The following is a 115,343-nucleotide window of genomic DNA, read 5'->3' as shown; positions in this document are numbered from 1 at the left end:
ATTCCTCTATGGAATGCGTCTCGGTGAGGAAATCGAAGTGGAGATTGAAAAAGGGAAAACATTGATTGTTAAGTTAGTGTCGATTAGTGAACCGCAATCGGACGCAACAAGAGTTATCTACTTCGAGTTGAACGGACAGCCGCGTGAAGTCATTATTGAAGACATGAGTGTAGAGTCTGTCACAGTCAGGAAGCAAAAAGCGGATACTTCAAATGATGCGCACATTGCAGCAACTATGCCAGGAACTGTTTTGAAAGTTGCGATTTCCAAAGGAGCAAAAGTGAAGAGAGGCGAACATTTACTTATCACCGAAGCTATGAAGATGGAGACTACTATCCAAGCACCTTTTGATGGCACTGTAAAGGAGATATATGTGTCCGCGGGAGAATCGATTGCGACAGGAGATCTGCTAGTCGAATTGGAACACTAAACGAAAAAACAAGAGCACCCGGATTTAATCTGGATGCTCTTGTTTTTTCAACTAGTGAATTGGGTAGACTTGTAGAAAGGACTGTTCTTCATTCACTTCTTCAGTTTACTTCTTGAAACAAGCAAAATCATATACGTCAACAAACCGAACAGCAGTGTGATGAACAGCGAATGGAGCAGAGCGATATAAAGATTCAGCCTTGTTAAAACAACTATCATTCCAGTCGTTGCTTGAAGCGCGACAAGTGTAAAGGCGCTAATCCAGCCCCAATAGATGATGCGCTGATTTTTATAATGCCGAATGGCGTGAATCATGATAACCAATATCCAGACAAAAATGAGTGCCGCTGCAGTACGGTGTCCCATCTGTACCCATTCAAACGAGCTGCGCGGAAGTTCAAAGGAACCGTTTCGGCATAATGGCCAGTCTAGGCAAGCAAGCCCCGATTCTGTATGACGAACGAGTGCACCAGTGTACACCACGAAGTATGAATAAATCGATACACCGAAGGTATGCCATTTCAACCGTTTTCCGATTTGTAACTTATCTGCATCAAACTTGCGGTCCACTTCAAAGATTAGAAGCGTCAGCAGAAAGACGGAGGCGAAAGATAAAAGTGAAATGCCGAAATGAAGTGCGAGTATGAAATCACCTTGCCCCCACATTACTTGAGCAGCACCAATCAATGCTTGTAATATAAGAAAGAATACAGCCGAAATTGCTAAGAACTTCGTTTCCCTAATATGTCCCAATGCCTTCCATGACCAAACAGCTAATATGACAATTAAAATTCCGACAGATCCAGTGACAAGCCGGTGTGAAAACTCAATCAATACATCGGCAGTGATTACATCGGGAATTAGCTGACCATTGCATCCGGGCCAATGTCTCCCGCAGCCCATGCCGCTATCGGTTTTTGTAACTAGAGCGCCGCCGAGTAGGATTAAAAGCATACCAACTGTTGAAGCGACAGCAAACCATTTTAAATATTTATTATATTGCAAAAAACGACACCTACTTTTTAAATGATGACCATTGTTTAAAAGGCCCCTGCTTTTTTGAAAAGATAAGATAGTATAAGTTTTTTATTCTGGAACTGTTTATAGACTCCAGGCGCTCACGCTTTTCTTATGATAACGAAGAACAGTCTAAAAGACAATGAAGAATGATTGAAAAAGGCTGAGTAACAGTCCTTTTCACAAATTGTTCATAAAAAAGACGCTTTAGCTTCACAAAAGGCATAGTGAAATGATTTACTATAGAGGAGGCCGTCGAATAAATGTGTCGAGATTACAAGGAATTTGGGAGAAATTTTGGATATGTATAGAAATGCTACCCAAATTTCGATATAGTTAAGTATAGCGATCAACGCTCACAACTTTGGAAGGAGGGGTAACTTGTCAAACGGTCATACAATTTCTACACCTGCCGATTCGACCGCAGTCACGTCGTCTCTATTTAAGGACTTTCTTGCGCTCATTAAAATCGGTATTGTTAATTCGAACATGATCACAACTTTCACCGGACTTTTCCTTGCGTTTCAATTCACCGGTAAAAACTTTCTACATAATATAGATCTGCTCGTTTATGCTCTTGTCGGATCAGGATTGATTATTGCCGGTTCAGCGGCACTTAACAATTTAATCGATCGTGATATCGATCCGGTCATGACTAGAACGAAGTCCAGGCCGACAGTTACCGGACGTTTTAAGGCGCCGGCTGTATTGGCACTTGCGCTGACTTTCATCGTGTTAGGTGAAGTGCTATTATTTTCCGCTTCAGTAGCAGCTGGACTCTGGGGACTTGCAGGTATCTTCAGTTATGTTGTACTCTATTCGATGTGGTCGAAACGCAGGCACGTCAGCAATACGGTTGTAGGAAGCATCTCGGGAGCAATTCCTCCATTAATCGGATGGGCTGCAGTCGAACCTGCACTCGGGGCAGGAGCTTTGGCTTTATTCCTGATCATGTTTATTTGGCAACCGCCGCATTTTTATGCACTTGCGATGCGACGGACAGAAGAGTATCGTGCAGCGAATATTCCTATGCTGCCTGTTGTAAAAGGTTTTGCAAGAACAAAAAAATCAATGCTGGCATGGGTTGTCTTTTTATTCCCGTTGCCGTTTCTACTCACTGAGCTTGGGGCAGGCTTCTTACTACTTGCCACGGCGTTGAATATCGGATGGCTCTATTTAGCACTTAAAGGATTTAAAGCGAAAGACGATATAAAATGGGCAACAGGCATGTTCGTTTATTCGCTGAATTACATGACAATCCTTTTTGTCTCAATGATCATTTTCTCGATATTCATTTAACCATCCGGAATTCTTTCTTTGGACAGGAATTCATATAGAGAGGTCAGTCGTCCTCAAAAGAAGAAAAACATTTTTTAGAAAGAGAGGTATCATTAAGCGATGATGAAAGGACTCAAAAAGTGGCGTCTCTTTTCTCTATTAGCAGCCCTTACCGTGTTCCTTGCGGGATGTGGCCAAGAAGGACTATCCACACTTCTTCCAGCTGGTCAAGTCGGAAAAGATCAATTCAAATTGCTGATGTTATCATCAGGAATCATGTTACTGGTTATTACAGTAGTAGTGGTCATCTATGTAGTTACAATTATTCGTTTTAGACGTTCAAAATTAGGTGAAGATTATGTTCCTGATCAAGTTGAAGGGAGTCATACATTAGAACTTGTATGGACGGTAATTCCGGTTCTTCTGATCTTGCTTCTTGCTGTCCCTACGGTTTATTTCACATATAAACTTAGTGATGTTACCGCAATGGATCAAGTGGATGAAGATGGAAATGCAGAAAACATCGTCGTCGATGTTACAGCAAAATTATATTGGTGGGAGTTTGCATACCCAGACCTCGGAATTGTCACATCTCAGGAACTTGTTGTGCCAACTGAGGAAAAAGTATATTTCAACCTCATAGCAGCAGACGTTAAGCACTCATTCTGGATTCCAGCAGTCGGTGGTAAACTCGATACAAACGTTGATAATCTCAACAAGTTCTATTTAACGTTTGATAAAGAATCGAAAGATCTGAAAGATGGCGTATTTTATGGTAAATGTGCTGAGCTTTGCGGTCCATCTCACGCACTTATGGACTTTAAAGTAAAAGCATTACCACGTGCCGAATTCGATAAATGGGTTACAGCAATGAAAGCAACTGGCGACGAAACGACGACAGATGTTGCTGCAGCTGGTCAAGGTGAAGAGTTGTTCCAGCAAAGCTGTATTGGATGCCATGCGACTTCCGCGGTTGGCGAAGGTGGAGTGAATGGTCCAGCCGGTCCAAATCTGGCAACATTCGGTGACCGTAATCGCGTTGCAGGATTTATGGATCACACAGAAAAAGATTTGGTTGAGTGGATTTCAGATACTCAGAAACATAAGCCAGGAAACTTGATGCCATCATTCGGTGAAAAACTTTCTGACGAAGAACTAAACGCGATTGCTGAATACCTCATGGGACTTTCAGTAGAGAAATAATTACTAACGTGAATTTGAATAGGAGGTAAACAAATTGAGTTCAGTTGCTCAAAAAAGAGGTTTTGGCGCAACGCTATGGGACTGGCTGACAACAGTCGACCATAAGAAGATTGGTATCCTTTATCTCCTAGGTGGAGGATTCTTCTTCATAGTCGGCGGTATAGAAGCAATGATCATTCGCTTGCAACTTCTAACGCCAAACAATGATCTCGTCAGTGCGGGAATATTCAACCAAATTATTACCATGCACGGAACGACGATGATATTCCTGGCGGCCATGCCTATATTAATCGGATTTATGAATGCCATCATGCCACTCCAAATTGGAGCGCGTGATGTTGCATTCCCATTCCTTAACTCATTAGGTTTTTGGATGTTCTTCTTCGGTGGTGTATTCCTGAACCTTTCATGGTTCTTCGGTCAAGTTCCAGATGCGGGTTGGACTTCTTACGCATCGCTTGCCCTAGCATCTGAAGGACATGGTGTTGATTTTTATGCAATAGGTCTTCAAATTGCTGGTGGTGGTACGTTATTGGGGGGGATAAACTTCCTTGTAACTATTATTAACATGCGGGCACCAGGGATGACGTATATGCGTATGCCGTTATTCACGTGGACTACGTTCGTTGCGTCAGCTATGATTTTGTTCGCATTCCCGCCACTTACAGTCGGACTTTTCCTTCTGACATTTGAAAGAATGTTTGGCGGTAATTTCTTTGACCCAGCATTCGGTGGGAACTCGATTATCTGGGAGCATATATTCTGGATATTTGGTCATCCTGAAGTATATATTCTAATTTTACCGGCTTTCGGTATTTTCTCGGAGATTTTCACGATTTTCTCGAGAAAAAGACTTTTTGGTTATTCAGCGATGGTATTCGCTACCGTTCTTATTGGATTCCTGGGCTTCATGGTTTGGGCTCACCATATGTTTACAGTTGGTCTTGGACCGACAGCGAACGCTATCTTCTCTGTAGCGACCATGGCAATTGCCATACCTACTGGGGTTAAGATATTTAACTGGTTGCTCACGATATGGGGCGGAAGCATAAAAGTAACAACACCGATGCTTTGGGCATTAGGCTTCATCCCAACGTTCGTTATGGGTGGAGTTACAGGTGTTATGCTAGGTACTGCACCACTTGATTACCAATTGCATGACACATACTTTGTTGTTGCCCATTTCCACTATGTAATCGTTGGTGGTACTGTATTCGGTATACTTGCCGGTACTCATCTATACTGGCCGAAAATGTTCGGTACAATGTTAAATGAAGCACTTGGTAAAGTGACGTTTTGGTTCTTCTTTATCGGTTTCCATTTAACATTCCTAATTCAGCACTGGTTAGGCTTCTGGGGAATGCCGCGTCGTGTATTCACGTTCATGGATGGACAAGGTTGGAACTCAGCAAACTTAATTAGTACTGTAGGCGCATTATTCATGGCAATTGGGATTACGATTCTGGTGTATAATATCATCGTAACTTCAATTAAAAACGTACGTGTAGCAAATGATCCTTGGGAAGACGGGCGTACGCTTGAATGGGCGATTGCATCACCGCCGCCATTCTATAACTTCGCACAGACACCGCTTGTACGTGGTCTTGATACAGTCTATATTGAGAAAATGGAAGGTAATGAGTCGGGAATTACTCCGGCAGAACCTGTGCAGGATATCCATATGCCAAACGGTTCGTTCATACCATTCATGATGAGTGTAGGTTTGTTCATTGCAGGATTTGGTGCAATGTTCCGCGTAGAAGAATCATGGGGCCTTGCTGTTCTCATTATTGGTCTTGTATGGACATTTGCTTCTATGGCAATGCGTTCATTGAAAGATGATCTTGGTTACTACGTGAAGAAAGAAGACATTTTGAAAGATATGAAAAGTAAAGGGGGACGAAAATAATGGATTTAAATAAAAAATTCACCCCTGAGACGTGGCCTGATCATCCGGAAAGAGCAACACTAGAGGCAAAGAATAAATTTGTCGGTTTCTGGTTGTTCCTTGGTGGAGAGACGATCCTGTTCGCGACGCTTTTTGCGACATATCTTGCTTTAAAGAATAAAGGACCAAGTGGATTTAAGTTTTCGACGCAAGAACTTTTTGAATTACCGCTTGTATTTGTTATGACGTTGCTTCTTCTAACATCGTCATTAACGAGTGTATATGCGATGTATCATTTAAGAAACTTCAATTTCAAGAAAATGCAACTTTGGCTTGCAATTACTGCAATCCTTGGGCTTGGTTTCCTTGGTTTGGAAATGTATGAATTTGTTCATTATGTAAAACTAGGCTTCACATATGACAACAGTGCATTCAGTTCTGCATTCTACACACTTGTTGGTACACACGGTTTCCACGTAGCAATCGGACTTGTCTGGATTACGCTACTCATCTACCGTAACTCCAAGCGCGGCCTGAACTTGTATAACGCATCGAAGTTCTACACTTTCTCGTTATACTGGCATTTCATTGACGTTGTTTGGGTATTCATCTTCACTGTAGTCTACTTGATGGGAGTGATAGGTTAATATGTCGGACGTTCAAGTTTATAAAAAGTCACCAGCAGAATTTCATTTAGCGCAAAGACGCGCTCGTGAGTCAATGCGTAATCAAATAATGATGTTTTCGCTAATGATTTTCCTAACGATTATGTCATTCTCACTTGTTATGGCTTATCAAGCTGACGTAGTCGGATTCTCTAAGTACTTGGTTATCCCTACGGTTCTACTGTTTGCTGCGGTGCAAGTTGGTTTACAATTGTATTACTTCATGCACATGAATGAAGAAGGTCATGGCGTTCCACAAATGTTCATGTATACAGGAGCTATCCTTGCATTCACTGTTGTATTAACATTTGTTACAATTGTTTGGTGGTAATTTTATTGTTAGAAAAGCCTGTGGAAGATTTTACTCTCCACAGGCTTTTTTCTTTTAAAAGCTAAGCTTTTCAACTTAGGTTGCTGTCTAGACTTCTGATGGGGGTCCTTGGACGACACGAAGTGATTTATTGTAGGAATGAGGAATTGAGCTGTATCCAATTGTATTGTTACTGGATGCGTGGTCTTATATGGTTTAAAGTATTATATATATTGAATTAAAGAATCCCGTTGAATCTGCTGTGGATTGTAGAGCGCTTGGCGCTTTGGGGATGCCTTTCGCCGTAAGGCCCGGATAAGCGGCTTCGCATCCAGTCTTACGGCTTCCGCGAACCCTTTGCTACGCCTACGCTAGGGTGTTCATTATCGAGAGAAATTTGTTTTTAAGATGTATACGCCGAGATTATAATGTGATTACTAGTTGATACAAATTATATTCAAGAAAGATATACTCCAGATTGCAGATTTCATCACAGATAACGAAATACTCTTTCTCACATAGACAATCCAGTGAAGGCAACTCCTAGCGCTGCAACTGTTTAATGGAATTCTTTTTTCAACTTCTATAGGTTACGTTCTTTTAAATGGTATCTTTCGCTTTTTATCAATTGTCATAGTTCGTACATTGAGTTACACCCTTATTCGTTTTATAATGAAGAAAGATTTTAATGAAGGAGTGATGGCGAATGCCTTTAAGTATATTTGGCTTCAGAGCTTTGTGGAGCCCATGGTTTTTACTAATTATCATACTAGGTATGGCTTTATATTTATTACTGACGACAAAAATGCGTCACCGATTTAAAGACACAGATCCGGTTACTAAGAGCCAGCTATTCTTTTTCATGGCCGGTATGGTTATGCTTTACGTTATAAAAGGCTCGCCTTTAGATTTACTTGGTCACATCTTATTTTCTATCCACATGGTACAAATGGCGGCTTTACTGCTTATTGTTGCACCGTTAATCATAATGGGCATTCCAAACTGGATGTGGAAAAAAGTCTTTGACATCAACATTTTTAATCGTATTTTTAGTTTCTTTACCAAACCAATTCTGAGCTTACTGTTATTTTCCGGTATGTTTTCCGTTTATCATATTCCACTAATTTTGGATAATGTTAAATTAAGCCCTATATTGCATACGATCTTCACTATAACGCTGTTTATTTCGGCGGTGTTCTTTTGGTGGCCAATCCTTAATACTTTGAAGGGGCAGCCAAAGCTTCATGGTCTGAAAAAAATAGGGTATGTAATATTAAGTGCAATACTAATTACTCCCGCATGTTCTTTAATTATTTTCGTAGATGTACCTGTGTACGAAACATACAAATCCGGTGAGGCTTGGTTACAGGCGATGGCACTATGTGTACCGGCAAGCACACTCTCGGGTTTATCCGGCTTGGGTATTTCAGGACCTGAATTATTCACGAATATGCCTACATTGGTTGATCAGCAACTAGGCGGGATTATCATGAAAGTATTCCAAGAACTTATTTATGTTGGTGTACTCGGTAGTATTTTCATTAAATGGCATCGAGAAGAGCTGGATAATGCTGAAGAAATTACGGCGAATGCTCTATTGGAACGCCAACGATTGACAATGCATGGTCAATAACAAATAGAGATTATTTTAGATAAAGGGGAAATAATGAATGAATCTGCCCTTGCTACCTACAATTAGTACATTGTTTATTGTACTTTCAGCCATATTGGTTGCGATAGGATGGAATTTAATCCGCAAAAAGAAAATAGAGGCCCATAAAAAGACGATGCTGGCGGCAGCGGCATCGGCAATTCTTTTTCTTATCATTTATGTATCGAGAACTATTTTGGTTGGTAACACCTCTTTTGGCGGGCCAGATAAGTTGAAAATATATTATACGGTTTTTCTGGTCTTTCATATTGTTCTTGCAACAACAGGAGCAGTACTCGGGGGTGTGACCATTCATGCAGGATTAAAGAATAATTTAGTGAGACACCGGAAACTGGGTCCAATCGCAAGTATTATTTGGTTTTTTACAGCGATAACGGGTGTTGCTGTTTATTTACTCCTTTATGTTTTTTATAAGGGCGGAGAAGTGACATCAATGTTTAAAGCGATTCTTGGTTTTTAACGAAAAAAAACGCTATCACATTTTTTGTGAAAGCGTTTTTGTGCTTGCAAGGTCATGGACGCTCAGTAAAGATGGGACAGACTACATGCATGACATATCGTGTGCTGAATCGTCCACTGACTGAAGCTATACTTTTTTAAATTCTGAAATTCAATTTAATGATCCCAGCTTCGCGGGCAGTTGTAAACAGGATGACAACTAACGGTCCGATAAAGAATCCGAGGAAACCGAACAGTTTTAAACCGATGAACATAGCGATTAGCGTAGGGAGAGGGGATAACCCGATTTGAGATCCCATCACTTTAGGTTCTACAGTTCGTCGGATAATGAGCAGGACTGCTGCCAAAATAGCTAATTGTGTTCCGGTTGCTACATCCCCGCTGATAAACATATAAAGTGACCAAGGGGCAAGGATGATGATGGACCCTAGAATTGGGATGACATCGATGATCCATATGACAAGCGACATGACGATTGCATATTTAGGTATAATCAAAAGAAGCCCGACAAAGGTAACCGCAAGAATGATAAAGCTGACCAGCAGTTGTGCTTTCATGAATCCAAAAATGACGGAATTGAGTTTAGTGATCATAAACCGAACTTTTTCTGCTGTCGAGGTCGTCAAGTGTCTGAATAACGTTTTCTTTAATTCAGGTAACTCGAGCATAAACAAGAATAACGCAATGATGAAAACGATAAAACTGACAAGGAAATTTGGAATTTCTGCCATAAGGGACATAATCTTCTCATAGTTGAGTAAACCAAGAATCGACTCGCGTATAGTTTCAAAAACATTTTTGAATTCTTTTTGAACAGCCTTTACAACATCGTCGGGCATTCCAGAGGTGTACTGAAACAGTTTGCTTTGACCATCAATCCAGACACCGGAAAGTGAATTGAAATAGTCGGGCGCTGTTTTGGTAAAGTCAATAATTTTACCGATCAATCGTGTGACGGTGTAATAAAGAATTGATGTTATAATTGTAAGGATAAAGATGAAAACTGAAATCACCGATAGTTTTCGATTCCACTTAAATTTCTTTTCAGCCAATCTTACAAGGGGATCGATTATCAAAGCTGTAAGAAGTGCAAGAATGATCGGTAAGGAAACAGGAAGGATAAAGATGAAAATCAAAATGGTAATAATTATGCTTAACACTATGATTGAATTACGTTTCGACAGCCATTTTGACAATGGTCATACCTCCAGATTATTCGCTAGTTCAATTATAACCAAAATATAGATGAATGAATAGTAAAAAAGAGATAGAACTTTCTTGAAGTGGGGATGACCATGAAAAAACCGAAGAACCTTAAGTTCTCCGGTAGTCATTATCATTACATCATTACTTTTTAAGGTTATAAGGTTCTAGTGCTGCACTTACTGCTTTTAAAGTTGCGACACAGTCTTTAATGAGGCTAGCAGGGAAGTGTTCACCTTCACCGTACTCGACGCCGTGTGGGTAATAATGTTTTCCAATAACTGGTTTTTTTAGAATCATGGTCGCTTTACGCGTATCAACATCGCCATCAGTTGTGTAACTGAATACGCGCAAATAATATGTACCTTCTTTGATCATATATTTCTTATCAAATGTCGCACGCTCGTAGTCCCATTGTCCTGCACGCACAAGGTCGTGTTTTAACATGATTTCATCAAGTACTGATAAGTCGGCAACAATATTTTCAATGCCTGTATCTTCAATATACATAGTTTATATCCTCCTTATATATCGTCCAGCCAATTCCCTATACTTATTAATAATAGAACAATTCATCATCAGTTGCAATGACAACATTGTGTCAAGAAGTGTTTGACTTAATAAATAAGACACTCCTCAACATTTTTATCGGAGTGACGAAGTATAATGAAAAGGAGTCATTATTTATTAGTATCAGCCACAAGAGAACTGACTAAACAATATACAGTTGAAAGTGGGTCGAAAAATGAAAGTAATTTGGAAAATAATAATTCTGCTCATCATCGTCCTAGTAGGATTTTATATTATAGATGATCGGGTAAAAGAGAATAAACCACTTGAATCGCCTGTGAAGCATGGCACAGCTATACCAGTGCCTGGAAAAGGAGTAGGTATGCCACTACCTCAAGAAGAGAGGCCAGAATCTGGTATATCACTATTTGTGGGGAAAAGTGTAGACGTGCTAATCGAGCAGTGGGGTGAGCCGGACCGTGTAGAACCCTCGGACTATGGGTATGATTGGTGGATTTATAATAAGGAACAGCAGTTAATGGCTGGCGTGACTGAAGGGAAAGTAAATCAAGTCTATACTGCCGATCTATCTTCTGATGTTCAGCCTTTTGAAATTGGGCAAGATGTGAAAGACATTTACCGATTTACGATTGTTGAATCGGAAGTTGGTGTACAAATTGGAGAAAATGAATATACATTCACGTTAAACAGTGATGATGTGAAAAATAGGTTGCTTATTAAGTATGAAAATGTCTATGCACAGCTTTATATCGACGATGTGGATGGAGAACTTGAAGCGATACGCTTTATCGACCCAATTACTTTGGTCCTTCACCAACCATATGACATGTCTTATATGGGGGAAATTGTAAGTGCAGACCGTCCATCGTCTTCAATGCAGATGGAAGTAGACCGTGGAATGGAGCGTCAAATTTTCGAATTAACTAACCTCTACCGAAAGAATCATGGATTGCAAAAAGTTTTGAGTGATTATAATCTCACTGTAGCAGCACAACAACATAGTGAAGATATGGCACTTGAAAATTACTTTTCCCATGAATCGCCTATGACAGGTAATCTTTCGGATAGATTAGAAGAGGTGGGAATTGACTATCGTAAAGCCCGGGAAAATATTGCCTTCAATTATGTGGACGCAATAGAGGCAGTTCATGGATGGCTCAATTCACCTGCCCACCGCACTGTCCTTCTTGAAAAGGATTTCTCACATCTTGGGACAGGTGCATATGGCAAATACTATACACAGGTTTTTGTACGGATGCCTATAGAAGAAAAAAGGCAGCAATGAAGATCATTGCTGCTCAAGGCATAACCCATGTTCCTGGTTCAGTACTGGCGATACCTCTTATGTAAAGAGGTGTCGCTGTTTTTATGGCATGAAGTGCAGCGCGTTTCTGAATGATAGGTCTTGCACTATCGAGAAGAGGAATGAATTCGTCCATCTTCAGCAAATCCAGTTTGCGGGGATTTTCGACTTCGCGCGGATCGTGGGTCATAACGCCAGGGACATCTTTGAAGAACTCTGCGTGCGAGGCCTGGAGTGCTCCAGCAAGCGCGATGGCGGATAAGTCGCTGCCCCCTCTTCCAAGAGTAATAACCTGACCATTTTTATCAATACCTTGGAAGCCCGGAATTATGACACAACGAGTTAGTTCAAGGCTTTTAAGAATTGGTACTGGGTCAATATAGTCAATCGTGCCATCTCCAAATTTACCAGCGGCCATTACGCCGGCCTGGATGCCATGCAGAACCGTATTTGCAACGCCTGCCCGCGCTAGTTCTGCAGACATGACTGCTGCTGCAATCAGTTCCCCGCAAGACACAGCGAGATCACTTGCGGCTGCCGAAGACGAAAAAGCGTCCGTAAGCTGAAGAAGGCTGTCCGTCGAGTAAGGATCACCATAACGGCCGATTGCAGAAACGACAACAACAACATCACCAAACTCTTTCAGTCCATCTTTTATATGGTTAATGCAATTCAATCTCATTTCTTCATCTCTCATTGCTACCCCACCGAATTTCTGGATGATCATAAAGGCTCCCAACTTTCTTCGTGACGTTCATTGAGTTCTTTTCATACGATAAAGTATGTTCGCTCTCAATATATTCGTTTTCAAAGAAAAATGTTCGGGAAGGGGAGAGTGGTGCTGTTTTTAACAGAGCTTATCAAAGACTGGCCCTGTACGGTCAATGGCGGAAAACTTAGAACTGTTGTCACGGGAATCACCGAAGATTCCTCGCGCGTAAAGAAGGGCTACGTGTTTGTAGCGAGGAAGGGTCATGAGAACGATGGTGCGCGCTATATTGAAAAAGCGATTGAGCAAGGCGCGAAAGCTATCGTTATAGATAGAACTGATGTAATAGAAATACCGGGAGACATTGTTGTCATCACTGTTTCAGATTGTACATTGTTCATGTCCCATGCCAGTGCTCGGTTGGCAGGTAATCCTGCTGAGAGAATGAAGGTGATTGCGGTGACTGGAACAAATGGAAAGACGACAGTTACTCATTTCATTGGTCAATTATTGAAAGGTTATGGAAATCGGGTGGCTGTCATCGGTACGACAGGCATTTTTTTCGATGGTATAAAAATTGACTATGACTGTCCTAAAATGACAACCTTACCTGCTGAATACCTTCATCCTTTATTAAAGAAATGTAACGATGAAAACATCACACATATCGTTCTTGAAGCATCTTCACTCGGTTTGTCGTCCAATCGTTTAGATCATTGCGAGATCGATATAGGAATATTATTGAATATTGGCACTGATCATTACGAAGAACATGGTGGAAAGTCTGCTTATATCAATGCGAAAAAGCGTTTAATCCGAATGGCAAAAACAATCATTGTCAATAAAGATGATGAACAATGTGTACAAATGGTTGAAAAAGCAACGGTTCCTTTGATTTATTTTGGGACGGATCCGTCTGCTGATGTCCGAGTTCCGGAACTTCAAATGAATCCTAGCATTCCGGGTCATTACAACCGAATGAATGCATTGGCAGCAATTAGCGCGCTTCTAGTTCTTGGTTACAGCTTAGTGGATATTGTGCACCATTGCAGTAAGCTGCAACTCCCTGAAGGCAGGTTGCAGCAGTTAGAGAGGGATGGTGTAAGGGTTTATGTCGACTATGCGCATACACCTGATGCACTCAAAGCAGTATTACAGACGCTGTCCAATTCGTGTTATGGGAAACTGATCACAGTTTTTGGATGCGGCGGTCAGCGCGATAAAGGAAAGAGAGCGGAAATGGGAGAACTCGCTGTTTTTTATTCTTCCAGTGTCATTGTTACATCAGATAATCCTAGAAATGAGGATCCCATAGCAATTATTTCGGATATTATGGAAGGCTTCGGAGGGGCTTGTTCGGCTATTGAAGCAGAACTGGATCGAAAATATGCGATCCGGAAAGCGATTCTATGTGCGGCACCAGGAGATATCGTCCTCATAGCTGGAAAAGGTCACGAAAAAACACAGCACACTGCAGATGGTTTGTTTCCATTTTCTGATTACGAAGAAGCGGAACGGGCGCTCTTTGAAAAAACATTTTTGGATATTAAAGAAATAAATATTGAATAGGTGCATGCACGTCATTTCATCTGGTATGATAAGTTATGATTGGAGGGGATCATTCTATGATGACTGACGAATGGATCACCATCATTGAAGATGCGGAAGACCTAACTGGAATGTTGCTTGCTTCCGAAGCGGTGGCTGAATACCGTAAAGCTCACGATGCTGTCTATTCGGATGCCAAACTAGTAAAAGCAATTCAAGATTTCGCAGCAATGAAGGAACGATATGAGGAAGTCCAGCGATTCGGAAGATATCATCCGGATTATAATATAGTAATGAAAAGCATCCGTGTACAAAAACGGGAGCTTGATATGAATGAACAGGTTGCGGCGCTTCGATTAGCTGAAAATGATGTTCAATATATATTTGACGAAATTGGCTCCATCATTGCTAAATCGGTTTCGGATGAAGTGAAAGTCCCGGCTGGTAGCGCATTCTTTTCCGACTCATCCTGTGGCGGAAGTTGCGGCACCGGCGGAGGCTGTTCGTGTTCGGCTTAAAAAAAGAAAAGCGCAAGCGCATGATCAGAGGCGACAGGCATAAGACGGGTTGGCGAAGCGGCGTTCTTTGCCCGGGAAGGATGCAGTTCAATCCTTCCTAGCCGGACCGACTTATGACCCGAGCCTCTAGGCGTTGAAGCTAGACAGTAAGAAAAGCGCAAGCGCCTGGGAAGACCCGAAAAGCGTTGGAAGGCCTTAAGATAAAGGCGCCCTTTGCCTTTAACTTAAACTGAAGCGACTCAAGGGGCTAGGCGCTGAAGCCTAGACAGTAAGAAAAGTGCAAATGCCTAGATAGACCCGAAAAGTGTAGGACGCTGTCCGGAGTCTAAACATTAAAAAAACAGGTTGTATCCGTGTCGGAAAGTCGACATGTGATGCAACCTGTTTTCGTTCTATATATGTTGAATTAAAGAATCCCATTGAATCTGCTGTGGCCAGTGGGGATGCCTTTGCTGCGCCTGCGTTAGGGTGTCCATTATCGAGAAAAATATGATTTTAAGATGTATATACCGAGATTATAAGGTAAGTACTAGTTGACATTAATTATAGTCAAGAAAGATGCACTCCAGGTTGCAGATTTTATCTCAGATAATGAAATACTTTTTCTCATATAGACAATCCAGCGAAGGAGCGACTTCGTGGTAACCGGAGCGACAAAGCAGGGAGGGATGTCTCCCAAGTGATCTTCTTTCTGGCTTATCGAGGGAGGCATCCACAAAGCGTCGAAGCGGTATTAATAAGATTTCTAATGCGTTCCAAGTATTGGGGTTTTTTCAGTGGCCTTCCAAAATCCCTTGAAAAGCGCATATGCCGTATTCATTTAGCTTGGAAAATTAGCAAATCATGTACTGTGGATAACCTGCGAAACGTGATTATTCACATCTGAACTCCACCGTAATTGTTCATTGACCTGTATTTTCTTGTACAATCTCCATTGCGACAGTGGGACGATCCGTGATGAAACCTGCTGCCCCAGCATGCAAAAGTTTGATGAAAGTATCTTTATCATTCACATCTTCAAAATAAACAGGGACGTTCATTTGGGCTAGAAAATTGATGAAGTTTTCTGTGCCGAGGGAAAAGACACCGAGTTTCTCTGGAACTCTGAACAAATCTGCACCCGGGCTATATAGATGGCCTAACATACTTGTCAAAGAAGCGTATGCTTTTTTCACTTCGTTATCTCCCGCACCGGTTGCTACTTTGTTTTGTGCATATAAGTTGAATCTGTCGGTCTGTTCATCATAGGGACTTGTGACAGCGACACAATCCTCGGCCCCTAGCTCTTCAAGCAGTCTCCAAAGCTTGGAAGGCATCAAGCTGCCTTCATATGTATCCGGAGAATCTTTCAGATTGATGGCGATAAGCATGTGAGGGAACTTTTGTATCAGTTCACGAAGCGAAAGGATTTCTTCATTCATTCCACGATAAGGATAATTTCCTTCTGTATCTTCAAAGCGATAGCCTGCATCAGCCATTTTTAATTCGCTTAGTGTGTAGTCAGCAATTCTGCCGGAGAAATCTGTTGTTCGATCTGCAAATTCGTCGTGGAAGACTATAATCTCTTCATCTTTTGTTAATCGGATGTCGACCGCATACCCATGTACGCCAAGCTCAGCCGATTTTGAAAATGCGGCTAATGTGTTCTCAGGAGCCTCCAAAAGACCACCCCGATGAGCAAGAATGACTGGCTTTTCAAAGGCGAGTGCTTTTTTACCTTCACGAGGCACCGGTTTTACGACAACTTTAGAAGCTGCCCATGCGGCAACACTGGCCGCACCTACCGTAAGGGCCACATTTGTTTTTCTACCCATTCAGGAACCTCCTTATAAATCAAATATACTGTCCCCATTATAATGCAATCGGTTAGAGTTGTCAGCAATGTTCAGTGCCCAGCTCCAAGCGCCGGACGCTTCAGTCGCATCTTGTGTGCACCTTCCGCTTTTCTTTTGTTGCAGGGCTTTTCAGTCCTATGGTATTGTATGGGTTAGGAAAAGAGGGGAAAACTATGATCGATCGTCAAGGTATTATTGTCTATCTTCATCATTTGAAACAAGCAAAATCATTTCGGAAGTACGGTCACGTTCATTATATATCACGCACAATGAAGTATGTCGTCCTTTATTGCAATATGGAGGATGTCGATACGGTCATGGGGAAAATAGAACGTCTTCCATCTGTTAAAAAGGTCTTGCCATCTTACCGTCCATTTGTGAAAACTGAATACGAAAACGCTAAGCCCGATAAAGCGAAAGAATATGACTATAAAACCGGATTATAAGAATTATCTTAATGGAGGAAGAAGCTTGTTGAGACGCAGAATACCAATTGTATATTGATAAAACAATTCATGTTCCGCAAATTCTGAAGAATTTTTCAACTCGATAAAAGCTGGTGTTTTCCCTGCTTTTTCAGCCGCCTCTTCAAAAAGCAATCTTCTTTTTGATTTGACGGTATCCTGCTGAATGATGCCTTCCCTGCAAATATAAATCGGCATAAACTGGCTATCATTTGCTGGCGCGAAGGAAGCAGCAAGGGACAAAGCTTGCCCCGCCGGTGTTTTTGAGGATAAGACGAATGTCTTATCCAGACGCGCGCTATTTGTTTTGATCAATTCACACAGTTCGTAAACGTCGCCATATCCTTCGCCAAGCTCTATGAAGCGTTGATTTAATATCATACATAACACTACCTTTCTGAATACGTAAATCTAGACTCATCATACCATTCCGAATGCGCAAGTGCATTCATCAATTCATTCTGCGGGGTGTAGGATTTGAAATTTATCGTTAGAACTGTGATCCTTCTACTGATTGTGAACGGACTTTTGATTTATATGCATTTTACTCAAGCACAAGGTGCTGACGGTAAAGAGCCGAACAGTATCACCCATATACAGGAAATCGAAGTGATAAATCGTCCGGATGCACTTCATATCCGTCAGCATTTCAGCGGTTTATCGGAAGGGCGCCATGAAATTGTCTGGCCCGAAGCAAGTACTAAGCGTTCCTGTTACCTTGCGGACGCGACCTCCTGTAATCGATTGAACGAGGATGCTACAGCCTTTATCGAAGGGGACAATGAGCGCCAATCAATTTCGTACGAAATACCCAAAAAGGAACCTATGAAAAAAACGGCCCTATTCAAAGAACCTTTCGTCTCATTGCATGGCTCATCGGCTGCGTTTGTATTATTCCATATGAGCGATGAAACAGGAGCCGGGGGATTGTGGGTGAACGGCCTTGAGCAGGTAGGCGGTAAAAAAATGGCGACTATTGATTATTCATTATACAGCGGCAAAGGTGATGTTAAAGATCTTTATTGGCAGCGGAACAATTTGCCGCTTCTATATACGGGGGACAGGCTTTCGGTATTTGGAGCAGGTAGCACGGAGCGTCTGAGGGAAGTGGACAGCGCACTTAAGGCAATTGATGCGGATCAGTCAACGATTATCATTGATAACACTAATCCAGCTCTCAATTCTAACAGATTCATTGTATCAAAAAATGCTGACGTAGATAAACTGGCTGATCAATTCCTCAGGTCAAGTATGTATGCCCGTTTTATAATACCGAAAGAAGAGCGCATGACGGCTGAGCTGGTTGCTTCAATTCTCGGGGAGAAACCGGTGGGATTGGGAAAGTCACGCAAAGCATATCAGACTTTGACTGAATCGATTTCTGCAGGAGAACTTGGCAATTTCAAAAAAATGTTAGACAATATGACAGGACAGGAAATCAATGCAACTGTTTTGAACTCATTAGCCGGGAAGGTAACGGGCTTTAAAACATCGTATTTTACGAAAAATATACATGATGATACGGCTTTTCATCCGTTTCTTATTGAAGACGCGCGCGAAATCCAATTTGACGGAACAAGCAATCCAGGTATTCGCGTCATATTGAAAGATGATAAAACCTTATATCCAGCCAAAAAAGTTCTAAGCCTTGCAGGATATACTGTCACATCGAATGAGCGATCCATCTACATAAAGAATGAAACTAGGACATTTAGATTTCCAAAAAAAGAGCTTTTTTATGTTTACAATGACCAAAAATACGATGTTGTTACGATGCCATTCGAAGTGCTCGATGATGACTTTTATTTTGAAGAGAATTGGTTTAAGCGATTATTTCTTTTAGGCATTGAGAAAACAGCAGATACGATTGATATTGTAAGAATGTCTACAATGGTAGAGGAGGACAAGAAATGAGGATTGTTGCGGGGACAAGAAGAGGTATCCCATTGAAATCCTTACAAGGCACGGATACGCGCCCGACATCCGATAAGGTAAAAGAATCGATATTTAATATAATTGGCCCCTATTTCAATGGCGGAGTGGCGGTAGAACTATTTGGCGGCAGCGGATCACTATCCCTCGAAGCTTTATCGAGGGGAGCGGATGAAGCTTTCATATTCGAAAGAAATGTCAAAGCGTGCGCCGTTATTAAGGCGAATGCTGAAAAGTGCCGCTTTACGGAACAATTACATATCCAGCGTGCGGATGCAAGAACTGCCGCCAAAACCCTGCAAGCGAAAGAGAAGAAAGCGAATCTGCTTTTTATCGATCCTCCCTATGCAGAAACGAAATTTTATGATCTTGCGCAGCACTTTGCTGACTTGGATCTTCTTGCTGACAATGCAGTAATTATTTGCGAGCATGAAAAACAATTTGAATTACCGGAAACATATGGCGCATATCACAAGATAAAAAGTTCAGTGTATGGAAATAGCGCTGTATCTATTTATGAGAAATGAGGTTTCAATAATGTCGAAAATTGCAGTTGTGCCTGGAAGTTTTGATCCGTTGACGAATGGGCATTTGGATATTATTAAAAGGGCGGCAAGGGTATTCGGTGATGTCAGAGTCGCTGTGATGAATAATTCATCAAAAAACTCACTGTTTTCTGTTGAAGAGAGGGTGGCGCTAATTGAAGAGGTGACGTCCGTGTTGCCGAACGTAAAAGTGGAGTCGTCTTCCGGGTTGCTTGTTGATTATGCTAAAAATGTCGGGGCATCTGTAATTGTTCGCGGATTGCGTGCGGTTTCCGATTTTGAGTATGAAATGCAGATTACGTCCATGAACAGGTTTCTTGATGAAAGCATCGAGACATTTTTCATCATGACGAACAATCAGTATTCGTTCCTCAGTTCGAGTATTGTCAAAGAAGTAGCAAAGTACGGCGGCGAAATCTCAGGACTTGTACCGTTGCAAGTTGAAGAGGCATTGAAAAAGAAATACGAAACACGATGATTGTTAAGTGGTTATGATGAAATTGAATTTTCATCATAACCATTTTATTTTTTTTCCGAAAGAAGACTCTCACTTCTAACCGAAGTGAAAGTGGGGGTAGTTCAATTTAATAGATAAGGTAGAAGATTATTGGAACGAGTATGATACTCCAGATTCGTCCGATTACGTACGGGGTCATCGAGATGTCACTGGTTTTTGCGATGACGAAAACTTGCATATGGATGCTCAATCCGTTCATGGAGATAATTGCTGCGATAAGAAAAGGGAAAATCGGCAGACCGTAAAAGTGATCTGTCGCAGATTGGACACCCGACGTCATTTCAAAAATAGCCAACGCAAAGGTTTTTGAAATCCCCATTTCCACTGTGAATGCAGAAGTAAAGACTGTCGATAAAACAGTCCCGAGCGCCGAAAAGAAAATAACAGTCGTCGCGACAAGAATAATGATCGTCGAACTTTCCTTGATAGCATCGAGGAGCGGTATTCCTTGTTCTTTCTTCGGAGGTTGTAAATGAGGTATTTCTGTATCGTTTCCGCGATGCAGAAATGCCAATGCCAGTAAAAAGAATAAAATATTCGCGATATGGATGGCTGCAAGCAACTTCCACCCTGAACCTACATTACCAAATAGTTCTGTTCCGACGAATCCAATGATGAACATCGGCCCGGGTGCATGGCATGCAGCTAGAAGTAGACCGCTTTGCTTCTGAGATAATTCACCGTTTTTCATCATTTCGGTTACTGTTACGGCACCGACAGGAAATCCGCCGAATGAACCGAGCACGTATGCTTTCAAAAAACGCCTCCACTTTGGTACTTTACCTGTACGGCTGGGCATTTTTAAGAGCCATTGTGTCAATATGATATAGGGTAGTAAATAAGGAAGCAGCGCATGGATAAACAATTGCCCCCCGGCTTTGGCTCCCGCATGTGCAATACTTGGCTGTAAAATGAACAAAATGATAAGCCCCCACACGACAGAAAGATTTATCATATTATAAAGGCGTGCATGCATCCCATCGACCACGCACTTCACTCCTTTCGACCACCAAGCAGTACGACAAAAAATAGTAATAAATCTTTTGTCAGTCTTTTTTTGGTGCTACACTTATATATATGTAAAGAAAGTACAGGCTATTAACGGAGGTGTGCCAAAATGAGAAAGAAAAGATTCGGCATAATAGGTGTTTTGCTTGTCATTATTGCTATTTTGCTCGTTTACCCGCTAGATTCTTATATATCGCAGCCAGGAGGAGCATATGACTTGGATCCACTCGTCGAAGTGGTAGGAGGAGATGTTGATGACGATGGGACGTTCAGTCTTATGACAATTTCCGTTTCAAAAGCGACACCGGTTTCTTATGTCTTATCGAAATTTACGGATAAGAAAAAGCTTCTTCCAGCTGAAAATGTAAGAAGAAATGGAGAAAATGATAAGGAATATAATATACGTCAGAAGAAATTAATGACTGGTTCACAGTTCAATGCAATTACCGTTGCTTTCGAAAAAGCGGGGATTCCTGTTGACATCCAGTATGATGGTGTCTTTGTCACGCGGGTCCTCGACGCAGGAGCGTCAGCCGATATTTTAGAAGCAGGCGATAAAATCCGCGCGATCGACGGAATTGAATTAAACGAATCCGGACAGTTCGTTACGCTTATCGGGGACAAGAAAATGGGTGATGTCGTCGAGATTTCATTGGTCAGAGAGGATAAGCGGTTGGATGTGACAGTTACTTTAAAAGAAATACCTAAAAGTAATGGTCGAGCTGGACTCGGTGTAGAGTTCGAGGAAGACCGAACGCTTACGACAGACCCTGAAGTTGAATTCAAAACATCGAATATAGGCGGACCGTCTGCGGGACTGATGTTTACACTTGAAATCATGAATCAATTGCTTGATGAAGACCTCACAAAAGGATATAACATCGCTGGAACGGGAGAAATGTTGGAGGATGGAACTGTCGGTAGGATTGGCGGAGCAGACTTTAAAGTGATAGCGGCATCCCGCCAAGACGTAGAAATATTCTTTGCACCAGCAGATGATTTACCTGAAGACGTCAGGACGGCGAATCCAGGGATACTGACAAATTACGAAGAAGCCGTAAAAATGGCAGAGAAAATCGGCACGAAAATGAAAATCGTGCCGGTGACAACGGTAGACGATGCACTTGATTATTTAGCGACTTTGGAAGAGAAATAAATTGCTTAGTGTGGACTTCTCTTTTCAGAGTGTGGTTCCAGCTACTGCCACAATTTGAAGGGCACAAATGACGGCGGTAACTGGCACGATGCGTTTTTCTATCATCAATGAACGATGATAGGGTGTGTATGATAATCGACACCGATTCGGGAACTAGATGTCCCGCTTCCGATTCCAAGTCCATACATATCCGATGCATGTATATCGAAATCAAGTGAAGGATTTGAAAAGGCAGCTGCTTTGCTCACAAGAGGAAGCTTCAGCCTTTTTTTATGTTCATTCAAATATAACCTTCCAGCTCCAGTCATGCCGAGCAACCGTAAATAGGAGGGCGTTTTCATACTGTTCCGTTTAGCGTACGTGAAGCCTGTGAATACATGTGTGAGCATACGCTGGATCCGGGTCCAGGTATACCGTTTGGATTTTACTTCATTCATGAAATCCTCAAATGTCCCGTTATTAGCTGCTGCACGGTACAACAGATTCTCAATCCCTTCTGTTACATCCGCAATCATTGCGAGACGTTCGGGTCCTTCCCGTAAAATCGTAAAACGAAGCATTGGATAGAAAGACGGCCAGCTCCCGAATGATTGATTTTCCGCTTGCCAATCGAGCAGGATGGCCTGTGTTGCATCTGGGATGAAGTCTGTAACCGCTCCGAGTGTATCTGATCCGAAAAAGGATTTTCGAATTCCCGTTGCACTCGCAATCCGGTTTCCTTCTACGGCATCATCATGGTATTGAGCGACAATGCGCGGAATTGTAACACCTTTCATTGTGGACCCGCTAATAGCGGCGGCTTCCATGTAATGAAAACCTAAAATATTGTTTGGCTTTGAAAGATCGGCAAGCGGTTCTTCGTTTGTTGAGGAATTGGCTACCTTGGTATAGGCCTCATTTAAGGCTTTTGGATAACTGAGACCGCGGCCGACCGCTTCTTTCACAATCTGTTCATAATTATCACCGGCTTGTTCGATCAGGCGGAGACTTCGCTCGAATGGTTCCACTTCACCATCTTCGCTGCCAAAGCAAAATGCGCTACACTGAGCAGCATCTAACAGGCCGATGGCGCCTCGAGCGAAGGAGGGCGCATTAGATGTCGCGAATGCGTAAGGAAGCTCTAAAACGATGTCTACACCGTTTTCTAATGCCATGCTAGCGCGAGCCCATTTATCAACAAATGCGGGTTCTCCTCGCTGAAGGAAATTACCGCTCATAACGGCAATGACAATATCTGATCCAGTCAACTTTTTCGCTTGTTCTGCATGGTGAAGATGTCCGTTATGGAACGGGTTATATTCGACGATAATTCCTGAAGCTTTCAAATCCGTCACTCCTTTGCTACAATGAATATTAATTATACCTATGCGGCTGATTAAGTGACAAGAAAATATCTTGACATCCCTTTTCGCCCATTATATAATCAACATTGTTGTCTTGAGGTGATAGACATGAAATGGTCAATCCATCAATTGCAGAGATACAGACAAGGTGCGATGCCGCTTGACGAAGCTGTCGACCTTGAATCCGTGAAAAAACGGAATCCGGAAATCCGGAATATTACGCCTGTCCGAGTGACCGGGAGTTGTACAATCGGTTCCAAGAAATTGATATGCCGATTCCGGCTCGAAGGTACATTGACATTGCCTTGTTCACGAACATGGGAAGACGTCGAATTACCCTTCTCGATCGAAGCTGACGAACAGTTCAGCTGGGACGAAGAAGTTCTTGCAGCAGATGATGAAATTCATCCGGTTGTAGGTGAGGTAGTCGATCCGACCCCTGTATTTGAGGAGCTCGTCCTCCTTGAAGTGCCGCTTCAAATTTTCAGTGAAAATGCTGAAAATATGCAGGAGGCTGAAGGGAAAGGCTGGTCATATGCGACCGACGAGGTGTATAATGCCAGACTCCGTGAGGAACTGGAAAAGAAAGTGGATCCTAGACTTGCCGATTTGGCAAAGTTCTTTGAATCCAAGGACGAATAGGCGAACGTAAGGAGGTGCCCCAGATGGCTGTACCAAAAAGAAGAACATCCAAAACAGTTAAAAACAAGCGCCGTACGCATTATAAATTGCAAGTACCGGGAATGACTACTTGTACTAACTGTGGCGAAATCAAATTGGCTCACCGCATTTGTAAATCATGCGGTCATTACAAAGGAAAAGAAGTTGTAGGCGAATAAGTAAGATTTGCCTATGAAGGCTACCGTGAGACCATGGCTCACGGTAGCCTTTTTCTGTATAGAAAAGCGGAAGCGGCCGTTTAGATGCGACAGGCATAAGACGGACCGGCGAAGCGGCGCTCTTTGCCGCACAGTCGGGCTGGCTTATGACCCGAGCATCTGGCCGCTGGAGCTGGACAACAAGAAAAGCGGAAGGCGTCTTACTAGGTGTGCGGCATCCCCGAGCGCCGAAGTGGATTTGAAAGGAATCTTTATCTCCTATATGCTTCTAGAGATTGTTCAGTGTGTCCTTTTGTACCCGGAGTGTGGCGCCAGCTGCTGCCACAATTCGAAGTGCGCGAATGGTGTCAGTAACTGGCACAATGCATTTTTCTTCATGCTACTAATTACTGCTTTAACCATGCGGATCGAAAGGAAATCTATATTTCGAATTTTATATAACGGGGGAATGGACATGTCTTACACAATTACTATCGAAGATGGACTTGCTACGTTTACAATTGATCGCCCGGAAATGCGAAATGCAGTTAATCATGCTGTCATGGATGGCCTCGAACAATTTCTGAATCGTATCGAAAACAACGAGGAGATTGCATATGCCATCATAACAGGTGCGGGGGATCGGGCGTTCTGTTCGGGCGGGGATTTATCCGAATTTCACAGCTTGCGCACAGCGGATGAGGCGTTTCCGATGCTGAGTAAAATGGCAGGGCTCTTGTACAGGCTGGCTACATTGCCGATGCCTGTGATTGCGCTTGTCAATGGTGCTGCTGTTGGCGGCGGATGTGAAATTGCCACGGCTTGTGATTACCGTATTGTTTCTGCCACTGCGAAAGCGGGTTTCATTCAAGGGACACTGGCAATTACGGCTGGTTGGGGCGGTGCGACATTGCTGTTTGAAAAAGATGGCAAGCATGACCGTGTATTCCGTTTGCTATCTGAAGCGGAAGTGCATACGGCCGAGCAAATGCTTGAAGCGGGATGGGCGACTGAAGTTTTTGAAGGTACACCTGAAGAAGGCCTAAAACAGTTTCTTGCCAAAATGTCCATGAATCATCCGTCTGTCCACCGTGCTTATAAGACGATTGCCATTCGGAAATGGACGGCTGATTTCATGCGTGACCGGATGATTGAAGAATCACGCCAATGCTCTATCCTTTGGGAAAGTGAAGCGCATCATGAAGTAGTAAATCGTTTTTTATCGAAAAAGTAAACAGCTTAAAAATCCGCCGTACATGGTCCATACATGTACGGCGATTTTAATATTAAAGGTTATATTGCTGCTGTTATTTTTCTTGATTTGACTAGTCGAAATGGCATGAAAAGCTGTTTTTTTCAGACAAAGGTTGAAATCGCTTTCATTCATCGTATAAACTAAAGAGGGATGGAGAAATACACATCAAATCGCTTGGGGGATTATTATGGATAAAATACTGATTGCGAATCGTGGGGAAATCGCTCTTAGAATAATAAAGACTTGTAAACGTCTTGGTGTTAGCACCGTAGCTGTCTATTCGGAAGCGGATGCGGACATGCCTTTCGTGAAAGCGGCTGATGAGGCCTTCTTGCTCGGGCCTGCACAAGTTCAGCAATCGTATTTAAAAGCGGACGCTATAATTGATATTGCGGTTCGTGCAAAAGTGGATGGCATTCATCCGGGGTACGGGCTTTTATCAGAAAACGCGGAATTTGTACGTAAAGTACAAGCCGCAGGAATTCAATTCATTGGGCCAGATGCAGACACGATTGATAAGATGGGTGACAAAATTGGTTCTCGTATAACGATGAAAGCGGCAGGGGTGCCGGTTGTTCCTGGAACGGATGAAGGAATCGCTTCTTTGGAAGATGCCATGCATGCTGCTACTGAAATCGGTTATCCGATTATGTTAAAAGCGAGCGCTGGCGGTGGCGGAATCGGTATGGTCCGCTGTGAAAATGAGCAAGCGCTCAGTCAACAATTTCAATCTGTAAAGACTCGGGCGAAAACTTATTTCGGAGATGATGTTGTATTCCTTGAAAAGTTCGTAGCAGATGCACGCCATATCGAAGTGCAGATTTTTGGAGACAATTTCGGAAATGTTGTCCATTTGTTTGAACGTAATTGTTCGGTACAACGGCGTAATCAAAAAGTAATTGAAGAATCACCTTCACCGCATTTACCGGAAGAAGCGCGCCAACGTCTCTATAAAGCGGCAGTGGATGCAGCGAAAGCGGTTTCTTATAAAAATGCGGGAACAGTCGAATTCATTGTCGATGAAAAAAATGAACTATACTTTCTTGAAATGAATACTAGACTACAAGTTGAACATCCGGTGACTGAAGAAGTGACTGGATTTGACCTTGTAGAATGGCAGCTTGAAGTTGCAAACGGCAATAAGCTTCCTGTGATTGATCAAGCGGCTATTAAATCGACAGGCCATGCAATCGAGTTCCGTATTTACGCGGAAGATCCAGTCAAATTCATGCCTTCACCGGGTGCGATACAGAAACTTGATTGGGGAGATACAACGGGAATCCGTATTGACTCAGGATATGTTGAAGGTGGAAAAGTGACGCCTTTCTATGATCCGCTGATTTCAAAAGTAATCGTCCACGCACCAACTCGGGAAGAAGCGATTAAAAAATCGCAAGACTTCCTGTCAAAAGTGAAAATTGAAGGGTTGAAAACGAATATACCGCTATTCAATACTTTCTTGAAATCTGAGGAATTCATTGCAGGTAACTATTCGACAGCGGTTTTATCCACATGGAGCGCTAAACAAAAGGGGGAAACAATAAAATGACAGCATTAAAATCAACGATGGCAGGTACAGTATTTACAGTGAACGCAGCGATAGGGGAAGAAGTAACGGCGGGACAAGTTATCATCGTACTCGAATCGATGAAGATGGAAATCCCGATTGAAGCGGAAACCGCTGGTAAAGTAACAGCTATCAATGTACAAGTCGGCGATTTCGTTAACGAAGAAGACGTTCTAGCTACAATCGAAGCATAGAAAAGCGGAGGCGGCCTGCTTAGATGCGACAGGCAAAAGACGGACCGGAGAAGCGGAGTTTTTTTGCCGCGTAGCTGGGCTGGCTTATGACCCGAGCATCTGGCCGCTGAAGCTAGACATAGAAAAGCGGAGGCGGCCTGCTTAGATGCGACAGGCAAAAGACGATAAAAGGAAGGCAACCTAAGTTCGCCGCGTCCTGCGGCAACGGTTGCATGTCCTGCATCGTGCAGGTACGAAGCGGAGTTCTTTGCCCGGGAAGGATGCAGTTCAATCCTTCCTAGCTGGGCTGGCTTATGACCCGAGCATCTGGCCGCTGGAGCTAGACATTAAGGGAATGCGGGAAAATGGTTGACGAAAGGGGTTCAATAAATGACTAAAGCGACAGAACAGACAGCTTACAATGAAAAACTTGAAGCGAAACTGCAGGGGATTTTTGCAGGGGGTCATCCCAAATACCATGAGAAGTTAAAAGAACAGAACAAAATTTTTGTCCGTGATCGACTGGAACTTCTTTTTGATGATGGCGAGTATACAGAAGACGGCAGGTTTGCCAACTGTGAAGCGGGGGATTTACCAGCGGATGGTGTCGTTACGGCCATGGGAAAAGTAAACGGTCAGACAGTCTGCGTAATGGCGAACGATTCAACAGTGAAGGCAGGGTCATGGGGAGCCCGTACAGTTGAGAAAATTATTCGCATCCAGGAAATTGCAGAGAAGAATCGTGTACCAATGTTATATCTCGTTGATTCAGCAGGAGCTCGTATTACAGATCAGCTTGACATGTTCCCGAACCGTCGCGGCGCAGGAAAGATATTCCACAACCAAGTGAGATTATCGGGTTTTATCCCGCAAATTTGTATTCTATTCGGTCCTTCAGCTGCAGGTGGTGCGTACATACCCGCATTTTGCGATATCGTTATTATGGTGGACGGAAATGCATCGATGTATCTAGGTTCACCGCGTATGGCCGAAAAAGTAATCGGTGAAAAAGTAACATTGGAAGAAATGGGCGGAGCACGCATGCACTGTTCAGTTAGTGGGTGCGGCGACGTGCTTGCGATGAATGAAGAGGAAGCGATTGCAGAAGCCCGCCGTTATCTATCGTTTTTCCCTGCGAATTTCACAGAAAAACCGGCTTTAAAAGAATCGGTGGAGGCGAAAGCAGGCCGGACGCTTGAAGCAATCATTCCGGAAAACCAAAACGCGCCATTTGATATGTACGAAGCGATTGATGCATTGATTGATGAAGGTAGTTTCTTCGATGTCAAGAAGCTATTTGCTGGCGAAATTATTACAGGTTTAGCTAGAATTGAAGGGCAGCCGGTTGGTATTATTGCCAATCAGCCGAAAGTAAAAGGCGGAGTCTTGTTCGTGGATTCGGCTGATAAAGCAACAAAGTTCATTAATCTATGTGATGCATTTTCGATTCCACTCTTGTTCCTAGCTGACGTTCCCGGCTTTATGATTGGGACGAAAGTTGAGCGGGCGGGAATCATTCGCCATGGAGCGAAACTAATCATGGCAATGAGCTCGGCTACTGTGCCAAAAATCTCAGTTATTGTCCGCAAAGCCTATGGAGCTGGTCTTTATGCGATGGCAGGTCCAGCCTTCGAGCCGGATGTCTGTATTGCGCTTCCGACTGCTCAAATTGCAGTTATGGGACCTGAAGCGGCGGTAAATGCAGTCTATTCGAATAAAATCGAAGCGATTGAAGATCCAAAAGAGCGGATTGCATTCGTTCAGGAAAAGCACAAGGAATACAAGGAAGAAATTGATATTTACAAGATGGCATCTGAATTGATCATCGATGAAATCGTAGCCCCATCAAGCTTAAGAAAAGTGCTTGCGGACAGATATCGTTTCTACAGTTCAAAAGATGTTCCGCAGCCACCAAGAAAACATCCTGTCTATCCTGTATAATCAATGTAAGAGTAAAAAAGGTCCGCCGTTGAGGTGGGCCTTTTCAATTGAAGATACAAAAATATGGATAATCCCCGAAAAGCTCAATTCTAGCGTGAAATAGCGTGAATTACACACGAAGTGAAGTATAGAATAGGGCAATATAAACTCGACATGAATGGAGCCTCTATGTTGTATCTTTGATTTCGTTACTAGTAGTCTATAGTGTGCTGGGACATGCAATTTAAACTATTCGAGTTTAAACTAACGTATAATTTTTCTCACATTGAAAATTACTCAGGCGCTTGCGTCTTTCTCAGAAAGGAGAGTGAATGTATGGAGGTAATCATTGCTGGAGCAGGTTCAATTGGACTGCTGCTCGGATCGTACTTGTCTGAAGCTGGTATGGACGTTACATTTTACGTAAGAAGGGAAGAGCAGGCTGAACTTATTCGAGCAGAGGGGATTCAGCGCACTAACCAAGACAATACAAAAGATATGTACCGCGCAGATGCAACGACTGATATCCGAAATCTTTCGTCAACGGCGCTTTGGATTGTTGCGGTCAAATATGCAGGTCTCCGTGATCTCCTTTCGGAAATGCAGGAAGCCCATATAACTAATCCTGTTCTGTTCATTCAGAATGGGATTGGACATGTAGAACTTTTGGAAAGTAACGAATTTCCGAATGTTGCATTCGCCACCGTCGAGCATGGAGCCCGGCGGATAGATGACCGTTCCGTAGCGCATAATGGAATCGGCATGTTAACAATCGCAATTGCTTATGGTGATGACAGTCCATTCAACTTAATGGGAGAAGCACATTCGGACAGATTTCCGGTAAGACGTCATAGTGATGCAGAACAGATTCTTATGCGCAAAGTACTCATCAACTGTATGATCAATCCGCTGACCGCTATCCTTGAAGTGAAAAATGGGGAATTGCTCACAAATGATTATTGTCTTACGCTTTTCGAGGTGCTCTATAAAGAATTGCTCGACACATTCCCAGAGGTGCAGTCGTTTCTCTCGTACGAAGACGTAGCGGATGTCTGCAGAAAAACTGCACGGAACAGCTCGTCAATGCTAGTGGATCGTTTAGCTGGCCGACCGATGGAAATCGAGACGATAGTCACTGCTGTTATCCGCAAAGCAAATCGGCACAACAAGTCGTTGCCGCTTCTTTCAACACTTGAACAAATGCTGTATGCCATTGAGAGGAAAGGGGAAAGACTATGAATGGAATGATCTCTGCATTTTTAGGAGCAATCATTTTGTTTCCGTTCATAGTCACGATTGTGTTCCTGATTGTCATGCGGAAGCTAGGCAAAGCTCCGGCATCTGTTATTGGAGTTGCAGCTGATATTACGACGCCATTTATGTTTATTGCGGTTTACATCGTATCCGACACGCTCTTCAGAAATGAGATCTGGGTTTACATAGTGGGAATTGCACTCATCATTGCGATTGTCTATGCCTTCATTGAGCGGAGCAAAGTGAAGGAATTTAGGATTGGTCGGCTTTTGCGAAAAACATGGCGATTTTACTTCCTTGTTTTATTCGCCGCCTATGTTATTCTTTTGATCGCTGGAGCGGTAATGAAAGTCGTTGAATATGTAACATGAATTCTGGTGTTTATTGCATAAGCGTATGTTTTTCAATCCGGTAGTATGAAATGTTATACTCTGTTCATACAGATAGTGACAAAGGGGCATGAATAATGGAATTGGAAGCAAACGCATTACAAGAAAAAAATAAAGTGATGCAATCGTATACGAGCGATAAAGAATTTTTACATACTTTTTTTGATTATGAAAATGAGGAAAGTTCCTATTCCGAAAGGCTGGAAGAACTTGCAGGCCGCACGTTTGAAAGACGTCAGCTGGCGGAAACAATCCGTTCGTTTATGGAACCTTTTGGAATATCGGCAAGCGCATATAAGCACATAGATGAACTTGCAGAAAATGCAGTTGCCGTAATCGGAGGCCAGCAGGCGGGAATTTTAACGGGTCCCTTATACTCCGTTCACAAAGCAATTACGGTTATCCTGCTTGCGAAAAAACAAAGAGAGAAACTTGGCACACCTGTCGTCCCGGTCTTTTGGGTTGCGGGTGAAGATCATGATTTGAATGAAATTAATCATGTCTACACGGAAATGGAAGGCCGTGCAACAAAACATCAATACCGTGAGAATTTTGTATTAAAGCTGATGGCGTCGGAAGCTGAGTACGACAAACAATTGATGGCATCGTTAGTCAAAGACATTTTCGGCAAGTTTGGTGAGACTGCATATACGAAAGACTTGTTGGACGAAGTTCTTGATGCAATAGAACAAGAGGAAACGTTCACACAATTTTTCGTCAGGCTTATGAACGGGCTTTTCAAAGAGGAAGGTCTTTTGTTCATCGATTCGGCATCCCGACAGTTGAGAGTGCTCGAAAAGTCTTATTTCGCCCTTCTAATCGAAGAATCTGCTCAGCTTGCTGAAGAAATTTCGAACAAGGAAGAACTGTTCGCAGAAAAAGGGTTCGGTTCTCCGCTTGGCGCTGAAAGCGATGCGGCAAACCTTTTCTATATCCACGACACGGGTCGAGTTCTTCTTTCAAGAAAAGATGACTATTTCGTGAATGACAGCTCTGGACTGCGATTTTCAAAAGCTGATATGCTCAGAATTGCTGAAGAGGAACCTTGGCTGTTAAGCAATAATGTCGCGACGAGACCGCTGATGCAAGATATGGTTTTCCCAGTACTTGCCTTTGTTGGTGGGCCTGGAGAAATTGCTTATTGGGCAGTCCTGAAAGAAGCGTTCCATCATCTGGATATGAAAATGCCAATTATTGTACCGCGGATGTCTATGACACTTGTGACGCCGCAGGTAAAGCATGCGTTGGACGAAAAATCCTTGACGGTCGATGATGTCATGTCAGGAGCAGTATTTACTGCGCGGGAGCAATTCGTCAGTGGGTTGCAAGATGAACGTTTTGATTCAGTTTTGGATGAAACGGAAAAGATTTTGGGGCAGCAGTACGAAAAAATTGCTGAATATGCAGATCAGCAAGGACCTATGATGCAAGAACTGCTTGAAAAAAATCTTCTTTTCCACATAAAACAATTGAATTATCTTAAAGGTAAAGCGGAAGAAGCGGTTTTGCTGAAGCATGACGCTGCACTTCGCACATTTGCCATACTGGAAGGGGAACTGTTCCCTGAAGGTGTATTGCAAGAAAGACTTTACACACCGTATACCTATTTGAATAGTTATGGGCCAACCCTTATCCAAGATCTTCTTAAATTACCGTTGGAAATGGACGGGACCCACAAAATCATCTATTTATAATGGTTGAATAAGAAAAGCGCAGGAGGGCCTTAAGATAAAGACGTTCTTTGCCTTTAACTTAACGACTGAAGCGACTCGAGGGGCTATGCGCTGGAGCCTAGACACTGCTCCAGGTTGAAAAACTTGACCTCATCTTTTTAGAAAGACACCCTTGCAAGCACAGTCGTGCTGCAAGGGTGTCTTTCTTTATAGTCAGAAAAATCTCACTGAAACAAGTACTATTGACACATTTTCATATGAAATACATATAAATGTTATGAAACTGGTGGAGGAATGTGGGGGGATGTGGTACATTTATTTCATATAGTGGGGTGAAGAGTATGTTCATGGGCGAATATCAACATACTGTCGATATAAAAGGTCGTCTGATTGTTCCTTCGAAATTTCGGGAACATTTGGGAGACGGTTTTGTTTTGACTCGCGGCTTGGACAACTGTCTCTTCGGTTACCCGATGAATGAATGGAAACGTCTTGAAGAAAAGCTTAAGGCTTTACCTGTGACGAAAAAAGATGCCCGTGCATTTGCAAGATTCTTCTTTTCCGGAGCAACGGAGGTTGAATTGGACAAGCAAGGCCGCATCAATATTCCAGCATCATTGCTCCAATATGCAAAGGTTGAAAAAGATTGTGTCGTAATCGGAGTTTCAGGCCGAATTGAAATTTGGTCTAAAGCATTGTGGGATGTCTATTATGATGAATCTGAACAATCGTTCAATGAAATTGCTGAAAATATTATCGACTTTGATTTTTAAGAACTAGAACTTATGGAAAGTGGGCGGTTTCAATTTTTAACCATACAACTGTTTTGCTTCATGAAGCCGTCGAAGGTCTCAATATAAAAAGTGATGGCATATACGTTGACTGCACCCTGGGTGGAGCAGGCCACAGTATAGAAATAGCTAAGAAATTATCGTCAGAAGGCAGACTTATTTGCTTTGATCAAGACATGACGGCGATTGAAGTGGCAAAAGATCGATTGAAGGATTATCTCCCTCAAGTAACTTTTGTTCATTCAAATTTTAGAAACCTGAAAACTGAACTAGAGAGCATAGGCATTTCAGCCGTTGACGGCATTCTTTATGACTTAGGCGTTTCATCCCCACAGCTTGACACACCAGAAAGAGGATTTAGCTATAATTTAGACGCCCCTCTTGATATGCGAATGGATACAAATGCTCCTTTAACAGCTTATGAAGTTGTTAACGACTGGCCATATGAAGATTTAGTACGTATCTTTTTCCGTTATGGTGAAGAAAAATTCTCGAAAAGGGTTGCACGCAAGGTTGAAGAGGCAAGACAGCAATCCCCAATACAGACAACTTTCGAACTTGCTGAACTGATCAAGTCAAGTATCCCAGCGGCAACAAGACGAACAGGGGGGCATCCTGCAAAAAGAGTGTTCCAGGCAGTTAGAATCGCTGTGAACGACGAACTTGGTGCAGCTGAGGATTCTTTAACAGATGCAATCACGCTGTTAAATCCTGGTGGCCGCATCAGTATTATTACGTTCCATTCACTTGAAGATAGATTGTGTAAAACGATTTTTAAAGAAGCATCCTCTTTACCAGATCTGCCGCCGAACTTACCAGTAATACCGGAAGGCATGGAACCTATATTGAAACTGGTGACTAGGAAGCCGATTGTACCGAGTGAAGAAGAAGTAGAAGAGAATAAGCGAGCAAGATCCGCTAAGCTTAGAATTGCTGAAAAGAAATGAAAGGGGAAATTTGTGAATGGCATTAGAACAGAGAAAATTCCAGGCGTCATATGTACGTGAACTTGAAACTCCAGCAGTTCCAAGAAAACAGTCTCAAATACGACCTTCTCGAAAAGTCTTTTCTGTCGGGGAGAAATTCCTATTCGTGCTGTTTTCAACAATCCTTGTTCTTTTCTCAACAATGATTCTACATACGCAAGCTCAAATTAATGATACAAACAGAGAAGTGCAATTGCTTGGAAAGGAAATTTCCGAAATATCAAAACAAAATATGGAATTGTCCATCCTGGTAAAAGAAAATTCCACATATGACCGCATATGGAAGAAAGCGAAGGAGCTTGGCTTGAATCCAAACGAGAACAACGTAAAGGTCGTGCCTGGACGATGAAAAAGAAGTTTCGATTCCAATGGGGAGCCTTTCTGATGTTTTTGATTTATGGAGGGCTCTTTTTCCTTTTGTTTGGAAGGATTTTATTCATTCAAGTAACGGGACAAGCGGAAGGCCAAGTAATGGCAAAGCTGGCTGAGTCTAAATACGCGAGAGAATCGGTATTAAAAGCGGAACGAGGAACGATTGTTGACCGAAATGGGGAGTTAATCGCCTCGGATACTCTGAGTTACCGGCTAATTGCCATATTGAGTGAAAAAGCAAGTAAGGGTTCGAAAAAACCGCTCCATATCATCGATAATGAGAAGACGGCAGAAGTGCTTGCCGAATATATTCCGCTTGAAAAAGAAGCAATTCTATCCCGTTTGAATGAAGCAAAAAAAACAGGTAAATATCAAGTGGAATTCGGAAAAGCTGGCCGCGATATTAGTAATGAGACTGTCTTGGCGATCAAAAAGAAAGAGCTGCCGGGAGTCGTATTTATCGAAGACCAGAAAAGATTTTATCCGAATGGCGTGTTTGCTTCGTATTTAATCGGCTTTGCAATGAAGGAAGAGGATGCCGATAAAAATATATCTACTGTCGGGAAAATGGGCTTAGAGAAAACGTATAACAAGGAGTTAAGCGGTTCGGATGGCAAAGTGGATTTTGAAGCGGATGGCTTCGGCTTCATGCTGCCGAAAGCGGAAAAAGCAATTGTTGCTGCCAAAGACGGTTTTGAAATCCAGTTGACCCTTGATAAGACCATCCAAAACTTCGTGGAAGATGCGATGAATCAAGTGGAAAATGAATATTCGCCGAAAAAGATGGTGGCGGTCGTGGCAGATCCGAAAACTGGCCAAATATTAGCAATGAGTCAACGCCCGGCATTCCATCCGGATACGCGCGAAGGACTGACGGAGAACTGGTTGAATGAAGCGCTTGAAACAACGATTGAGCCAGGTTCTACAATGAAAATGTTTACGTTAGCCGCGGCAATCGAAGAGAAAAAATGGGATGGGGGTGCCTATTTCCAATCGGGTCAGTATACTATTTTTGACAAGACAATCCGAGATGTTAACCGTACTGGTTGGGGAACAATCACCTATTTAGAAGGTTTTCAGAGATCTTCGAATACATCCATGGCCTATCTACTGGAACGCGTGGGAGATAAAACATTTATTGAGTATATTCGTAAATTTGGGTTTGGAGATAAGACCGGAATAGATTTGCCGCATGAAGCATCGGGTGTCATTTTGGATACCTATCCTAGTGAACGGCTAACAACCTCTTATGGACAAGGTTCCACGGTGACGCCGATACAAATGATCCAGGCAGCCACGTCGATTGCGAACAACGGTGTGATGATGAAGCCGTATGTCATCGACAAAATCACCAATCCAAATACGGGCGAAATAGTGAAAGACAAAAAGCCCGAAGAACATGACAGTCCGATATCGGCGGCTACGGCAAAGAAAGTGAGAGAAATTCTTGCTTCGACCATTACTGGAGAAAAAGGGACAGGCAAGAAGTTCGCCCTTAATGGATATACAGTTGGTGGGAAGACAGGTACAGCTGAGATTCCGAATTCCTTAGGAAAAGGCTATTTAAGCGGTGGCGGGAATTACCTCTATTCATTCCTTGGAATGGCACCGGTGGATGATCCGCAGCTTATTACGTACGTCATCGTACAGCAACCGAAATTGAAAGTTGGAAAAACCGGTTCGGATCCTGTTGCAGAATTGTTCACTTCCATCATGGATAGCAGTTTACGCTATATGAACATCGTTCCGAATGGAGAGGAGATAGTGAAGCCGACTGTAGTTCGTGACTATACAGGCAAAGATTCGGCTGATGCAAGCACAAAATTGAAGGAAGATGGCTTCGTCCCTGAAGTCATTGGCGAAGGCGGAAAAATCGATATTCAATACCCGGTTGCGGGTACCAAACTCGTAGAAGGATCAATTATCCTGTTGCAGACAAAAGGTGTAACCGCATTGCCCGATTTTACCGGATGGTCGAAAAAAATGTTACTTTCATATAAAATGTTATCTGGACTTGATCTGCGTATTAACGGAGATGGCTATGTAACTGAGCAAAGCCTGTCAAAAGGGTCCGTTATTGGACTTGATGATCCAGTTGTCATTAAGTTAGAATCGCCTTCCGAAATCTATAAACCTGTAGAAGAAGACACCGAAGAAGAGAGTATTGTAGGTGGCTGACGAATAGCAGACCGTGTCACATCATACGTTGATAGAAAAACGAAAGGTGTGTAACCGCTGCGGACGTTTATACAATTACAATCCAAAAAAAGATTGCGAGCAGTATTTGTCATATTCCTTATTTGTCTTGGGATGGTAGTTGCAAAACTATTTCATGTTCAAATTATTGATCATGAATTACTAAAAGGACGTGCAGAAGCGAACTGGGACCGTGAAATTCCGTTCGGCGGAATGCGCGGGGATATCGTCGATAGGAATGGAGATTTGATCGTCGGTAACAGATTGGCACCGACCTTGTACTTCATGCCATCCCAAAATCGTGAAGTGACAAGTGCAGCAACTGCGCTGGCGCCCATTCTTGGAATGGACGCGCAAGAATTGGAAAAGAAAATGGATAAAAAAGAGGTAATGGTAAAGCTGGCACCTGAAGGTAAAAACATTACAAAAGAGCAGGCGGACGAAATTGCCCGTCTACAAATAGATGGTTTGTATACAGGCGTCGATTTCGCCAGGCATTACCCGAATGGTGATCTACTATCTAGGCTGATTGGCTTTACAGGCTATGATGGTGACGGATTAGCTGGCATCGAATATGCATATGATGAAATACTGTCAGGAACAGGCGATAGAATTCGTTTGTATACGGATGCAAAAGGAATTCCGCTCCCGCATGTGGATGATGCCTTTAAGACTGGGGAAAAAGGCGCTAATGTCGAGTTGACGATCGATGTACGTATACAGAAAATTGTCGAGCGTGAATTATTACAGGCGATGGAAAAGTATGACTCGACTCAAGCGCTTGCAATTGTGATGAACCCAAAAACGGGTGAATTGCTATCGCTCGCCTCTGCGCCGACTTTCAATCCGGCGGAATACCAAAATGTGGACCCAAGTATTTATAATCGGAATTTACCCGTCTGGATGACTTTCGAGCCGGGATCGACATTTAAAATCGTTACTCTTGCTGCCGGACTTGAAGAGAAGGTCATTGATCTTCATAAGGATCAATTTTATGATCCAGGTTATGTGATGGTAGGTAAAGCGAGGCTCCGCTGTTGGAGCAGAGGAGGACACAAGGATCAGACCTTCCTTGAAGTCGTCGAAAATTCATGCAACCCGGGATTTGTTGAAATTGGTCAAAGACTAGGTGGCAAAAAGCTTGATAAATACATTAGGGACTTCGGTTTCGGACAATCGACCGGATCAGGAATTGCAGGCGAGTCAAAAGGAATTCTTTTTTCCGAAAAAGCTTTTGGTCCTGTAGAGCAAGCGACAACTGCATTTGGTCAAGGAATATCAGTCACACCGATCCAACAAGTGCAGGCTGTCGCTGCAGCAATAAACGGCGGTTATCTTTATCGTCCGTATATCGTGAAGGAAATAACAGATGATAAAGGAAAGACGCTTCAATCATTTGAACCTGAGATGCAGCGGCAGGTCATCAGTGAGGAAACATCTAAGCAAGTTCGGGAAGCGCTTGAATCGGTTGTTGCAAATGGTTCTGGCCGTAATGCATTTACAGATGGACTGCGTGTAGGCGGTAAGACTGGGACTGCACAAAAAGTTGTCGATGGTGTTTATAAAGATGGTGACTATATCGTTTCATTCATCGGATTCGCACCTGCTGATGATCCAGAATTACTTGTTTACCTTGCGATTGATAGCCCGAAAAACTCAGTCCAGTTCGGTGGTGTTATAGCTGCACCTATCGTAGGGCGCATAATGGAAGAAATTGCTCCGCTGGCGGATGTAACGGCCAGGGAAGGGCAAATTGAAAAGGAATACCGGTGGGGAGATCCTTTGACATACCGAGTTCCAGATCTTACAGGGATGACAAAAAGTAAAATTACTAGCCAATTGTATACGTATCGTATCGAATGGCATGGTTCTGGTGAAAAAGTGAAATACCAGTTGCCAGCTGCCGAGACGTTGATTACAGTTGATGATGTGATTCATGTTTATACGGAATGACCAAAAAAGGATGTTCAAAAAGTCCGGGCTTGCACTTAGACGGCCAGGATTTTTTGTACTACCTTTCGAACACTATATAACTTAAATGCAAAGTCTGAAGCAGCCATATAAACATACTGTTTCAGAAGTTAGAAGGAGAAAAAATCATGACACTTGTCACGACATTGACGGCTATTGCCGTTGCGTTTATCATTTCAACATTATTGGGATTTGTTATCATCCCGGCTCTTAGGAGATTGAAGTTTGGGCAGAGCATCCGGGAGGAAGGTCCCCAAACTCATCAGAAAAAGGCGGGCACACCTACGATGGGCGGGCTTATTTTCATCGGTTCAATTATCATTTCGACGCTCGCCCTATCATACATATATGGCGTACTGACGACACAGACGATTGTCTTGTTGCTCGTCCTTGTAGGTTTTGGCGTTATTGGTTTTCTGGATGATTTCATAATCGTGGTCTTGAAAAGAAATCTTGGGCTTACTTCCATTCAGAAGCTGATCGGTCAAATTATCGTTGCAGTTGCTGCATTCTTCCTTTTGAAGCTGGGGCCATTCGATACTGCTGTACAAATTCCATTCACCGACTTTAACATTGAACTGGGCGTATTCTACGTAGCATTTCTTGTATTCTGGCTTGTAGGATTCTCCAATGCCGTGAATTTATCAGACGGATTGGATGGACTTGTAGCTGGGACATCATCTATCGCTTTTGCAGCGTTTGGCGTTCACGCTCTTATATACGGGCAGCATGATATTGCGGTCTTTGCATTTGTTGTGACAGGTGCGATGCTCGGTTTCCTAGTATTCAATGTCAAGCCGGCCAAAGTATTTATGGGTGATACGGGATCTCTGGCACTAGGCGGAGCACTTGCAATGATGTCGGTATTAATAAAACAGGAATTCCTTCTTGTTATCATCGGGATCGTCTACGTCATTGAAACGCTTTCCGTTATTATTCAGGTTATCAGTTTTAAAACGACAGGTAAACGGGTGTTTAAGATGAGTCCGATTCATCATCATTTTGAATTATCGGGTTGGTCTGAATGGAAAATCGTAATTGTTTTTTGGGGAGTCGCTTTCCTTGCGGCAATTCTCCCTGTCTTGCTGGAGGTGATGTAAGTGAAGGATGCAAATCAGTTTAATGGAATGAAAATCCTTATCCTTGGTCTTGCTAAAAGTGGCTATGCAGCGACAAAGCTTTTACATACTGCTGGAGCGCTTGTGACAGTCAATGATGCGTCACCGGAAGAGGGTAATGCAGAGGCGGCAGAGCTACTCTCGGAAGGTATCCGTGTAATATGTGGAGGTCATCCTCCTGACATTCTGGATGAAGATTATGACATTGTTGTTAAAAATCCCGGAATCCCTTACAACAATACGGTTGTTGAAGAAGCAATTCGTAAAGGGATCCCGGTATGGACGGAAATGGAACTTGCTTCAAGGATAAGCGAAGCACCGATTGTCGGGATTACAGGATCGAATGGTAAAACGACAACGACAACTTTGCTATACCATATGCTTAATATCGGCGGTAAACAGCCGCTCATCGCAGGTAACATTGGAACGGTCTCTTGTACAGTTGCCGAAAAAGCGACAAAAGATAATATCATTGTTCTTGAGGCGTCGTCATTCCAGCTGATGGGCACGGAAACTTTCCGACCTAAAATTGCGATTTGGACGAATTTATATGATTCACATCTTGATTATCACGGTACGTCTGAGGCCTATGCGGCAGCAAAATACAATATTTCAAGAAATCAAACCGAGGAAGACTTCTTTATATACAATAATGATCAGCCGGACCTGCGTAAGTATGCAACACGTTCGTCTGCTGTGAAAGTTCCTTTTTCTTTGATGGGAATGAAGGAACAAGGTATATCGGCGGATGATGAGCAAATATACTGGAATGGGGAACCTTATGTACTGCGGTCCGTCATCAAGTTACCAGGGCAACATAATCTTGAAAATATTCTTGCTGCGACTGCGGCTGCAATCCTTTTAGGGTGTGACAAAAAAGCAATCGAGAATGTCTTAAGTTCCTTTACCGGTGTCCGTCATCGGATGCAATTTGTTAAGGAGTTAAAAGGCCGTAAGTTTTACAATGATTCAAAAGCGACAAATACGCTGGCCACCAAAAGCGCATTAGCCGCGTTCGACGCGCCGACTATCCTTATCGCTGGAGGATTGGACAGGGGACATTCATTTGAAGAGTTAGCGCCTTATATGAAAAATGTAAAAGTGGTTATTGCTGTCGGGGAGACGGCCGAGAAGTTCAGGGAATTTGCAGCTTCATGTGGTGTCGACACTATTACGATGGCTGTGGATGTGAAGGATGCTGTGCGAAAAGCCTATCCGCTTAGTTCCTCTGGAGATATCATTCTGCTTTCACCCGCTTGTGCTAGCTGGGATCAGTACCCAAGTTTTGAAACCAGAGGCGATCTGTTTATAGAAGCGGTTATGGAGTTATAAGAGTTAATAGGAATCTTTAGCTCCTAGAGATTGTTCAGTTTGTAGTGACAGCTACTGCCGCGTGGCTTAGGGCGGGAGGTATCCCCTAGCGCCGCAACAAATTCAATGAAATTCTTTATTTCAATATATAAATAGTCATTTAGTTGATTCAGCAAATTTGCGGAAGGATGCGTTCACTGGAAGCTAAGTTGAAAACGTCATTTATTGTTTCTGCCGTGGCGCTGTCGTTCATCGGATTGGCTTTTGTCCATTCCGCCGGTTCGTATTGGGGAGCTGTCCATTATGCGGAATCCTCGCCATTCATCGTAAAACAAGGAATTTACATGGCAGTGTCAATCGGCATTGCACTTGTTATTATGAAAAGCCCACTGACATCGGCCACAAAAACTTGGACGTTTATCTATTGGTTGACAATTCTGTTACTCGTTGCTGTCCTTATTCCGGGAATCGGTGCAGTGAGGAACGGGTCTCAAAGCTGGATTGCACTTGGCCCTTTCAGTATTCAACCGGCTGAGTTCGTCAAAGTCGCACTGATTGGGAAATTGGCATGCAGTTTGGACAATGTTCATGGAAAAGGTATTTTTCGATTTAGCCATTTCGGATTGATTCTCTTGCCTGCCGCTCTAATCATGTTGCAACCTGATCTAGGTTCAGCTGTTATTATGATTGTCTCGGCATTCATTATTCTGTTCATCGCCGGATATCCACTAAAGTTTTTCGCATTTCTGGGGTTTGCTGGAATCGGTGCATTTGTTGCACTTATTGCCGCGGCACCATACCGACTGGATCGTATCAAAACGTATATCGATCCATGGAGTGACCCGCTTGGAAAAGGCTTTCAGGGGATTCAGTCTTTGTTTGCAATTGCGCCGGGAGGGTTGGTCGGCCATGGTTACGGGAATAGCCGCCAGAAATATCTCTATTTGCCTGAACCGCAAAATGATTTTATTTTTTCGATTATCGCGGAAGAATCGGGATTCATCGGGGCAACTTTAGTCTTGTTGCTATTTGTCGTTCTATTGGCATCTACTTTCGGAATTGCCATTAGAACGAAAGGGCGCTATGCATTTTTGATGGTTGCAGGAATGGGTTCGATGATTATCTTTCAAACCTTCTTAAATGTTGGCGTCGTATCAGGGCTCTTACCTGTAACGGGTGTCACGTTGCCGTTTATAAGTTATGGTGGCTCATCGCTGATGACGACTTGGATAGCGGCTGGAACCATTATGCATTTTACAGTTGGCAGAAAATCGAATTGATAAAGGAGGGGCCAAAATGGACAAAGTCATTGATATTGAAGAACGAATTCCATCCATGCGGGAAAGACGCCGCAGGAAGACAAATAAAAAATTCCTATTCATGTTGACTGTGTTCGTTATTGCGCTCCTGGCAATCCTTTATTTTCAATCACCGCTTAGCAAACTTGAGGCGATTAAAGTCAGCGGTGCGGTCCTCCATGAGCCGGCATTTTACGAAGAACAGAGTGGTTTAACGGTGGACAACTCTCTTTGGAGTTTTAGTACTGAAGACATCGAAGAATCACTGGGGAAAATTGAAGGTGTAAAAAAAGTGTCCGTATCACGGAAATGGTTCAGGGATATTGAAATCGAGATTACTGAATGGAAGACGGTTGCCTATCTTGAAGACGGCGGCCAGTATAGTTTGCTGTTAGAAAGTGGAGAAATGTTCCCGACCACAATGTTGTCGCCTGAGGCAGAATCTCCCGTTTTAAATAATTTTAAAAATCCAGACACGCGGAAGCGAATAACAAAACAGCTCCTAAAATTGGACGAAAGCGTTTATCACTTGATATCAGAAATCATTGTGATGGGCGAAGAAGATGATTCGGATAGTATAACAGTCTATATGGATGATGGGTACGAGGTTCGTGCATTCATTTCAACGTTTGCAGAAAATATGACGTATTATCCGGATATTACCGCACAATTGAACGGCAATGAAAAAGGTGTAATTGACATGGAGGTCGGCGCATTTTTCACTCCTTTTAGTAAAGTATACGGGGGAATAGAGGAGGAAGATCCGATTGGCGAAGAAGGTGAATGATGAATACAAAAAAAGGGGGAGAAGCATTCTTTTTTCTGTCGTTTTTCTTGTACTTGGCTTCATCCTTGCGTTTTCATATCGAACTCTTGGCATAAATCAGGATCCCGATAATACACAATCTCTTGCATTCATCAAGGAAGAGGATTACCGGGAAGGCTTAATAAGTCAGCAGGAACGGAATAAGGAATTGACTGATGAAATCGCCGCCAAGCAGGAAGAGATACGTGAGTATGAACGATCTTTCTCTGCAGGAGAAAAAGATCATGCCGGACTTGTTGAAGAGGCAAAAAATCTCCGCTTGCTGCTTGGTGTAATCCCTGCTATTGGACAAGGTGTTAAGGTTACCTTAAAAGATGCCGATTATGATCCCATTGAACAGAACCCGAATGATTATATTGTTCATGAAAGTCATATACTTCGAGTCGTCAATGAATTAAGGATTTCCGGAGCACAAGGATTAGCGATAAATGGACAAAGAATCACATCAAACTCTTATATCAAATGCACAGGCCCTGTTATTACGATTGATGGAAGAACATTTCCTGCGCCGTTCGTTATAGAGGCGATTGGTGATATGGACGTACTTTCTTCGGCATTGTATTTAAAAGGCGGTGTGATTGATAGCCTAATTCGAGATAATATTGTGGTCACTACGGAACAATCAAAAGATATACAATTATTAGCTTTGCGGAATGAAAGTTGAATAATAGGGCGGGAGGTTGGACGGATGAAAAAAACAATACACTGGAGATTTACATTAATTTTACTCCTTGTCGGGTTTATGACAGCCGTCCAATACAATTCGATGAAAAACCCCGCGGAACGAGATACGCGAGACATCTGGGCAATCCGCCAAGATTTGGCAACGGAAAAGCAATTTCACTCTGAATTGCTTTCTGAAATTCGTGAGTTGGACAAGACCATACTTACATACAAATCATTAAATAATAAAAACACTGGGAAGGCCCTGACCCAAACGGTGGACAAGCTCTATCGCCAAGCTGGCGTTACGGATGTTGAAGGACCAGGTATCATTATTAAAGTTCGACCGTCAGCTGAAAGTGTGGCATTTGGCTTGCCGATAACCGGGATATCTCCAGATCTTCTGACGCGCTTTGTCAATGATTTGAACCGCTTTAAGGGGCTTATTCTAGAAATTGATGGCAAGCGATATACGGTATTGAGTTCCATCAGGGATATTAATGGGATGACAACAGTAAATGGATTAAATGTTTCAACGCCACCTTTCTCCATGAAAATAATTTCTCCGACCCTCGAGGATAGTGAAAAATTGTACAATTATTTAGCAGCATCGACAATCCATGATGATTTTTATCTAGACGATTTAATCCTCGAAGTCGGGAAGCCGGAGATGGCAGTGGAAGTCCGCGGCTATCCCGAAAAGTTTGAAAATCAATTTTTAGAGGAATTGCCGAAAGGGGAATGACTTATGTGGTTACCTTTACTTGGGCTTATACTCGGGATATCGCTTGGTCTATTATCGGATATTCAAATTCCGCAAATATATGATAATTACTTATCGATTGCCGTGCTAGCTGCTCTTGACACATTATTCGGGGGCATCAGGGCTTATTTACAGCAAGTCTACGATGATAAGGTGTTTATATCCGGATTCTTCTTTAACATAGCACTGGCGGCCATTCTGGCGTTCCTAGGGGTGCATCTGGGAGTCGATTTATATCTCGCCGCAATTTTTGCATTCGGTGTTAGATTATTCCAGAATATCGCAGTTATTAGAAGAATTCTGCTCGTGAAATGGACAGAGCGGGGAAAAGTTTCAAATACAAATGCACCTTAATGAAAGGGTTTGAATAAGAGATGTCGAAAATATTTAGACAATACGCTCGCAATACAATAGAATGGGAGTTAAGAGTTGATATGGGAGGTGCCAGTAATTGAGCCAATCAGAATTATATGTATCACTTGATATAGGTTCTTCGTCGGTTAAAGTATTAATCGGTGAAGTGGATGGCGGATCCCTGCACGTTATCGGAGTCGGCAATGTTCAATCTGCTGGAATTCGGAAAGGGACAATCATCGATATTGATGCAACTGTCCAATCTATCCGAAAAGCGGTAGATCAAGCCGAGAGGATGATAGGGATGCAAATCCGCGAAGTTATTCTCGGCATTCCCGCAAATGGCGTTTTGTTACAAGACGTCAAAGGAGTTGTGGCAGTTAACTCGGAAAATCGTGAAATTACTGACGACGACCTGGATCGGGTCATGAAATCTGCACAAGTTATGTCTGTTCCACCTGAGCGGGAAATCGTCAATATCATTCCGAAACAATTCATTGTAGATGATTATGATGAAATAACGGATCCGCGCGGGATGATTGGTGTCCGACTTGAAATGGACGGAACACTTATTACAACATCAAAAACACTAGTTCATAATATATTGCGCTGCGTGGAACGAGCAGGCCTCGTAATACGAGAAATCTATTTACAACCGCTTGCGGCAGGAACGTTTGCCCTGACGGATGATGAAAAAAATCATGGGAGCGCGTACATCGATATCGGTGGAGGTTCTACAACCGTTTCCATTTTTGGTGAAAATCGATTCATGGCAACAGCGGTTATACCTGTGGGTGGAGATCACATTACAAAAGATCTGTCAATTATTTTGAAAACCCCAACTGAGCAGGCTAGAAAAATCAAGCACCAGTATGGACATGCCTTCTCTGACGATGCATCGGATGATGAGTTGTTTGAAGTTCCTGTCATCGGTGCCGATTCAAAAGATCAATATAGCCAGCGATACATATCGGAAATCATCGGTGTACGGCTTGAAGAACTTTTTGATCTCGTACTGGAAGAATTGTACCGCATGGGCGTGCATGATCTGCCAGGCGGAGTCGTATTGACCGGTGGTATAACGAAAATGGATGGTCTTCTTCAACTAGCAAGACATGTCTTAAAAACCAGAGTCCGTATCCATACACCGGAATATATCGGGGTAAGGGAACCAATGTATACGACGGCGGTAGGACTTATACGTTATGCTCATATGCAAGATACCTATTTCGGACATGTGCCAGATTCACCGACAATGTCGGCTTCTGAGAATCATACGCCGGTTTCAGTCAACAAGAAAAAGCCTGTTGACCGAAATAAAGAAAAGAAACCTGGTATTTTAGATAAAGCAAAGAAAGTTTTTGACAATTTCTTCGAATGAGTCAATGAATAATTGTATGAAATGGACTAGGAGGAGAGAAGATGCTGGAATTCGATACAAATGTTGACGCACTAGCAGTCATCAAAGTAATTGGTGTTGGCGGTGGCGGCAATAATGCTGTAAATAGAATGATTGAACATGGTGTGCAGGGTGTGGAATTTATCGCAGTGAATACGGATGCACAAGCACTAAATCTGTCAACTGCTGAAGTGAAATTACAGATTGGCGGTAAATTGACGCGCGGACTCGGAGCAGGTGCGAATCCTGAAGTCGGTAAAAAAGCTGCTGAAGAAAGCAGGGAGCAAATCGAAGAAGCATTGCGCGGATCCGATATGGTATTTGTAACTGCAGGTATGGGCGGCGGAACAGGTACAGGAGCTGCCCCGGTCATCGCGCAGATTGCGAAAGATCTTGGAGCTCTAACTGTCGGTGTCGTTACTAGGCCGTTCACGTTTGAAGGCCGTAAACGTCAGACGCAGGCAATCGGTGGCATTACATCTATGAAAGAATCTGTGGATACTTTAATCGTTATACCAAATGATAAGTTGCTTGAGATTGTCGATAAAAATACGCCGATGCTAGAAGCATTCCGTGAAGCAGATAACGTCCTGCGTCAAGGGGTTCAAGGTATCTCAGATTTGATCGCTGTTCCAGGACTTATCAACTTGGACTTTGCCGATGTTAAGACAATCATGTCTAATAAAGGTTCTGCTCTGATGGGAATCGGGATGTCTACGGGAGAAAACCGTGCTGCAGAAGCGGCGAAGAAAGCCATTTCTAGTCCCTTGCTCGAAACATCAATTGACGGGGCTAAAGGTGTACTTATGAATATTACAGGCGGTTCAAACTTGAGTCTATTCGAAGTGCAAGAAGCTGCAGACATCGTTGCGTCTGCATCAGATGAAGATGTCAATATGATCTTCGGTTCTGTCATCAACGATAATTTGAAGGATGAGATTATCGTAACAGTTATTGCAACAGGGTTCAGCGAAGAACAGCTTACCGCAGCACGTCCTGCAAGAAGCCCAGGCTTCGGTGCAAGCCGTTCACAAACACGTGAACAGCAACCACCGGCTCAACAGCCTCCGACGCGAGAGCGCAGAGAGGAAGCGCCACAGTTCCAACAACCGGAACCGACCCGCCAGCCACAAAGCGGTCAGCAAGATGATGCGCTAGATATACCTACGTTCTTACGTAATCGCCGTCGATAATAATGAATGGCCAAAAGCTTTCCAGAAAGTGCAACTGCACTTTCTGGAAAGCTTTTTTGATGTTTGGTTAGAATAGGGGTAGTTACTCAAAAGATCATAAAAAATGTGTGATCTTCCATATAGCGTGTCGGCTGATCATAAAGCTAGGTCGACCGATCAAATAGCATGAAAGACCGCTCATATAGCCGTGTGACCGATTAAATAGCATGAAAGACCGCTCATATAGCTAGGTCGACCGATCGAATAGCATGAACAACCGCCCATATAGCTGCGACCGATCGAATAGCGTGATTGACCGCTCATATAGCTGCGACCGATCGAATAGCGTGATTGACCGCTCATATAGCCGTGTGACCGATCGAATAGCGTGATTGACCGCTCATATAGCCGTGTGACCGATCAAATAGCGTGCACGACCGCTCATATAGCTAGGTCGACCGATCAAATAGCATGATTGACCGCTCATATAGCCTGACCAACAATCATATTCCCAACCTCACAATCCAATCTCCAAAATCGAATCCTGTCGATTTCTTTTTTTCACCTACCCCTCGTTCCGACAAACATTTCAGCATATAGGTGCTATCGTTGTTGTCAGGGAGGGCGGCTTATGTACGGGGAACTCATTGTCGGAGTGAATATGTTATTCAATTATACGATTCTGTCATTCGCCAACAAAGTAGGGAACGTTCAAGTCGCCCGTGGACGTCTATTGTTCGCCTCTTTTGCGGGTGCGTTGCCTGTTGTGATTCTTCCATCATCGGCTAGTGTTGTAATCATTTCTTTTATTTGTATGACTGTTTGTGCTTTTGGAAAGGCTTTCGAACTGTGGAAAAAATCTGCCATAATGGTTTTGATAGGTGCGGTATTTGCTGGCGGTTTATTGACTGTTATTCAGTATCGCATCAATATCTTCAGTTCGCCGTTTACTGTTCTCGTCTACGCGGTCGTCGCATATGTCTCTCTTTATTTCATGAGGAAAAAGTGGCTTGATGTCAGAACCGTACGTCACGTATCAGAGCTTCGAGCATCGTCCGTCATTCATATTTGGGATGCAGAAATAGAGATTGATGTATTCGTCGATTCGGGGAACGGCTGCACGGAGCCATTGTCTGGCTCACCTGTACATTTCGTGTCGTTAAAGGTGCTGGAAAAGCATATTCCGGAAGATTTGATGAAACCGATGCTTGCTTGGGATCCACTCGGTCCGCCTTCTATGTCCGCATTTCCCGACAGCTATCACAAACAAATTCGGCTCATTCGGTTAGTAACGGTACAAGGACATTCCTGGGCAGTTGGCTTTAGATTCAATCGTTGGGTTTTAGAAGATGGCAATGTGCTTCAACCAGGTTATATTGTTGTGACAAAAAATGACCGCCGTTATCCTGACGGCGCAGGAGCGATTTTGCATGTATCCGCAATGGAGTCATTAAACGGGGAGAGGGGAACTGCTTATGCTGTATAAAATCAGAAAATGGATGTCGATAATCACCAGCTTTTTTAAACGGAAAAACGGCGCATACTATATTGGAGGACATGAATCCCTGCCAAAGCCGTTGACCCGGGAAGAAGAGGCTATAACAATCAAAGCCTTTATGGAAGGCGATATGAATGCGCGCGATAGACTGATTGAAAAAAACCTTCGTCTTGTTGTTTACATTGCACGTCGTTTTGATAACACAAATACACATATTGAAGATCTCATTAGCATCGGCGCTATTGGACTTATAAAGGCAATTGAAACATTCAAAATTGACAAAAATATAAAATTAGCTACTTATGCATCACGCTGTATTGAAAATGAAATTTTGATGCATCTCCGTAAAACAAATAAGACACGTTCAGAAATTTCATTTGATGAGCCGCTTAATTCCGATGCGGATGGTAATGAATTACTGTTGTCGGATATTCTTGGTACTGATGAGCACATTATCATTGACGACGTTGAAAAGAAAATCGAGCGTCAGCATATGATTGAGGCAATTATGAGTCTTGAAGAACGAGAACGCTATATTATGGAATGCCGTTTTGGTTTGACAGGAGAAGTAGAAATGACACAAAAAGAAGTGGCAGAACTACTTGGGATATCCCAATCTTATATTTCACGCCTCGAAAAGAAAATCATTTTTGAATTACGTGAAAGTTTAAATCAACCAATTGCATAATGGTTGAAATTGGCGATACGATTCCCCGCATATTCTAGGCAACTGCGGATACACTATCTCGTACAGTCATCTACAGAATGTGGAGGAAAAGCGAATGGTGCGTACAAGGGTAGAAATTTGTGGAATCGATACGTCCGAATTGCCATTACTCACAAACGACGTGATGAAAGCAACGTTTATCAGGTTGCAGAGCGGAGATCATGCAGCTCGGGAAGAACTCGTCATTGGCAATTTACGACTCGTCCTTAGTCTGGTTCAAAGATTCGCCTATAGGGGGGAACAAGCGGATGACTTATTCCAAGTCGGATGTATCGGCTTGCTTAAGTCGATTGATAACTTTGATCTGAAACATAATGTAAGATTTTCAACATACGCAGTCCCAATGATAATTGGGGAAATAAAAAGACATCTGCGTGACCATCACTCAATACGGGTGTCAAGATCACTTCGGGATATTGCATATAAGGCAATTAGAGCAAAAGAGCAGTTCATTAATGATAATCAGAGGGAACCGCGAATATCCGATTTGTCAGAAGCGACAGGCATACCTGCCGACGATATTCTGTTTGCGCTTGATGCCATTCAAGATCCTATGTCGCTGCATGAACCGATGAATGGTGATGGCGGAGATCCAGTGTTCATGATGGATCAGATACAGGATAAAACCGTTTCTGAGGAACGGTGGTTAACGTATGTATCTGTAAAGGAAACAGTATCTACGATGGACGAAAGGCAACAATCCATTCTTTCAAAACGATTTTACTTGGGACAAACGCAAACTGAAATCGCCAAGGAACTAGGCATTTCACAAGCACAAATTTCAAGATTGGAGAAGAGCGCAGTACAAACCATACGGGAAGGGATGGACCATAAATGATAAATGTAACGCAATGCGATAGCTGCATTGCGTTTTTTCTTACGTTTATGTGCATATAGTCATTGTAAGGAGGGATTTTATGAGGTTTTCAGAAATACAAAAAAAAGAAGTTATAGACGTTACCAAGGGTTCATTCCTTGGATTTGTCCAAGATGCGACGATTGATATTGTAAATGGTAAAGTAGAATCCTTACACGTTGGCGGAGGGGAAAGGAACAGTTTTTTTGATGCAAAAAACAAGGATACGAAACGTGTCAATCTTACAGAGATTACAACAATCGGTAAAGATATTGTACTTGTAGGCAAAAAGGAGGCAGAAAAATGATTTATTATTGATATGTTTTGGTTAGGTTGGTACAATGAAATGAAAGATTGATGAAAAGTAGTGATAAAAATGGCCGATCTCCAACAAAGAATACAAAAAATTGAACAAGATATACAAGCTGCTTGTGACCGAACAGGGCGAAATAGATCTGAAATCACGGTCGTTGCTGTTACGAAGGAAGTTTCGGCAGTTAGAGCATCTGCGGTCCTAGATGCGCAGATTCATCATCTGGGTGAAAATCGCCCCGAAGGTCTGTTTGGGAAACAGGAAATGATAAAAAGTGAAGCCATTTGGCATTTCATCGGTAATGTTCAAAGTAGAAAAGTTAAAGAAATCATCAATCGAATCGATTATTTACATTCTGTTGATCGAATGAGTTTGGTAAAAGAAATCCACAAACGTGCAGATCATACCGTTGACTGTTTCATCCAAGTAAATGTTTCTGGGGAAGCTAGCAAATCAGGTATAGCGCCAATTGAACTTGATAGCTTCATCGAAGAAGCCGCGGTTTATAACAAAGTCAGAATTATAGGTTTAATGACGATGGCTCCTTTCACGCATGAAGCGGATGAGATTCGGATCGTATTCCGTTCACTAAGAGAACTTCGGGACGGTATCTCAGCAAAAAGTATGCCACATGCACCATGTACGGAATTGTCCATGGGAATGTCAAATGATTTCATTATCGCTATTGAAGAAGGTGCAACCCACGTAAGAATCGGGACTGCACTTGTCGGAGCAGAAAGCGAGGGAGACATATGAGCATTAAAAATAAGTTTGAAAAATGGTTCTATCTGGAAGATGAAGAAAGCGATGTGCCAGAACAGCCGCGGCGAGAAGAACAGCGTCCAGTATCGGAGCAGCCGCGTAAAGGACCAATGAGAAAACAAACGGCAGGCGAAGTACAGCAATCGGCAACGGTTGTCAGCTTGCAAAGTGTTCAAAAGTCCTCTAAAGTCATTCTTATTGAACCGCGCGTTTACGCGGAAGCACAAGATATTTCGGAACATCTGAAAAATAAACGGGCAGTTGTTGTCAACTTGCAGCGAATCGAACGCGATCAGGGAATTCGAATTGTCGATTTCCTTAGTGGAACCGTTTATGCGCTTGGCGGGGACATTCAGCGAATTGGAACGGATATTTTCCTATGTGTACCAGAAAATGTGGAAGTTGCCGGGGCAATTTCTGATTACTTTGAACGATAGAAATTGAATGAGGTGTACGAAATAGAATGGAAAATATCTTAGTGTTACTTAATGAACGATAGAAATTGAATGAGGTGTACGAAATAGAATGGAAAATATCTTAGTGTTACTTAATCAAGGCATAGCTGGAGCAATTCAGATTTACTCAATACTTCTTATCATTTATATTTTAATGTCATGGGTACCTGCATCACGTGAGACAAAATTCGGTAAAATTCTTGAGAAGATTGCAGAACCTTATTTAGGGTTCTTCAGGAAGTTCATACCGCCGCTTGGAATGATTGATATTTCACCAATCGTGGGCATATTTGCGTTAAGGTTAATTACTAATGGTGTAGCAGCAGTATTTAATATGATTTTATAGGTTGATTAACCCCAAAAGGAAAGTTCTATAGAAAATAGCTAGAACGACACGCGGTATTGAATGGGATCAGTAACTCAGCCTTTAAATCTTGTTTCATTTACTTCTGTTAGGGCTATTCCATAATATGAGGGAACATTATATTTAACCTTTTGGATTTGAATCATAGAATAATTATGTTGTCCTCACTTATGTGAGGATTTTTCTATAAGGAGTCGGAGAAATGGAAACAATACTGCAGCATTTTAGGAAAGATGAACAGCCCTTCATCGAAATGGCGATTGGTTGGATACGTGAAGTAGAGGACACCTATTCCCCAAAATTGACGGGATTTCTGGATCCAAGGCAACAGCGTATTGTTGAATCGCTTGCTGGCAGTTCCATGCTGCTGATTGGATCGCATGGTGCATTTCCCGAAGCGGAGCGAAGAAGAATTCTTATCTATCCAGATTATTATGTGCCCGAGCCATTAGATTACAGAATAGCTATGTTCGATGTGAAATATGCATCTAAATTTTTAAAACTTGATCATAAGGATATCCTAGGTTCGATGATGGCTTTGGGAATCGATCGGTCGAAGTTCGGGGACATCCGGGTGGAGGACGATAAAGTTCAATTTGCAGTTGCTGATGAGTTAAAAGATTATATGGCGGCAAATTTTGTGTCGATTGGAAAAGCGAAAGTGACGGTTGAAGAAAATGGTCTGCCGGAAGACTGGATTGTCACGACGGATACATGGACAGAGGAAATGCATATTGTCAGTTCTTTAAGACTCGATGTAGTTACCGCGGCGTTAGCCAATATTCCACGCCAAAAAGCGGCTTCACTTATTCACGGGGAAAAAGTGAAAGTGAACTGGGCCGTTCGGGATCAGCCCGCATTTGAACTTCAAGAATCGGACATGCTATCAATAAGAGGTTCTGGCCGTTTTAAAGTGATTGCAATTGAAGGAAGAACGCGTAAAGACAAGATTAGAATTGCCATTGGGAAATTAGAATGATGTTGCCCACAGTAGCGGTAAATCGCTGGTTTACTCAACTATAAAGAAGATAGAAGTACTCCAATGATTGAAGTTTCGCATTATCAGATAATAGTTTGAAAAAGAACTGTTTTCTGATGGCACAACATGTATAATAGAGAATGAATAAGTTAAAGGGGAGATGCTTCAAATGGCTTTATCACCACTTGATATACATAATAAAGAATTCGCCAATAAGTTCCGTGGATATAATGAAGATGAAGTAAATGAATTCTTGGAACAAGTAATGAAGGATTATGAAAATGTCCTTGAGGAAAATAAAGCGTTGAAAAGCAGTTTGAAACAATCAGAAGAACAGGTCTCCCATTTCAACTCAATCGAGCAGACACTGCAAAAATCAATTCTCATCGCACAAGAAGCTGCGGAAGACGTTCGCCGCAACTCTATGAAGGAATCAAAGCTGATCATCAAAGAAGCAGAAAAGAATGCGGATCGAATTGTCAATGAAGCTCTTTCCCGCGCACGCAAAATTTCTGTGGAAATTGAAGATCTAAAAAAACAGTCGAAAGTCTTCCGCACACGTTTCAAAATGCTAATTGAAGCACAACTTGATCTTATCCAGTCAGATGACTGGGACGTTTTACTTGAGTATGAAATAAATACGGAGCAGTTAGAAATAGCAGCCGACCTTGATTCGTAAGGAAACTTGACTTTTGTCTTAATTCACACATATAATAATGTGCATATATTTATAACAGGCATTGAAAGAGAGAGTACTTTTCAAATTTGTGAAAAGCGAGCCGGGGGCGGTGGAAGCCCGGTCAACAGATTGGAAGCGAAAATCACTCTTGAGCCGGATTGCGGAATGATGTACGTAATCCCGGGCACACCCCGTTACGGTGTCTGAGTGGCAGCAAATTCGTTTGCTGCAAGTAGGGTGGTAACGCGAGAATAATTCTTCGTCCCTTTTTAGGGGCGGGGATTTTTTTATTGTCATAAGATGTAGCGGACTTAGGCTACGAACTACTTGCGCTTTTCAAAAATTAAGGATAATTTTTTGAAACATGGCACGGTGTCTAGCTTCAGGCGCCACCCCCTCGGGTCAAAAGCCGTTTTTCTGTAAGAGGGATTGAACTACATCCCTCCTTGGTGGCTGAAGTACGCCTCCTCGTGCCTACGGGATGTAGGTATGCAGTCTTCGCGACAGGACGTCGCGCACTCAGACTGCCTTCCTTTTCACTTATGCCTGTCGGGGCTGGACGGCGCCTTACGCTTTTCTAATTTTAAAGGAGGAAAACATAATGGATTACAAAGATACGTTGCTTATGCCTAAAACAGAATTCCCGATGAGAGGCAACTTGCCGAACAAAGAGCCGTTATTACAAGAAAAATGGGCAGAGATGGACATTTATAAAAAAGTACAGGAGCGAACTGCTGGGCGTCCGTTCTTTGTATTGCACGATGGCCCTCCATATGCGAACGGTGACCTTCATATGGGACATGCGATGAACAAAGTGTTGAAAGATATGATTGTCCGTCATAAATCAATGACAGGCTTCCACGCTCCTTATGTCCCAGGCTGGGATACACATGGACTGCCAATTGAACAGGCGCTAGTTAATAAAGGTGTAAAGAGAAAAGAACTATCAGTTGCTGAATTCCGTAAAATGTGTGAGGAATATGCCCTTAGCCAGATTGACAGTCAACGCAGCCAGTTCAAACGAATCGGTGTACGTGGCGATTGGGATAATCCATATATCACGCTGAAACCAGCTTTTGAGGCGCGTCAAATTCAAGTGTTTGGTGAAATGGCTAAAAAAGGATATATCTATAAAGGATTGAAACCGGTTTATTGGTCACCATCAAGTGAATCTGCACTTGCTGAGGCGGAAATCGAGTACCAGGATAAGAAGTCACCATCTATCTATGTAAGTTTCCCTGTGAAAGATGGACTTGGCGTAATTGATGAAGATGTTAACTTCTTAATCTGGACGACGACTCCATGGACGATTCCTGCAAACCTTGGGATTTCTGTCCATCCGGAATTTGAATACGTTATTGTTAAAGCGGGAGAAGAGAAATTCCTTATCGCTAAAGATTTACTTACGTTTGTCGCAGAAGAACTTGGCTGGGAAGACCCTGTTGTTGAGCGTGAACTGAAAGGTTCTGAACTCGACCGTGTTGTTGCGAAGCACCCATTGTATGACCGCGATTCGCTTGTTATGCTCGGTGATCATGTTACAGCCGAAGCGGGTACTGGATGTGTCCATACAGCTCCAGGTCACGGGGAAGATGACTTCTACGTGTCTAAATCATATGGTATCGATGCCCTTTCTCCTATCGATGATCGCGGTGTAATGACTGATGAAGCGCCAGGCTTCGAAGGCCTGTTTTATGAAGATGCAAATAAAGCAGTTACAGAAGCACTCGACAAAGTGGGCGCGCTTAAGAAATTATCATTCATCACTCACTCTTATCCGCATGATTGGCGTACGAAAAAGCCGGTTATTTACCGCGCGACTGCACAATGGTTTGCTTCAATTGAGTCATTCCGTACGGAATTGCTTGATGCAATTAAAAATACGAAATTTACACCTTCATGGGGAGAAACAAGACTATATAATATGGTTCGCGACCGCGGAGACTGGTGTATTTCACGGCAGCGTGTATGGGGCGTTCCTATTCCAGTATTTTACGCTGAAAACGGTGAACCAATCATTACAGATGAAACAATTGCCAACGTTTCGGAGCTGTTCCGTGAAAACGGGTCGAACATCTGGTTCGAACGAGAAGCAAAAGATTTACTGCCAGAAGGGTTCACGCACGAAGGAAGTCCGAATGGGCAATTCACGAAAGAGACGGATATCATGGATGTCTGGTTCGATTCAGGCTCGACGCACCAAGGTGTGCTAGTAGAACGGGATGATCTGGTTTACCCGGCTGACTTGTATCTTGAAGGGTCTGACCAATACCGAGGGTGGTTTAATTCATCCCTTACGACAAGTGTCGCGATCAACGGCCATGCACCTTATAAGAGCTTGCTAAGCCACGGCTTCACTCTTGACGGCGAAGGACGTAAAATGAGTAAATCAATCGGAAATGTCATCGTTCCTGCAAAAGTAATGAACCAGCTCGGCGCAGACATTCTTCGCCTGTGGGTATCCTCTGTTGATTACACAGCGGATGTACGGGTTTCTGACTCGAACTTCAAGCAAGTTTCCGAAGTGTACAGAAAAATCCGTAACACACTTCGTTTCCTGCATGGTAATACATCGGACTTCAATCCGGCTACAGACGCAGTTGCATTTGAAAATCTACGTACAGTAGACAAATTTGTCTATGTGAAATTACAGGATTTGATCACAGAAGTGCGTAATGCTTATGATAACTATGAATTTGCAAGTGTTTACCATGCAGTAAATAACTTCTGTACGGGTGAATTGAGCTCGTTCTATCTTGATATTGCTAAAGATGTTGTCTATATCGAAGGGGCAGATCATTCACACCGACGTGCGATGCAGACAGTGATGTATGAAACACTAATAACACTGCTGAAACTGTTGACACCGATTGTGCCACATACGACAGATGAAATGTGGGCATTTATCGAGCATAAAACTGAAGAAAGTATTCAGCTAACAGATATGCCGCAAGCACAGGATCTAGGCGAGGAAGCACATGTATTGCGTGAACGTTTCGCTACATTGATGCTTGTCCGTGATGATGTGCTGAAGGCGCTTGAAGAAGCACGAAATGGTAAAGTCATTGGAAAATCGCTTGAAGCGAAAGTAACGGTTGCCGTTCCTGAAAGTCTGCAAGATGTCTTTGCGGCTGATGATATTGACTTTGCGCAATTCTTCATCGTGTCTCAGTTTACTGAAGGTGAGATGGCTAACATGCCTGAAGGGACTTTGAAACTGGATACGGTAAGTGTCCTTGTTGAAAAAGCAGATGGAGAGAAATGTGACCGTTGCTGGACGATCTCTGAGACGATTGGAACAGATGAAACCCACCCTACACTCTGCAAACGATGTGCGGATGTTGTGAAAAAGTATTATTCGTAAAATAGTCAAACTAAAAGCCGTCGCAGCTGTCTTTTTATAAGACTAGCTGCAGCGGCTTTTTTTAAAAGAAAGTATAAGTTTTTGAACCTGGAGCAGTGTCTAGCTTCAGCGCCTAGTCCCTCAGGTCATAAGCAATCCAGCTATGTGGCAAAGACCGCCACGTCGTTGGATCGACTTATGCCTTTCGGGTCTACCAAGGCGCTTACGCTTTTCTTATTACTCATTTTACGTTGAAATGCGGTCATATAGGTATCGATGTGGTAAAATGGAACGTAATCTGTCGGACGGGGGTATTTGGATTGTTCATTTATTACGGATTGGCGGCATTCGTCATTGTTTTGGATCAGTTTACGAAATGGCTTGTCGTCAAAAACATGGAACTCACTGAAAGAATCAGTATTGCAGATCCTTATTTGGGGCTTCTTTCCCATCGCAACAAGGGAGCAGCATGGGGAATGCTTGAAGGACAAATGTGGTTATTTTATATCGTTACTGTCGTTGTTGCAGGAGGCATTATCTATTACTTCCATAAAGAAGCGAAGGGACATCCGCTATTTGGAGTCAGTTTAATGTTTCTTCTTGGTGGCGCAATTGGTAATTTCATCGACCGTCTATGGCGCAAGGAAGTTGTCGATTTTGTCGACGTCACAATTCCGATTATCAACTATGATTTCCCGATTTTTAATGTTGCAGATGCAGCTTTGACAGTAGGGGTAGTCATAATCATCATCCATATTATTATGGATGAAAAAAAGAACAAGAAAAAGGTGTCGTAATGGAAAAAATTGAAATAGAAGTAACGGAAGAACACAAAGGAAGCCGTATTGACAAAGCGTTATCGGCGGTTAACTCTGAATGGTCACGTACACAAATTCAGTCATGGCTGAAAGATGGCCTTGTTCTTGTAGGCGGTATTCAAGTGAAACCAAATTATAAAGTTCGAGTAGGTGATACGATAACGGTGGAAGAACCTGAACTGGAAGAACTTGATGTCGTTGCGGAAGATCTTGAACTCGATATCTATTATGAAGATAAAGACGTTCTCGTTCTCAACAAAGCGCGTGGTATGGTTGTCCACCCTGCACCCGGTCATCCATCAGGTACAGTGGTCAACGGGCTTATGCACCATTGCACGGATCTCTCAGGTATCAACGGCGTACTTCGCCCAGGTATTGTGCACCGTATCGATAAAGATACATCTGGTCTTTTGATGGTGGCGAAAAATGATAAAGCACATGTTTCGTTAGTCGACCAGCTCGTCAACAGATCGGTAACACGTGTTTATACAGCACTTGTCCATGGTCATATCCCGCATGATAATGGAACAATTGATGCTCCGATCGGCCGTGATCAACGCGAGCGGCAAAATATGGCGATTGTTGATAAAGGAAGACATGCGGTAACGCATTTCAAAGTAATTGAGCGGTTTGGTGATTACACACTTGTTGAATGTAGATTAGAAACAGGGAGAACACACCAAATTCGAGTTCATATGAAATATATCGGTTATCCGCTTGTCGGAGATCCGAAATATGGACCGAAAAAAACACTCGACTTTAACGGACAAGTATTGCATGCAGGAACGCTCGGTTTTGATCACCCCGTAACAGGTGAGTATATGGAATTTAACAGCCCGCTACCAGATGACTTTATAGAATTGGTCGATAAAGTTAGGAAAAGCGTTGACAAAACAGAAGAGTGAAATGTATACTGAACGAAGCAATTGAATAGCGATACCTTTAAAATCAGTCCAGAGAGGCTGGGAAGGTTGCACGGAAGTACAGTAGAACTGCTGCGCGCAGTTTCTATGTACATTTTTTCTGCACGTATACCCTCCCGCCAATAAAGGCCGGGGGGATTTTTTTATGGACAAATGGAAATGGAGGGCTAAAAATGACAGAAAAAGCAAATATCCTTGATGAACAAGCAGTTGGCAGAGCAGTTACACGAATTGCCCACGAAATTATCGAACGGAATAAAGGGATTGACGAGTGTATTCTCGTCGGTATTAAAACCAGAGGCGCATATTTAGCAGATAGGCTTGCCAAAAAAATCGAGGTAATTGAAGGGAAGTCAATAAAAAAAGGTGAACTTGACATAACTTTGTATCGTGACGATCTTATGCTGAAACATGACAATAACGAGCCGCTCGTCCAGCAAGTAGATATAAAACATGACGTGACGGACAAAAAAGTAATCCTTGTGGACGACGTTCTATATACAGGCAGAACAGTCCGAGCAGCAATGGATGCAGTCATGGACCTTGGAAGACCTGCATCCATTCAACTTGCGGTGCTAGTCGACCGGGGCCACCGAGAATTGCCGATCCGACCTGATTTCGTCGGGAAAAACATCCCCACGTCAAGTGATGAACGCGTCGTCGTAAGTGTACTAGAGACGGATGGCAAGGACAGCGTCTCGATTCATTCAAAATAAGGTCTGTTAGCACCTTCAGAATAGACCAGGGGATCAGCTAGTAAATTAAGTAACCGTTATGGGGGAAGTCGATTATGAATGAAAAAGTTTTAGATGTACATGAAAAACCGGCAACAGCCAGATGGATAATCCTTAGTTTGCAACATATGTTTGCCATGTTTGGTGCGACGATATTGGTTCCCCAACTGGTCGGGTTAAGTCCGGCAATCGCTCTTCTGACTAGCGGGATTGCGACAATCGTTTTTATCCTTGTAACAAGGTTCCAAGTACCGGCATACTTAGGCTCGTCTTTCGCCTTCATTATACCGATACAAGTAGCGACTGAAACAGGCGGAATTGGCAGTGCAATGATTGGCAGTATGTTCGTGGCGCTCGTCTATGGGCTCATCTCATTGCTTATCTGGAAGACAGGCTATGCATGGATCATGAAGGTCTTGCCGCCGATTGTTGTGGCGCCGGTTATCATCGTCATCGGTCTTGCATTGTCGCCGACAGCAATCAGCATGGCGAGTACAATCCAAGTCGGAGACGAAAAAGTGTATAACCTGCTTCACTTTTCAGCAGCGCTCGTCACACTGGCAGCTGCGATTATCTGTATCATGTTTTTCAAAGGAATTGTCAGCTTGATGCCAATACTTATCGGGATCATCGTCGGTTACATTTACTCGGCTTTCATCGGCATATTGGATTTCACAAAAGTTATTGAAGCGAAATGGTTTGAATTTCCGGCAATGCTGATTCCGGGTGTGGATTACGAATTCGTCATTACTCCTACACTCCTTGGACTGATGGTGCCAATCGCCATCGTCACGATTTCGGAACATATCGGACATCAGCTCGTTCTAGGACGAATTGTTGGAAGAAACTACATAAAAAATCCGGGATTAAACCGTTCTTTACTTGGTGACGGACTTGGAACGCTTATTAGCGGACTAGTCGGAGGACCGCCTAAAACGACATACGGTGAAAACATTGGTGTCCTTGCGCTCACTCGCGTATATAGTGTCTATGTCATTTTAGGAGCTGCGGTTTTCGCCATTGCCTTCTCATTCTTAGGAAAAGTTATGGCATTGATTGCGACGATTCCTACAGCGGTGCTTGGAGGGGTGTCGATTCTCTTATTCGGAATCATCGCTTCATCCGGTCTGCGGATGCTGGTCGATCACAAAATTGATTTTGGCAAACAGCGTAATCTTGTTATCGCTTCTGTCATTCTAGTCCTTGGTATTGGTGGTGCATCCATCAAATTCAGTGAGACCTTCCAAATTGAAGGGATGGCTTTGGCTGCGATTGTCGGCGTTATTCTAAACTTGATACTTCCAGGAAGAACTAATGAAACGCTAGTTGACGAAACAGAATAGAAGACCTTTTAACACTGTTCCGAGAGTCAGGGAAAGGTTCGTTTGACACCCATTCTACACGACCAGTGAAGGATGCGGATTGTCATACCTAACGAGCCTTTCCGCCTGCCGGAGAGGCTTTTATTAATGAAGGGAGTTGCGAAGAATGAAGCATGTAGTATCGATGAAACACCTGACCGAAAAAGAAATTATGGCAATCCTTGATCGTGCTGATACGTTCAAAAAGTTCGGTGCCCGCGAATTGCCCGGGAAATATATTGTCAGCAACCTATTTTTCGAACCGAGCACACGTACTAAAATGAGCTTTGAAATGGCGGAACGGAAACTCGGGCTTGACGTCTTGCCGTTCGAATCCAGCTTTTCCAGCACGTTAAAAGGCGAGACGCTCTACGATACGGTAAAAACGCTTGAAGCAATCGGTGTCGATGCACTTGTCATCCGTCATCCCGAAGACGGTTATTATGAGCAATTGATAGATCGAACATCGGTCTCAATTATTAATGGAGGCGATGGATCAGGCCAGCATCCGACACAGTCACTCCTGGATCTGTTTACAATCAGAGAAGAATTTGGTTCCTTTAAAGGATTGAATGTACTGATTGCGGGAGATATCGCACATAGCCGCGTGGCACGCTCTAATGCAGACGCTTTAACGACCTTGGGAGCGAACGTGACATTCCTTTGTCCAACTGAATGGGCAGGTGAATTTGAAAATGTGGATTCATGGGATGGAGTGATTGAAAACAGTGATGTGGTCATGTTGCTGAGAGTGCAGCATGAAAGGCATGGAGCAGAAACGATTTTCGCGGGAGAAAGTTATCATGAACGATATGGGTTGACTGAAGCTCGCGCACAGAAGTTGAAAGACAAGGCGATTATCATGCACCCGGGTCCATTCAATCGGGAAATTGAAATTTCAGAGACATTAATCGAATGCTCCAAATCAAGGATTTTCAAACAAATGGAAAATGGTGTATACATACGGATGGCCGTAATGGAATCAGTATTGAAAGGGAGGAATTAACATGGAGAAAGTTATTCAAGGGGTACAGATGCTGAACGATCAAGGGGTTCTTGTAACAACGGATGTAAAGTTGACAGGTGATAAAATTTCGGGAATCGGAAATCAGCTGACAGTGGGAAATGCGGAAATAATCGACGGTGAAGGACTTTTACTGGCACCGGGTTTCATCGACGTCCACGTTCACCTTCGTGAACCGGGCGGCGAGCATAAAGAGACAATCGAAAGCGGAACACTTGCGGCAGCAAAAGGCGGTTACACCACAATCTGTGCAATGCCGAATACAAGACCTGTACCGGATACAAAAGAAAATCTGACACTTGTCAATGACTTGATCAAACAGAAGTCCTTGATCCGTGTCCTTCCATACGCCTCCATTACAATTCGAGAAGCCGGCAAAGAACGGACAAATCTTGCTGAACTTAAAGAATATGGAGCTTTCGCATTCACAGACGACGGTGTTGGTATACAACAAGCGGGAATGATGTTTGAAGCGATGCAGGATGCAGCTAAAATCGGTATGCCAATTGTTGCACACTGCGAAGACAATACACTTATCTATGGTGGCGCAATGCATGAAGGGAAGCGCAATAAAGAACTCGGTCTTCCGGGAATTCCTTCAATAGCGGAATCGGTCCATATCGCACGGGACATTTTACTGGCAGAAGCAGCAGGAGCTCATTACCATGTGTGCCACGTTAGTACGAAAGAGTCGGTTCGAGTGATCCGCGATGCAAAAAAAGCGGGCATCCATGTGACTGCAGAAGTGAGTCCACATCATCTTCTACTATCAGAAGATGACATTCCCGGCGATGACGCAGATTGGAAAATGAACCCTCCGCTTCGAGGAACAGAAGATCTTCAAGCTCTACGTGACGGGCTACTCGATGGCACGCTTAATTTCATCGCAACAGACCATGCACCGCATACTGCAGAAGAAAAAGAAGCCGGTTTTGCAAAAGCACCGTTCGGGATTACTGGTTTTGAAACGGCATTCCCGCTTCTTTATACGAATTTCGTTAAAAAGGGAACATGGACCTTACAGCAGCTTATCGATTGGATGACGAAAAAACCGGCTGATGTATTCGGATTGCCCTACGGGAAAATCGAAGTGGGTGCTACGGCGGATCTGGTATTGCTAGATTTGAATAAAGAGGAAAAAATAGATCGTAAGACATTTGTTTCTAAAGGGAAGAACACACCATTTAACGGTTGGATATGCACGGGATGGCCGGTTAAAACAATTTATGCTGGAAAAGTAGTTTGGGAGGATGGACAATGATGAAAAAAAGAATGCTGATTTTAGAAGACGGTACAATTTTTGAAGGAATCGCCTTTGGTTCTGATGACGCGTCAATCGGTGAGACGGTATTCACAACGGGAATGACGGGTTATCAAGAAACGGTTTCAAATCCATCGGGTGCTGGACAAATCATTGTGATGACCTACCCGCTTATCGGCAACTACGGCATTAACCGGGACGATTATGAGTCAATCGAACCGGCAGCGAGCGGCTTAGTCGTCCGCGAACTGGCAGACGAACCATCCAATTTCCGTAGCGGTATGACACTGTGTGAGCTGTTGACGATGAAAGGCATTCCTGGAATCCAAGGAATCGATACTCGCAAATTAACGCGGCTCTTGCGAGATAAAGGGTCACTAAAAGGCATCCTGACAGCTGCAGGGGAAGAAGTGAATGTGCAAGAAATGGTTGCCAAAGCCGCGGCTTTCACTTTGCCGACAGATCTAGTTGCCCGCGTTTCAACACAAAAACCTTATCCAAGCCCGGGACGCGGAGAACGCGTTATCCTCATCGACTATGGCATGAAACACGGTATTTTACGCGAATTAAATGATAGAGACTGCGACGTCATTGTCGTCCCATATAACACATCTACCAAGGAAATCCTTTCTTTATCACCAGATGGCATTGTGCTGTCAAATGGACCGGGTAATCCGGAAGATGTTGAGGGCACAGTTGAAACGATTAAAGAATTACTAGGGAAAGTCCCACTCTTCGGGATTGGCCTTGGTCACCAGCTATTTGCCCTAGCTTGCGGCGCACGCACAGTAAAATTGAAAAACAGCCATATGGGCGGCAACCATCCCGTAAAAGATTTGACTTCAGGCCGGACGGAATTGACTTCTCAAAGTCATGGCTACGCAGTAGATGAAGGATCACTTGTAGATACAAATCTGGAAGTGACACATAAAGCACTTAATGATGGATCAGTTGAAGGTGTGAGAAGCACGAAATACGAAGCGTTTTCCGTTCAGTTCCATCCGGAAGCATCTCCGGGACCTGAAGATTCGAAGCACCTGTTTGACAGATTCATGGATGTAATGAAAACAAGCAGCCGAAAGGAGAATTTCAATGCCTAAACGTACAGATATTGAAACTATATTAGTTATCGGGTCAGGCCCGATTGTTATCGGTCAAGCAGCGGAGTTTGACTATGCTGGAACACAAGCATGTCTTTCATTAAAAGAGGAGGGCTACCGCGTCATTCTCATCAACTCTAACCCGGCAACGATTATGACAGATACGGAAATCGCAGACAAAGTATATATTGAACCGATAACACTAGAATTCGTTAGTCGCATCATTCGGAAAGAACGTCCTGACGCACTTCTTGCAACAATGGGCGGCCAGACGGGCTTGAATATGGCGATTGAACTAGACGAATCAGGAATATTAAAAGAACTTGGCATCGAGATCCTCGGAACAAAGCTGAACGCAATTCATCAGGCGGAAGACCGGGATTTATTCCGAACGCTGATGAACGAACTGGGAGAACCTGTTCCAGACAGCGATATTATTCACAACCTTGAAGAAGCGCATGCATTCGTTGACAGAATCGGGTATCCTGTCATCGTTCGTCCTGCATTCACACTTGGCGGTACAGGCGGGGGCATGTGCTACAACGACGAAGACTTGGAAGAAATCGTTACAAGCGGTCTGAAATATAGCCCAGCTACACAATGTCTATTGGAAAAGTCAATTGCTGGCTATAAGGAAATCGAATATGAAGTCATGCGCGACTCGGCAGACAATGCAATCGTTGTTTGCAACATGGAAAACGTAGACGCAGTCGGAATTCATACGGGCGATTCAATCGTCGCGGCACCAAGCCAGACAATGACAGACCGTGAATATCAAATGCTTCGAAATGTGTCTCTTAAAATTATTCGTGCATTAGGAATTGAAGGCGGATGTAATGTTCAACTTGCACTCGATCCGCACAGCTTTGACTACTATATCATTGAAGTGAACCCGCGCGTCAGCCGATCATCGGCGTTGGCATCGAAAGCGACAGGTTATCCGATTGCGAAACTGGCTGCGAAAATCGCGGTAGGCTTGACGCTCGATGAAATGATGAATCCAGTTACGGGAACAACATACGCTTGTTTTGAACCGTCACTCGATTATATCGTGACAAAAATTCCGCGCTGGCCGTTTGATAAATTCGAGTCTGCTAAACGAAATCTAGGTACGCAAATGAAAGCAACAGGCGAAGTAATGGCGATCGGCCGTACATTCGAAGAGTCAATCTTAAAAGCGGTACGCTCACTCGAAACAGGACAATTCGGCTTATCATTGAAAAATGGACCAGAAATGACAGACGAATGGATTGAAAAACGAATTTGTCGTGCAGGCGATGAGCGTTTGTTCTTCATCGGCGAAGCATTCCGCAGGGGTGTGACAGTTGAAACGATTCACGGATGGAGTCAAATTGACGTCTTTTTCTTGCGCAAGTTCCAAAAAATCGTTCAGTTTGAACTAGTCTTGAAAGCGAATCCGTTTGACTATACAACATTGCGCACTGCAAAACGGATGGGCTTCTCCGATGTTACGGTTGCAGAATTATGGGACACAGATGAGCGCAAGGTTTACGATTGGCGAAAAGAGCAAGGACTCATTCCAGTCTATAAAAAAGTCGATACATGTGCTGGTGAATTTGAATCGGACACGCCGTATTTTTACGGAACCTACGAAGAGGAAAATGAATCAATTAAATCAGAGAAGAAAAGTGTTATCGTCCTAGGTTCCGGTCCAATACGCATCGGTCAAGGTGTTGAGTTCGACTACGCGACGGTCCACTCGGTATGGGCAATCCAAGAAGCAGGATACGAAGCGATCATCATCAATAACAACCCTGAAACAGTGTCAACAGACTTCTCGATTTCGGACAAATTGTACTTTGAACCGCTGACAATCGAAGATGTTATGCACATCGTTGATCTGGAACAGCCTGAAGGTGTTATTGTTCAATTCGGTGGACAGACGGCTATTAACTTAGCGGATGGCCTTGAAGCACGCGGTGTAAAAATTTTGGGAACATCCCTTGAAGATATTGACCGCGCGGAAAATCGTAATAAATTCGAAAGTGCACTGCGTGAAATTGGTATTCCACAACCTCTTGGAAAAACAGCTGTTTCTGTGCCGGAAGCTATCGCGATTGCGAATGAAATTGGTTATCCTGTACTCGTACGACCTTCTTATGTACTTGGCGGACGTGCAATGGAAATTGTCTACCATGAAGAGGAACTGCTTTATTACATGGAGCATGCAGTTGAAGCAAGCCCGGATCATCCCGTACTTGTCGATCGTTACTTAACGGGAACTGAAATTGAAGTCGATGGTATATGCGACGGTGAAAATGTGTTGATCCCAGGTATTATGGAACATATTGAACGTGCAGGCGTTCACTCAGGTGACTCGATTGCTGTGTTCCCGCCACAAAACTTATCGGCTTCTCAACTAGAAACAATCACTGATTATACGACCCGTCTTGCAAAAGGGCTTGGAATAATAGGTCTTCTCAATATCCAGTTCGTCATTTCAGAAGGGCAAGTTTACGTGATTGAAGTGAATCCACGTTCGAGCCGTACGGTTCCATTCTTGAGTAAGATTACGAATATTCCGATGGCAAACATTGCAACAAAAGCGATTCTGGGTCAAACGATTATTGAACAAGGTTATAAAAATGGACTTGCTCAGGCTCCATCAGGCGTCTACGTTAAAGTACCAGTCTTCTCATTTGCGAAATTGCGTCGAGTAGATATTACGCTTGGACCTGAAATGAAATCGACAGGAGAAGTAATGGGCAAAGATACTACGCTCGAAAAAGCCTTGTACAAAGGTCTTGTTGCAGCGGGTATGGAAATAAAAGAATACGGCTCTGTAATAATGACTGTTTCTGATAAAGACAAAGAAGAGATGGTGAGCATCGCTAAGCGCTTTACGAATATCGGTTATCGTATTTTAGCAACGGGAGGCACAGCTTCTGTGCTAGAGGACGCCGGTATCCAAGTGAAAACGATTGGTAAAATCGGTTCTGAAGGACCGACGCTTCTTGATGTCATTCAAAAAGGGGAAGCACAAATCGTTATCAATACGCTGACAAAAGGAAAACAGCCTGAACGTGACGGCTTTAGAATTCGCCGTGAATCAGTTGAAAATGGCATTCCTTGCTTCACTTCACTTGATACGGCAGATGCAATGCTGCGTGTGATCGAATCAATGACATTCCAAACTGAGGAAATGGGGAAAGTGGAGGAGACTGTATGATCATCCAAGATCGAATGACGGTCACTTCACATCGGCTAATTGCCCATAATATTTTTGAAATGAAGTTAAATGGTAAATTGGTCGGGGAAATTTCTTCCCCGGGCCAGTTTGTTCATATTCGAGTATCCGATTCATTCGAACCATTGTTAAGACGTCCGATTTCAATCGCTTCCATTAATAAAGAGGTTGGCGAAATGACTATTATTTATCGTGCAGAAGGTCGAGGTACTACAATCCTTTCACAGAAACATGTGGATGATGAAATCGATGTGCTCGGTCCGCTTGGAAATGGTTTTCCTGTTGAAGAAACGGCAACTGGAGAAACGGCAATCTTAATTGGCGGAGGAATCGGTGTACCACCATTGTATGAGTTATCGAAGCAACTGACGGCGAAGGGCGTGAAATGCACGCATGTCTTAGGGTTCCAATCAAAAGACGTTGTGTTTTATGAAGAAGAGTTCAGTAAGCTCGGCGAAACACATATTGTAACAGTCGACGGGTCTCTTGGAGCAGCGGGTTTCGTGACCACAGTCATGGGGGAACTTGGAGATGATTTCGCAACGTATTACAGCTGCGGTCCAATGCCGATGCTTGAAGCGATTGAACAAATGTACGCAGGGAAAAAAGGCTTTCTGTCATTCGAACAACGAATGGGCTGCGGTATTGGCGCTTGTTTCGCATGTGTTTGTCAAACAACGGAAGGATCGGAAAAGGCATATATTAAAGTATGCTCAGATGGTCCGGTATTCCCGGCAGGGGTGGTGGCAATATGAATAGACTATCGATTGAATTACCAGGTTTATCATTAAAAAACCCAATTATGCCTGCGTCCGGTTGTTTCGGATTCGGTAAAGAGTATGGCCAACTATATGATTTGTCACTGCTTGGCGCAATTATGATCAAAGCTACAACACTTGAAACGAGGCTCGGCAATCCGACACCGCGTGTTGCAGAAACGGCATCAGGTATGCTGAATGCAATCGGATTACAAAATCCGGGATTAACAGGTGTGTTGGAAGGCGAGTTGCCTTGGCTTGAACAGTTTGATGTGCCGATCATCGCGAACGTTGCGGGTACTGAAACTGCGGACTATGTGGAAGTGGCGAAAGCTGTATCCCAAGCACCCAATGTCAAAGCGCTTGAGTTGAATATATCCTGTCCGAATGTCAAAGCGGGGGGCATTACTTTTGGAACAGATCCTGAAATCGCTAAAGAGCTGACGAGAGCGGTAAAAGAAGTGTCTTCAGTTCCGGTGTATGTCAAATTGTCTCCAAATGTCACTGACATTGTGGCAATTGCACAGGCTGTCGAAGCGGGCGGCGCAGATGGTATTACGATGATTAATACACTTGTCGGTATGCGTCTTGATCAGAAAACAGGTCGTCCCGTTATCGCGAACGGGACAGGTGGTTTGTCTGGCCCCGCTGTTAAACCAGTTGCGATTCGGATGGTCTATGAAGTAAGTAAGGCGGTTAATATTCCGATTATTGGAATGGGTGGTGTCACAGAAACAGCTGACATTATCGACTTTATGTCTGCGGGTGCAAGTGCTGTCGCGGTAGGAACAGCGAACTTCGTTAATCCATTTATTTGTCCACAAATCATTGAACAATTACCAGCTAAGTTGGACGAGCTTGGCATTCATCATATTTCTGAACTGATAGGGAGGAGTCACCGTCTATGAAAACATCACCGATTATAGCGCTCGATTTTGATTCGGCTGAAAAGACATTCGACTTCCTACACGCTTTTGATGGAGACGTCAATGTCAAAGTAGGCATGCAACTTTATTATAAAGAAGGGCCTGCGATTGTGGCTCGGTTAAAAGAACAAGGCTATGATGTGTTCCTTGATTTGAAATTGCATGATATTCCCAACACGGTGAAATCAGCGATGGAAGTGCTTGCGGGATTCGGTGTTGACCTTGTGAATGTTCATGCAGCTGGTGGGAAGACAATGATGGAGGCGGCTCTTGAAGGGTTGGATAAAGGGACGCCATCCGGATTATCACGTCCATCACTAATCGGTGTTACACAACTGACGTCTACAGACGAACGTCAAGTTCGTGAAGAGCAGTTGATAGGTGTTGGGCTACAAGAATCAGTCCTTCATTATGCTAAGCTCACGAAAGAAGCAGGTCTTGATGGTGTCGTTTGTTCTGTTCATGAAGCCATAGCCATCGCAGATGTTTGCGGAAAATCTTTTTTCAAAGTGACACCTGGCATACGCCTTGCAGATGGCGGAGCACATGATCAGAAACGAATTGCGAAACCTGAAGAAGCGCGTCTTGCGGGATCGACACATATCGTAGTCGGCCGGGCAATTACGGGCGCAACAGATCCGCGGGCAGCCTACGAATACATAAATGCACTATGGAAGGGGACAGAAAAATAATGGTGAAAAAAGATGTTGCTGAAATCCTGTTGAATGTAGGGGCAGTAGAATTAAGTCCGGAGGAGCCGTTCACGTGGGCTTCAGGTATTGAGTCCCCTATCTACTGTGACAACCGATTGACGATGTCCGATCCGGTTGGACGGAAAAAAATTGCAGAAGGACTTGCAGGATTGATTCGTGAAAATTATTCTGAAACAACGGTCATCGCGGGAACGGCTACGGCTGGAATTCCACACGCGGCTTGGGTTGCAGACATTCTTGGACTGCCGATGGTGTATATCCGGTCAAAAGCTAAAGGACACGGTCGCAGTCGTCAAATTGAGGGTAAAATACTCGATACAGACAAAGCAATTATTATCGAAGATTTGATTTCAACGGGTGGCAGTAGTTTGAATGCAGCAGAAGCACTGCGGTCTGAAGGAATTGAAGTAACTGGCGTTGTTTCTATCTTTACATATGAACTGCAAAGTGCAGATGAAACATTCGCGTCTGCAGGACTGACTTACAAGAGCCTCACTGATTTTGGTGCGCTTGCTGAAGCCGCACAAGAAAAAGGTGCCATTAATGAAGAGTCAATGACTAGTTTACTTGAATGGCACGGGAAATTGAAGGCCGGTTTATTGAACTGAAAAAAGCTATCCTGCTGTGGAAAAAACCACGGTAGGATAGCTTTTTAAGTTATCATGCTGACTACTACTAAAGAGACTTCTGCCATTTCACTTGGATGGCGGTTAGTATTGAACAGGATGGTGATATATGTCTTACCAAGCCCCCAAAATCCTTCCCTGTCTATGAGGAAAGGATTTTGTCTTTATCTAAATTGGTGGAAAGTTTAAAATAGAGAATGTAAACAACTATTTATTTTCTGACTTTTTACGGATTCAGAGTAAAGGGAATGGTCATGTGTCTGCTTAGGAAATTATAAAAAAACGTACTGTGGATAACGTGAGAATGGTAATCTGTCATATTTAGACACCAGTGGCACTGACCAAAAGCTTGTGCATTTCTCACGTTTTGTGTATCAGAAGAAACCCAAATAACTATAGGGGGGTGATAGGGATGCTGACTGTAAGAGGGTTTCAGTTGTTGGCGAAGCTATTAGAAACCAATGGTTCTGTGTACTTGAAGGATTTGGCAGAAGAATTCAATGTAAGCACACGAATGATTAAGTATGACTTGGAGGACGTGAAAGGGTGGTTTCATGTTCAAGGGATCGAGGTGTTTTCACAGCCTAATAAAGGGATTTGGATTGAGTGCGGTGAGGAAAAAAGAGTAGAAATCATTCATAGTCTGCCGGAAATTGAAAGAACAGATGTATATCTAAATCAAGAAGCAAGAGTAGCGAAAATGATTTTGTATATGCTAGTAAACACAGAATATATAACTGCATCTACTTTTTCCGAGAGGCTTGATGTTAGCAGGAATACATCTTTGAATGATATTAAGCAACTGGTTGAATTGCTTCAACCTTGGAAAATCGAGTTAGAAAGAAAACATGGAACCGGTTATAAACTTATAGGTGAAGAACTTTCGTTAAGGTTACTGTTCGAGCATTTGATTCATGCTGATTTGACAAATAATGAAGTCTATAAAATTATGAGTGGAGTTACCAGTAGGGATACTTTAGCTGAAGATCCTATGTTATTTGCAGACATCCTCCCTTTTTATAAAGTCGTTGAAAAGCAGATGGCTGAGTTGTTTTCATCACAACCTAAGCATGTACTCCATGAATCAGATGTCTTGAGAATTTTGTTCAGACTGACAATCTCGATTACTCGCATGAACGCTGGATTTACGATGAAAGACTATCGCATTTTAAATAAAGCAGATCACACTAATTTAACGGTTCAGCTAATGGAAAAGGTCTATGCGCAAATGCAATATCCTTTGTTTGAAGAGGAATACCGCTATATCACGGGAGATAGAGATAACAATCTCAATCAAATTGACATCGTTAAGGTAACAAAAGAGATAATCCAATATGTCAGCGATATACAGGGAATCCACTACCATAAGGACCCAAAACTTTATAATAATCTTTTTGCTCATCTTTCTTTACGTTTTCAAAAAGGGGAAATCAATTTTACTGAAATCAACCCTTTCACCAAAGAATTAAAGAAAAACTACTTAGTTTTATTCTCAACTATCCAAAAAGCGTGTCAAATATATCTGACGCCCCAAAAAGTTTCAGTGCCGGATTCATTTGTATCGTTAATTGTGCTCCATTTCATTGTCTCTTTCGAAAAGAGATTCAATCAAAAAGGGAAAATCCGCACGTTATATGTTTGCTCGACCGGAAGAGGCGTGGCGCGTCTTATAAAAAATCGAGTTGAAAGAGAAATTTTTGATATTGAAATCGTTAAAAATTGTTCGATTATGGAAGTGGATGAAATTTGCATCCAAGAAGAAGTTGATTTCATCATTAGCGTCTTTCCAATTGAAACAGATCTTCCGATAGTAATCGTAGATCCGCTACCAAGTAAAAGGGATATTGAAACAATAAAAAGTAAGGTGAAAGAATTACTTCGTTATAAAAACTTTCAATTTAACAATTTACTGGAAAGCAATGATGAAAAAATAAGTAGTCTTGATCCTGAATTCATCAGTCAAGAAATTATCTTAAAAGGCTTTGAGATTAACCAAGAAATTCAGTTGGCTTTTACGGATGAAATAGGGGTTTCAAAGAAGCAGGCACTTATGCTACATATTTTTTTAATGGTCCATCGCTATTATTTCGACAAACAATACGATAACTATTCAAATTCCCACAATCATTCATATGACAAGGAAGCTATTAAAAAGATTAAAGACATTTTAGAAGCGCATGAGTTGAAAACACACGAAGCAGAAATTATTGCAATACTGCACTATTTAAACTAGCTGGAGGTGTTCTTATGATAGATGAAATCATCATAAAAAACGGATATGTTATTGATCCAGAACAAGACACAATTGAAATAAAAGAAATTGCAGTGCGAAACGGAGTACTGGTAGCACCGCAAGAGAATCGTTCCCAAAATGTAAAATATATCGATGCTGAAGGATGCTATGTTTCGCCAGGCTTCATTGACATGCATGTTCATATTTTCACCGGACATACCGAACTTGGGATTGATGCGGATTTGGTTGGCATAGAGCAGGGCGTGACAACAGTGGCGGATGCAGGCAGTGCCGGCTATTCAGATTATGCGGCTTTTAAGGAAAAAGTGGTTGAACCGAGTCAAACAGAGGTTCTTGCATTCCTTAATATCTCAAGAAAAGGTTTAACTAGCGGTCTTTCTGAACTAGCAAATCTGGAAGATTTAATGAGCCTGGAAGAAGCAGAAGAGATTTTTAACAAGGAACTAAGCATTGTTGGGTTGAAGGCACGAATGAGTGGGAGTGTTGTTAAAAATAGTGGCATTAAACCTCTCAAACATGCCCGTATAGTAGCGGATCGGCTAAACGTTCCAATTATGGTCCACATCGGAAACCCACCTCCAAATCTACAAGAAATTTTCCCCCTTCTACGTAAAGGAGATATCGTAACACACGCATTTCATGGGAAGAAGCATGGGATTATGGATGCGAGTGGCGAGCTTATACCAGAAGCGCTGGACGCTTTAAAGAGGGGCGTATTATTCGATATCGGACACGGCACCTCCAGTTTTAGCTATGAAACGTTGCTGAAATTCAGAGAGAGATATAATAATCCATTTACAACCAGTACAGATATATATATTAAAAACTATGAAAATCCGGTTTGTAGCCTAATGCATACGATGACCAAGCTATTGGAGCTTGGAGTCCCGTTAATTGAGGTAGTAAAGTCGGTCACATTGGGAGCGGCAAATGCTTTGGGGACAAGGGATATAGGAACGCTCGCCCTGGGAACAACAGCCGATATTACGATTTTTAAAAAAATGGAGCAACGGACAATCTTAATAGACTCAGAGGGAGCGGAACTTGAAGTAAATCAAATACTTAAACCGTATATGGTGTTGAGAAATGGGAAGGTAGTGTACAACGATGAATCCACAGAGTTTAAAGGAGCACGAGCTAATAGGTAAAAGCGGTGATGCAGACTTATGTATAGAAGTCTTAGCCTATTCACAAAAAGTTTTAGGAGATAAGGAGATTAAAATGACTGAAACGCAGTGGCTGTCATTCGTTTCACACGTTTCTGGAATGGTTTATCGTTCGACGTATAAGGAAAAGATTCCTGCGCTTGAAAAAGAAATTTTTAAAGAAGTCTCTCAAGATTCCATTGAGATGGCAAGTGATATTTGCAAGCAACTTAGTGAGTTACAAGATGATGAAAAGTATCTTTTGTCGATTCATTTTGAAACTGCAAAATTAAATTAAAAAATAGGGGGAATAAAGGATGAGTAAAATTATTGTGGTGATTGGTGATCGTTTAGGAAAAGGACAAAATGTTGGAAAAGGCGTAGAGGCAGCTGGAGGCAAGGCAATCGTTATTAGTGGAATGGCTGCCGATATGAAACTGGGAGATACGATGAATAAGGAGAATGCGGATATGGGCATTTCTTTCTGCGGCAGCGGGGGAGCAGGGGCGATTACAGCGCAGTCAAAATATGGATACCCTGCACAATACGGCATGCGTTCTGTTGACGAGGGGTTAACAGCGCTTAGGGAAGGAAAAACAGTTCTTGGTTTTGGCTTCAATGACTCGGAAGAATTAGGGAGAAGACTCACGGAAGAATTCATTAAACTAAGGGGCTGATGTTATGAGAAAGGTCATTGAAACAAAGGTCCGGATTGAGGGGAAAGGGGATTCAAAAGAAAAAGCACTCAATTTTGCCCTTGGAAATATTCAGAAGAAAATTATGAAAGACTATAAAGGAAATATGATTATTCGAATTGAACCTGTAAATGTTGATGTCGTAGAAGCGATGGAAACTTCCTATATTGAACGCTTTTTGTTCATCTTTGCACCACGTGAAAGAAGTAAATACAGAGTCGTACTTGAAGTAGACGTAAAATTATTTCTATTAGATGTGGAAGAAATCAATTTCACAAAAATTGAACAAGGAAACAGTTTGAAGAGCAATATTTTCGGATAGTCATATTGGAATAAAAGGGGGATAACAGTGGAAATAGTCGCGATCATCATTAAGTCCATCATTATTGGAGGAGCTGTGGGATTCGGCGTAGGTGCCGGTGCAGCCCGGATGTTTCACGCTCCTACCTCACAAGGGATGGGCGCATTTCGAACGCTGGGGGAGCTAAATGCATGCGCAGGGGACGCTGCGTCACACTTTTCATTCGGTTTAGGATTCTTCTTTAATGCATGGGCATCTTCAGTTGGTGCCGGTGCGTTCACACAAGACGTTGACCACCGCATTATACCGAACTGGGCGGCAGCTGTGTTAATGAGAAAAGGGAAACGTGCAGAAGATACATTGCATAATCCAAAGAAGATGGCAATTGCAGGAGCGATTATCGGAGTACTCGTAGTTACATTCTTGAATTCAACGGCTTCAGCAATTCCTGAATCGTTGCAAGCAATTGCGTTAAAAGTATTGGTTCCAGCAGCGAACTTGCTCATTAATCCTGTTATGCCGGTAATTTTCTGGTTGGCTGCCTTGGATTCAGGTAAACGCTCCGGAATTTGGGGGACAATTTTCGGCGGGGCGGCACATATGGTTATGGGAAATGCAGTACCTGGTGTCGTGTTGGGGATTTTAATCGGGAAAGGCGTAGATGATGGCGGTTGGAACAAGATTACGAAGACGTTATTGGCTTCTGTTATCTTATTGTTTGTATTTAGTGGATTTTTCCGCGGATTCGATATTCAGTTCCTGCAAGGATTTAATCTTGAAGCACCTGAATGGTTGATCAATTTACACAAATTAATCGGATATGAGGTGAAGTAGGTGGGGGAGAACAATGAAATTAATATGAAAAGTTTTTGGTACGCTGACTGGTCATTTCCAATTTTTGTTGCCCTTTTGTCATCCGGCGTATTTGCGGGAACCCATATGTATTATGTCTATAAAATCGGGGCGTTTAATGATGTTGCGATTGTTGCGATGCTTGAAGTAGGTATGCAGGGCGGCGGCTATGGGGTAGCGGCAGCATTTGGGGCAAGTTTTCTATTCGCACGTATTTTGGAAGGTTCCCTTGTTGGGATATTAGATATTGGCGGGGCGATTCAAACGGGGCTCGGAATAGGAGTACCTGCATTACTTCTTGCTTCTGGAATCACCGCACCACTTGAAAACTTTGGGCTAGCTTTGCTGACGGGTGCTATTTTAGGTCTTGCTATAGGATATATTGTAATTGTGATACGTAAACTTACAGTCGGTCAATCAAATTCTACTTTTGGAGCAGATGTGATGATGGGAGCGGGAAATGCATCAGGAAGATTTTTAGGACCTTTAATTATCATTTCCGCCGCATCTGCGTCTATTCCAATTGGTGTTGGAGCTGTTATTGGAGCTGCTCTATTTTACGCAGGAAAGAAGCCTATTGTAGGCGGAGCAATTTTAGGAGCAATGCTTTTTGGAGCATTCTTCCCGATTCCATTAGACTGAGGTGAAAAAGATGAGCGTTTTTAAACGATTAGGATTAAAACAAGTTATTAATGCGAGTGGAAAAATGACGGCTCTTGGTGCTTCAGCAGTTAGTGAGGAAGTTGCACAAACATTGAAAGAGGCTTCTCAAGATTATGTCGATATCGATGAAATCATGGAACTTACAGGAACTGTAATTGGTGAAGTTACAGGAGCTGAGGATGGCTGTCCAACGAGCGGCGCAGCGGCGGGAATTGCAATTAGTACGGCAGCAATCATCGCCGGTAAAAACCTGACACATATCGAAAGATTACCGAATTCAGATGGCTTGAAAAATCAAGTGATTGTTCAAAAAGGGCAGCAAATCCATTTTGGAGCGAGTATCGCACAGATGATCAGTTTGGGCGGCGGCAAAGTGGTAGAAGTCGGTCAAGCAAACAAAGTGGAGGCACAGCATATCGAAGAAGCAATCAATGAACACACTGCTGCTTTGATGTATATTAAATCTCATCATGCGATTCAAAAAGGGATGCAATCGATTGAAACAATGATCGAAATTGCGAAGAAGCATCACATTCCAATCATTATTGACGCTGCAGCAGAAGAGGATTTCAAACTATATATTGCGATGGGTGCGGACATCGTGATATATAGTGGCGGTAAGGCATTGGAAGGTCCAACATCAGGGTTCATTTGTGGTAGAAAAGAATTAATGGAAGCATGCCGGAAGCAATATAAAGGAATTGGTCGTCCGATGAAGATTGGAAAAGAAGGAATGGCTGGATTGATTGTTGCTCTTAAGCAATATGCCGATAAAGCTACAGATGTAGAGGATCAACTTAGTCAAATGGAGAAACTCTGCAATGATTTAAACGGGATTTCGGGATTAACATGCTCAGTCAAACAGGATGAGGCAGGTAGAGCGATTTACCGCGCAAATATTGAAGTGGATAGTAAAGAAGCTGGCATGGACGCAGAAGCGTTGTTACATGCATTGGAGTCAGGAAATCCAGCCATTTTTTTACGACATCATTATGTGAACATTGGAATATTATCTGTTGATCCAAGGCCCTTACTTAAGGGACAAGAAGAAATCATTGCAGAAACAATCAAACTAGTTCTAGCTCAAGGAGTGAGATGATGTCATTTAAACATCAAGTCGTTTTTAACGTGCTGGCCAAGGATTTGAACAATGCACAGGAGCTTGTGGAAATTGCGAAGGAACGTGTATTAGTCGGGGTAATGGTCAAGAACTTCCCGACAGAAGAGGCTGCTATCGAGTTAGTAAAAGAATTCAAGGATAATAATATCCTCGTTTCAGTGGGATTAGGTGCAGGTGATCCTAATATGTGGAAAAAAGTTGCAAATGTATCTGTGGCAACTTTACCAGATCATATTAACCAAGTATTCCCGGCATCGGGTTATACGCTTGGAAGAATGGAACAAACTACAGAAAATGTTCCCGTGATCAATTCTTTGGTCGAACCGACTGGCATGCCTGGTCAAGTGTATATTTCCACAGGTCCAGTTAGTTCGGTCTACCGAGAAAGGGTATCATGCGAACTTGCGGCAGCTATGATTGCCGAACTGGGGATTTCTTCTGTCAAATTATATCCTATCGAAGGTGAAAAGAGGCTGGAAGAATTAGCTGTCATGACGCGGGCAGCAGTAAAAGCGGGTATCAAAATCATTGAACCAACAGGCGGCATTACGCTGGATAATGTCCATATAATTGTACAAACATGTCTGGATAATGGTGCAGAAACCGTCATCCCACATTTGTACACATCCATAATCGATAAAGAAACTGGCGAGACCAAACCTTCTGCGATGAAGCAATTGATTGAGATGACTTGGTAACAATGTAGACGTCTATGCAAAGTTCTCGACTAGTCTTTTGGTGAACAGTGAAGAATCAATTAGCAAATTACTTGATTGACCCGGAAAGTTGAAGGTGGGTTTATTGAAATAAACAAAAAAGCAATTCCACAGTGAAATCCATGTGGAATTGCTTTTTTAGTAAATCCAATAAAAACAGGTAGAAAATTTTTAAACTGGATTTGTTAATTGCTCCAATCGCTTGGTCAACCGCTCACGCCAGTCCAGAGCCAATTCTTGAACGTCTAACACTTTTTTTATGCCTTCAATATTCTTTGGGTGATGAAAATAAATCTGGTTCGCAAAAAGGATGGATACCTGTTTCGGATGAGATTTTACCAATGCAATTGTCGAATCTTTTCGCACAGCGCCTTCTTCTAAAACACGACATAAATAACCTGTGAACCCGGTTTCCACCATTCTTTTGAGAAGGGGAGGCATATCAGTTCTCTTTGTAATCGTGCTGCATGGAATTCTGCCTTGCGTTATTTGAATAACAGCATCCCCAAGCCGGAAGATGTCACCAATATGAACGTCTTGTTCCAACATGTTAGTGACTGTTATATTTTCTCCAAAAGCTGACGGAGGTAAAGGGTTATTAAGCTCTTGCTCCCATAGCGAATAATGCTCATGCGGATAGACACAAACAGCGCGATCGAGGCCCCCGTGATGGCGCAAATCCGCTACGCCATCTCCCTGAAATCCATCTTTTGTTAAAAAGGTCTCTTGAATCATATCTTTACATATACCAGTATCCATTTCTTTACCATTACCATATTTCATTTTTTTCGGTAATCCGATTGATAAGTTTTTCAATTCTGCAGTATGAATTGTCATTTTAGGTATATACCCACTTTCCCAAAGAAGTGATAGCTATATAGGTTGAACAAATGAATATCTATATAAAATGTGCGAAGGCGCCTAAAAGGGGAAGCTGTAGCCATAAGACTGATAGCGCCATAAGCGGATTCAATGTGATTCTTCATTTCGACATAGCTAGTTTAATTGTCAACCTGTTATATAATCAAACCACAGCAAAAAACAGTTGTCAAAAGACTATGTGAAAACTAACGGTGATAATCCGTGCTATATATGTTGAACAAATGAATACGGCATAGGCGCTTTACAATGGATAGAATCAGAATTCCTGCTAATACCGCTTCGCCGCTTTGTGGATGCCTCCCGCGATAAGCCAGAAAGAAGAGCGCTTTCAGTCTTATCGCTCCGGCTACCACGAAGTCGCGCCTGCGCTGGATGGTCTATATTGAGAAAATGTATTTCGTTTTCGGGAATGAGGCCTACAACCTGGAGTGTCATAAAGTGAAACTCAATCAGTGGGGGTTTTCCTCATCCCCCACTGATTGTTAGTTGAACCATTCGGGCTTTTATGGGCAGTTGATCCCCCACTTACTCTTCTTGTTTCCTTGAAGACTTGAAGTGGGGGTCTTACTGCCCGTTAATGCGGGATAAATCGATTGAATGTGAGCAACGAATGACCCAATACTTGGAGAGGATTGGAGTTCCTGCTAATATCGCTTCGGCGCTTTGTGGATGCCTCCCGCGATAAGCCAGAAAGAAGAGCACTTTCAGTCTTATCGCTCCGGCTACCACGAAGACGCGCCTTCGCTGGATGGTCGATGTGAGAAAGCGCATTTCATTTTCGGGGATGAGACCTACAACCTGGAGGGCCATAAATCGATCGAATGTGATCAACGAATATCTCCATACTTGGAGTGAATCAGAAATCCTGTTAATATCGCTTCGGCGCTTTGTGGATGCCTCCCGCGATAAGCCAGAAAGAAGAGCACTTTCAGTCTTATCGCTCCGGCTACCACGAAGACGCGCCTGCGCTGGATGGTCGATGTGAGAAAGCGCATTTCATTTTCGGGGATGAGACCTACAACCTGGAGGGCCATAAATCGATCGAATGTGATCAACGAATATCTCCATACTTGGAGTGAATCAGAAATCCTGTTAATATCGCTTCGGCGCTTTGTGGATGCCTCCCGCGATAAGCCGGAAAGAAGAGCACTTTCAGTCTTATCGCTCCGGCTACCACGAAGACGCGCCTGCGCTGGATGGTCTATGTGAGAAAGAGCATTTCGTTTTCGGGGATGAGACCTACAACCTGAAGGGTCATAAATCGATCGAATGTGATCAACGAATGTCCCAATACAGGAGTAATGAATTAAATATCCCGCTAATATCGCTTCGGCGCTTTGTGGATGCCTCCCGCGATAAGCCAGAAAGAAGAGCACTTTCAGTCTTATCGCTCGGGCTACCACGAAGACGCGCCTTCGCTGGATAGTCGATGTGAGAAAGCGCATTTCATTTTCGGGGATGAGACCTACAACCAGGAGTGTCATAAATCGATCGAATGTGATCAACGAATGTCCCAAAACATGAGGAATGAATTAGAATTCCTGCTAATACCGCTTCGACGCTTTGTGGATGCCTCCCGCGATAAGCCAGAAAGAAGAGCACTTTCAGTCTTATCGCTCCGGCTACCACGAAGACGCTCCTTCGCTGGATGGTCTATTTGAGAAAGCACAATTCGTTATCTGTGATGAAATCTGCAATCTAGCGTGCGTCTTTCTTGAATATAATTATATATGTTGAAATACTGATTCCGGTGTATAAACTGAGCGAAGGCGCCTTAACAGGGGTAGCCGAAGCCATAAGACTGGCGGCGCAGCTGCTTGGCTTATGGAGGGAGGCATCCCCTAGCGCCGTAGCGGTTCAATGGAAATTTTTATTTCAATTTATATAGCATCAATTAGTAATCACCTTATAATCTTGGCATACTAAATCTCAATATCACATTTCTCTCGATAATGAACACCCTGGCATCCCCGAAGCGCCAAGCGTTCAACAATCCACCCCCGAATTACAACTCTCTCATTATTGAGTGCCACAGCAGATTCAATGGGATTCTTTAATTCAACATATATATATGAAAACAAGGGGTGTTGAATGCAAATCAGCCCACCGCTAAAAGCAATGGGCTGGTTTTATAAAATTACTTTTTTAAATCTTCAATGGAATTGATATCTTTCATATAGGTCGGCACAGCTAATCCTTGTTTTACGTTTACCATATTAATACCAATATCATCTAACTTACCATCAAATTTATCTACATAAGTTTTATGGGTATTCGGCAACCAAGCAGCGAAAGTTGCATCAGCACTTCCATCAGCAATTGCTGAGAACATAGGACCTGGTTCCACCATCGACAAATTGACATTATAACCAAGATCTTCAAGGACAAGTTTCATCATATTATGACTGGCAAGCTCGCTGTCCCAAGGGGCGTACACCAGATTGATCTCATCGCCATTCACCTTAGGTACGCCATCTGTCCATACCGCCACTTTTTCTTTATTGCTGGTAATCCATGTTCGTGCTGCTTCTTCCGGTTTTGTCCCGTCTTCAATTGCAATCATGATTTCTCCCATATCATCCATATCCCAATTAAATCGTTGAAATACTGTATAAGCTTCAGGGAGATCTTCCTTCATTCCTGTGCGAACAATCGAATGAATTTCTTCAGAGTCGCCGTAGACCAGTTTAGGATCATCCAGATACTTTAAATCGAATTTTGAAAACATCCAATGTGGACTCCAGGCAGTTACGATTATAGGTTCTTCTTTATCGTATGCTTTTTTCAAAGCAGCAGTCATTGCGGCGCCTGAGCCTGATGTGAGATTCCAATCTGTCAGGTCATATTCTTTAAGAGCTCTTGCTGTTAATTCCATATGTCCTGAGCCGGGATCGATCCCTGTAATTGTGTGGTCAACAGAGTCACCGGCCGTTACGGTTGTTTCAGCAGTTTTACCATCATCGATTTTTGTGTTATCACTGTTGCAGGCTGCAAGTCCAAGTGCCAAAAGTGCAACCGTTCCAAGTCCAGTTACTTTTTTGAAAAGTGTCATGTTCTTAGTTCCTCCTCAGTTTTTCCAGTTATCCGGATTAAAAATGAATCGGGCATAAAGCAGCATATTGGGTGTATGTATTAATCGCCAGAAGGGAGGGATATTACGCCCTCATTAAAGAAGAATGATAGAGAGAGCAATTCTTTATAGAATCATTGGATAAAGAACTTGCTGTTATAGGGGGAGTTTTACTAGAATTTGCTGTTGTTTGAATCGTTTACTTCTGGAATACAAGTCCTTGTGTACTATCCAATAAAACTATAAACTCTCTCATGTCAGGCAGTTCATCATATTTTTTGATTGGTCCATCTATCGTCAACAGTAACCCTCCCTCTATTATAGAAATATATACAGACCGCTGATTAACCTGAATGTTACAATTCCCCAATGATCTGGACTGTTTGCCATCAGCCATTCATTACCCGAATTAAGTGTATCATAGTTTCGAAGTTCGTTTTTTGATGGTGGTTTTCGGAAATTGAAGAATAGGGATGCTGAGAAATGGACAGGCTGAAATTTCAGAGTAAGTGTAGAAACCTTACTGAAAATGGGCTGGGTTCGTTGAAGGATTTATCCTACTTATGAAAATCGGGAGGTAGATAGTATGAAAGAATTTAAAATCACATACTTCTTTGATGAAGAGCATTATATCAGAAGATTTATTCATATGGAGTCTCAAGAAGCAGCAGAGGAGCTGATTCGAAGCGAGCGGGACCAATACATTTCGTTTCGGGATAGCAGAGGGATTTATCATGAGCTGAACACAGGCAACGTTCGAGTGATTCAACTATCTGATTATCATAGAATCGATAAAAGTGAATACGTGTCAAAGTGAATTGTCGGAAGTTATTGCACGTCTCTGACCAAGTACCCTATTAGTTTATAAAATAGAAAATGCTATTCCACGATAGATATCATCAGTGTGGAATAGCACTTCTTTATTTACGCAGTTTCATTACTACATCCTCATCTGGGTCTACTAAAATCGTCTTCTGCTCAAAATAAATAACAAAGCCCGGCTTCGAACCGTTCGGCTTTTTAACATGCCGAACTTCAGTGTAGTCAACTGCTACAGCTGAAGATCCGCGGGCTTTACTGAAATAGGCAGAAAGGATTGCGGCCTCACGAATTGTTTCTTCGTCAGGATGCGCATCATGGATGACGACGTGTGATCCAGGGATATCTTTTGTATGGAGCCAAGTTTGTTCTCTGGATGCAATTTTAAACGTTAAATAGTCATTTTGCTTATTGTTCTTGCCGACGGAGATCTTCACGCCTGCAGACGATACATATGTTTCAGGTACTGGTTTTTTCGGTTTAAGTTTCTTTTTCGACTTACGAGCCTTCAGAAAACCAAGTTCCGCCAGTTCTTCACGTATTTCTGCGATGTCTATAGGGGATGCTTGCATTACTTGCTGTTTAATCATTTCAAAGTAGGCAATATCATCTGCTGCCTTTTCAAGTTGTTCAGCAATCATGATAAGTGCAGTTTTCGCTTTCGAATACCGCGTGTAAAAACGTTGGGCGTTATCGATTGGTGACTTTCTCGGATCAAGCGGAATGGTAACCGTTGTGCCTTCATCATAATAATTCGCGACAGTTGCTTCCGTTGCCCCTTTTTCAATGGCATAGCTATTTGCAGTAAGCAGTTCACCATAGAGCTGGAATGTATCCAGCTTCCCAGCTGCCTCTTTTTCTTTAACAAGTTTCTTCACTTTTAAATTCAACTTGGCAATCTCGTTGTCTAACCAACGTTCAAGATCTGCTGCTTGCGACTTTACACGCTCTCTTTCAGCCCTTGCAAAGTACACTTTATCCAGCAAATCACCAAGGGTTTGATATTCAGCAATCGTCTTATCTGCATGGGTCAGTGTAGTTGCAGAAAATACGGTTTTTGTTCCGACTTCTGAAATATTTGGCGTGCTATCTATTCCTTTAAACGAACCAAGAAGAGATGTGAAAACGATGAATTGATCCGCGGCCGAAGCATTTTTCAAGCGATATAATAATTCTTCAGCATTAACTGGTGAAAAGCCTGAAAATCGTTGGACGATGTCCCGTGTACTTTCCAGCTCCGGTAGCAACCCGCGAAACTGTTCCTCTGTGATCGCAAAGGGATTGATTTTATCCTGCGGGGGAGCGGGTATGAAAGGTTGCCCCGGTAATATTGTCCGGTAACTATTTACTGATGGCGGTAAGTGTTTCATACTTTCGATAATGATCATACGGTCGGGGTCTACGAGTAGCAGGTTACTGTGTCTGCCCATGATCTCGACATACAATCGTCTGTTAATATCGTCCCCAATTTCATTTTTTGCTTTGATGTCTATCGTAATAATTCTATCTGTACCGAATTGACCGATAGATGTAATTGAACCGCCTTCTAGATGTTTACGCAGAACCATGCAAAATAGAGGCGGTTCAGAAGGGTTCGTAATTGCTTCTTCTGTCAGTTGGATGCGTGAATACGCTGAGTGAGTTGAAATAAGAAGTTTTTGATTCTTACCGTCTGCTCGGATAAGGAATACGACTTCTTGTGCGTTTGGCTGATGGATTTTAGAAATGCGTCCATTTTTCAAGACTTGTAACTCCTGCACCATCGCCGTTGTAAATAAACCATCAAATGCCATTAGGATTCCTCTTTCAAATCGTTTTCCCCATTTTAGCACTCCAAGGGGCATATATGGTATAATATGAACAGATTGTTTCAAACAATAACGATCGGAGCCGGCATGATTGTGCCGAAGCTTCACTATAAATTCATATTAAATAAGAAGAGGGATTGCATGTACAAACAACGTGGGCTTCTGATTGTCCTGTCCGGACCTTCTGGTGTAGGCAAAGGGACGGTTCGAAAAGAGCTTTTTACACAACCTGATACGAACTATGAATACTCGATTTCGATGACGACGAGAAGTCCCCGCGAAGGTGAAGTGGATGGAACTGACTACTTCTTCAAATCGAGAGATGAATTCGAACGGTTGGTTGAGGAAGATAAGCTGCTAGAATATGCCGAGTATGTGGGCAATTATTACGGTACTCCGCTTGATTATGTCAATGCGACGCTTGACGCTGGCAGAGATGTATTCCTCGAAATTGAGGTTGTAGGAGCAGCGCAAGTCCGCGCCAAAGTTCCAGATGGGTTATTTATTTTCCTTGCCCCGCCAAGTTTGTCGGAACTTGAAGACCGACTTGTAGGAAGAGGTACTGAAGAAGCCGAAGTCATTGCATCACGTATCTTGAAAGCGCGTGAAGAACTTGAAATGATGAATTTGTACGATTACGTCGTAGAAAACGATGAAGTAACTAATGCTTGTGATCGTATCAATGCCATTGTCACCGCAGAACATTGCCGCAGAGAACGTGTTGAAAAAATCTATTTAGGTATGCTGAGAGGGGAATAAACAATGTTAACTCCATCAATCGATTCTTTGAAGGAAAAAATTGATTCAAAATACACACTCGTAACACTTGCTTCAAAACGGGCGCGTCAAATGCAAGAAGAAGGAACTAAACTGCTACCTTCTTATACATCGAAAAAGAATGTCGGCAAAGCACTTGAAGAAGTGGCGGCAGGCATGTTGTCTAAACAAAAGACTGACGACTCAATCATTTACGAAGACGAAGTATAATTAGACCATCAACTTTTGAACTTAAAAGACATTAGGGTTTTTCGACTTGGAATGGTGTCTAGGCTTCAGTCGCCAGACGCTCGGGTCATAAGTCGACCCAGCTACACGGCAAATGATGCCGCTTCGCCGGTCCGTCTTATGCCTGTCGCGTCTAAACCGGCTCCTTACGCTTTTCATATTATTATAAGTAAACGTGATACTCCCTTAGAAACGAGTTTTTCTTTGGGAGTTTGTCATTTTAGAAGGGATGAGATAGTGTTGCTGAATAAAAAAATCCTCCTTTGTGTAACTGGCGGCATCGCGGTCTATAAAGCTGTTGCACTTGTTAGTAAGTTATCGCAGGCGGGAGCGGATGTGAAAGTCATTATGACTGCATCGGCAAAGGAATTTGTCACCCCGCTTACGTTTCAGGCAATGTCGCGGAACGATGTTTTTTTTGATACATTCGATGAAAAAGATTCCCGTGTCATTGCACATATTGATTTAGCAGATTGGGCGGATTTAGTAGTTGTTGCTCCTGCTACAGCGAATGTTATTGGTAAACTTGCGCACGGAATTGCAGACGATATGGTAACGACAACTCTTCTGGCCACTCAAGCCGAAGTTTGGATTGCACCGGCCATGAACGTTCATATGTATGAAAATAAAGCGGTTATCCGCAATATTAGTGTGCTGCATGAAGATGGTTATAAATTCATTGAACCCTCTGAAGGATTTTTGGCATGCGGATATGTAGGGAAAGGGCGTCTGGAAGAGCCTGAGAAGATTGTGGAACTGATCACAGACCGGTTCACAACACCAAAACATTTGCCGCTTTCCGGGAAGAAAGTTTTAATCACTGCAGGACCGACACGGGAACGAATTGATCCGGTACGTTATGTGTCGAATTTTTCGAGCGGCAAAATGGGCTATGCAATGGCAGAAGCCGCCACAGCGCTAGGTGCTACTACCATACTTATTTCTGGTCCGGTCGGGTTGGACAGACCGGCGGGAGTGACAGTCATTGATGTAGAAAGTGCAGCGGAGATGTTCGAAGCAGTACGTGACCGATTTGATGAAGCCTCGATTGTCATCAAGGCTGCCGCTGTCGCAGACTATCGTCCGAGAGATATCCATCCGCAGAAAATGAAAAAACAATCGGGGGACTCGATTATTGAACTCGAACGGACGACTGATATTTTGAAAACGATTGGTTCGATGAAGACTGACCAGATCCTTGTCGGCTTTGCAGCTGAGACTGAAAATGCAGTTGGCTATGGCATGGATAAACTGAAGAGGAAAAACCTGGATTACATTATTATCAACGACGTGACCGATCCGGATGCGGGATTCGGGAAGGATACGAATGTCGTGACACTACTTTCGAAGTACGGAACGAATAAGCCGTTCCAAGCAATGCCAAAAAAAGACCTAGCCATCCTGTTGCTTGAAACAATTATACAAGAAGAAAGTGATCAGCTAAATGATCGCTGAAGTGATTGTAGATGTAGCGGCTTATCCAATCGATAGGCCGTTTGATTACCTTGTGCCAGCAAAGTTAGAATCGGTTATCGAGCCCGGGATACGCGTGAAAGTACCATTCGGACCACGGAAAGTGCTTGGCTATGTAACAAGACTAAAAGAAGAGAGCGAACTTGCATTCGGGAAGATTAAACCGATTGATGAACTAATTGACTTAGATCCGGTAATTTCTGATGAATTGCTCGATTTATCCCGCTGGCTTGCGGTTGAGACATTGTCATATGAAATAGATGCCCTTCAAGTGATGTTGCCTGCTGCAATGCGGGCAAAATATGAAAAGTTCATCATCGTTGAAGAACCGGAACGGATTGAAGACGAGGACTTTATCGCTTTTTTGGCGGGCAGGAAACGAATTCCAATGAAAGAAGTGGACACGTCTGAATTGATGAGGATGTTGAAAACCTATGCAAGTCAGGAGATTGTCAGTGTTGATACTGCTGTAAGACAGCAAACTGCAATTAAAAAATTACGAATGATCCGTATGGCAGATGAAGCGACACTTCGTGGATTGCTAGAAACCATTCACTCAAATGCTAAAAAACAAGTGGAATTAATCCATTGGATGATTGAACGTGCAGGACAGACAATCAGTGCGAAACAATTGATGGAACAATCCGGGATTCAGCCAGCTGTATTGAAAGCGGTTATCGAAAGAGGTGCGGGTTTCGAGGAATTTACTGAAGTATATCGTGAACCTGATGCACCTCAACTGAAAGATACAGCAATTCCCGAACATTTAACTGACGAACAGCAGACTGCACTTGATTACATCGCGGCTTCGTCAGACGGCCAAAAAGCGGAGACATTCCTTCTTCACGGCGTTACAGGTAGCGGGAAAACAGAAGTGTATTTACGCGCCATCAAACGTGTGTTGGATACAGGTAAAGAAGCAATTGTCCTTGTTCCGGAAATTTCCTTGACGCCCCAAATGACATCACGCTTCAAAGAACGTTTCGGTTCGCTCGTTGCGGTGATGCATAGCGGGTTATCCGCTGGTGAGAAGTACGATGAATGGCGGAAAATAAAACGGGGTGAGGTAAAAGTTGTCGTCGGTGCAAGATCGGCAATATTCGTTCCTTTTGAAAATATAGGCATTATCATTTTGGATGAAGAACATGAGTCCACTTATAAGCAAGATGATACGCCACGTTACCATGCAAGGGATGTTGCCATTAAGCGTTCAGAATACTACAATTGTCCCGTCATTCTTGGCAGTGCAACACCATCACTGGAATCATATGCACGGGCGTCAAAAGGCGTATATACATTGTTAACGCTGACAAAGCGTCCAAAAGAACAGGCACTTCCTGCTGTAACGGTTGTTGATATGAGGGAAGAATTGAAGACGGGCAATCGTTCGATGTTTTCATTGCCGCTTGCGGAAGCGATCCGCGTTCGATTGGAGAAGAAAGAGCAAATTGTCCTATTCCTGAATAAGCGCGGCTTTTCATCCTTTGTCCTTTGCAGGGATTGCGGTACGGTCGTTGAATGTCCAAATTGTGATATTTCGCTGACGTATCACCGTGCACACGAACAGCTGAAATGCCATTATTGCGGTCATGAAGAACGGGTACCGCTTGTTTGTCCGGAATGTAAAAGTGAACATATTCGGTTTTTCGGAACGGGGACTCAAAAAGCACAAGAAGAAATTGCAAAAATGTTTCCAGAAGCACGAGTCCTCCGAATGGATGTCGATACGACGAGACAAAAAGGTTCACATGAACGGCTGCTTAGGCAGTTCAGTGAAGGAAAAGCGGATGTTTTACTCGGCACGCAAATGATTGCAAAAGGGCTCGATTTCCCAAATATTACACTCGTCGGTGTGCTCGCAGCAGACACGACACTGCATCTTGCTGATTTCCGTGCCGCCGAAAAAACCTTTCAATTGATGACACAAGTAAGTGGACGGGCTGGACGCCACGAATTGCCCGGAGAAGTTTTCATTCAGACCTATTCACCCGAGCATTATGCCATCGATTTGGCGAAAGCGCAGCATTACGAGCCGTTTTACAATATGGAGATGGCGGCAAGAAGACAATATGGTTATCCTCCATTTTATTTCGTCACACTTATTCAGTTTACACATGAAGACTTATTGAAAGTAGCTGACTTTGCTGAGAAGGGTGCCCGTTATCTAAAACAGAACTTATCAGCAGATACAGTTGTCATCGGGCCAACTGCTTCCGCCATCAGTCGAGTGAACAATAGATATCGCTACCAATGTTTGATAAAATACAAAAAAGAGCCCAAGTTGACAGAAACACTGCAACAGCTCATTAAGTACTACCGGACGGACTGGATAAAAGCAGGTCTGACAATGACCGTCGACGTAGAACCAGCGTCCATTTATTAGACAAAAGCGCAAGCGCCTGTTTAATGGAACGCAACCTAAGACGCCACGTCCTGTGGCAACAAGGAGGGATGTAGTTCTATCCCTCCCCCTGCATAACCCACTTCGTGTGGGCCCGGGCTAGGCGCTGGAGTCTAGACGTGGAATCTCCATGTCAGAGTCGATCCTCAGTCCGGGGCTTTAAAACATCTTAGATAACAAGACAGAAAAGAGGAATAGATTTGGCAATACGTGAAATTGTGAAGCATCCGGCTCCGGTACTTCAAAAACAATGTATAGAAGTAGTGAAATTTGATAAAAAACTTTCAAGGCTGTTAGATGATATGCACGATACAATGGTAGCGGCGGATGGCATAGGCCTTGCTGCGCCGCAAATTGGCGAGGCTGTACGTGTCGCCATCGTCGATATGGGTGAAGGACAAGATGTCATTGAGATGGTAAACCCGGTCGTGACAGCAACCGGAGGTTCCGAAGTAGAAGTGGAAGGCTGTCTCAGTTTTCCTGATTTGTTCGGCGAAGTTGAAAGACCATTCTTTGTCCGCATTGAAGCCCAGGAACGGGATGGTTCTCTTTACGAACTCGAAGCAGAAGATTATGAAGCACGGGCGATACTCCACGAAATTGATCATTTGAATGGTGTGTTATTCGATTCGAAAATTATCCGTGTTGTTGATCCGTCGGAGTTGGAAGAAACGGTTGAAGAAGAGGCAGTAGGTGAAAACGGCGGAGGTGAACTGCGATGACGAAGATTGTCTTTATGGGAACGCCTGAATTTTCAGTAGCAGTTCTAACGATGCTGCACGCTGAGGGGCATACAATCGCAGCGGTCGTCACTCAGCCGGACAGACCGGTTGGACGAAAACGTATTTTAACACCACCGCCCGTGAAAGTTGAAGCACTGCGGCTTGGCTTGCCGATTATTCAGCCTGAAAAGCTTACAGGTTCTGTTGAGCTTCAGGAAATCATCGCGCTCAAACCAGATTTAATCGTCACAGCGGCATTTGGCCAGATTTTACCGAAGGAACTGTTAGAAGTTCCCCGTCTTGGCTGCATTAACGTACATGCATCCTTACTGCCTAAATATCGCGGTGGTGCTCCGATTCATCAGGCAATCATGGACGGAGAAACAGAAACAGGCGTCACAATTATGTACATGGTCGAAAAACTCGATGCAGGCGATATTATCTCACAAGTAACTGTGCCCATTTCGGATACAGACCATACGGGGAGCATGTTTACCGCATTATCTGTGGCGGGGACTACTCTTCTTAAAGAGACACTGCCATCTATTTTAAATGAAACAAATGAGCGAATCGTTCAGGATGAAACGCTCGTGACATTTGCGCGCAACATTTCACGGGAACAAGAACGGATTGATTGGTCAGAGAGCGGAAAAGCTATTTATGATAAAATCCGGGGGCTCCATCCATGGCCGGTTGCATATACCGTATTCCAAGGTGAAAACGTAAAGATTTGGTGGAGTCAGAAAATCCCTACAACTGACAGTGCGTTACCAGGGACGATTATTGAAATAGAAAGTGATCGTATTATCGTGAAAGCGGGCGATACTATTGCTGTAGCATTAACGGATCTTCAACCAGCCGGAAAAAAACGGATGTCAGCGGATGAATTCATTCGCGGAACCGGATCTAAATGGAGTAAAGGGGACCGTTTCCAATGAATACTAGACCAAAAAAGAAAATATGGAACGGCAACGTCCGAGATGCGGCCCTTTCGATACTGATAGAAATAAATGACCATCAAGCCTATAGCAATCTATTGTTGCACAGAACAATTGAAAAGTATGGTATTGAAACGAAAGACCGAGGCTTATTAACGGAATTGACGTATGGTACGCTCCAACACCGTATGACACTTGATTATTATCTTGAGCCGTTTGTACGTGGTAAATTGGACGGCTGGGTGCGTGAACTTCTGCGGTTGTCGTTATATCAAATCGTTTATTTAACGAAAATCCCTCCGCACGCGGTGGTCCATGAGGCGGTTGAAATTGCGAAAAGACGCGGCCACAAGAGGATTGCACCAACTGTTAATGGCATTCTTCGTTCAGTATTGCGCAAAGGTGTCCGTTCACTCGATGAGATGCAAGATGGCAGTTTGAAAACATCTATCGAAACAAGTCATCCAGAATGGTTGATTAGGCGTTGGAACGAACAATTTGGCGAAGAAGAAGCGGCCGTCATGGCACATGAAAATAATCATCCAGCAGCAATGACTATCCGGGTCAATACAGCTAAAGCAACACCTGAGGAAGTTACTGCTTTACTTGAATCAGAAGGAATTGAAGTGAGAAAAGGCGAGGTAGTTCCAGAATGTATCATTTCTGAAAGCGGCAATCCTGCAAATACAGAAGCTTATAAAAAAGGACTTATCACTATACAAGATGAGAGCTCGATGCTTCCCGTCCTTGCCCTGAATTTGTCGCCAGGCATGAAAGTGCTTGATATGTGTGCCGCACCGGGTGGTAAAACGACTCATATCGCTGAAAAGATGCACGATAAGGGAGAAGTATTCGCACACGATTTGCACGAACATAAATTGAAGCTTATTGAAGCGAATGCGAATAGACTAGGTCTATCGTCAATCAAAGCATTAAGTGGAGACAGCCGAAAATTAACGGAACAGTACGCTCTATCTTCATTTGATCGGATTCTAGTCGATGCTCCCTGCAGCGGCTTGGGGGTTATTCGGAGGAAACCTGAAATCAAATACAATAAAACACAAGCTGATTTCAATGCGTTGACCGCCATTCAATCGGATCTTCTTGACACGGCCCGTGAATTGATAAAACCGGACGGGGTTATCGTCTATAGCACATGTACAGTGGAGTATACCGAAAATCAGGGGATGGTTGAACGATTCCTGGAGCGCCATTCGGATATGGAGAAAATTCCTTTGACACAACTGACTGGCAAACCGAAGTTGGCGATTGAAAACGATACCCTTCAAGTGCTTCCGCAACACTTTGGAAGCGATGGATTTTTTGTTGCAGCTTTCCGGAAAATAGGTAAGTCGGCAGAATAACTATATAAATTGGATAAATGAATACCTCGATAAACTGAGCGCAGGCACTATTCGGTGTCAGTAACCGGACACTGGGCGGGAGGCATCCCCGAGCGCCGGAGTGAATTCAATGGGGTTCTTTATTTCAAAATATATAGATGCAAAAAAGGGGGAATGAACATTGCAATTTGAAGTCTTGACGGATATCGGCAGGAAAAGAACGGTCAACGAAGACAGTGCAGCTGTATACACGCTTCCGGGTGGCACCATGCTTGCTGTGATAGCAGATGGCATGGGCGGCCATCGCGGCGGAGATTTCGCCAGTTCGACTGCGGTCAGAGTAATCGGGGAGCAATTCATGGAACTCGATAGTTCAAAAATTGAAGACGAAGATAAATGGGCACAGTGGCTACAGGAAGCAGTCATTCATGTAAATGACATACTCTATAAACTTGCTAGTGAAAATGAGGAGTATAAAGGAATGGGAACGACGCTTGAGGCCGCTCTCATCCGTGGACGTTCTTGTCTTATTTCGCATACTGGAGATAGCCGTGTATACGTAATTGATGAACAAAGCGTGCGTCAAGTGACACGAGACCATTCCTATGTAAATGCACTTCTTGACAGCGGGGAAATTACGGAAGAAGAGGCTGCAGTGCATCCGCAGCGAAACTGGATTATGAAAGCAATTGGTTCGGAAAAAAAGATTGTACCGGATATTTATTCACTCGAGCTCGAAGATGGCATGTACATGCTTATTTGTACAGACGGTTTAAGTAATAAAGTCAATCAGCAATTGATGCATGAAATAGTCCTATCGGATTCCGTATTGCGTGAAAAGACGGAAGAACTTGTAGATTTGGCGAACAAAATGGGCGGAGAAGATAATATTTCCGTTATTCTAGTTGACTCGAGTGATGTGGAGGCGACTACTACATGATCGGATCTAGAATAGGTGGCCGTTATGAAATTGTAAAGAATATTGGCGACGGGGGCATGTCGAAAGTATATCTTGCGCATGATGTCATCTTGGACCGCGATGTTGCAATAAAAGTCCTTAATTATGATTTTGCAAATGAAGAGGCACTGAAAAGAAGATTTAAACGTGAAGCACTATCTGCAACAAGTCTTACGCACCCGCATATCGTCGATATATTCGATGTTGGCGAGGAGGATGAGTTGCATTACCTTGTGATGGAATATATTGAAGGACAAACCTTAAAAAAGTTCATCCAAGATAATGGGGCTTTAACACCCGAACTAGCTTTGCCGATCATGCAGCAGATTGTATCTGCAATTGCGAATGCTCATCATAACGGAATCGTCCATCGGGATGTTAAGCCTCAGAATATTTTAATGGATCCGGATGGGAATGTGAAAATCACTGACTTTGGCATTGCAATGGCACTCAGTGCAACTGCGCATACTAAAACAAATTCAGTCATTGGTACGGTTCATTACTTATCGCCCGAACAAGCACGCGGAGGAATGGCGACGAAAAAGTCTGATATCTATTCATTAGGCATCGTACTTTACGAATTACTGTCAGGTGAATTGCCATTTACAGCGGATACTGCAGTTGCAATTGCGTTAAAACACTTGCAGGAAGAAACGCCTTCAGTGAGAGAGGTATACCCTTCGATTCCGCAAAGTGTAGAAAATGTTATCTTAAAAGCCACTATGAAAGATGCTACATACCGATACGATTCGGCGGACGAAATGTATGATGATTTGCTAACTGTGTTATCACCAGAACGAGCTAATGAGAAGAAATTCGCCATTCTGTTCGATGATGATCGCACTCGAGCAATACCTGTCGTAAGTGAAACACCAAAATTCGATAGCGTTGAAGTAACGAAGAAAATCGAACCCGTTCGACTTGAACAACCACCAGCGCCTCCAAAAAAGCGGAAGAAGTGGCCGTTCATTATTGGGGGAATTGCCGGTGTAATTATACTGTTGCTACTTTTACTTCTTGTACCAGGCGTACTAGGGCCTAAAAAGGCTGTTATTCCTGAAGTGGCTGGAATGGAAGAAATGGAAGCTAAAGATGCGCTCGAAGAAAAAGGCTTCAAGACGGTTAAAAGTGAGGAACAGCAATCCGATGAAGTTGTAAAAGGGGAAGTCATCAAAACGATACCTGAGGCGGGTAAGAAACGGAGTGTCGACTCAGAAATCACCTTGTATATTAGTGCTGGGAAAGAATCGGTGAAACTTGCCGATTATACTGGCCGTGAAGTCACTAAAATTATCGAATTACTAGATGATGATGGGTTTAAGTCAATTGAATCTGAATATGAATTTTCTGAAATGGCAGAGGGGACAATTATTAGACAAGACCCGGAGGCAGGAGAAGTAATTCCTAGCGAAACGGATTTAGTCTTTACTGTGAGTAAAGGGGAAGACGTAAAAGAACTTGGCGATCTTTCAGGATATAATGCTGAACAGTTAGAGGACTATGAAAAATCGTCTGGATTCGAAATAAAGGTGACAAAAAGTGAGCATTCCGACACGGTATCAGAAGGGCTTGTTATTAGGCAAAGCCCGAGTAGGGGTGCAAAGATTAAACCAGGCGGAACAGTTGAAGTTGTCGTTTCAAAAGGGGCCGAGAAAAAGCCTGATAAGTTAATTGTTAAAAAGGTGACAATTGAGTATGTGCCTGATGTAGTTGAGCCTACTCCTGACTGGGAAGACGGCGACGAAGGAGAAGAGGACGACGAGTTTGACGGCGGCCAACAGATTGCTCCAGTTCCACAACGTATTCAAATTTTCGTTCAAGACAAAAATAGAACGATGGCGACGCCTGTTAAGGTGTTCACGATAACAGAAACGACGCAGCAAGAAATTTCACTTAACTTGGAAGAAGGACAAAGCGGAGCCTATAAAATTAAGCGTGATTCAATAACTATTATTGAAGAATCGGTTCATTACAGCGACGAATAGAAGGGGTGAAAGAATGCCAGAAGGACAAATTAGAAAAGCAATCAGCGGGTATTATTACGTGGAGAATAATGGAGAAATGATTCAATGCAGAGGACGTGGAGTTTTTAGAAATCGCGGGATCCATCCGCTTGTTGGAGATTTTGTAACTTATGTGCAGGTGGAAGACAACGATGCGACGGTAACTGAAGTACATGAGCGATTCAATGAACTTATTCGTCCGCCAATCTCAAATGTCCATCAAGCTCTACTGGTATTCTCCATTGTAGAACCGGCATTCAGCCTTTATCTACTGGACAGGTTTCTTGTTGTCGTCGAATCGTTCGACGTAAAACCAATTATCTGCCTAACAAAAAAAGATTTGGCGAACGAAGATGAATTGAAGATGGTGGCTGAATCCGCCGCGTATTATAAAAAAATCGGTTATGATGTAATCGAGACTTTTATTGACGACCCTAAACTGACTGACTTGTTGAACCCCTATTTTGAGGGGAAAACTACGGTTCTAGCGGGACAGTCGGGTGTTGGCAAATCAACATTGTTAAATACGGTATTGCCTGCGCTCGACTTAAAGACGGGCATAATCTCAGAAGCACTTGGACGTGGAAAACATACGACAAGGCATGTCGAGCTACTTGAGATGTCAGGTGGACTTGTTGCAGATACTCCAGGCTTTAGTTCGCTCGAATTCGATCATATTGAAAAAGAGGAACTATCCCGTTACTTTGTTGACATGGATGAAGTTGCGCCAAATTGTAAATTCCGTGGCTGTTTGCACTTGAAAGAGCCGAAGTGCGCAGTAAAAGAGATGGTGGAGACGGGAGAAATTCCACGTCACCGCTACGATCATTACTTGCAGTTCATGCAAGAAATACTTGACCGAAAGCCGAGGTATGATAAACATGATTAAAATTGCACCTTCGATTTTAGCGGCAGATTTTTCAAAGCTCGCCGAAGAAGTAAAAGAAGTAGAAGCAGCAGGAGCAGAACTAATCCATATCGACGTCATGGATGGACATTTCGTTCCGAACATTACAATGGGAGCGATTGTTGTCGAGGCACTTCGACCAGTAACGAAATTGCCACTGGATGTTCACTTAATGATTGAAAATCCAAACATGTATATTGAACAATTTGCTAAAGCGGGGGCAGATTATATTACGGTTCATGTTGAAGCATGTACCCATCTGCACCGCACTCTTCAGTTAATTAGATCGACAGGTGTAAAATCGGGTGTTGTTTTGAACCCGCATACACCAGTTGAAACGATTCTGCATGTCCTTGATGAAATTGACTTGGTGCTATTCATGACGGTCAATCCAGGATTCGGCGGTCAGAAGTTCATTCATTCTGTCGTGCCGAAAGTCAAACAACTTGCGGATATTATTCGTGAACGAGGACTTCCGATTGAAATTGAAATCGACGGTGGGATTAATGAAGAGACGATTATCCCTTGTGCCGAAGCGGGTGCTACAATTTTTGTCGCAGGATCAGCTATCTACAATGCACCTGATCGTGCGGAGGCATTACGTCGCATAAAAGCTGCTGGTGAAGGTGCTCTGGAGAAATGAAGTATGCTGTCGTCTGTGCGGGCGGACCTGCTTCGGAGATAGTTGACATGACGGAGTTCCATCATGAAGATACGGTGTTCATCGGAGCCGATAAAGGGTCGCTTCACTTGCTGCAAAGAGGCATCGTTCCCCGTGAGGCTGTGGGCGATTTTGATTCGGTTACGGAAAGTGAATATAATGAAATAGCTGCCAGGGTCCGAGTAATCGGTCGATTTCAATCAGAAAAAAATGAGACGGATACGGAATTAGCAGTAGATCGCGCACTTTCTTACCGTCCTGAACGTATCATTTTGACGGGAGTTACGGGAGGAAGGCTGGATCATATGGAATCCGCCCTTCATCTGCTTTACAGGCTTCAACTTGCTAACAAAAACATCGCATTTTCAATCCGTAATGCTACAAATGAGCTTTCGGTAGTCTTGCCAGGAAGTCATCAAGTGACAAGGGATGACCGTTTCCCATACATATCTTTTTTTCCATTCGGGGGGACCGTTTCAGGACTCAGCCTTACCGGTTTCAAATATGAAATGGTAGACGCGTTGCTTGAAACAGGGATGACGTTATTTACTAGTAATGAACTGGCTTCAGAAGTCTGTACTATCTCGTTCCATAAAGGCATATGCTTAATGGTAAGGAGTTCAGATTCCTGAAAGGAGTGGGGAATTGCGAGTTTATACTTTTACAATGCCGAAGTTTGTAAGTGGAGTTGTGCGAAAGTGCATGGTTGTTTTTCAGAAAGATGAATCGCCGAAAGCTACTGCAAGCACCAACAAGAATAAAAAAAGGAAAAAAGAAAAAACGCCGGGCTGAAGAAATTCAGCCCGGCGTTTTATTTCTTTATAGTTTAAGCACCAAGGCGCTTAAACTATAATTACAGTCCATTAAACACGTTGAACTTTACCTGATTTAAGAGCTCTTGCAGAGACCCATACACGTTTAGGTTTACCGTTAACGAGAATACGGACTTTTTGAAGGTTCGCACCCCATGAACGGCGAGTTGCGTTCAATGCGTGGGAGCGTGCATTGCCTGTACGGGCTTTGCGACCTGTAATAACACATTCTTTAGACATAATAGTACCTCCTTGCGAACGATGATTAAGTAACTTGATTCTTTATTCGCATACCATAATAATGTATCATATGAGGAAACGCGTTGCAACCTTTTTTGTGACATCTTTCAAGGTAAATGCCTTTACACGTTTTAACTTTATTCAGCAGAATTCTTCCGCACCTACAAGTGGAGTGGTAAATGCGAACGGTGCTTATCATTTCGCCGAGTCCAAATTGTTGCTGAATCGTAGAACTCTGGCTAAAATCGATCAGGCTCGAACTGTAATCTAGGCGCAATTACGCAAAGGCGTAATTGAAAGGTCTTAGAATTGCTTTCTTTTATTATTATAACAGGTATAGTACAATGGGGTAAGTGAAAAAAGGATGCTGGGGGGACGAAACCATGTCAATCGAAGTGAAGAACGAATACGGCAAAATCGATATAACAAATGATGTCATCACCCAAGTGGTTGGGGAAGCGGCAATCGAATGTTATGGAATTGTCGGAATGGCTTCAAGGCATCAGATCCGGGATGGCCTTACCGAAATCCTTGGAAAAGAAAATTTTGCGCGGGGAGTCATCGTCCGCAATATTGGTGATGATACGCATATCGATATGTACGTAATTGTTGGATATGGTACAAAAATATCGGAAGTCGCTTATCAAGTACAGTCAAAAGTGAAGTATACATTGAAAAAGACAGTCGGCATGACTGTAAAATCTGTTAATATTTTTGTCCAGGGAGTCCGAGTGACGAACCTGTAAGAGGAGGAAATAGTTTCTATGAAAACCATAGATGGTTTGAAATTTGCTGAAATGATAAAGTTGGGTGCCCATCATCTTTATCAAAATGCCGATTATGTCGATTCACTAAACGTTTTTCCTGTACCAGACGGTGATACCGGTACAAACATGAATTTATCGATGACTTCAGGTGCGAAAGAAACAGAAGAAAATGCCGTTGCTCACATTGGTCATACTGCACAAGCATTATCGAAAGGTTTGCTGATGGGGGCACGCGGTAATTCAGGCGTTATCCTTTCGCAGTTATTCCGCGGTTTCGGAAAAGCGATTGAAGACGAGGCAACAGTTGATGGTGTGAAATTCGCTGATGCATTGAAATATGGTGTTGAAACGGCTTATAAAGCTGTTATGAAGCCTGTCGAAGGAACAATTTTGACTGTTGCTAAAGATGCATCTAACATAGGCGTTAAAAAAGCTGAGTCGACGGATGACATTATTGAGGTCATGGAAGCGGTAGTACAAGAAGCAAAAGCATCACTTGAGCGTACACCAGACTTATTGGCGGTCTTGAAGGAAGTTGGGGTCGTTGATAGCGGTGGACAGGGTCTTGTTTATGTTTATGAGGGTTTCTTGGCTTCCTTGAAAGGTGAAGAACTGCCGGAAAGAACGATCGTCAAGTCAATGGACGATTTAGTGAGCGCGGAGCATCATCGCACTATCCAAGGGTTCATGAATACGGAAGATATCGAATTTGGTTATTGTACGGAATTCATGGTGAAGTTCGAAGAGGATAAACTGAAAATGAATCCTTATGACGAATCTGGTTTCCGGCAAGAATTGAGCCGCTTCGGTGATTCCCTTCTGGTCATTTCCGATGATGAAGTTGCCAAAGTACATATCCATACAGAAGAACCAGGAGACGCACTTAGTTACGGTCAAAGATTTGGTTCTCTTATAAAAATCAAAATTGAAAATATGCGTCAGCAACATCTTGAAATCGTCGGAGAAGATCATTCCGTACAAAACGCGACGAAAAAAGAAGCAGTTAAACATCCTTATGCGGTAGTAACAGTTGCAATGGGAGCTGGGATTTCCAACTTATTGAAAAGCGTTGGCGCCTCTGCTGTCATTGAAGGCGGGCAGACGATGAACCCGTCGACAGAAGATATTGTCAAGGCGATTGAAGAAGTCGGCGCAGAACGAGTTCTCATTTTACCGAATAATAAAAATATCATTATGGCTGCACAGCAAGCAGCCGAGATCGTTGGCATCGAAGCTGCTGTTGTCCCTACAAAAACAGTTCCTGAAGGACTTGCTGCCATACTTGCTTTCAACCCGGAAGCCGAAGTAAGTGTAAATGTCGCTGCGATGACGGAGGCAGCATCATTCGTAAAAACTGGACAAGTTACTCATGCGGTAAGAGACACGTCGATTGACGGCGTTGAAATCACAAAAGATGATTTTATGGGAATTTCAGGTGGTAAGATTGTCACATCTGCACCTTCACTGGAAAATGTCATGAAAACACTTTTGAATACACTTATCGATGCAGATGACGAAATCGTTACAATTATATATGGCGAAGATGTCAGTGAAGAAGAAGCATCTTCCATGGCAAGTTATGTTGAGAATAACTTCGATCACACCGAAGTAGAACTTTATAACGGAAAACAACCGTTGTATCCCTATATCATTTCAGTAGAATAAACAAGTAACGAGCAGTGCGTCTGTAGAAAGCCGCACTGCTTTTTACTTGCGTTGACGAGGAACAACATTTTTTGTCTTTAAAGCACATCTCATGTAAAATGAATACTAGTACGTGCTTATTAAAAGGGGGTAGTGTTTATGAAATTCAGATCAGTTTTCGATATTATTGGGCCAGTTATGATAGGTCCATCATCTTCACATACTGCCGGCGCTGCGAGAATAGGCCGTGTTGCACGGACACTTTTTGGCAGACAACCAGAATGGGCCCGCGTTCATCTTTATGGTTCTTTTGCAGAAACGTATAAAGGACACGGGACGGACGTTGCAATTATTGGAGGATTATTAGATTATGATACATTTGACGAACGCATTAAATCCGCATTTGCTGATGCTGAACGGCTTGGATTGACTTATGAATTTATCCCCGAAGAGGAAGAGGCGGTACATCCGAACACGGCCCGTCTTGTGATCGGCGACAGTGAGGGCGTTATGGAGCTGACTGGGATTTCTATAGGTGGTGGAACGATGGAAGTTGTGGAGCTTAATGGGTTTCCGTTAAGGTTATCGGGGCATTACCCGGCACTACTTATTGTTCATAATGACCGTTCAGGTGTTATTGCAAGCGTTTCCAACGCGATTGCAAAACTGAACATAAATATCGCACATATGGAAGTTGATCGAAAAGAAAAAGGGGACATGGCCCTTATGGTGATTGAGGTCGACCAAATGATCGATGACGCGCTTATTAATGAGCTAGAAGCATTGCCAAATGTAACGCAAGTTTCAACACTGGCAAACTAAAGGGCAATATATAGGAGGAAAACATAGATGGACGTTTTATTCAGTAATGTTAAAGAACTTGTTGCACTTGCCGAGTCGCAGAACAAACCTATCTCAGAAATCATGATTGAGCAAGAAGTACTGCTGACAAAACGCTCTAGGGAAGAAATCATCGCACAGATGGATAACAACTTGACCGTGATGGAAAAAGCAGTCGAAAGAGGATTGGAGGGAGTGCATTCGGCATCGGGACTTACGGGTGGCGATGCAGTTCTTATTCAAAACTATATGGCGACAGGGAAATCCCTCTGCGGAGATGTAGTCATGGATGCCGTCAGTAAAGCAGTCGCTACGAATGAAGTGAACGCGGCAATGGGAACGATTTGCGCGACACCGACAGCCGGTGCAGCAGGTATCGTGCCAGGTACTCTATTTGCGGTGAAAAACAAATTGAATCCTACACGTGAGCAGATGATTAATTATCTGTTTACCTCAGGAGCCTTTGGTTTTGTTGTTGCGAATAATGCGTCGATATCAGGAGCTGCAGGCGGATGCCAAGCAGAAACAGGATCAGCCGGTTCTATGGCTGCGGCGGCAATTGTTGAAATGGCAGGCGGAACTCCGCAACAGAGTGCAGAGGCATTTTCCATCGTCATGAAAAACATGCTTGGTCTTGTCTGTGATCCAGTTGCCGGTCTTGTTGAAGTGCCGTGTGTGAAAAGAAATGCCATGGGTGCGGCAAAAGCGCTTGTTGGCGCAGACATGGCACTGGCGGGTGTGGTCAGCCGTATCCCGACAGATGAAGTGATCGAAGCGATGCATAAAATAGGTAAGTCGATGCCTTCAGCACTACGGGAAACGGCCAAAGGCGGGTTGGCTGCTACGCCAACCGGAAAAGCGCTTGAAGCAAAAATCTTCGGTAAGGATAAGGTAGATAGTGACACTGTCAATTCATGATTCCGTCACGACAATAAAAGGAGTCGGGAAAGCAGCCGGTGAACAGCTTGAGGCACTTGGAATTTCAACGCTTCAAGACCTCTTCATGACGTTCCCGTATCGTCATGAGGATTTCAGATTAAAAGATTTGACTGAAACCCCGCATAATGAACGAGTTACAATTGAAGGAAGGGTAGAAAGTGAACCTTCCGTTCTTTTTCTAGGGAAAAATAGATCACGTTTACAAATCCGTCTTCTTGCCGGAAGGCATCTTGTGAAGGCGGTTTTTTTCAATCAACATTACTTGAAAGATCGTTTATCACTTGGGACGGTTGTCACAGTTACCGGGAAATGGGACCGAGGCAGACAAGTCATCAATGTGAGCAACTTTAAGGACGGTCCGAAAACGGACCAAGCCGATTTTGAACCTGTATACAGTTTGAAAGGTGTAATGCATCAGAAGACATTTCGGCGCTTCATGCGGAGTGCATTAGATGCGGCTATCGGCCAGCATATAGAATCTCTTCCTGCTGACATTCGCGAAGTCTATCGATTGCCTGGAATCGAAAATGGTCTCGAAATGATTCATTTTCCGACAAGTCCTGAAGATGTAAAACATGCGAGAAGACGCTTTGTCTATGAGGAACTTCTCATGTTTCAGCTGAAAATGCTTGGGATGAAAAAAGCGCGTAAAGAAGCAGAGAAAGGTGTAGCGATCGACTATGACCTTTCAAAGGTGAAGACTTTCATTACGGCATTGCCATTCGAATTGACAGGGGCTCAAAAGCGGGTTGTCAATGAATTGTGTGCGGAACTGAAAAGTTCGACTCGGATGAACCGCCTCCTTCAAGGGGATGTCGGTTCGGGTAAGACGGTTGTTGCGGCAATTGCTTTGTATGCAGCTATTACGGCAGGGTTTCAGGGTGCTCTTATGGCGCCAACAGAAATTCTAGCTGAACAACATGCCGTCACGCTTGCGGAATGGCTTGAACCGCATGGTATTAGCGTTGCTTTCCTTGCAGGCTCGACAAAGGCGAAGGCGAGAAGGGATTTGCTTGAAAAACTTGCGTCAGGTGAAGTGGATTTGCTTATCGGTACGCACGCCCTCATTCAGCCTGATGTCATCTTCAAAAATCCTGGATTAGTCATTACGGATGAACAGCATCGATTCGGTGTCGAACAACGTCGTGTTTTAAGGGATAAAGGGTTGAATCCCGATGTCCTATTCATGACCGCAACTCCGATTCCGCGGACGCTTGCCATCACCGCATTTGGCGAGATGGATGTCTCCATACTCGATGAATTGCCGGCAGGCAGGAAACTCATCGAAACACATTGGTTGAAAGAGGATTCCCTCCTTCCCGTTTTGCGGAAGATGGAAAAGGAATTAAGTGCAGGGCGTCAGGCATATGTTATTTGTCCATTAATCGAGGAGTCAGACAAATTGGATGTTCAGAACGCGGTGGATGTCCATAGTCAGCTTTCCACTCATTTTAGTGGCGAGTATACAGTGGGTCTCATGCACGGCCGTCTTCATTCGGACGATAAAGATGCCATTATGCGTGACTTCAGCGAGGGTAAAATCGATATTCTCGTTTCAACAACCGTTGTTGAAGTTGGCGTCAACGTACCAAATGCGACTTTCATGTTAATTTATGACGCGACGCGATTTGGACTAGCTCAGCTTCATCAGCTAAGAGGGCGTGTAGGGCGGGGAGCTGAGCAATCGTATTGCGTCTTGCTTGCTGATCCGAAGACAGAAGAAGGTAAAGAGCGTATGCAGACGATGACTGAAACGAATGACGGGTTTGTTTTGGCAGAAAAGGATCTTGAATTAAGAGGCGCAGGCGACTTTTTCGGGAAAAAGCAAAGCGGGATGCCGGAGTTTAAAGTGGCGGATCCTGTTCATGATTACAGGGCGCTTGAAACGGCAAGGAAAGATGCAGAAAGATTGTTGGAATCCCGTCATTTCTGGGAGGATCCCGAATACGGTATTCTGAGGTCGCATCTTGAACATTCCGGTGCGCTTAGTGGTGATAGGATTGATTGAGGCCTACAGGAAGGATGTAGGTCATAGTGCGGGGAGGGATAGAACTAGTATCCCTCCTAGTTGCCACAGGACGTGGCGAACTTAGGTTGCGTTCCTTAAAAACGGTCGTCTCCGCATTTCAGTGCTGTCTAGCTTCAGCGCCTAGCCCCTCGAGACGCTTCAGTCCACAGGGTAAAAGGCAAAGAGCGCCTTTTACCTGCGGTCTTCCAGCGCTTGTCGGGGCTAAACGACGCCTTCCGCATTTCAGTGCTGTCTAGCTCCAGCGCCTAGCCCCTCGAGACGCTTCAGTCTTGCTGATCAAGGCAAAGTACGCCTTGATCACAAGCCTTCCAGCGCTTTTCGGGGCTAAACAGGCGCTTCCGCATTTCTATGCTTGCATTCTTTTTTTTATTTTTATATACTGCTATTAGTACCAAGTGCTAATCCGGAAGGTGAAATGATTGAGAGTGCCTAAAAAGGAAAGGCAACGACTGCTTGGAATGTTGCTTGAAGAAAATCCGTTTCTGACAGATGAGGAATTGTCGGAACATTTTACTGTAAGTGTCCAAACGATACGGTTGGATAGGCTTGAGCGTGGAATTCCCGAACTGCGGGAACGGTTGAAAACGGTTGCTTCCCGAACGATGAAAGAGGAAGTGAAATCACTTCATTCTGACGAAGTCTTTGGGGATATTGTCGATATGGAACTCGATAAAAGAGCTCTGTCGATCTTCGATGTGACTGAAGACCATGTCTTTCAGCGTAACGGTATTGCCCGCGGGCATCATCTTTTTGCTCAAGCGAACTCGCTTGCCGTTGCTGTTATGAATGACGATCTTGCATTAACTGTAAAGTCGACCCTCGATTTTCTGAAACCGGTGAAAGCAGGGGACAGAGTGGTGGCGCGTGCCGAAGTGAAGAAAGAGAGTCTTGGAGAGAAGCGAACGTTAGTCGAGGTCAAATCGACGGTCAATGACGAGACTGTATTCCGAGGCGAGTTTCACATGTACCGGACGACTGATAGGAAGCAGGGGGAATTGAAATGATCATAGCTGTAGATGGAATGGGCGGAGATCATGCGCCTGGTGAAATTATTGCCGGCGCGCTTGAAAGCCTGGCTGAATTCAATGATATAAACATACATATTTATGGTGATGAACAGGCAATGGGGCCTTTTCTAAAGGAGCATAGCCGGTTAAAAGTTATTCACTGTACAGAAAAAATTGAACCTGATGATGAACCCGTTCGTGCTGTTCGCCGAAAAAAAGACGCTTCTATGGTGAAGATGGCCCAAGCGGTTAAAGAGGGAGAGGCTTCAGCTTGTGTATCGGCAGGTAACACCGGTGCACTTATGGCGGCTGGCTTGTTCATCGTAGGCCGTATTAACGGTATTGAACGACCTGCTCTGGCACCGACTCTTCCTACAATTGATGGAAAAGGTTTTGTCATGTTGGACATGGGAGCAAATGCGGATGCGAAACCTTCTCACCTTGAACAATATGCGATAATGGGTAGCATTTACGCTGAGAAGGTGCGAGGCCTCGAAAATCCGCGCGTCGGCTTATTAAATATTGGAACAGAAGAAGGAAAAGGGAACGAATTGACAAAAACTGCTTTTGACTTGCTTTCGAAAGCGCCAATCAATTTTATTGGTAATGTTGAATCACGCGATTTATTAACGGGAGTGGCGGACGTCGTCATTACAGACGGTTTCACGGGCAATATGGTACTTAAAACGATTGAAGGGACTGCATCGGCTTTCTTTTCAATGCTGAAGGAAGTATTTGGCGCATCATTGAAATCAAAACTGTCTGCTGCACTCGTGAAAGATGACTTGCGTGGATTGAAGAACAAAATGGATTACACGGAATATGGTGGGGCAGGGTTATTTGGATTGAATTCGCCCGTTATCAAAGCACATGGTTCTTCAAACGCAAATGCTATATTAAATGCCGTCCGGCAAGCCCGAACGATGGTTCAGTATGACGTTTGCGGAACAATCCGTGAAACGGTAGGAAAGGCGGAGACCCGATGACGAAGATTGCATTCATTTTCCCGGGACAAGGTTCCCAATCGGTTGGTATGGGAAAAGAATTCGCGGAAACGCATGAAAAAAGTAAGCAATTCTTAGAACAAGCAGATCGCGTACTTGAATTCCCGCTTAGTCAATTAATTCTAGAAGGACCTCAAGATGAGCTGACGCTAACCTACAATGCGCAGCCTGCACTTCTCACTATTGGAACAATGATTGCTTCGCGCTTGGATGACGAAGGTATTATACCTGACTTTACTGCGGGACATAGTCTTGGAGAGTACACAGCACTTGTTGCTTCCGGTGTTATGTCGTTTGAGGATGGTGTGTCTGTTGTTCATAAACGCGGCTTGTATATGAATGAAGCGGTGCCCGCGGGTGAAGGTGCGATGGCAGCGATTCTTGGGCTTGATGGACAAAAGCTGAAAGAAGTAACGGATACCATTACCGCAGAGGGTTTTGCTGTTCAACCGGCCAATTTGAATTGTCCGGGGCAAATCGTTATTTCAGGAACGAAAACAGGTGTCGAGAAAGCCTGTATCCTACTAAAAGAAGCAGGTGCGAAAAGAGCGATACCACTCGATGTAAGTGGGCCGTTCCACTCTTCACTTATGAAACCTGCTGCGGAGGAATTGCGTGCAGCACTTGATGAGGTGGAGATGGAGGATGCAACTATTCCTGTTGTTGCCAATGTGAATGCTTCAGTCGTCAACAATCGTGATGAAATAAAGGGCTTTCTTGTTGACCAACTTTATTCCCCAGTACTATGGGAAGATTCTGTACGCACATTGCTTGATCTTGGTGTCACGCATTTCATTGAATGTGGGCCAGGCAAAGTATTGAGTGGTCTTATTAAAAAGATTGACCGGAGTGCAACAGTATTCCCAGTCTATGATGAAGAGACATTACAAACTGTAATCGAAGCTTCGAAAGGGTGGTCGTAATGGTCAGATTTGAAGGGAAATCCGCAATCGTCACAGGGGCGTCACGCGGAATTGGCCGTGAAATCGCACTGCTTCTTGGTAAAGAAGGCGCTCGTGTTGCGGTGAACTATAGTGGAAGTAAAGATAAAGCAGATGAAGTTGTTAAGCAGATTAAGGAATCTGGCGGTGAAGCATTCGCTATTCAGGCAGACGTTTCCGATGCTGACAGCGTTAAAAATATGGTAGATAAAACAGTAGAGGCTTTTGAGCGAGTTGATATCCTTGTCAACAATGCGGGAATTACGAGAGATAATTTGCTTATGCGTATGAAAGAAGACGAGTGGGACGATGTGATTAACATCAACTTAAAAGGTGTCTTCCTTTGTACAAAAGGTGTTACACGACAAATGATGAGACAACGTGAAGGCAGAATCGTCAACGTTGCATCCATTGTCGGAGTTTCAGGAAATCCTGGACAAGCAAACTATGTCGCAGCGAAAGCGGGTGTCATTGGTTTTACAAAGACTGCTGCAAAAGAACTTGCTTCGCGGAATATTAACGTCAATGCAGTTGCGCCAGGTTTCATTACGACGGATATGACGGATGCGCTTAGCGAAGAAGTGAAGGGGCAGATGTTGGCTGTAATCCCGCTTGGTAAGCTCGGGAGTCCTGAAGATGTAGCGCGTACTGTTTTATTCCTTTTATCGGAAGACGCAGCTTATATTACAGGCCAAACGATTCATGTTGACGGCGGTATGGTAATGTAATAGAGGTGTTAAAGGACTTTTCTTTAGTGTCCAGCTTCAGCGGCCAGATGCTCGGGTCATAAGTCAGCCCGACTAGGAAGGATTGAATTGCATCCTTCCCGAGCTAAGAACGCCGCTTCGCCGGTCCGTCTTATGCCTGTCGCATCTAGCAGGCCGCTTCCACTTTTCTTGGGTGTCCAGTTCCAGGCGTCAGATGCGGCAGACATAAGCCGGCTCGCCCATGCGGCAAAGTACGCTGCAAGGACAATCCGTCTTATGTCTGCCGCATCTAAACGACGCCTTCCATATTTCTTTGTTGTCCAGTTCCGGCGCCTAGAGGCTTGGGTCATAAGTCAGTCCAACTATGCAGCAAAAAACGCTGCTTCGCTGTCCCGTCTTATGCCTGTCGCCTCTGACCAGGCGCTTCCACTTTTCTTGGTTGTCCAGTTCTAGGCGTCAGATGCTCGGTCATAAGCCGGCTCGCCCATGCGGCAAAGTACGCCGCAAGGACAATCCGTCTTATGTCTGCCGCATCTAAACGACGCCTTCCACATTTCTTGAGAGGAGGTGACAAATTTGTCAACAGTACTTGAACGTGTAACTAAAGTAATTGTCGACCGCCTCGGCGTCGATGAAAGTGAAGTTAAAATGGAAGCTTCTTTCCGTGATGATCTCGGCGCAGATTCATTGGACGTCGTTGAACTTGTAATGGAATTAGAAGATGAATTCGAAATGGAAATTTCCGATGATGATGCTGAAAAGATTGCAACTGTCGGTGACGCAGTTTCTCATATCGAAACGAAAGTGAACTAATGGATAATCCGGTGAGACTCTTTCATCCTTTCTACTTGAAAGGATTGGAAGCGTCTCTTTTCGGTTTTATACGAAACTCTTTTGCACTGTGGCGTTGAAAAGAGTAAAATTATATGTATTATGTACCGAAAGGCAGAATCGATGATGACTCATACAAACAATTACAAAGGTAAAAGTACAAACGCTTCGTTACCGATAACGGTTCGAAACAAATTCGATGAATTACAAATGGAGTTGAATATTCATTTCAAAAATACTTCACTGCTGTACAACGCGTTCACACATTCATCTTATGTGAATGAGCATCGGAGAAAAAACTTCACGGATAATGAGAGACTGGAGTTTTTAGGTGATGCAGTCCTTGAACTGGGTGTGTCTCGTTTCCTTTATTCAACTGAGCCTGATATGAGTGAGGGGGAACTTACGAAACTGAGGGCAGCGATTGTCTGCGAACCGTCCCTTGTAAAGTTTTCTAACGAACTTGGGTTAGGTCGATTCATTCTTCTTGGGAAAGGCGAGGAACAGACAGGTGGCCGAATGCGCCCCGCATTGCTCGCAGATGTATTTGAGGCGTTCATAGGCGCATTGTACATAGACCAAGGGATGGAAGCGGTTATACCTTTCCTTGAAAAAGTGGTTTTCCCTAAAATCAGTGTCGGTGCTTTTTCGCATGTGATGGATTATAAAAGCCGACTGCAGGAAATTGTCCAACAGACGAACAGTGGTCAACTGCAGTACGAAATCGTTGAAGAAAAAGGCCCTGCCCATGCGAAAAATTTTGTAACTGTCGTTAGGCTTGGTGATGAACAACTTGGAAAAGGTCTCGGGAAATCAAAAAAAGAGGCCGAGCAGGAAGCAGCCCGCCATGCAATTCAAGATTTGAAGAGTCGGCAGGCTGAAGGAGAGATTTAATCGTGTTTCTGAAAAAACTTGAAATTATGGGATTCAAATCGTTCGCTGAACGGATTGCGATTGAGTTTGTCCCTGGTGTTACAGCGGTAGTTGGACCCAATGGAAGCGGAAAAAGTAATATTACAGATGCGATCCGGTGGGTTCTTGGCGAACAGTCGGTGAAATCGCTCCGCGGTTCTAAAATGGAAGATGTCATTTTTGCAGGAAGTGATTCACGGAAATCGCTTAACTTTGCAGAAGTGACACTTATTCTTGATAATAGTAAAGGTCTTTTTCCGCTTGATTACACTGAAATTAGTGTAAGTCGGCGCGTTTTCCGTTCTGGAGAAAGTGCATATCTACTAAACGGCCAACAATGCAGGCTAAAAGATATTAATGATGTTTTCATGGACTCTGGACTGGGGAAAGAAGCTTTTTCTATTATTTCACAAGGTCGTGTAGATGAAATTCTAAATAGTCGTCCTGAAGACAGAAGAAGTATTTTCGATGAAGCGGCCGGAGTTTTGAAATATAGGACAAGAAAAAAGAAGGCGGAGCATAAATTATTTGAAACGGAAGATAACCTTGACCGTGTACTTGATATTTTAAAAGAGCTCGATTCAAGAATTGAACCGTTACGGAAAAGTGCGGAAGCGGCAAAAAAACATAAAGTACTTTCGGAAGAGACGCGTGAGGCGGATGTATCATTGCTGACTTTCGATGCAGGGAATCTTCGCACTGAAATTCTGAAAAAATCGGAAGAAGCCGAAAAGTATCAGGAAAAGAAGGAACTGCTTGAAGTTGAATCGAAACAAGCAGAAGAAGCGTCCGGGTTAATGAAAAAAGAACTTGTAAAAATGGACGAACAACTGGATACGGTACAGAAAAAGCTTGTAGTAACAAGTGCGGAGACGGAGAAGTGGGAAGGAAGACGTCTTTTATCACTTGAAAAACGTCGCAACGCGGACCAACAAATTGAAAGGACCCGAGTTGAACTTGCCGCTACTGAAAATGAGAAGATAACACTCACAGAAAAACTTGGATTGGCCCGTGAAAAGCTAAAACTGTCGGAGGCGGAATTTAAAAAGACGAGCGTTGAGATGGATGGTATTTCTCAAATTCTGAAACGATCTGTTAAAGAGACGGAAAAAGAAATTGATGAGTTGAAAACGTCTTATATTGATCGGTTGAACGAAGAAGCGACAATTCGCAATGACTTGAAGCACGCTGAGGAGCGTCTCGCAGGTGAAAGAACGTCATCTGAAAAAATCATAGTCCAGACTACAATCCTAAAAGAACGTTTTGAAAAACTAACACAAGAAAAATCCGAGAAAGCAAATGCCTTGTCTGTGCTGAAACAAAAAAGAACAGAAGCTGATTCTGCCTATCGTGAAGTGACAAAAGCACTGCGGAAGACTGAAGACGAACTCAGCTTACAACAGGAGCTTGTACAAAAAGCACTTAATAAGCAGCATGAGATGCACGGAAGGGTTCGTGCGCTTGAAAGTATGGAGGCTGATTTTTCAGGTTTTTATTCGGGTGTAAAAGAGATTCTCGTTGCGAAAAAGACCGGAAAATTAGCAGGTATTGATGGTGCAGTTGCAGAACTGATTTCTGTCGAAAAAGACTATATTAAAGCAGTAGAAACAGCGCTTGGCGGTGCGATGCAACATATCGTGACGTCCACTGAGCCGGAAGCAAGGAAAGCAATTGCTTACTTAAAAGCTAAGAATGCTGGACGAGCTACTTTTCTTCCAAGAGATGTAATGAAATCTAGAAAGATTCAACAGGCTTCATTACGCTCTGTTGAACAGCACCCCGAATATATCGGAACTGCCGATCGTCTTGTACAGGCTGACGCTGCGTATACAATTATTACTGAGAACTTACTAGGAAATACAATTGTAGCAAAAACACTGGTAGGTGCATCTGCAATTGCGGGAACACTTGGTTATCGTTACCGAGTCGTGACGCTTGATGGGGATGTTGTAAATGCCGGAGGTTCACTTACGGGCGGTGGTGTTAAAGGGCAGGCATCTGTCTTCACAAGAAAAGCGGAACTGGAAACATTACAATTACAACTATCCCGAATGGCCGAGTCGATTGAAACCGCTACAAAGAAAATCGGCGATACGAAAATGGATGTTTCAAAACAACTGGTTGAATCGGATCAGTTTCGTAAAAAGACAGACAGCTTGCAAATAGAAATTGCAACAGCGGAATCAGGCATCCGGGAAATAGATATTACCATCAAATCAGTTGAAGCGGAAATCGCATCGACGGAGATGGGAAGACGTGGAGCTGAGAATAACGGATCGGAACTGTTAGAAAAAAAAGCCGCTTTACAACAAAACCATGCACGCGTGAAGAGTGAACTGGAAGCAATTCGATCAAAAGTTGAAACACTTGAACGTCTTGCTTCCGACCGCAGGAACGAAGAAGCTACATTGACAAGTCGGTTCAATGAGCTTCGGGAGCGAGTGGCTGTTTTGCGTGAACAGAAAGCGCACCAGCAAACATTCATTGATGAAATGGCATATGCGTTTTCCCAAGCGGAAGCTAAATTAGCTTCATTGCGCGATGAAATGCAGTACTTCACCGGAACTGAAAGTGGTAGTGAATTAAATACTGAACAAATTGCGGCGGAAATTGAAAAGGCTTCTGCTGAGAAGGATTCGCTTGAAAAAGCGATTATGGCAGACAGGGAGACCCGGACAGTACTTGCTAATCGGCTTGAGGAGAAAAATACGTTGCTCCAAAAGCTTAGAGGAAGTGCCGGAGAAACGATTTCTGCATTAAATGCACTTTCCGTAGCATTATCACGTTTAGAAGTGCAGTATGAGTCAATCACGCAACAGCTGCTGACTGAATATGGATTATACCCGGATGGAATCATTGCTGATGATTTTGATGAATTACGGACAAGAGAAAAAGTTGAATCCTTAAAACGTCAGTTATCAGCTATAGGACCCGTTAATCCGGGGGCGATTGCGGAGTTTGAAGAAGTGTCCGAGCGGCATCTTTTCTTAGATGAGCAGCGCAATGATTTATTAGAAGCGAAAACCACACTTCATGAAGCGATGACAGAAATGGACGTGGAAATGACAACGCGATTTTTGACAACGTTTAATGCTGTCCAGAACCGCTTCCGGCATGTCTTCAAGGAAATGTTTGGCGGAGGGGATGCAGATTTAATCCTAACTCAACCTGATAATTTACTTGAAACGGGTGTTGAAATTGTTGCGCGTCCTCCAGGGAAAAAACTGCAGAACTTAAGTCTTCTATCAGGTGGCGAACGTGCGCTGACAGCGATTTCGTTATTGTTCTCAATCATCGAAGTGCGTCCTGTGCCGTTTTGTATTCTCGATGAGGTTGAAGCTGCTCTCGACGAAGCGAATGTAATACGCTACAGTAAATACTTGAAAAAGTTTTCCGAGAAGACTCAATTTATAGTAATTACACATCGTAAGGGAACGATGGAAGGAGCCGATGTGCTCTATGGAATCACGATGCAGGAATCAGGTGTCTCCAGAGTCATTTCGGTCAAACTTTCCGAAGTACCAGAAGAAGCAATCATGTAAAGGAGAGGCTATCATTGTCTTTTTTTAAGAAGCTTAAAGAAAAAATTACCGGTACGAACGAAGCGGTAACAGAAAAGTTTAAAGATGGATTATCAAAAACCCGTAATCAGTTTACATCCAAAGTGAATGATCTAGTTGCGCGTTTCAGGGTGATCGACGAAGAATTCTTCGAGGAATTGGAAGAGTTGCTGTTACAGGCAGATGTCGGATACGAAACCGTGATGGAACTTATCGATTTACTGAAGGTTGAAGTGCAGCGGAAAAATATTAAAGATACTGCAGGCATCCAATCGGTTATCTCCGAAAAACTTGTTGAGATCTACCAAGCGGGAGAAGAAATCGACAATAACCTAAATATTCAAGAGGATGAACTAACTGTCGTCTTGATGGTAGGTGTGAATGGCGTAGGGAAAACGACGACAATAGGGAAATTGGCAGCTCGCCTCATGGCGGAAGGAAAAACGGTCATGCTTGCAGCGGGCGATACTTTCCGTGCGGGAGCCATCGATCAGCTTGTCGTCTGGGGTGAACGTGCCGGAGTTGAAGTGATTCGTCAGTCGGAAGGATCCGATCCTGCCGCTGTCATGTATGATGCAATCCGGGCCGCAAAAAACCGTAAAGTGGACGTCCTTATCTGCGATACTGCAGGTAGACTTCAAAACAAGGTGAATTTGATGAATGAACTTCAAAAAGTGCATCGTGTAATTAGTAAAGAAGTGGAAGGCGCACCACATGAAGTGCTTTTGGCGCTTGATGCAACGACGGGCCAAAACGCCCTCATCCAAGCACAGACATTCCAAGAAGCGACAAATGTTACAGGAATCGTCTTGACGAAGCTTGATGGCACGGCAAAGGGTGGTATTGTACTCGCTATCAGAAAAAAATTGAACATACCTGTTAAATTTGTCGGACTTGGTGAAGGTGTGGATGATTTGCAACAATTCGATCCAGAAAAGTATGTATACGGTCTTTTTGCGGATGGATTAGAACAGGAAACGGATGTCTAGGTTTTGACACCCAAGATCTCAAGGTCATAAGCAGGTCGACTATGCGGCAAAGATCGCAGTACATTTTATGCTACGTTCATTTATAGGAAAGCGTTTATGCTTTTTGATGCGAGTCAGACAAGTAAAACGGCTTGACAGTACAACGTCGTCATACT

Annotated in this window: 111 protein-coding genes and 1 other annotated feature (1 of these 112 running past the window's edge); of the genes, 98 read left to right on the top strand and 13 right to left on the bottom strand. The window is 43.3% G+C overall.

The window, feature by feature from the left end; genetic code table 11:
* Positions 1–430, top strand: partial view of a pyruvate carboxylase gene (gene pyc, locus MKZ11_RS22260; RefSeq protein WP_340796532.1) — the 3' end only. The gene continues 3,008 nt to the left of window position 1, outside the view; 430 of the gene's 3,438 nt are visible here — the last part of the coding sequence; its start codon lies off the left edge, out of view; its stop codon occupies positions 428–430.
* Between the two features lie 92 nt (positions 431–522).
* Here the strand turns inward: pyc and MKZ11_RS22255 are convergent, their stop codons facing one another.
* A complete protein-coding gene (locus MKZ11_RS22255) occupies positions 523–1,434 on the bottom strand; it encodes a COX15/CtaA family protein (protein WP_340796531.1) in 912 nt (303 codons plus the stop codon).
* Positions 1,435–1,827: 393 nt separating this feature from the next.
* On the opposite strand from MKZ11_RS22255, the gene cyoE reads away from it, so the two are divergent.
* The 7 genes from cyoE to MKZ11_RS22220 all read left to right on the top strand — a co-directional run bounded on the left by cyoE (position 1,828) and on the right by MKZ11_RS22220 (position 8,922).
* Complete coding sequence (cyoE, locus tag MKZ11_RS22250; RefSeq protein WP_340796530.1) at positions 1,828–2,745, top strand: heme o synthase; 918 nt, start codon at positions 1,828–1,830, stop codon at positions 2,743–2,745.
* A gap of 99 nt (positions 2,746–2,844) precedes the next feature.
* Entirely contained in the window at positions 2,845–3,927 is a 1,083-nt protein-coding gene (gene coxB, locus MKZ11_RS22245) for a cytochrome c oxidase subunit II (RefSeq protein WP_340796529.1), read from the top strand.
* Positions 3,928–3,961: 34 nt separating this feature from the next.
* The gene (gene ctaD, locus MKZ11_RS22240) at positions 3,962–5,836 is read left to right on the top strand and encodes a cytochrome c oxidase subunit I (RefSeq protein WP_340796528.1); all 1,875 of its coding nucleotides are present in this window, start codon (positions 3,962–3,964) and stop codon (positions 5,834–5,836) included.
* Positions 5,836–6,462 carry a cytochrome c oxidase subunit 3 gene (locus tag MKZ11_RS22235; RefSeq protein WP_340796527.1) on the top strand — a complete coding sequence of 209 codons (627 nt, stop codon included), beginning with the start codon at positions 5,836–5,838 and terminating at the stop codon, positions 6,460–6,462. Before ctaD ends, MKZ11_RS22235 begins: the two co-directional genes overlap by 1 nt.
* A gap of 1 nt (position 6,463) precedes the next feature.
* Entirely contained in the window at positions 6,464–6,811 is a 348-nt protein-coding gene (locus tag MKZ11_RS22230) for a cytochrome C oxidase subunit IV family protein (protein WP_340796526.1), read from the top strand.
* Positions 6,812–7,496: 685 nt separating this feature from the next.
* Positions 7,497–8,423: a cytochrome c oxidase assembly factor CtaG gene (gene ctaG, locus MKZ11_RS22225; protein WP_340796525.1), complete on the top strand. Its 927-nt coding sequence runs from the start codon at positions 7,497–7,499 to the stop codon at positions 8,421–8,423.
* 37 nt (positions 8,424–8,460) lie between these two features.
* Entirely contained in the window at positions 8,461–8,922 is a 462-nt protein-coding gene (locus MKZ11_RS22220; protein ID WP_340796524.1) for a DUF420 domain-containing protein, read from the top strand.
* Between the two features lie 136 nt (positions 8,923–9,058).
* Here MKZ11_RS22220 and ytvI read toward each other — a convergent pair whose 3' ends face one another.
* Positions 9,059–10,117, bottom strand: coding sequence for a sporulation integral membrane protein YtvI (gene ytvI / locus MKZ11_RS22215; RefSeq protein WP_340796523.1), 1,059 nt, complete (start codon positions 10,115–10,117; stop codon positions 9,059–9,061).
* A gap of 151 nt (positions 10,118–10,268) precedes the next feature.
* Positions 10,269–10,634, bottom strand: coding sequence for a YugN family protein (locus MKZ11_RS22210; protein WP_340796522.1), 366 nt, complete (start codon positions 10,632–10,634; stop codon positions 10,269–10,271).
* Between the two features lie 235 nt (positions 10,635–10,869).
* On the opposite strand from MKZ11_RS22210, the gene MKZ11_RS22205 reads away from it, so the two are divergent.
* Complete coding sequence (locus MKZ11_RS22205) at positions 10,870–11,940, top strand: CAP domain-containing protein (protein ID WP_340796521.1); 1,071 nt, start codon at positions 10,870–10,872, stop codon at positions 11,938–11,940.
* Between the two features lie 13 nt (positions 11,941–11,953).
* Here MKZ11_RS22205 and MKZ11_RS22200 read toward each other — a convergent pair whose 3' ends face one another.
* Positions 11,954–12,685 carry an amino acid kinase family protein gene (locus MKZ11_RS22200; protein ID WP_340796520.1) on the bottom strand — a complete coding sequence of 244 codons (732 nt, stop codon included), beginning with the start codon at positions 12,683–12,685 and terminating at the stop codon, positions 11,954–11,956.
* Between the two features lie 108 nt (positions 12,686–12,793).
* Between MKZ11_RS22200 and MKZ11_RS22195 the strand changes: the two genes are divergently transcribed.
* Together MKZ11_RS22195 and MKZ11_RS22190 are read left to right on the top strand one after the other, a co-directional pair.
* Positions 12,794–14,236: a UDP-N-acetylmuramoyl-L-alanyl-D-glutamate--2,6-diaminopimelate ligase gene (locus MKZ11_RS22195; RefSeq protein WP_340796519.1), complete on the top strand. Its 1,443-nt coding sequence runs from the start codon at positions 12,794–12,796 to the stop codon at positions 14,234–14,236.
* A gap of 56 nt (positions 14,237–14,292) precedes the next feature.
* The gene (locus tag MKZ11_RS22190; protein WP_340796518.1) at positions 14,293–14,733 is read left to right on the top strand and encodes a YlbF family regulator; all 441 of its coding nucleotides are present in this window, start codon (positions 14,293–14,295) and stop codon (positions 14,731–14,733) included.
* 902 nt (positions 14,734–15,635) lie between these two features.
* On the opposite strand, the gene MKZ11_RS22185 is transcribed toward MKZ11_RS22190, so the two are convergent.
* Positions 15,636–16,547 carry a glycerophosphodiester phosphodiesterase family protein gene (locus tag MKZ11_RS22185; protein WP_340796517.1) on the bottom strand — a complete coding sequence of 304 codons (912 nt, stop codon included), beginning with the start codon at positions 16,545–16,547 and terminating at the stop codon, positions 15,636–15,638.
* Positions 16,548–16,741: 194 nt separating this feature from the next.
* Between MKZ11_RS22185 and MKZ11_RS22180 the strand changes: the two genes are divergently transcribed.
* Positions 16,742–17,014 carry a YlbG family protein gene (locus MKZ11_RS22180; RefSeq protein ID WP_067211526.1) on the top strand — a complete coding sequence of 91 codons (273 nt, stop codon included), beginning with the start codon at positions 16,742–16,744 and terminating at the stop codon, positions 17,012–17,014.
* Between the two features lie 3 nt (positions 17,015–17,017).
* Here MKZ11_RS22180 and MKZ11_RS22175 read toward each other — a convergent pair whose 3' ends face one another.
* Positions 17,018–17,413, bottom strand: coding sequence for a DUF7147 family protein (locus MKZ11_RS22175; protein WP_340796516.1), 396 nt, complete (start codon positions 17,411–17,413; stop codon positions 17,018–17,020).
* A gap of 96 nt (positions 17,414–17,509) precedes the next feature.
* On the opposite strand from MKZ11_RS22175, the gene MKZ11_RS22170 reads away from it, so the two are divergent.
* From MKZ11_RS22170 to coaD, 3 genes are read left to right on the top strand one after another with little or no spacing between them, the layout of a single operon-like run.
* Complete coding sequence (locus tag MKZ11_RS22170) at positions 17,510–18,946, top strand: hypothetical protein (protein ID WP_340796515.1); 1,437 nt, start codon at positions 17,510–17,512, stop codon at positions 18,944–18,946.
* Positions 18,943–19,491: a 16S rRNA (guanine(966)-N(2))-methyltransferase RsmD gene (gene rsmD / locus MKZ11_RS22165; protein ID WP_340796514.1), complete on the top strand. Its 549-nt coding sequence runs from the start codon at positions 18,943–18,945 to the stop codon at positions 19,489–19,491. Before MKZ11_RS22170 ends, rsmD begins: the two co-directional genes overlap by 4 nt.
* 10 nt (positions 19,492–19,501) lie before the next feature.
* Positions 19,502–19,987, top strand: a complete 486-nt coding sequence (gene coaD / locus MKZ11_RS22160; RefSeq protein ID WP_340796512.1) for a pantetheine-phosphate adenylyltransferase — start codon at positions 19,502–19,504, stop codon at positions 19,985–19,987.
* Positions 19,988–20,093: 106 nt separating this feature from the next.
* Here coaD and MKZ11_RS22155 read toward each other — a convergent pair whose 3' ends face one another.
* Complete coding sequence (locus MKZ11_RS22155; protein ID WP_340796511.1) at positions 20,094–21,014, bottom strand: hypothetical protein; 921 nt, start codon at positions 21,012–21,014, stop codon at positions 20,094–20,096.
* A gap of 129 nt (positions 21,015–21,143) precedes the next feature.
* Between MKZ11_RS22155 and MKZ11_RS22150 the strand changes: the two genes are divergently transcribed.
* On the top strand, positions 21,144–22,190 hold the full coding sequence (locus tag MKZ11_RS22150; protein ID WP_340796510.1) for a SepM family pheromone-processing serine protease: 1,047 nt from the start codon (positions 21,144–21,146) through the stop codon (positions 22,188–22,190).
* A gap of 104 nt (positions 22,191–22,294) precedes the next feature.
* On the opposite strand, the gene MKZ11_RS22145 is transcribed toward MKZ11_RS22150, so the two are convergent.
* A complete protein-coding gene (locus tag MKZ11_RS22145; protein WP_340796508.1) occupies positions 22,295–23,524 on the bottom strand; it encodes a nucleotidyltransferase in 1,230 nt (409 codons plus the stop codon).
* 117 nt (positions 23,525–23,641) lie between these two features.
* Between MKZ11_RS22145 and MKZ11_RS22140 the strand changes: the two genes are divergently transcribed.
* The 23 genes from MKZ11_RS22140 (at position 23,642) to ftsZ (ending at position 47,823) form a co-directional block, all read left to right on the top strand.
* On the top strand, positions 23,642–24,175 hold the full coding sequence (locus tag MKZ11_RS22140) for a YceD family protein (RefSeq protein ID WP_340796506.1): 534 nt from the start codon (positions 23,642–23,644) through the stop codon (positions 24,173–24,175).
* A gap of 23 nt (positions 24,176–24,198) precedes the next feature.
* Positions 24,199–24,372 (top strand): 50S ribosomal protein L32, encoded by a 174-nt coding sequence (rpmF, locus tag MKZ11_RS22135; RefSeq protein WP_067211505.1) that lies wholly within the window; start codon positions 24,199–24,201, stop codon positions 24,370–24,372.
* Between the two features lie 454 nt (positions 24,373–24,826).
* On the top strand, positions 24,827–25,585 hold the full coding sequence (locus MKZ11_RS22130; protein WP_340796505.1) for an enoyl-CoA hydratase/isomerase family protein: 759 nt from the start codon (positions 24,827–24,829) through the stop codon (positions 25,583–25,585).
* A 208-nt stretch (positions 25,586–25,793) separates the two neighbouring features.
* Positions 25,794–27,155 carry an acetyl-CoA carboxylase biotin carboxylase subunit gene (locus MKZ11_RS22125; RefSeq protein WP_340796504.1) on the top strand — a complete coding sequence of 454 codons (1,362 nt, stop codon included), beginning with the start codon at positions 25,794–25,796 and terminating at the stop codon, positions 27,153–27,155.
* Positions 27,152–27,367 (top strand): biotin/lipoyl-containing protein, encoded by a 216-nt coding sequence (locus tag MKZ11_RS22120; RefSeq protein WP_340796503.1) that lies wholly within the window; start codon positions 27,152–27,154, stop codon positions 27,365–27,367. Before MKZ11_RS22125 ends, MKZ11_RS22120 begins: the two co-directional genes overlap by 4 nt.
* Positions 27,368–27,736: 369 nt before the next feature.
* Positions 27,737–29,287: an acyl-CoA carboxylase subunit beta gene (locus MKZ11_RS22115; protein ID WP_340796502.1), complete on the top strand. Its 1,551-nt coding sequence runs from the start codon at positions 27,737–27,739 to the stop codon at positions 29,285–29,287.
* A 315-nt stretch (positions 29,288–29,602) separates the two neighbouring features.
* Positions 29,603–30,505, top strand: coding sequence for a ketopantoate reductase family protein (locus MKZ11_RS22110; protein WP_340796501.1), 903 nt, complete (start codon positions 29,603–29,605; stop codon positions 30,503–30,505).
* Positions 30,502–30,891 (top strand): DUF3397 domain-containing protein, encoded by a 390-nt coding sequence (locus MKZ11_RS22105; RefSeq protein ID WP_340796499.1) that lies wholly within the window; start codon positions 30,502–30,504, stop codon positions 30,889–30,891. The genes MKZ11_RS22110 and MKZ11_RS22105 overlap by 4 nt, the downstream gene beginning before the upstream one ends.
* Before the next feature lie 95 nt (positions 30,892–30,986).
* Positions 30,987–32,603: a bacillithiol biosynthesis cysteine-adding enzyme BshC gene (bshC, locus tag MKZ11_RS22100; protein ID WP_340796497.1), complete on the top strand. Its 1,617-nt coding sequence runs from the start codon at positions 30,987–30,989 to the stop codon at positions 32,601–32,603.
* A gap of 320 nt (positions 32,604–32,923) precedes the next feature.
* Complete coding sequence (gene mraZ, locus MKZ11_RS22095) at positions 32,924–33,355, top strand: division/cell wall cluster transcriptional repressor MraZ (RefSeq protein WP_340796496.1); 432 nt, start codon at positions 32,924–32,926, stop codon at positions 33,353–33,355.
* A 32-nt stretch (positions 33,356–33,387) separates the two neighbouring features.
* Positions 33,388–34,320, top strand: a complete 933-nt coding sequence (gene rsmH, locus MKZ11_RS22090) for a 16S rRNA (cytosine(1402)-N(4))-methyltransferase RsmH (RefSeq protein ID WP_340797089.1) — start codon at positions 33,388–33,390, stop codon at positions 34,318–34,320.
* A 16-nt stretch (positions 34,321–34,336) separates the two neighbouring features.
* A complete protein-coding gene (ftsL, locus tag MKZ11_RS22085) occupies positions 34,337–34,708 on the top strand; it encodes a cell division protein FtsL (protein ID WP_340796494.1) in 372 nt (123 codons plus the stop codon).
* The gene (locus MKZ11_RS22080; RefSeq protein ID WP_340796493.1) at positions 34,639–36,909 is read left to right on the top strand and encodes a penicillin-binding protein; all 2,271 of its coding nucleotides are present in this window, start codon (positions 34,639–34,641) and stop codon (positions 36,907–36,909) included. Before ftsL ends, MKZ11_RS22080 begins: the two co-directional genes overlap by 70 nt.
* A gap of 132 nt (positions 36,910–37,041) precedes the next feature.
* A complete protein-coding gene (locus MKZ11_RS22075) occupies positions 37,042–38,880 on the top strand; it encodes a penicillin-binding transpeptidase domain-containing protein (RefSeq protein ID WP_340797088.1) in 1,839 nt (612 codons plus the stop codon).
* A gap of 146 nt (positions 38,881–39,026) precedes the next feature.
* Positions 39,027–39,998, top strand: a complete 972-nt coding sequence (mraY, locus tag MKZ11_RS22070) for a phospho-N-acetylmuramoyl-pentapeptide-transferase (RefSeq protein ID WP_340796492.1) — start codon at positions 39,027–39,029, stop codon at positions 39,996–39,998.
* Positions 39,999–41,348 (top strand): UDP-N-acetylmuramoyl-L-alanine--D-glutamate ligase, encoded by a 1,350-nt coding sequence (murD, locus tag MKZ11_RS22065; RefSeq protein WP_340796491.1) that lies wholly within the window; start codon positions 39,999–40,001, stop codon positions 41,346–41,348.
* Between the two features lie 143 nt (positions 41,349–41,491).
* Positions 41,492–42,607, top strand: coding sequence for a putative lipid II flippase FtsW (gene ftsW / locus MKZ11_RS22060; protein WP_340796490.1), 1,116 nt, complete (start codon positions 41,492–41,494; stop codon positions 42,605–42,607).
* Positions 42,608–42,623: 16 nt separating this feature from the next.
* The gene (locus MKZ11_RS22055; protein WP_340796489.1) at positions 42,624–43,412 is read left to right on the top strand and encodes a cell division protein FtsQ/DivIB; all 789 of its coding nucleotides are present in this window, start codon (positions 42,624–42,626) and stop codon (positions 43,410–43,412) included.
* The gene (locus tag MKZ11_RS22050; RefSeq protein ID WP_340796488.1) at positions 43,393–44,115 is read left to right on the top strand and encodes a DUF881 domain-containing protein; all 723 of its coding nucleotides are present in this window, start codon (positions 43,393–43,395) and stop codon (positions 44,113–44,115) included. The genes MKZ11_RS22055 and MKZ11_RS22050 overlap by 20 nt, the downstream gene beginning before the upstream one ends.
* Positions 44,116–44,139: 24 nt before the next feature.
* A complete protein-coding gene (locus MKZ11_RS22045; RefSeq protein ID WP_340796487.1) occupies positions 44,140–44,859 on the top strand; it encodes a DUF881 domain-containing protein in 720 nt (239 codons plus the stop codon).
* A 3-nt stretch (positions 44,860–44,862) separates the two neighbouring features.
* Positions 44,863–45,231: a small basic family protein gene (locus MKZ11_RS22040; RefSeq protein ID WP_340796486.1), complete on the top strand. Its 369-nt coding sequence runs from the start codon at positions 44,863–44,865 to the stop codon at positions 45,229–45,231.
* Positions 45,232–45,328: 97 nt separating this feature from the next.
* Positions 45,329–46,612: a cell division protein FtsA gene (ftsA, locus tag MKZ11_RS22035; RefSeq protein WP_340796485.1), complete on the top strand. Its 1,284-nt coding sequence runs from the start codon at positions 45,329–45,331 to the stop codon at positions 46,610–46,612.
* A gap of 41 nt (positions 46,613–46,653) precedes the next feature.
* The gene (ftsZ, locus tag MKZ11_RS22030) at positions 46,654–47,823 is read left to right on the top strand and encodes a cell division protein FtsZ (RefSeq protein WP_340796484.1); all 1,170 of its coding nucleotides are present in this window, start codon (positions 46,654–46,656) and stop codon (positions 47,821–47,823) included.
* A gap of 177 nt (positions 47,824–48,000) precedes the next feature.
* Here ftsZ and MKZ11_RS22025 read toward each other — a convergent pair whose 3' ends face one another.
* Positions 48,001–48,165: a hypothetical protein gene (locus MKZ11_RS22025; protein WP_340796483.1), complete on the bottom strand. Its 165-nt coding sequence runs from the start codon at positions 48,163–48,165 to the stop codon at positions 48,001–48,003.
* A 268-nt stretch (positions 48,166–48,433) separates the two neighbouring features.
* Here MKZ11_RS22025 and MKZ11_RS22020 point away from each other — a divergent pair, with 268 nt between their 5' ends.
* From MKZ11_RS22020 to MKZ11_RS21870, 31 genes are all read left to right on the top strand, one after another.
* Entirely contained in the window at positions 48,434–49,288 is an 855-nt protein-coding gene (locus tag MKZ11_RS22020; RefSeq protein WP_340796482.1) for a sigma-E processing peptidase SpoIIGA, read from the top strand.
* Complete coding sequence (sigE, locus tag MKZ11_RS22015; RefSeq protein WP_340796481.1) at positions 49,278–49,988, top strand: RNA polymerase sporulation sigma factor SigE; 711 nt, start codon at positions 49,278–49,280, stop codon at positions 49,986–49,988. Before MKZ11_RS22020 ends, sigE begins: the two co-directional genes overlap by 11 nt.
* A 94-nt stretch (positions 49,989–50,082) precedes the next feature.
* On the top strand, positions 50,083–50,865 hold the full coding sequence (gene sigG, locus MKZ11_RS22010) for an RNA polymerase sporulation sigma factor SigG (RefSeq protein WP_340796480.1): 783 nt from the start codon (positions 50,083–50,085) through the stop codon (positions 50,863–50,865).
* Positions 50,866–50,944: 79 nt separating this feature from the next.
* Positions 50,945–51,190: a PRC-barrel domain-containing protein gene (locus MKZ11_RS22005; protein ID WP_340796479.1), complete on the top strand. Its 246-nt coding sequence runs from the start codon at positions 50,945–50,947 to the stop codon at positions 51,188–51,190.
* Positions 51,191–51,259: 69 nt separating this feature from the next.
* The gene (locus MKZ11_RS22000) at positions 51,260–51,952 is read left to right on the top strand and encodes a YggS family pyridoxal phosphate-dependent enzyme (protein WP_340797087.1); all 693 of its coding nucleotides are present in this window, start codon (positions 51,260–51,262) and stop codon (positions 51,950–51,952) included.
* Complete coding sequence (locus tag MKZ11_RS21995) at positions 51,949–52,395, top strand: cell division protein SepF (protein ID WP_340796478.1); 447 nt, start codon at positions 51,949–51,951, stop codon at positions 52,393–52,395. The genes MKZ11_RS22000 and MKZ11_RS21995 overlap by 4 nt, the downstream gene beginning before the upstream one ends.
* Positions 52,396–52,483: 88 nt before the next feature.
* Positions 52,484–52,759: a YggT family protein gene (locus MKZ11_RS21990; protein ID WP_340796477.1), complete on the top strand. Its 276-nt coding sequence runs from the start codon at positions 52,484–52,486 to the stop codon at positions 52,757–52,759.
* Positions 52,760–52,979: 220 nt separating this feature from the next.
* Complete coding sequence (locus MKZ11_RS21985; RefSeq protein ID WP_340796476.1) at positions 52,980–53,756, top strand: YlmH family RNA-binding protein; 777 nt, start codon at positions 52,980–52,982, stop codon at positions 53,754–53,756.
* Between the two features lie 169 nt (positions 53,757–53,925).
* Entirely contained in the window at positions 53,926–54,435 is a 510-nt protein-coding gene (locus tag MKZ11_RS21980) for a DivIVA domain-containing protein (protein WP_340796475.1), read from the top strand.
* Between the two features lie 52 nt (positions 54,436–54,487).
* Positions 54,488–54,705: a binding site (T-box leader), on the top strand.
* A 331-nt stretch (positions 54,706–55,036) separates the two neighbouring features.
* Positions 55,037–57,799 (top strand): isoleucine--tRNA ligase, encoded by a 2,763-nt coding sequence (ileS, locus tag MKZ11_RS21975; protein ID WP_340796474.1) that lies wholly within the window; start codon positions 55,037–55,039, stop codon positions 57,797–57,799.
* Positions 57,800–58,098: 299 nt separating this feature from the next.
* The gene (gene lspA / locus MKZ11_RS21970; protein WP_340796473.1) at positions 58,099–58,575 is read left to right on the top strand and encodes a signal peptidase II; all 477 of its coding nucleotides are present in this window, start codon (positions 58,099–58,101) and stop codon (positions 58,573–58,575) included.
* Positions 58,575–59,501, top strand: a complete 927-nt coding sequence (locus MKZ11_RS21965; protein ID WP_340796472.1) for an RluA family pseudouridine synthase — start codon at positions 58,575–58,577, stop codon at positions 59,499–59,501. Before lspA ends, MKZ11_RS21965 begins: the two co-directional genes overlap by 1 nt.
* 191 nt (positions 59,502–59,692) lie before the next feature.
* On the top strand, positions 59,693–60,235 hold the full coding sequence (pyrR, locus tag MKZ11_RS21960) for a bifunctional pyr operon transcriptional regulator/uracil phosphoribosyltransferase PyrR (protein ID WP_340796471.1): 543 nt from the start codon (positions 59,693–59,695) through the stop codon (positions 60,233–60,235).
* Between the two features lie 74 nt (positions 60,236–60,309).
* Positions 60,310–61,596, top strand: a complete 1,287-nt coding sequence (locus tag MKZ11_RS21955) for a uracil-xanthine permease family protein (RefSeq protein ID WP_340796470.1) — start codon at positions 60,310–60,312, stop codon at positions 61,594–61,596.
* A gap of 145 nt (positions 61,597–61,741) precedes the next feature.
* A complete protein-coding gene (locus tag MKZ11_RS21950) occupies positions 61,742–62,620 on the top strand; it encodes an aspartate carbamoyltransferase catalytic subunit (RefSeq protein ID WP_340796469.1) in 879 nt (292 codons plus the stop codon).
* Position 62,621: 1 nt separating this feature from the next.
* Positions 62,622–63,899, top strand: coding sequence for a dihydroorotase (locus MKZ11_RS21945; protein WP_340796468.1), 1,278 nt, complete (start codon positions 62,622–62,624; stop codon positions 63,897–63,899).
* Positions 63,899–64,999 carry a carbamoyl phosphate synthase small subunit gene (locus MKZ11_RS21940; RefSeq protein WP_340797086.1) on the top strand — a complete coding sequence of 367 codons (1,101 nt, stop codon included), beginning with the start codon at positions 63,899–63,901 and terminating at the stop codon, positions 64,997–64,999. Before MKZ11_RS21945 ends, MKZ11_RS21940 begins: the two co-directional genes overlap by 1 nt.
* Entirely contained in the window at positions 64,992–68,189 is a 3,198-nt protein-coding gene (carB, locus tag MKZ11_RS21935; RefSeq protein WP_340796467.1) for a carbamoyl-phosphate synthase large subunit, read from the top strand. The genes MKZ11_RS21940 and carB overlap by 8 nt, the downstream gene beginning before the upstream one ends.
* Positions 68,186–68,962 carry a dihydroorotate dehydrogenase electron transfer subunit gene (locus MKZ11_RS21930; RefSeq protein WP_340796466.1) on the top strand — a complete coding sequence of 259 codons (777 nt, stop codon included), beginning with the start codon at positions 68,186–68,188 and terminating at the stop codon, positions 68,960–68,962. The genes carB and MKZ11_RS21930 overlap by 4 nt, the downstream gene beginning before the upstream one ends.
* Complete coding sequence (locus MKZ11_RS21925) at positions 68,959–69,873, top strand: dihydroorotate dehydrogenase (protein ID WP_340796465.1); 915 nt, start codon at positions 68,959–68,961, stop codon at positions 69,871–69,873. Before MKZ11_RS21930 ends, MKZ11_RS21925 begins: the two co-directional genes overlap by 4 nt.
* A complete protein-coding gene (gene pyrF / locus MKZ11_RS21920) occupies positions 69,870–70,583 on the top strand; it encodes an orotidine-5'-phosphate decarboxylase (protein ID WP_340796464.1) in 714 nt (237 codons plus the stop codon). The genes MKZ11_RS21925 and pyrF overlap by 4 nt, the downstream gene beginning before the upstream one ends.
* Positions 70,580–71,212, top strand: coding sequence for an orotate phosphoribosyltransferase (gene pyrE, locus MKZ11_RS21915; protein WP_340797085.1), 633 nt, complete (start codon positions 70,580–70,582; stop codon positions 71,210–71,212). The genes pyrF and pyrE overlap by 4 nt, the downstream gene beginning before the upstream one ends.
* A 430-nt stretch (positions 71,213–71,642) precedes the next feature.
* On the top strand, positions 71,643–73,463 hold the full coding sequence (locus tag MKZ11_RS21910) for a BglG family transcription antiterminator (RefSeq protein ID WP_340796463.1): 1,821 nt from the start codon (positions 71,643–71,645) through the stop codon (positions 73,461–73,463).
* 14 nt (positions 73,464–73,477) lie between these two features.
* Entirely contained in the window at positions 73,478–74,632 is a 1,155-nt protein-coding gene (locus MKZ11_RS21905; protein WP_340796462.1) for an amidohydrolase/deacetylase family metallohydrolase, read from the top strand.
* On the top strand, positions 74,592–74,927 hold the full coding sequence (locus MKZ11_RS21900) for a PRD domain-containing protein (RefSeq protein ID WP_340796461.1): 336 nt from the start codon (positions 74,592–74,594) through the stop codon (positions 74,925–74,927). The genes MKZ11_RS21905 and MKZ11_RS21900 overlap by 41 nt, the downstream gene beginning before the upstream one ends.
* Positions 74,928–74,946: 19 nt before the next feature.
* The gene (locus MKZ11_RS21895) at positions 74,947–75,306 is read left to right on the top strand and encodes an SFCGS family glycine-rich protein (protein WP_340796460.1); all 360 of its coding nucleotides are present in this window, start codon (positions 74,947–74,949) and stop codon (positions 75,304–75,306) included.
* A 4-nt stretch (positions 75,307–75,310) separates the two neighbouring features.
* Entirely contained in the window at positions 75,311–75,646 is a 336-nt protein-coding gene (locus MKZ11_RS21890; protein ID WP_340796459.1) for a DUF4312 family protein, read from the top strand.
* A gap of 27 nt (positions 75,647–75,673) precedes the next feature.
* A complete protein-coding gene (locus tag MKZ11_RS21885; RefSeq protein WP_340796458.1) occupies positions 75,674–76,459 on the top strand; it encodes a DUF4311 domain-containing protein in 786 nt (261 codons plus the stop codon).
* Between the two features lie 24 nt (positions 76,460–76,483).
* Positions 76,484–77,119 carry a DUF4310 family protein gene (locus MKZ11_RS21880; RefSeq protein WP_340797084.1) on the top strand — a complete coding sequence of 212 codons (636 nt, stop codon included), beginning with the start codon at positions 76,484–76,486 and terminating at the stop codon, positions 77,117–77,119.
* A 10-nt stretch (positions 77,120–77,129) separates the two neighbouring features.
* Complete coding sequence (locus MKZ11_RS21875; RefSeq protein WP_340796457.1) at positions 77,130–78,239, top strand: DgaE family pyridoxal phosphate-dependent ammonia lyase; 1,110 nt, start codon at positions 77,130–77,132, stop codon at positions 78,237–78,239.
* Positions 78,239–78,958: a KDGP aldolase gene (locus MKZ11_RS21870; RefSeq protein ID WP_340796456.1), complete on the top strand. Its 720-nt coding sequence runs from the start codon at positions 78,239–78,241 to the stop codon at positions 78,956–78,958. Before MKZ11_RS21875 ends, MKZ11_RS21870 begins: the two co-directional genes overlap by 1 nt.
* A gap of 189 nt (positions 78,959–79,147) precedes the next feature.
* On the opposite strand, the gene MKZ11_RS21865 is transcribed toward MKZ11_RS21870, so the two are convergent.
* The gene (locus MKZ11_RS21865; RefSeq protein ID WP_340796455.1) at positions 79,148–79,813 is read right to left on the bottom strand and encodes an MOSC domain-containing protein; all 666 of its coding nucleotides are present in this window, start codon (positions 79,811–79,813) and stop codon (positions 79,148–79,150) included.
* Between the two features lie 2,182 nt (positions 79,814–81,995).
* Positions 81,996–82,910, bottom strand: a complete 915-nt coding sequence (locus MKZ11_RS21860) for a glycine betaine ABC transporter substrate-binding protein (protein ID WP_340796454.1) — start codon at positions 82,908–82,910, stop codon at positions 81,996–81,998.
* Between the two features lie 604 nt (positions 82,911–83,514).
* Here MKZ11_RS21860 and MKZ11_RS21855 point away from each other — a divergent pair.
* Positions 83,515–83,745 (top strand): hypothetical protein, encoded by a 231-nt coding sequence (locus MKZ11_RS21855; RefSeq protein WP_340796453.1) that lies wholly within the window; start codon positions 83,515–83,517, stop codon positions 83,743–83,745.
* Positions 83,746–83,848: 103 nt separating this feature from the next.
* On the opposite strand, the gene MKZ11_RS21850 is transcribed toward MKZ11_RS21855, so the two are convergent.
* Complete coding sequence (locus MKZ11_RS21850; protein WP_340796452.1) at positions 83,849–85,540, bottom strand: Rqc2 family fibronectin-binding protein; 1,692 nt, start codon at positions 85,538–85,540, stop codon at positions 83,849–83,851.
* A 156-nt stretch (positions 85,541–85,696) separates the two neighbouring features.
* On the opposite strand from MKZ11_RS21850, the gene gmk reads away from it, so the two are divergent.
* From gmk to spoVM, 13 genes are all read left to right on the top strand, one after another.
* Complete coding sequence (gene gmk, locus MKZ11_RS21845; protein WP_340796451.1) at positions 85,697–86,314, top strand: guanylate kinase; 618 nt, start codon at positions 85,697–85,699, stop codon at positions 86,312–86,314.
* Positions 86,315–86,317: 3 nt separating this feature from the next.
* Positions 86,318–86,542, top strand: coding sequence for a DNA-directed RNA polymerase subunit omega (gene rpoZ / locus MKZ11_RS21840; RefSeq protein WP_340796450.1), 225 nt, complete (start codon positions 86,318–86,320; stop codon positions 86,540–86,542).
* A gap of 255 nt (positions 86,543–86,797) precedes the next feature.
* Positions 86,798–88,015, top strand: coding sequence for a bifunctional phosphopantothenoylcysteine decarboxylase/phosphopantothenate--cysteine ligase CoaBC (gene coaBC / locus MKZ11_RS21835; protein WP_340796449.1), 1,218 nt, complete (start codon positions 86,798–86,800; stop codon positions 88,013–88,015).
* A complete protein-coding gene (gene priA, locus MKZ11_RS21830; protein WP_340796448.1) occupies positions 88,005–90,416 on the top strand; it encodes a primosomal protein N' in 2,412 nt (803 codons plus the stop codon). Before coaBC ends, priA begins: the two co-directional genes overlap by 11 nt.
* Positions 90,417–90,634: 218 nt before the next feature.
* Positions 90,635–91,156, top strand: a complete 522-nt coding sequence (gene def, locus MKZ11_RS21825) for a peptide deformylase (RefSeq protein ID WP_340796447.1) — start codon at positions 90,635–90,637, stop codon at positions 91,154–91,156.
* Positions 91,153–92,094 (top strand): methionyl-tRNA formyltransferase, encoded by a 942-nt coding sequence (gene fmt / locus MKZ11_RS21820; RefSeq protein ID WP_340796446.1) that lies wholly within the window; start codon positions 91,153–91,155, stop codon positions 92,092–92,094. The genes def and fmt overlap by 4 nt, the downstream gene beginning before the upstream one ends.
* Positions 92,091–93,458, top strand: coding sequence for a 16S rRNA (cytosine(967)-C(5))-methyltransferase RsmB (gene rsmB, locus MKZ11_RS21815; RefSeq protein WP_340796445.1), 1,368 nt, complete (start codon positions 92,091–92,093; stop codon positions 93,456–93,458). Before fmt ends, rsmB begins: the two co-directional genes overlap by 4 nt.
* Positions 93,459–93,618: 160 nt before the next feature.
* Entirely contained in the window at positions 93,619–94,377 is a 759-nt protein-coding gene (locus tag MKZ11_RS21810) for a Stp1/IreP family PP2C-type Ser/Thr phosphatase (protein ID WP_340796444.1), read from the top strand.
* A complete protein-coding gene (gene pknB, locus MKZ11_RS21805; RefSeq protein WP_340796443.1) occupies positions 94,374–96,380 on the top strand; it encodes a Stk1 family PASTA domain-containing Ser/Thr kinase in 2,007 nt (668 codons plus the stop codon). Before MKZ11_RS21810 ends, pknB begins: the two co-directional genes overlap by 4 nt.
* 13 nt (positions 96,381–96,393) lie before the next feature.
* The gene (gene rsgA / locus MKZ11_RS21800; protein WP_340796442.1) at positions 96,394–97,287 is read left to right on the top strand and encodes a ribosome small subunit-dependent GTPase A; all 894 of its coding nucleotides are present in this window, start codon (positions 96,394–96,396) and stop codon (positions 97,285–97,287) included.
* Positions 97,280–97,948 carry a ribulose-phosphate 3-epimerase gene (gene rpe, locus MKZ11_RS21795; protein ID WP_340796441.1) on the top strand — a complete coding sequence of 223 codons (669 nt, stop codon included), beginning with the start codon at positions 97,280–97,282 and terminating at the stop codon, positions 97,946–97,948. The genes rsgA and rpe overlap by 8 nt, the downstream gene beginning before the upstream one ends.
* Positions 97,945–98,598 carry a thiamine diphosphokinase gene (locus tag MKZ11_RS21790; RefSeq protein WP_340796440.1) on the top strand — a complete coding sequence of 218 codons (654 nt, stop codon included), beginning with the start codon at positions 97,945–97,947 and terminating at the stop codon, positions 98,596–98,598. Before rpe ends, MKZ11_RS21790 begins: the two co-directional genes overlap by 4 nt.
* A gap of 13 nt (positions 98,599–98,611) precedes the next feature.
* A complete protein-coding gene (gene spoVM, locus MKZ11_RS25120) occupies positions 98,612–98,758 on the top strand; it encodes a stage V sporulation protein SpoVM (RefSeq protein WP_445327013.1) in 147 nt (48 codons plus the stop codon).
* 71 nt (positions 98,759–98,829) lie between these two features.
* Here the strand turns inward: spoVM and rpmB are convergent, their stop codons facing one another.
* Entirely contained in the window at positions 98,830–99,018 is a 189-nt protein-coding gene (gene rpmB / locus MKZ11_RS21785; RefSeq protein ID WP_179391360.1) for a 50S ribosomal protein L28, read from the bottom strand.
* A 383-nt stretch (positions 99,019–99,401) separates the two neighbouring features.
* On the opposite strand from rpmB, the gene MKZ11_RS21780 reads away from it, so the two are divergent.
* From MKZ11_RS21780 to ftsY, 14 genes are all read left to right on the top strand, one after another.
* Positions 99,402–99,764 (top strand): Asp23/Gls24 family envelope stress response protein, encoded by a 363-nt coding sequence (locus MKZ11_RS21780; RefSeq protein ID WP_340796439.1) that lies wholly within the window; start codon positions 99,402–99,404, stop codon positions 99,762–99,764.
* 18 nt (positions 99,765–99,782) lie between these two features.
* The gene (locus tag MKZ11_RS21775) at positions 99,783–101,450 is read left to right on the top strand and encodes a DAK2 domain-containing protein (protein WP_340796438.1); all 1,668 of its coding nucleotides are present in this window, start codon (positions 99,783–99,785) and stop codon (positions 101,448–101,450) included.
* A gap of 138 nt (positions 101,451–101,588) precedes the next feature.
* On the top strand, positions 101,589–102,251 hold the full coding sequence (gene sdaAB / locus MKZ11_RS21770) for an L-serine ammonia-lyase, iron-sulfur-dependent subunit beta (protein ID WP_340796437.1): 663 nt from the start codon (positions 101,589–101,591) through the stop codon (positions 102,249–102,251).
* A gap of 27 nt (positions 102,252–102,278) precedes the next feature.
* Positions 102,279–103,187 carry an L-serine ammonia-lyase, iron-sulfur-dependent, subunit alpha gene (gene sdaAA, locus MKZ11_RS21765; protein WP_340796436.1) on the top strand — a complete coding sequence of 303 codons (909 nt, stop codon included), beginning with the start codon at positions 102,279–102,281 and terminating at the stop codon, positions 103,185–103,187.
* On the top strand, positions 103,174–105,216 hold the full coding sequence (recG, locus tag MKZ11_RS21760) for an ATP-dependent DNA helicase RecG (protein WP_340797083.1): 2,043 nt from the start codon (positions 103,174–103,176) through the stop codon (positions 105,214–105,216). Before sdaAA ends, recG begins: the two co-directional genes overlap by 14 nt.
* A gap of 440 nt (positions 105,217–105,656) precedes the next feature.
* Entirely contained in the window at positions 105,657–106,241 is a 585-nt protein-coding gene (gene fapR / locus MKZ11_RS21755) for a transcription factor FapR (protein ID WP_340796435.1), read from the top strand.
* Complete coding sequence (gene plsX, locus MKZ11_RS21750; RefSeq protein WP_340796434.1) at positions 106,238–107,230, top strand: phosphate acyltransferase PlsX; 993 nt, start codon at positions 106,238–106,240, stop codon at positions 107,228–107,230. The genes fapR and plsX overlap by 4 nt, the downstream gene beginning before the upstream one ends.
* Positions 107,227–108,171 carry an ACP S-malonyltransferase gene (gene fabD / locus MKZ11_RS21745; protein WP_340796433.1) on the top strand — a complete coding sequence of 315 codons (945 nt, stop codon included), beginning with the start codon at positions 107,227–107,229 and terminating at the stop codon, positions 108,169–108,171. Before plsX ends, fabD begins: the two co-directional genes overlap by 4 nt.
* Positions 108,171–108,917: a 3-oxoacyl-[acyl-carrier-protein] reductase gene (gene fabG, locus MKZ11_RS21740; protein WP_340796432.1), complete on the top strand. Its 747-nt coding sequence runs from the start codon at positions 108,171–108,173 to the stop codon at positions 108,915–108,917. The genes fabD and fabG overlap by 1 nt, the downstream gene beginning before the upstream one ends.
* Positions 108,918–109,004: 87 nt before the next feature.
* Positions 109,005–109,349: a hypothetical protein gene (locus tag MKZ11_RS21735; RefSeq protein ID WP_340796431.1), complete on the top strand. Its 345-nt coding sequence runs from the start codon at positions 109,005–109,007 to the stop codon at positions 109,347–109,349.
* A gap of 123 nt (positions 109,350–109,472) precedes the next feature.
* On the top strand, positions 109,473–109,709 hold the full coding sequence (locus MKZ11_RS21730; protein ID WP_340796430.1) for an acyl carrier protein: 237 nt from the start codon (positions 109,473–109,475) through the stop codon (positions 109,707–109,709).
* A gap of 144 nt (positions 109,710–109,853) precedes the next feature.
* Entirely contained in the window at positions 109,854–110,621 is a 768-nt protein-coding gene (gene rnc / locus MKZ11_RS21725; RefSeq protein WP_340797082.1) for a ribonuclease III, read from the top strand.
* Between the two features lie 2 nt (positions 110,622–110,623).
* Complete coding sequence (smc, locus tag MKZ11_RS21720; protein WP_340796429.1) at positions 110,624–114,181, top strand: chromosome segregation protein SMC; 3,558 nt, start codon at positions 110,624–110,626, stop codon at positions 114,179–114,181.
* 14 nt (positions 114,182–114,195) lie between these two features.
* Complete coding sequence (gene ftsY / locus MKZ11_RS21715) at positions 114,196–115,188, top strand: signal recognition particle-docking protein FtsY (RefSeq protein ID WP_340796428.1); 993 nt, start codon at positions 114,196–114,198, stop codon at positions 115,186–115,188.
* Positions 115,189–115,343: the final 155 nt, after the last annotated feature.

It is taken from the genome of Sporosarcina sp. FSL K6-1508, assembly GCF_038007465.1.
GTDB classification, from domain to species: Bacteria; Bacillota; Bacilli; order Bacillales_A; family Planococcaceae; genus Sporosarcina; species Sporosarcina psychrophila_B.
This window is presented reverse-complemented; position numbering and strand designations above follow the sequence as displayed.

Bases quoted from the DNA above. Each gene is read 5' to 3' on its own strand.
- coxB (WP_340796529.1), top strand. From the start codon at position 2,845: ATGATGAAAGGACTCAAAAAGTGGCGTCTCTTTTCTCTATTAGCAGCC.
- MKZ11_RS22235 (WP_340796527.1), top strand. From the start codon at position 5,836: ATGGATTTAAATAAAAAATTCACCCCTGAGACGTGGCCTGATCATCCG.
- MKZ11_RS22230 (WP_340796526.1), top strand. From the start codon at position 6,464: ATGTCGGACGTTCAAGTTTATAAAAAGTCACCAGCAGAATTTCATTTA.
- ctaG (WP_340796525.1), top strand. From the start codon at position 7,497: ATGCCTTTAAGTATATTTGGCTTCAGAGCTTTGTGGAGCCCATGGTTT.
- MKZ11_RS22220 (WP_340796524.1), top strand. From the start codon at position 8,461: ATGAATCTGCCCTTGCTACCTACAATTAGTACATTGTTTATTGTACTT.
- MKZ11_RS22210 (WP_340796522.1), bottom strand. From the start codon at position 10,634: ATGTATATTGAAGATACAGGCATTGAAAATATTGTTGCCGACTTATCA.
- MKZ11_RS22205 (WP_340796521.1), top strand. From the start codon at position 10,870: ATGAAAGTAATTTGGAAAATAATAATTCTGCTCATCATCGTCCTAGTA.
- MKZ11_RS22200 (WP_340796520.1), bottom strand. From the start codon at position 12,685: ATGATCATCCAGAAATTCGGTGGGGTAGCAATGAGAGATGAAGAAATG.
- MKZ11_RS22190 (WP_340796518.1), top strand. From the start codon at position 14,293: ATGATGACTGACGAATGGATCACCATCATTGAAGATGCGGAAGACCTA.
- MKZ11_RS22185 (WP_340796517.1), bottom strand. From the start codon at position 16,547: ATGGGTAGAAAAACAAATGTGGCCCTTACGGTAGGTGCGGCCAGTGTT.
- MKZ11_RS22180 (WP_067211526.1), top strand. From the start codon at position 16,742: ATGATCGATCGTCAAGGTATTATTGTCTATCTTCATCATTTGAAACAA.
- MKZ11_RS22175 (WP_340796516.1), bottom strand. From the start codon at position 17,413: ATGATATTAAATCAACGCTTCATAGAGCTTGGCGAAGGATATGGCGAC.
- rsmD (WP_340796514.1), top strand. From the start codon at position 18,943: ATGAGGATTGTTGCGGGGACAAGAAGAGGTATCCCATTGAAATCCTTA.
- coaD (WP_340796512.1), top strand. From the start codon at position 19,502: ATGTCGAAAATTGCAGTTGTGCCTGGAAGTTTTGATCCGTTGACGAAT.
- MKZ11_RS22150 (WP_340796510.1), top strand. From the start codon at position 21,144: ATGAGAAAGAAAAGATTCGGCATAATAGGTGTTTTGCTTGTCATTATT.
- MKZ11_RS22140 (WP_340796506.1), top strand. From the start codon at position 23,642: ATGAAATGGTCAATCCATCAATTGCAGAGATACAGACAAGGTGCGATG.
- rpmF (WP_067211505.1), top strand. From the start codon at position 24,199: ATGGCTGTACCAAAAAGAAGAACATCCAAAACAGTTAAAAACAAGCGC.
- MKZ11_RS22130 (WP_340796505.1), top strand. From the start codon at position 24,827: ATGTCTTACACAATTACTATCGAAGATGGACTTGCTACGTTTACAATT.
- MKZ11_RS22125 (WP_340796504.1), top strand. From the start codon at position 25,794: ATGGATAAAATACTGATTGCGAATCGTGGGGAAATCGCTCTTAGAATA.
- MKZ11_RS22120 (WP_340796503.1), top strand. From the start codon at position 27,152: ATGACAGCATTAAAATCAACGATGGCAGGTACAGTATTTACAGTGAAC.
- MKZ11_RS22115 (WP_340796502.1), top strand. From the start codon at position 27,737: ATGACTAAAGCGACAGAACAGACAGCTTACAATGAAAAACTTGAAGCG.
- MKZ11_RS22110 (WP_340796501.1), top strand. From the start codon at position 29,603: ATGGAGGTAATCATTGCTGGAGCAGGTTCAATTGGACTGCTGCTCGGA.
- MKZ11_RS22105 (WP_340796499.1), top strand. From the start codon at position 30,502: ATGAATGGAATGATCTCTGCATTTTTAGGAGCAATCATTTTGTTTCCG.
- bshC (WP_340796497.1), top strand. From the start codon at position 30,987: ATGGAATTGGAAGCAAACGCATTACAAGAAAAAAATAAAGTGATGCAA.
- mraZ (WP_340796496.1), top strand. From the start codon at position 32,924: ATGTTCATGGGCGAATATCAACATACTGTCGATATAAAAGGTCGTCTG.
- ftsL (WP_340796494.1), top strand. From the start codon at position 34,337: ATGGCATTAGAACAGAGAAAATTCCAGGCGTCATATGTACGTGAACTT.
- MKZ11_RS22080 (WP_340796493.1), top strand. From the start codon at position 34,639: ATGGAAGAAAGCGAAGGAGCTTGGCTTGAATCCAAACGAGAACAACGT.
- MKZ11_RS22075 (WP_340797088.1), top strand. From the start codon at position 37,042: ATGGTAGTTGCAAAACTATTTCATGTTCAAATTATTGATCATGAATTA.
- mraY (WP_340796492.1), top strand. From the start codon at position 39,027: ATGACACTTGTCACGACATTGACGGCTATTGCCGTTGCGTTTATCATT.
- MKZ11_RS22055 (WP_340796489.1), top strand. From the start codon at position 42,624: ATGGACAAAGTCATTGATATTGAAGAACGAATTCCATCCATGCGGGAA.
- MKZ11_RS22045 (WP_340796487.1), top strand. From the start codon at position 44,140: ATGAAAAAAACAATACACTGGAGATTTACATTAATTTTACTCCTTGTC.
- MKZ11_RS22040 (WP_340796486.1), top strand. From the start codon at position 44,863: ATGTGGTTACCTTTACTTGGGCTTATACTCGGGATATCGCTTGGTCTA.
- ftsZ (WP_340796484.1), top strand. From the start codon at position 46,654: ATGCTGGAATTCGATACAAATGTTGACGCACTAGCAGTCATCAAAGTA.
- MKZ11_RS22025 (WP_340796483.1), bottom strand. From the start codon at position 48,165: ATGAGCGGTCAATCACGCTATTCGATCGGTCGCAGCTATATGAGCGGT.
- MKZ11_RS22020 (WP_340796482.1), top strand. From the start codon at position 48,434: ATGTACGGGGAACTCATTGTCGGAGTGAATATGTTATTCAATTATACG.
- sigE (WP_340796481.1), top strand. From the start codon at position 49,278: ATGCTGTATAAAATCAGAAAATGGATGTCGATAATCACCAGCTTTTTT.
- sigG (WP_340796480.1), top strand. From the start codon at position 50,083: ATGGTGCGTACAAGGGTAGAAATTTGTGGAATCGATACGTCCGAATTG.
- MKZ11_RS22005 (WP_340796479.1), top strand. From the start codon at position 50,945: ATGAGGTTTTCAGAAATACAAAAAAAAGAAGTTATAGACGTTACCAAG.
- MKZ11_RS22000 (WP_340797087.1), top strand. From the start codon at position 51,260: ATGGCCGATCTCCAACAAAGAATACAAAAAATTGAACAAGATATACAA.
- MKZ11_RS21995 (WP_340796478.1), top strand. From the start codon at position 51,949: ATGAGCATTAAAAATAAGTTTGAAAAATGGTTCTATCTGGAAGATGAA.
- MKZ11_RS21990 (WP_340796477.1), top strand. From the start codon at position 52,484: ATGGAAAATATCTTAGTGTTACTTAATCAAGGCATAGCTGGAGCAATT.
- MKZ11_RS21985 (WP_340796476.1), top strand. From the start codon at position 52,980: ATGGAAACAATACTGCAGCATTTTAGGAAAGATGAACAGCCCTTCATC.
- MKZ11_RS21980 (WP_340796475.1), top strand. From the start codon at position 53,926: ATGGCTTTATCACCACTTGATATACATAATAAAGAATTCGCCAATAAG.
- ileS (WP_340796474.1), top strand. From the start codon at position 55,037: ATGGATTACAAAGATACGTTGCTTATGCCTAAAACAGAATTCCCGATG.
- MKZ11_RS21965 (WP_340796472.1), top strand. From the start codon at position 58,575: ATGGAAAAAATTGAAATAGAAGTAACGGAAGAACACAAAGGAAGCCGT.
- pyrR (WP_340796471.1), top strand. From the start codon at position 59,693: ATGACAGAAAAAGCAAATATCCTTGATGAACAAGCAGTTGGCAGAGCA.
- MKZ11_RS21955 (WP_340796470.1), top strand. From the start codon at position 60,310: ATGAATGAAAAAGTTTTAGATGTACATGAAAAACCGGCAACAGCCAGA.
- MKZ11_RS21950 (WP_340796469.1), top strand. From the start codon at position 61,742: ATGAAGCATGTAGTATCGATGAAACACCTGACCGAAAAAGAAATTATG.
- MKZ11_RS21945 (WP_340796468.1), top strand. From the start codon at position 62,622: ATGGAGAAAGTTATTCAAGGGGTACAGATGCTGAACGATCAAGGGGTT.
- MKZ11_RS21940 (WP_340797086.1), top strand. From the start codon at position 63,899: ATGAAAAAAAGAATGCTGATTTTAGAAGACGGTACAATTTTTGAAGGA.
- carB (WP_340796467.1), top strand. From the start codon at position 64,992: ATGCCTAAACGTACAGATATTGAAACTATATTAGTTATCGGGTCAGGC.
- MKZ11_RS21930 (WP_340796466.1), top strand. From the start codon at position 68,186: ATGATCATCCAAGATCGAATGACGGTCACTTCACATCGGCTAATTGCC.
- MKZ11_RS21925 (WP_340796465.1), top strand. From the start codon at position 68,959: ATGAATAGACTATCGATTGAATTACCAGGTTTATCATTAAAAAACCCA.
- pyrF (WP_340796464.1), top strand. From the start codon at position 69,870: ATGAAAACATCACCGATTATAGCGCTCGATTTTGATTCGGCTGAAAAG.
- MKZ11_RS21910 (WP_340796463.1), top strand. From the start codon at position 71,643: ATGCTGACTGTAAGAGGGTTTCAGTTGTTGGCGAAGCTATTAGAAACC.
- MKZ11_RS21905 (WP_340796462.1), top strand. From the start codon at position 73,478: ATGATAGATGAAATCATCATAAAAAACGGATATGTTATTGATCCAGAA.
- MKZ11_RS21900 (WP_340796461.1), top strand. From the start codon at position 74,592: ATGAATCCACAGAGTTTAAAGGAGCACGAGCTAATAGGTAAAAGCGGT.
- MKZ11_RS21895 (WP_340796460.1), top strand. From the start codon at position 74,947: ATGAGTAAAATTATTGTGGTGATTGGTGATCGTTTAGGAAAAGGACAA.
- MKZ11_RS21890 (WP_340796459.1), top strand. From the start codon at position 75,311: ATGAGAAAGGTCATTGAAACAAAGGTCCGGATTGAGGGGAAAGGGGAT.
- MKZ11_RS21880 (WP_340797084.1), top strand. From the start codon at position 76,484: ATGAAAAGTTTTTGGTACGCTGACTGGTCATTTCCAATTTTTGTTGCC.
- MKZ11_RS21875 (WP_340796457.1), top strand. From the start codon at position 77,130: ATGAGCGTTTTTAAACGATTAGGATTAAAACAAGTTATTAATGCGAGT.
- MKZ11_RS21870 (WP_340796456.1), top strand. From the start codon at position 78,239: ATGTCATTTAAACATCAAGTCGTTTTTAACGTGCTGGCCAAGGATTTG.
- MKZ11_RS21865 (WP_340796455.1), bottom strand. From the start codon at position 79,813: ATGACAATTCATACTGCAGAATTGAAAAACTTATCAATCGGATTACCG.
- MKZ11_RS21860 (WP_340796454.1), bottom strand. From the start codon at position 82,910: ATGACACTTTTCAAAAAAGTAACTGGACTTGGAACGGTTGCACTTTTG.
- MKZ11_RS21855 (WP_340796453.1), top strand. From the start codon at position 83,515: ATGAAAGAATTTAAAATCACATACTTCTTTGATGAAGAGCATTATATC.
- MKZ11_RS21850 (WP_340796452.1), bottom strand. From the start codon at position 85,540: ATGGCATTTGATGGTTTATTTACAACGGCGATGGTGCAGGAGTTACAA.
- gmk (WP_340796451.1), top strand. From the start codon at position 85,697: ATGTACAAACAACGTGGGCTTCTGATTGTCCTGTCCGGACCTTCTGGT.
- rpoZ (WP_340796450.1), top strand. From the start codon at position 86,318: ATGTTAACTCCATCAATCGATTCTTTGAAGGAAAAAATTGATTCAAAA.
- priA (WP_340796448.1), top strand. From the start codon at position 88,005: ATGATCGCTGAAGTGATTGTAGATGTAGCGGCTTATCCAATCGATAGG.
- fmt (WP_340796446.1), top strand. From the start codon at position 91,153: ATGACGAAGATTGTCTTTATGGGAACGCCTGAATTTTCAGTAGCAGTT.
- rsmB (WP_340796445.1), top strand. From the start codon at position 92,091: ATGAATACTAGACCAAAAAAGAAAATATGGAACGGCAACGTCCGAGAT.
- pknB (WP_340796443.1), top strand. From the start codon at position 94,374: ATGATCGGATCTAGAATAGGTGGCCGTTATGAAATTGTAAAGAATATT.
- rsgA (WP_340796442.1), top strand. From the start codon at position 96,394: ATGCCAGAAGGACAAATTAGAAAAGCAATCAGCGGGTATTATTACGTG.
- rpe (WP_340796441.1), top strand. From the start codon at position 97,280: ATGATTAAAATTGCACCTTCGATTTTAGCGGCAGATTTTTCAAAGCTC.
- MKZ11_RS21790 (WP_340796440.1), top strand. From the start codon at position 97,945: ATGAAGTATGCTGTCGTCTGTGCGGGCGGACCTGCTTCGGAGATAGTT.
- rpmB (WP_179391360.1), bottom strand. From the start codon at position 99,018: ATGTCTAAAGAATGTGTTATTACAGGTCGCAAAGCCCGTACAGGCAAT.
- MKZ11_RS21780 (WP_340796439.1), top strand. From the start codon at position 99,402: ATGTCAATCGAAGTGAAGAACGAATACGGCAAAATCGATATAACAAAT.
- MKZ11_RS21775 (WP_340796438.1), top strand. From the start codon at position 99,783: ATGAAAACCATAGATGGTTTGAAATTTGCTGAAATGATAAAGTTGGGT.
- sdaAB (WP_340796437.1), top strand. From the start codon at position 101,589: ATGAAATTCAGATCAGTTTTCGATATTATTGGGCCAGTTATGATAGGT.
- sdaAA (WP_340796436.1), top strand. From the start codon at position 102,279: ATGGACGTTTTATTCAGTAATGTTAAAGAACTTGTTGCACTTGCCGAG.
- plsX (WP_340796434.1), top strand. From the start codon at position 106,238: ATGATCATAGCTGTAGATGGAATGGGCGGAGATCATGCGCCTGGTGAA.
- fabD (WP_340796433.1), top strand. From the start codon at position 107,227: ATGACGAAGATTGCATTCATTTTCCCGGGACAAGGTTCCCAATCGGTT.
- fabG (WP_340796432.1), top strand. From the start codon at position 108,171: ATGGTCAGATTTGAAGGGAAATCCGCAATCGTCACAGGGGCGTCACGC.
- rnc (WP_340797082.1), top strand. From the start codon at position 109,854: ATGACTCATACAAACAATTACAAAGGTAAAAGTACAAACGCTTCGTTA.